General features: G+C 61.0%; 103 protein-coding genes (2 of these 103 only partly in view). 25 read left to right on the top strand and 78 right to left on the bottom strand.

Annotated elements, in window-relative coordinates; translation table 11 throughout:
- The 7 genes from NQ018_RS01020 to gdhA all read right to left on the bottom strand — a co-directional run.
- Positions 1-122: the start of an acylphosphatase gene (locus tag NQ018_RS01020; protein WP_257057639.1), read on the bottom strand. It extends 190 nt beyond the left edge of the window; only the first 122 of its 312 coding nucleotides appear in the window; its start codon is at positions 120-122; its stop codon lies beyond the left edge, outside the window.
- Between the two features lie 5 nt (positions 123-127).
- A complete protein-coding gene (locus NQ018_RS01015; protein WP_257057637.1) occupies positions 128-1606 on the bottom strand; it encodes an alanine/glycine:cation symporter family protein in 1479 nt (492 codons plus the stop codon).
- Positions 1607-1714: 108 nt separating this feature from the next.
- Entirely contained in the window at positions 1715-2611 is an 897-nt protein-coding gene (gene mutM, locus NQ018_RS01010) for a bifunctional DNA-formamidopyrimidine glycosylase/DNA-(apurinic or apyrimidinic site) lyase (protein WP_257057635.1), read from the bottom strand.
- Complete coding sequence (rnc, locus tag NQ018_RS01005; protein WP_257057632.1) at positions 2604-3380, bottom strand: ribonuclease III; 777 nt, start codon at positions 3378-3380, stop codon at positions 2604-2606. Before rnc ends, mutM begins: the two co-directional genes overlap by 8 nt.
- Complete coding sequence (locus tag NQ018_RS01000) at positions 3377-3892, bottom strand: YceD family protein (protein WP_257057630.1); 516 nt, start codon at positions 3890-3892, stop codon at positions 3377-3379. Before NQ018_RS01000 ends, rnc begins: the two co-directional genes overlap by 4 nt.
- Before the next feature lies 1 nt (position 3893).
- Positions 3894-4610: an SPFH domain-containing protein gene (locus NQ018_RS00995; protein WP_257057628.1), complete on the bottom strand. Its 717-nt coding sequence runs from the start codon at positions 4608-4610 to the stop codon at positions 3894-3896.
- A 145-nt stretch (positions 4611-4755) separates the two neighbouring features.
- Positions 4756-6099, bottom strand: coding sequence for an NADP-specific glutamate dehydrogenase (gene gdhA / locus NQ018_RS00990; RefSeq protein WP_257057626.1), 1344 nt, complete (start codon positions 6097-6099; stop codon positions 4756-4758).
- A gap of 165 nt (positions 6100-6264) precedes the next feature.
- Between gdhA and NQ018_RS00985 the strand changes: the two genes are divergently transcribed.
- Entirely contained in the window at positions 6265-7407 is a 1143-nt protein-coding gene (locus NQ018_RS00985) for a glycerate kinase (RefSeq protein WP_257057624.1), read from the top strand.
- Here NQ018_RS00985 and NQ018_RS00980 read toward each other — a convergent pair.
- Positions 7397-7771 (bottom strand): hypothetical protein, encoded by a 375-nt coding sequence (locus NQ018_RS00980; protein WP_257057622.1) that lies wholly within the window; start codon positions 7769-7771, stop codon positions 7397-7399. The genes NQ018_RS00985 and NQ018_RS00980 overlap by 11 nt on opposite strands.
- Positions 7772-7794: 23 nt before the next feature.
- Between NQ018_RS00980 and NQ018_RS00975 the strand changes: the two genes are divergently transcribed.
- The 3 genes from NQ018_RS00975 to NQ018_RS00965 all read left to right on the top strand — a co-directional run bounded on the left by NQ018_RS00975 (position 7795) and on the right by NQ018_RS00965 (position 12903).
- A complete protein-coding gene (locus tag NQ018_RS00975) occupies positions 7795-9096 on the top strand; it encodes a DUF4921 family protein (protein ID WP_257057619.1) in 1302 nt (433 codons plus the stop codon).
- Between the two features lie 9 nt (positions 9097-9105).
- The gene (locus NQ018_RS00970; protein ID WP_373566866.1) at positions 9106-10383 is read left to right on the top strand and encodes an amidohydrolase; all 1278 of its coding nucleotides are present in this window, start codon (positions 9106-9108) and stop codon (positions 10381-10383) included.
- A gap of 141 nt (positions 10384-10524) precedes the next feature.
- Entirely contained in the window at positions 10525-12903 is a 2379-nt protein-coding gene (locus NQ018_RS00965; RefSeq protein WP_257057616.1) for a glycogen/starch/alpha-glucan phosphorylase, read from the top strand.
- 65 nt (positions 12904-12968) lie between these two features.
- Here the strand turns inward: NQ018_RS00965 and pyk are convergent, their stop codons facing one another.
- From pyk to NQ018_RS00855, 22 genes are all read right to left on the bottom strand, one after another.
- The gene (pyk, locus tag NQ018_RS00960) at positions 12969-14387 is read right to left on the bottom strand and encodes a pyruvate kinase (protein ID WP_257057612.1); all 1419 of its coding nucleotides are present in this window, start codon (positions 14385-14387) and stop codon (positions 12969-12971) included.
- Positions 14388-14520: 133 nt separating this feature from the next.
- Positions 14521-15321 carry a prolipoprotein diacylglyceryl transferase gene (gene lgt / locus NQ018_RS00955; RefSeq protein WP_257057892.1) on the bottom strand — a complete coding sequence of 267 codons (801 nt, stop codon included), beginning with the start codon at positions 15319-15321 and terminating at the stop codon, positions 14521-14523.
- A gap of 77 nt (positions 15322-15398) precedes the next feature.
- On the bottom strand, positions 15399-16217 hold the full coding sequence (gene trpC, locus NQ018_RS00950; RefSeq protein WP_257057609.1) for an indole-3-glycerol phosphate synthase TrpC: 819 nt from the start codon (positions 16215-16217) through the stop codon (positions 15399-15401).
- 82 nt (positions 16218-16299) lie between these two features.
- Positions 16300-16962: a TIGR02234 family membrane protein gene (locus NQ018_RS00945; RefSeq protein ID WP_257057606.1), complete on the bottom strand. Its 663-nt coding sequence runs from the start codon at positions 16960-16962 to the stop codon at positions 16300-16302.
- A 22-nt stretch (positions 16963-16984) separates the two neighbouring features.
- A complete protein-coding gene (gene hisI / locus NQ018_RS00940; RefSeq protein WP_257057604.1) occupies positions 16985-17356 on the bottom strand; it encodes a phosphoribosyl-AMP cyclohydrolase in 372 nt (123 codons plus the stop codon).
- Entirely contained in the window at positions 17353-18129 is a 777-nt protein-coding gene (hisF, locus tag NQ018_RS00935) for an imidazole glycerol phosphate synthase subunit HisF (protein WP_257057602.1), read from the bottom strand. The genes hisI and hisF overlap by 4 nt, the downstream gene beginning before the upstream one ends.
- Before the next feature lie 27 nt (positions 18130-18156).
- The gene (locus tag NQ018_RS00930; protein WP_257037314.1) at positions 18157-18954 is read right to left on the bottom strand and encodes an inositol monophosphatase family protein; all 798 of its coding nucleotides are present in this window, start codon (positions 18952-18954) and stop codon (positions 18157-18159) included.
- Positions 18951-19679 (bottom strand): bifunctional 1-(5-phosphoribosyl)-5-((5-phosphoribosylamino)methylideneamino)imidazole-4-carboxamide isomerase/phosphoribosylanthranilate isomerase PriA, encoded by a 729-nt coding sequence (gene priA, locus NQ018_RS00925; protein WP_257057600.1) that lies wholly within the window; start codon positions 19677-19679, stop codon positions 18951-18953. Before priA ends, NQ018_RS00930 begins: the two co-directional genes overlap by 4 nt.
- Positions 19680-19742: 63 nt before the next feature.
- Entirely contained in the window at positions 19743-20375 is a 633-nt protein-coding gene (hisH, locus tag NQ018_RS00920) for an imidazole glycerol phosphate synthase subunit HisH (protein WP_257037316.1), read from the bottom strand.
- Positions 20353-21585: an MFS transporter gene (locus tag NQ018_RS00915; protein ID WP_257057599.1), complete on the bottom strand. Its 1233-nt coding sequence runs from the start codon at positions 21583-21585 to the stop codon at positions 20353-20355. The genes hisH and NQ018_RS00915 overlap by 23 nt, the downstream gene beginning before the upstream one ends.
- A complete protein-coding gene (locus NQ018_RS00910) occupies positions 21586-21774 on the bottom strand; it encodes a CG2302 family histidine operon protein (protein ID WP_257037318.1) in 189 nt (62 codons plus the stop codon).
- A gap of 23 nt (positions 21775-21797) precedes the next feature.
- Positions 21798-22460: an imidazoleglycerol-phosphate dehydratase HisB gene (gene hisB / locus NQ018_RS00905; RefSeq protein ID WP_373566865.1), complete on the bottom strand. Its 663-nt coding sequence runs from the start codon at positions 22458-22460 to the stop codon at positions 21798-21800.
- Positions 22411-23535 carry a histidinol-phosphate transaminase gene (locus NQ018_RS00900; protein WP_257052758.1) on the bottom strand — a complete coding sequence of 375 codons (1125 nt, stop codon included), beginning with the start codon at positions 23533-23535 and terminating at the stop codon, positions 22411-22413. The genes hisB and NQ018_RS00900 overlap by 50 nt, the downstream gene beginning before the upstream one ends.
- 23 nt (positions 23536-23558) lie before the next feature.
- Entirely contained in the window at positions 23559-24872 is a 1314-nt protein-coding gene (gene hisD, locus NQ018_RS00895) for a histidinol dehydrogenase (RefSeq protein WP_257057597.1), read from the bottom strand.
- 70 nt (positions 24873-24942) lie between these two features.
- Positions 24943-25566: a hypothetical protein gene (locus NQ018_RS00890; protein ID WP_257057595.1), complete on the bottom strand. Its 624-nt coding sequence runs from the start codon at positions 25564-25566 to the stop codon at positions 24943-24945.
- Positions 25567-25625: 59 nt separating this feature from the next.
- Entirely contained in the window at positions 25626-27197 is a 1572-nt protein-coding gene (locus NQ018_RS00885) for an NCS1 family nucleobase:cation symporter-1 (RefSeq protein WP_257057593.1), read from the bottom strand.
- Between the two features lie 234 nt (positions 27198-27431).
- Positions 27432-28811, bottom strand: a complete 1380-nt coding sequence (gene preA, locus NQ018_RS00880; RefSeq protein ID WP_257057591.1) for an NAD-dependent dihydropyrimidine dehydrogenase subunit PreA — start codon at positions 28809-28811, stop codon at positions 27432-27434.
- A 5-nt stretch (positions 28812-28816) separates the two neighbouring features.
- Entirely contained in the window at positions 28817-30145 is a 1329-nt protein-coding gene (locus NQ018_RS00875) for an NAD(P)-dependent oxidoreductase (RefSeq protein ID WP_257057589.1), read from the bottom strand.
- A 50-nt stretch (positions 30146-30195) separates the two neighbouring features.
- Entirely contained in the window at positions 30196-31617 is a 1422-nt protein-coding gene (gene hydA / locus NQ018_RS00870) for a dihydropyrimidinase (RefSeq protein WP_257057586.1), read from the bottom strand.
- 164 nt (positions 31618-31781) lie between these two features.
- Entirely contained in the window at positions 31782-33275 is a 1494-nt protein-coding gene (locus NQ018_RS00865) for an NCS1 family nucleobase:cation symporter-1 (RefSeq protein WP_257057583.1), read from the bottom strand.
- A gap of 30 nt (positions 33276-33305) precedes the next feature.
- A complete protein-coding gene (locus NQ018_RS00860) occupies positions 33306-34586 on the bottom strand; it encodes a M20 family metallo-hydrolase (RefSeq protein ID WP_257057580.1) in 1281 nt (426 codons plus the stop codon).
- 239 nt (positions 34587-34825) lie between these two features.
- Complete coding sequence (locus tag NQ018_RS00855; protein WP_257057577.1) at positions 34826-35470, bottom strand: hypothetical protein; 645 nt, start codon at positions 35468-35470, stop codon at positions 34826-34828.
- Between the two features lie 105 nt (positions 35471-35575).
- Here NQ018_RS00855 and NQ018_RS00850 point away from each other — a divergent pair, with 105 nt between their 5' ends.
- The 7 genes from NQ018_RS00850 to NQ018_RS00820 all read left to right on the top strand — a co-directional run bounded on the left by NQ018_RS00850 (position 35576) and on the right by NQ018_RS00820 (position 44206).
- Positions 35576-36124: a TetR family transcriptional regulator gene (locus NQ018_RS00850; RefSeq protein WP_257057574.1), complete on the top strand. Its 549-nt coding sequence runs from the start codon at positions 35576-35578 to the stop codon at positions 36122-36124.
- 19 nt (positions 36125-36143) lie between these two features.
- Positions 36144-38396, top strand: a complete 2253-nt coding sequence (gene glgX, locus NQ018_RS00845; protein ID WP_257057571.1) for a glycogen debranching protein GlgX — start codon at positions 36144-36146, stop codon at positions 38394-38396.
- A 46-nt stretch (positions 38397-38442) separates the two neighbouring features.
- The gene (locus NQ018_RS00840) at positions 38443-39795 is read left to right on the top strand and encodes a 3'-5' exonuclease (protein ID WP_257057568.1); all 1353 of its coding nucleotides are present in this window, start codon (positions 38443-38445) and stop codon (positions 39793-39795) included.
- A gap of 103 nt (positions 39796-39898) precedes the next feature.
- On the top strand, positions 39899-40498 hold the full coding sequence (locus NQ018_RS00835; RefSeq protein ID WP_257057565.1) for a hypothetical protein: 600 nt from the start codon (positions 39899-39901) through the stop codon (positions 40496-40498).
- 10 nt (positions 40499-40508) lie between these two features.
- Positions 40509-42959, top strand: coding sequence for a malto-oligosyltrehalose synthase (gene treY / locus NQ018_RS00830; RefSeq protein ID WP_257057562.1), 2451 nt, complete (start codon positions 40509-40511; stop codon positions 42957-42959).
- Between the two features lie 30 nt (positions 42960-42989).
- Positions 42990-44006, top strand: coding sequence for a GTP pyrophosphokinase (locus tag NQ018_RS00825; protein ID WP_257057559.1), 1017 nt, complete (start codon positions 42990-42992; stop codon positions 44004-44006).
- Between the two features lie 59 nt (positions 44007-44065).
- Complete coding sequence (locus NQ018_RS00820) at positions 44066-44206, top strand: hypothetical protein (protein WP_257052769.1); 141 nt, start codon at positions 44066-44068, stop codon at positions 44204-44206.
- Positions 44207-44217: 11 nt separating this feature from the next.
- Here the strand turns inward: NQ018_RS00820 and NQ018_RS00815 are convergent, their stop codons facing one another.
- Genes NQ018_RS00815 through NQ018_RS00805 form a run of 3 tightly spaced genes read right to left on the bottom strand, consistent with a single transcriptional unit; the run spans position 44218 to position 45468 of the window.
- Positions 44218-44607 (bottom strand): RNA-binding S4 domain-containing protein, encoded by a 390-nt coding sequence (locus NQ018_RS00815; protein ID WP_257057556.1) that lies wholly within the window; start codon positions 44605-44607, stop codon positions 44218-44220.
- Complete coding sequence (locus NQ018_RS00810; protein ID WP_257037337.1) at positions 44594-44827, bottom strand: hypothetical protein; 234 nt, start codon at positions 44825-44827, stop codon at positions 44594-44596. Before NQ018_RS00810 ends, NQ018_RS00815 begins: the two co-directional genes overlap by 14 nt.
- A gap of 5 nt (positions 44828-44832) precedes the next feature.
- Complete coding sequence (locus NQ018_RS00805; RefSeq protein ID WP_257057553.1) at positions 44833-45468, bottom strand: YigZ family protein; 636 nt, start codon at positions 45466-45468, stop codon at positions 44833-44835.
- Between the two features lie 36 nt (positions 45469-45504).
- On the opposite strand from NQ018_RS00805, the gene treZ reads away from it, so the two are divergent.
- Both treZ and NQ018_RS00795 read left to right on the top strand, forming a co-directional pair.
- Positions 45505-47214, top strand: a complete 1710-nt coding sequence (gene treZ / locus NQ018_RS00800) for a malto-oligosyltrehalose trehalohydrolase (protein ID WP_257057551.1) — start codon at positions 45505-45507, stop codon at positions 47212-47214.
- Positions 47215-47432: 218 nt separating this feature from the next.
- Positions 47433-48623 (top strand): HNH endonuclease signature motif containing protein, encoded by a 1191-nt coding sequence (locus tag NQ018_RS00795; RefSeq protein ID WP_257057549.1) that lies wholly within the window; start codon positions 47433-47435, stop codon positions 48621-48623.
- Between the two features lie 2 nt (positions 48624-48625).
- On the opposite strand, the gene ilvA is transcribed toward NQ018_RS00795, so the two are convergent.
- Genes ilvA through NQ018_RS00780 form a run of 3 tightly spaced genes read right to left on the bottom strand, consistent with a single transcriptional unit; the run spans position 48626 to position 51841 of the window.
- On the bottom strand, positions 48626-49891 hold the full coding sequence (ilvA, locus tag NQ018_RS00790; protein ID WP_257057547.1) for a threonine ammonia-lyase IlvA: 1266 nt from the start codon (positions 49889-49891) through the stop codon (positions 48626-48628).
- A gap of 39 nt (positions 49892-49930) precedes the next feature.
- Positions 49931-50920: a zinc-binding alcohol dehydrogenase family protein gene (locus NQ018_RS00785; RefSeq protein ID WP_257057545.1), complete on the bottom strand. Its 990-nt coding sequence runs from the start codon at positions 50918-50920 to the stop codon at positions 49931-49933.
- A 21-nt stretch (positions 50921-50941) separates the two neighbouring features.
- The gene (locus tag NQ018_RS00780; RefSeq protein ID WP_257057543.1) at positions 50942-51841 is read right to left on the bottom strand and encodes an Lrp/AsnC family transcriptional regulator; all 900 of its coding nucleotides are present in this window, start codon (positions 51839-51841) and stop codon (positions 50942-50944) included.
- A 103-nt stretch (positions 51842-51944) separates the two neighbouring features.
- On the opposite strand from NQ018_RS00780, the gene NQ018_RS00775 reads away from it, so the two are divergent.
- Complete coding sequence (locus NQ018_RS00775; protein ID WP_257057540.1) at positions 51945-53291, top strand: MFS transporter; 1347 nt, start codon at positions 51945-51947, stop codon at positions 53289-53291.
- A 22-nt stretch (positions 53292-53313) separates the two neighbouring features.
- Positions 53314-54264 carry an amidohydrolase family protein gene (locus tag NQ018_RS00770; protein WP_257057538.1) on the top strand — a complete coding sequence of 317 codons (951 nt, stop codon included), beginning with the start codon at positions 53314-53316 and terminating at the stop codon, positions 54262-54264.
- Here NQ018_RS00770 and dnaE read toward each other — a convergent pair.
- The gene (gene dnaE / locus NQ018_RS00765; RefSeq protein ID WP_257037350.1) at positions 54261-57821 is read right to left on the bottom strand and encodes a DNA polymerase III subunit alpha; all 3561 of its coding nucleotides are present in this window, start codon (positions 57819-57821) and stop codon (positions 54261-54263) included. The two genes, NQ018_RS00770 and dnaE, sit on opposite strands and share 4 nt — an antisense overlap.
- Before the next feature lie 88 nt (positions 57822-57909).
- On the opposite strand from dnaE, the gene rarD reads away from it, so the two are divergent.
- Entirely contained in the window at positions 57910-58791 is an 882-nt protein-coding gene (rarD, locus tag NQ018_RS00760; RefSeq protein WP_257057537.1) for an EamA family transporter RarD, read from the top strand.
- Here the strand turns inward: rarD and NQ018_RS00755 are convergent.
- Genes NQ018_RS00755 through lspA form a run of 3 tightly spaced genes read right to left on the bottom strand, consistent with a single transcriptional unit; the run spans position 58788 to position 60757 of the window.
- Positions 58788-59318: a hypothetical protein gene (locus NQ018_RS00755; protein WP_257057529.1), complete on the bottom strand. Its 531-nt coding sequence runs from the start codon at positions 59316-59318 to the stop codon at positions 58788-58790. The genes rarD and NQ018_RS00755 overlap by 4 nt on opposite strands.
- 28 nt (positions 59319-59346) lie before the next feature.
- Positions 59347-60276, bottom strand: a complete 930-nt coding sequence (locus NQ018_RS00750; protein ID WP_257037352.1) for an RluA family pseudouridine synthase — start codon at positions 60274-60276, stop codon at positions 59347-59349.
- Positions 60269-60757, bottom strand: a complete 489-nt coding sequence (gene lspA, locus NQ018_RS00745; RefSeq protein WP_257057528.1) for a signal peptidase II — start codon at positions 60755-60757, stop codon at positions 60269-60271. Before lspA ends, NQ018_RS00750 begins: the two co-directional genes overlap by 8 nt.
- 79 nt (positions 60758-60836) lie before the next feature.
- Between lspA and NQ018_RS00740 the strand changes: the two genes are divergently transcribed.
- Positions 60837-61850 (top strand): DUF6263 family protein, encoded by a 1014-nt coding sequence (locus tag NQ018_RS00740; RefSeq protein ID WP_257057527.1) that lies wholly within the window; start codon positions 60837-60839, stop codon positions 61848-61850.
- An 11-nt stretch (positions 61851-61861) separates the two neighbouring features.
- On the opposite strand, the gene NQ018_RS00735 is transcribed toward NQ018_RS00740, so the two are convergent.
- The gene (locus NQ018_RS00735) at positions 61862-62461 is read right to left on the bottom strand and encodes a WKL family lipoprotein (RefSeq protein WP_257057526.1); all 600 of its coding nucleotides are present in this window, start codon (positions 62459-62461) and stop codon (positions 61862-61864) included.
- A 66-nt stretch (positions 62462-62527) separates the two neighbouring features.
- Between NQ018_RS00735 and NQ018_RS00730 the strand changes: the two genes are divergently transcribed.
- Entirely contained in the window at positions 62528-63454 is a 927-nt protein-coding gene (locus NQ018_RS00730) for an asparaginase (RefSeq protein ID WP_257057525.1), read from the top strand.
- Here the strand turns inward: NQ018_RS00730 and NQ018_RS00725 are convergent.
- The 22 genes from NQ018_RS00725 to NQ018_RS00620 form a co-directional block, all read right to left on the bottom strand.
- Entirely contained in the window at positions 63441-64790 is a 1350-nt protein-coding gene (locus tag NQ018_RS00725) for a DNA polymerase IV (RefSeq protein WP_257057524.1), read from the bottom strand. The two genes, NQ018_RS00730 and NQ018_RS00725, sit on opposite strands and share 14 nt — an antisense overlap.
- A 10-nt stretch (positions 64791-64800) precedes the next feature.
- Entirely contained in the window at positions 64801-66180 is a 1380-nt protein-coding gene (locus NQ018_RS00720; protein WP_257057523.1) for an amino acid permease, read from the bottom strand.
- Between the two features lie 77 nt (positions 66181-66257).
- The gene (gene ileS, locus NQ018_RS00715; RefSeq protein ID WP_257057522.1) at positions 66258-69422 is read right to left on the bottom strand and encodes an isoleucine--tRNA ligase; all 3165 of its coding nucleotides are present in this window, start codon (positions 69420-69422) and stop codon (positions 66258-66260) included.
- A gap of 259 nt (positions 69423-69681) precedes the next feature.
- On the bottom strand, positions 69682-70725 hold the full coding sequence (locus NQ018_RS00710) for a DivIVA domain-containing protein (protein ID WP_257057521.1): 1044 nt from the start codon (positions 70723-70725) through the stop codon (positions 69682-69684).
- A 180-nt stretch (positions 70726-70905) separates the two neighbouring features.
- Positions 70906-71205 carry a YggT family protein gene (locus NQ018_RS00705; RefSeq protein ID WP_257038042.1) on the bottom strand — a complete coding sequence of 100 codons (300 nt, stop codon included), beginning with the start codon at positions 71203-71205 and terminating at the stop codon, positions 70906-70908.
- A 151-nt stretch (positions 71206-71356) separates the two neighbouring features.
- Positions 71357-71830 carry a cell division protein SepF gene (locus tag NQ018_RS00700; protein ID WP_257057520.1) on the bottom strand — a complete coding sequence of 158 codons (474 nt, stop codon included), beginning with the start codon at positions 71828-71830 and terminating at the stop codon, positions 71357-71359.
- Positions 71831-72015: 185 nt separating this feature from the next.
- Complete coding sequence (gene pgeF / locus NQ018_RS00695) at positions 72016-72747, bottom strand: peptidoglycan editing factor PgeF (protein ID WP_257057519.1); 732 nt, start codon at positions 72745-72747, stop codon at positions 72016-72018.
- Between the two features lie 51 nt (positions 72748-72798).
- Entirely contained in the window at positions 72799-74049 is a 1251-nt protein-coding gene (gene ftsZ, locus NQ018_RS00690) for a cell division protein FtsZ (protein WP_257057514.1), read from the bottom strand.
- 211 nt (positions 74050-74260) lie between these two features.
- Positions 74261-74929, bottom strand: a complete 669-nt coding sequence (locus NQ018_RS00685) for a cell division protein FtsQ/DivIB (RefSeq protein ID WP_257057513.1) — start codon at positions 74927-74929, stop codon at positions 74261-74263.
- A 6-nt stretch (positions 74930-74935) separates the two neighbouring features.
- Entirely contained in the window at positions 74936-76450 is a 1515-nt protein-coding gene (gene murC / locus NQ018_RS00680) for a UDP-N-acetylmuramate--L-alanine ligase (RefSeq protein WP_257057512.1), read from the bottom strand.
- Positions 76451-76454: 4 nt separating this feature from the next.
- Entirely contained in the window at positions 76455-77564 is a 1110-nt protein-coding gene (murG, locus tag NQ018_RS00675; RefSeq protein WP_257057511.1) for an undecaprenyldiphospho-muramoylpentapeptide beta-N-acetylglucosaminyltransferase, read from the bottom strand.
- 45 nt (positions 77565-77609) lie between these two features.
- Entirely contained in the window at positions 77610-79097 is a 1488-nt protein-coding gene (locus NQ018_RS00670; protein ID WP_373566864.1) for an FtsW/RodA/SpoVE family cell cycle protein, read from the bottom strand.
- A gap of 2 nt (positions 79098-79099) precedes the next feature.
- Positions 79100-80524 (bottom strand): UDP-N-acetylmuramoyl-L-alanine--D-glutamate ligase, encoded by a 1425-nt coding sequence (gene murD / locus NQ018_RS00665; protein ID WP_257057510.1) that lies wholly within the window; start codon positions 80522-80524, stop codon positions 79100-79102.
- Between the two features lie 2 nt (positions 80525-80526).
- Positions 80527-81630 (bottom strand): phospho-N-acetylmuramoyl-pentapeptide-transferase, encoded by a 1104-nt coding sequence (gene mraY, locus NQ018_RS00660; RefSeq protein ID WP_257038034.1) that lies wholly within the window; start codon positions 81628-81630, stop codon positions 80527-80529.
- Positions 81627-83141 (bottom strand): UDP-N-acetylmuramoyl-tripeptide--D-alanyl-D-alanine ligase, encoded by a 1515-nt coding sequence (locus tag NQ018_RS00655; protein WP_257057509.1) that lies wholly within the window; start codon positions 83139-83141, stop codon positions 81627-81629. The genes mraY and NQ018_RS00655 overlap by 4 nt, the downstream gene beginning before the upstream one ends.
- The gene (locus tag NQ018_RS00650; protein ID WP_257057507.1) at positions 83138-84718 is read right to left on the bottom strand and encodes a UDP-N-acetylmuramoyl-L-alanyl-D-glutamate--2,6-diaminopimelate ligase; all 1581 of its coding nucleotides are present in this window, start codon (positions 84716-84718) and stop codon (positions 83138-83140) included. The genes NQ018_RS00655 and NQ018_RS00650 overlap by 4 nt, the downstream gene beginning before the upstream one ends.
- A 55-nt stretch (positions 84719-84773) precedes the next feature.
- Positions 84774-86639 (bottom strand): peptidoglycan D,D-transpeptidase FtsI family protein, encoded by a 1866-nt coding sequence (locus NQ018_RS00645; RefSeq protein WP_257057888.1) that lies wholly within the window; start codon positions 86637-86639, stop codon positions 84774-84776.
- Between the two features lie 169 nt (positions 86640-86808).
- A complete protein-coding gene (ftsL, locus tag NQ018_RS00640) occupies positions 86809-87540 on the bottom strand; it encodes a cell division protein FtsL (RefSeq protein WP_257057506.1) in 732 nt (243 codons plus the stop codon).
- A gap of 4 nt (positions 87541-87544) precedes the next feature.
- Positions 87545-88657: a 16S rRNA (cytosine(1402)-N(4))-methyltransferase RsmH gene (gene rsmH, locus NQ018_RS00635; protein ID WP_257057505.1), complete on the bottom strand. Its 1113-nt coding sequence runs from the start codon at positions 88655-88657 to the stop codon at positions 87545-87547.
- A gap of 158 nt (positions 88658-88815) precedes the next feature.
- Positions 88816-89247: a division/cell wall cluster transcriptional repressor MraZ gene (gene mraZ / locus NQ018_RS00630; RefSeq protein WP_257038029.1), complete on the bottom strand. Its 432-nt coding sequence runs from the start codon at positions 89245-89247 to the stop codon at positions 88816-88818.
- Positions 89248-89713: 466 nt separating this feature from the next.
- Positions 89714-90133: an SCO2097 family morphological protein gene (locus NQ018_RS00625; RefSeq protein ID WP_257038028.1), complete on the bottom strand. Its 420-nt coding sequence runs from the start codon at positions 90131-90133 to the stop codon at positions 89714-89716.
- Positions 90134-90265: 132 nt separating this feature from the next.
- Positions 90266-90697 (bottom strand): SAV_6107 family HEPN domain-containing protein, encoded by a 432-nt coding sequence (locus NQ018_RS00620; protein WP_257057504.1) that lies wholly within the window; start codon positions 90695-90697, stop codon positions 90266-90268.
- A 225-nt stretch (positions 90698-90922) separates the two neighbouring features.
- On the opposite strand from NQ018_RS00620, the gene NQ018_RS00615 reads away from it, so the two are divergent.
- Positions 90923-91504 (top strand): GNAT family N-acetyltransferase, encoded by a 582-nt coding sequence (locus NQ018_RS00615; protein ID WP_257057502.1) that lies wholly within the window; start codon positions 90923-90925, stop codon positions 91502-91504.
- On the opposite strand, the gene metF is transcribed toward NQ018_RS00615, so the two are convergent.
- Complete coding sequence (metF, locus tag NQ018_RS00610; protein WP_257057498.1) at positions 91501-92493, bottom strand: methylenetetrahydrofolate reductase [NAD(P)H]; 993 nt, start codon at positions 92491-92493, stop codon at positions 91501-91503. The genes NQ018_RS00615 and metF overlap by 4 nt on opposite strands.
- A 264-nt stretch (positions 92494-92757) precedes the next feature.
- On the opposite strand from metF, the gene NQ018_RS00605 reads away from it, so the two are divergent.
- The 3 genes from NQ018_RS00605 (at position 92758) to NQ018_RS00595 (ending at position 96276) form a co-directional block, all read left to right on the top strand.
- Positions 92758-93792, top strand: coding sequence for a polyprenyl synthetase family protein (locus NQ018_RS00605; RefSeq protein ID WP_257057887.1), 1035 nt, complete (start codon positions 92758-92760; stop codon positions 93790-93792).
- A gap of 1 nt (position 93793) precedes the next feature.
- Entirely contained in the window at positions 93794-95269 is a 1476-nt protein-coding gene (locus NQ018_RS00600) for an alpha-(1->6)-mannopyranosyltransferase A (RefSeq protein WP_257057495.1), read from the top strand.
- Positions 95270-95361: 92 nt separating this feature from the next.
- Positions 95362-96276 (top strand): 3-hydroxyacyl-CoA dehydrogenase, encoded by a 915-nt coding sequence (locus NQ018_RS00595; RefSeq protein WP_257038023.1) that lies wholly within the window; start codon positions 95362-95364, stop codon positions 96274-96276.
- Positions 96277-96293: 17 nt separating this feature from the next.
- Here NQ018_RS00595 and NQ018_RS00590 read toward each other — a convergent pair whose 3' ends face one another.
- Positions 96294-96683, bottom strand: a complete 390-nt coding sequence (locus NQ018_RS00590) for an Rv2175c family DNA-binding protein (protein WP_257057492.1) — start codon at positions 96681-96683, stop codon at positions 96294-96296.
- Between the two features lie 38 nt (positions 96684-96721).
- Between NQ018_RS00590 and pknB the strand changes: the two genes are divergently transcribed.
- Positions 96722-98950: a Stk1 family PASTA domain-containing Ser/Thr kinase gene (pknB, locus tag NQ018_RS00585; RefSeq protein ID WP_257057475.1), complete on the top strand. Its 2229-nt coding sequence runs from the start codon at positions 96722-96724 to the stop codon at positions 98948-98950.
- Between the two features lie 4 nt (positions 98951-98954).
- Here pknB and NQ018_RS00580 read toward each other — a convergent pair whose 3' ends face one another.
- Together NQ018_RS00580 and NQ018_RS00575 are read right to left on the bottom strand one after the other, a co-directional pair.
- Positions 98955-100343: a class II 3-deoxy-7-phosphoheptulonate synthase gene (locus tag NQ018_RS00580; RefSeq protein ID WP_257038020.1), complete on the bottom strand. Its 1389-nt coding sequence runs from the start codon at positions 100341-100343 to the stop codon at positions 98955-98957.
- Between the two features lie 101 nt (positions 100344-100444).
- Complete coding sequence (locus NQ018_RS00575) at positions 100445-100954, bottom strand: polyadenylate-specific 3'-exoribonuclease AS (protein ID WP_257057473.1); 510 nt, start codon at positions 100952-100954, stop codon at positions 100445-100447.
- A 104-nt stretch (positions 100955-101058) separates the two neighbouring features.
- Between NQ018_RS00575 and NQ018_RS00570 the strand changes: the two genes are divergently transcribed.
- The gene (locus NQ018_RS00570; RefSeq protein ID WP_257057469.1) at positions 101059-102285 is read left to right on the top strand and encodes a glycosyltransferase 87 family protein; all 1227 of its coding nucleotides are present in this window, start codon (positions 101059-101061) and stop codon (positions 102283-102285) included.
- On the opposite strand, the gene NQ018_RS00565 is transcribed toward NQ018_RS00570, so the two are convergent.
- The 11 genes from NQ018_RS00565 to ctaC form a co-directional block, all read right to left on the bottom strand.
- Positions 102286-103017: a lysophospholipid acyltransferase family protein gene (locus NQ018_RS00565; RefSeq protein WP_257057467.1), complete on the bottom strand. Its 732-nt coding sequence runs from the start codon at positions 103015-103017 to the stop codon at positions 102286-102288.
- 82 nt (positions 103018-103099) lie between these two features.
- Positions 103100-104077, bottom strand: a complete 978-nt coding sequence (locus tag NQ018_RS00560; protein ID WP_373566878.1) for an ROK family protein — start codon at positions 104075-104077, stop codon at positions 103100-103102.
- A gap of 82 nt (positions 104078-104159) precedes the next feature.
- A complete protein-coding gene (locus NQ018_RS00555) occupies positions 104160-105293 on the bottom strand; it encodes a glycosyltransferase family 4 protein (protein ID WP_257057464.1) in 1134 nt (377 codons plus the stop codon).
- Between the two features lie 72 nt (positions 105294-105365).
- Positions 105366-106391: an NlpC/P60 family protein gene (locus NQ018_RS00550; RefSeq protein WP_373566877.1), complete on the bottom strand. Its 1026-nt coding sequence runs from the start codon at positions 106389-106391 to the stop codon at positions 105366-105368.
- Between the two features lie 256 nt (positions 106392-106647).
- Positions 106648-107265 (bottom strand): C40 family peptidase, encoded by a 618-nt coding sequence (locus NQ018_RS00545; protein WP_257038014.1) that lies wholly within the window; start codon positions 107263-107265, stop codon positions 106648-106650.
- Positions 107266-107834: 569 nt separating this feature from the next.
- Positions 107835-109457 carry a cytochrome bc1 complex cytochrome b subunit gene (qcrB, locus tag NQ018_RS00540; RefSeq protein ID WP_257057462.1) on the bottom strand — a complete coding sequence of 541 codons (1623 nt, stop codon included), beginning with the start codon at positions 109455-109457 and terminating at the stop codon, positions 107835-107837.
- Positions 109457-110677, bottom strand: a complete 1221-nt coding sequence (qcrA, locus tag NQ018_RS00535) for a cytochrome bc1 complex Rieske iron-sulfur subunit (RefSeq protein WP_257038012.1) — start codon at positions 110675-110677, stop codon at positions 109457-109459. Before qcrA ends, qcrB begins: the two co-directional genes overlap by 1 nt.
- Positions 110674-111567: a cytochrome bc1 complex diheme cytochrome c subunit gene (qcrC, locus tag NQ018_RS00530; RefSeq protein WP_257057460.1), complete on the bottom strand. Its 894-nt coding sequence runs from the start codon at positions 111565-111567 to the stop codon at positions 110674-110676. Before qcrC ends, qcrA begins: the two co-directional genes overlap by 4 nt.
- A gap of 97 nt (positions 111568-111664) precedes the next feature.
- Positions 111665-112282 (bottom strand): aa3-type cytochrome oxidase subunit III, encoded by a 618-nt coding sequence (gene ctaE, locus NQ018_RS00525; protein ID WP_257038010.1) that lies wholly within the window; start codon positions 112280-112282, stop codon positions 111665-111667.
- Between the two features lie 481 nt (positions 112283-112763).
- On the bottom strand, positions 112764-113195 hold the full coding sequence (ctaF, locus tag NQ018_RS00520; RefSeq protein WP_257057457.1) for an aa3-type cytochrome oxidase subunit IV: 432 nt from the start codon (positions 113193-113195) through the stop codon (positions 112764-112766).
- A gap of 23 nt (positions 113196-113218) precedes the next feature.
- Entirely contained in the window at positions 113219-114307 is a 1089-nt protein-coding gene (gene ctaC / locus NQ018_RS00515) for an aa3-type cytochrome oxidase subunit II (RefSeq protein WP_257057454.1), read from the bottom strand.
- Between the two features lie 467 nt (positions 114308-114774).
- Between ctaC and asnB the strand changes: the two genes are divergently transcribed.
- Positions 114775-115343, top strand: partial view of an asparagine synthase (glutamine-hydrolyzing) gene (gene asnB / locus NQ018_RS00510; RefSeq protein ID WP_257057451.1) — the 5' portion only. Its footprint extends 1384 nt past the window's final position; the window shows 569 of its 1953 coding nt (coding positions 1-569); it begins with the start codon at positions 114775-114777; its stop codon lies off the right edge, out of view.

Genomic DNA, 115343 nt, shown 5'->3' with positions numbered 1-115343 from the left:
TTGGTGGCAGCACCCGCAAGACCAAGCTCCAGGGCCTGGCCGCGGGTCCACCACCGAAACCCCACCTGCTGCACGTGGCCGTGCACGAAGGCTGTCAAGCGCACATCCGCATCAACACGCATGGAACCTACACTTCGCGCACGATCTGGCCACCGCGGCGGGTGACGGCGTCGGAACCATCCCAGCACTCAACGTTCTTCAGCTCTGGGAGCATGTCACGGTGGAACACTGGGTCCAGGCCCTTGGCCTTCTGCTGGGAGTAGTTGCGCAGGAGCTTCACCGCTACACCGCCGAGAGGAACGATTGCGATCAGGTTGATCACCACCATGGTTGCCGCGAAGGTATCACCCAGTGCCCACACCAGTGGCAGCGGGGAAATCGCACCCAAGAACACGCAGGCCAGAACCAGTACGCGGAACCCGTTAACCGCCAGTGGGTTGGTGGTGAAGTACTCCAAGTTGGTCTCTGCAAGGTAGTAGTTGCCGATCACGGAGCTGAATGCCAGGAAGAACAGGATGATGGTGACAAAGTGCACGCCCCACGCTCCGACCTCACTTGACAGCGCGCTCTGAGTCAAAGATGCACCCTGGACGTCCGCGCCATATACAGGGTTGGACAGCAGAATGATGAAGGCAGTGATGGAACATACCAGCAGGGTGTCAAAGTACACGCCCAAGGTCTGCACCAGGCCTTGCTTCACTGGGTGAGAAACCGTTGCGGTTGCCGCTGCGTTTGGCGCAGAACCCTGGCCCGCTTCATTGGAGAACAAGCCGCGGCGCATACCGTTCATGAATGCCGCACCGACCGCAGCACCTGCGATCTCCTTGAAGCCGAGTGCGTGGCCCACAATGTCCGCAATCATGCCAGGCACCGCGTCGATCCGCAGGATCAGGACCAGGATGCCCACAGCGAGGTACGCGAGCGCCATCACTGGGACCACAATCTGGGTGAAGTTCGCAATGCGGTGCACGCCACCGAAGATGATCACACCGGTGATGACCACCAAAATCAGGCCAATAATCCCCTTGAAGGAAGTGGAGCTGGAATCGATCACGCCGGCAAAGCTAGAGCTGGTGGCCTCCACAATGGAGTTGGCCTGAATGGAGTTGTAGACAAAGCCGTAGGTGATGGTGATTGCCACACCGAAGATCACGGCCAGCCACCGCATGTTCAGCCCGCGCGTCATGTAGTACGCAGGGCCGCCGCGGTAAGTCCCGTCCGGGTTCTTGGTCTTCCACAACTGTGCGAGCGTTGCCTCCACGAAGGAGGTTGCACCACCCAGAAGGGCGATCATCCACATCCAGAACACCGCACCTGGGCCACCCAGGGTGATGGCCACGGCTACGCCGGCCACGTTACCGGTGCCCACGCGCGAGGCCGCGGAGATGGTGAATGCCTTGAAGGCTGAGATGCCTTGCTCATCGGTGTGGGAGTCTTCTGGATGCGGCTTTTCCTTCACCGCACGGAACATGTCCGGGATCATGCGGAGCTGCACCACGAGGGTCCGAGCACCGAAGTACACACCGGCCGCGATCAGCAGGAAGGGAATGACTTTCCAGTAGTTGTCATTAATCACGTCTGTGACAAATGCTGTGACGCTATCCATACATTGCACCTTTACGGGACTGGTTTCTCAGGAGTTCTCAAGTGACGGAGAGAACTGATGTCTCCCACGTTAGCTGCGCACCACACCTGATACACAATTTCTGCCACGTCACTTGTGCCTGCGATACCTCTTCTTTTGGCAGTTTGGGCAAACCGTGGAGGAACGATTCATGAATTGGATCCTGCGCATCACAGCGCCGCAGCGGTCACAGGGCGTGCCGCCGCGACCATAGGCGTGCAGGGAAACATCGAAGTAACCAGACTGCCCATTGACGTTCACATACAGCGCATCAAAACTCGTACCACCCTGCTCTAAAGCCCGCCGCATCACCTGCTGGCCATGCTCTAACAGCTCGCGCAGCCGAGGTAGGCCAATTGCCTGAGCAGAGGTTTCCGGGTGGATGCGTGCTGCCCACAGCATTTCATCGGCGTAAATATTGCCAATACCAGACACAATCCCCTGGTCCAGCAGTAACCGCTTGATCCCTACGTCGCGGCTCTTGAGCGCTCGCGCCACCTGAGCCAGGTCCAATGTGGGGTCCAGGAGGTCCTGCGCAATGTGAGCCATGTGCGATGGCAAGCGGCTGTCCGCTCGGGGGTCATATTCACTGGGCCGCCAGTACCCAAAGGTGCGCTGGTCCACGAACCACAGCTCATTGCCGTTGTCCATCCGCGCGCGAATCCTGAGGTGCGGATGCTCTCCCCCATGAGCGCCCCCATCTTTCACGAGCATCTGCCCGCTCATTCCAAGGTGCACAATCACCGGCAGCACCGGATCTCCAGCACCACTCTCCGCCGCCGCGGCGCAGTCGAGCCAGAGGAACTTGCCGCGCCGGCGCACGTCGGAAATTGTTGTTCCGGTGAGCATGCCCTCTACTTGCGCGGGGCCACCCTCACTGTGGCGTACAGCGCGCGGGTGCAGCACTTCTACTGCATCGAGACGTCGGCCGCGGACGTGCTCTTCCAAACCGCGCCGGACCACCTCAACTTCCGGCAGCTCAGGCATGCTCGGCCAGGCGTTTGAGCTGCGCTACCAGCGAGGGTTCGTTTTGCACGCGGGCAACAGCCTGTTTTGCGGCTTGCTGCTCGGCGGCCTTTTTGTTCTTGCCGGCACCGTGCCCGATTTCCTCACCGAACACCACGGCCGCAACCTCGAAGTGCTTCTCGTGCTCTGGGCCCGAGGCCTCGGCGGTGTAGGTGGGCGCTGGAAGTTTGCGCTCTGCGAGGCGCTCCTGCAGGGTGGTTTTCCAATCCTGGTAGATCGCCTCAGCCGAAGCCTCGTTGATCTTGGTTTGGAACAGCCGAAGCACCGTTGCTCTGGCCACCTCGAAGCCATGCTCCAGGTAGATCGCGCCGAGCATCGCCTCGGTGGTGTCCGCCAGGATGGAGTCCTTCTCGCTGCCGCCGGTGGCGAGCTCACCCTTGCCCAGGAGGATGTGCTCTCCGAGCCCGATTTCGCGAGCGACGGCGGCAAGACCGTAGCGGCTCACCACTGCGGCGCGCATCTTGGAGATGTGGGATTCAGGGAGCGCGGGGTACTGCGCGAAGAGTTGTCCGGCCACGGACAGGCCCAGCACCGCGTCGCCCAAAAACTCAAGACGCTCGTTGTTGGGCAGATTGCCGTGTTCGTTACCAAAGGAACGATGCGTGAGCGCCAGGCGGAGGCCTTCCGCGCTCAAGCTCACCCCAAAGGCCTCGAGCAGCGGCGCGTGGTCTTTGGCCCCAAAGGCTTCCTCCCACGCCTGCTCGGGGCTGAGTTTATGTTTCCTACTCACAGGAATTTCTCCAGTCCAGCCCAGCGCGGGTCGGTGGGCTGCCCTTGGGTTTCACCAGAAACACCATCCGGCTCCGGCACGTCGCCGTGCTCGCAGCCGCCCTCGCACACCGGGTTGAAGGGCAGGTTGAGGCCGGCCTCGTCCAGGAAGGATTGCAGCAGGTCAATGGTGTCATTGACCACCACTGGCAGTTCGTCTTCGTCTTCTTCGGCGGCTTCGCCCTGAATGAAGTCTTCACTGGCTGCGAATACTTCGTTAATACTCAAATCCACCTCTGGGGAAAGGGCGGTGAGGCAGCGCGAGCACTGCCCCTGCAGGGTTGCGTGCAGCGTTGCGTCCGCCATGACGGCCTCGCCCAGTGGGGTCAGCGCGGCGTCGATACGTACCTCTGCCCCCTCTGGGATCGCGATCATCGCGGGGCCAATACGCTGCGGCGCCGGGCCCTCCTGGGTGAGTGTTTCCGGCATGCCGCTGCGCAGCAACTGCCCCACCTCAAAAACAAATGGGTTCATGTTATTCGCGTCCTGCTCCCGTTCCCGCTCCAGAGACCCCGGCTCCGCGGCGCAGCGCTGCCTTATCCCGCGACACTTGGCGCAGGGTTGCGGAAAGGGACTCTTCAAACTCGCTGAGCTTCTTTTCCACGAAGGCGTCGCACTCGCTGCGCAGGTGGTTGGAATCGGCGTGCGCCTTGTCCACGATGCGGTGGGCTTCTTCGTTCGCGCGGCGCACCACCTCGGAGTCAGACACTAAGCGGTGCTGCTCCGCCAGGCCCTCATCCACGGAACGCTGGTACTGGTCGTTTCCGGAGGCAACCAGGCGCTCGGCTTCAGCTTGGGCGCGGCCCAGGGTGTCATCGGCTTGCCGACGCGCGTCGTCAACGATCCGCGCGGCGTCGTCCTGCGCCTTCGCCACCGTGGTGTGCGCACGGTTCTCCGCGTCACCCACCATGGCCTCGGATTCTTCGCGGGCGCGGGTCACCATGGAGTGCGCCTCATGCTCAGCGTTGCCCACCAGTTCATCGGCGCGGTCCTGGGCGCCGCGGATGATTTCATCGCGCTGGTCCAAGACGTCCTGTGCGTCATCGATCTCCACAGGCAGAGCGTTGCGGAGGTCATCGAGCAGGGCCAACATGTCATTGCGGGGCACCATGCAATTGGAGGTCATGGGCACGCCGTAGGCCTGCTCCACGGTTTGGACGAGTTCATCAAGAGCTTCGAAGACACGGTACATGCTAGCGAGTCTAGCGGCGCAATCCGACGAGGCGCTGCAACACCACCGTCACCAGCCAAAAAGAAACCGCACACAAAAGAAACCGCACCCCACGGCCAAGGGCCATAGAGTGCGGCGGGATGATTGGGGTGTGGGGTCACACCGTTTAGATCACACCCTGTGCGAGCATCGCGTCTGCCACCTTTTTGAAGCCGGCGATGTTTGCGCCAACCACGTAGTCACCTTCGTGACCGTATTCACGGGCGGTTGCCTCACAGGTGCGGAAGATGTTGCGCATGATCTCGTGCAGGCGCTGGTCGGTGTACTCAAAGGACCAGGAGTCGCGGGATGCGTTCTGCTGCATTTCCAGAGCGGAGGTAGCAACGCCACCAGCGTTGGCTGCCTTACCTGGGCCAAAGACCACGCCCTTCTCGCGGAAGACCTCAACTGCCTCTGCGGTGGAAGGCATGTTTGCGCCCTCGGCCACAAACTGGCAGCCGTTGTCTGCGAGGGTGCGTGCGTGCTCGTCGTTGAGCTCGTTCTGGGTGGCACATGGCAGAGCCACGTCGCAGGCCAGATCCCAAATGGAACCCTCGGAGTGGAAGGTTGCGCCCTCTACCTCGTCCACGTACACGGAGACGCGCTCGCGGCGAACTTCCTTGATGTCCTTCAGCTTTGCCACGTCAACACCTTCTGGGGTGTGAACGTAACCGGAGGAATCGGAGAAGCCGATCACGGTTGCGCCGAGTTCCTGTGCCTTCTCGATGGCGTAGATTGCCACGTTGCCGGAGCCGGAAACGATGACCTTCTTGCCGTTGAAGGAGGTGCCGTGTGCCTTCATCATTTCGCTGGTGAAGTACACGCAGCCGTAGCCGGTTGCTTCGGTGCGCACCAGCGAGCCACCCCAGGTGAGGCCCTTGCCGGTGAGCACGCCAGACTCGTGCTGGTTTGCCAGGCGGCGGTACTGGCCAAACAGGAAGCCGATCTCGCGGCCGCCCACGCCAATGTCACCCGCTGGAACGTCACGGTATTCGCCGATGTGGCGGTGCAGCTCGGTCATGAAGGACTGGCAGAAGCGCATGATTTCTGCGTCGGACTTGCCCTTGGGGTCAAAGTCGGAACCACCCTTGCCGCCGCCGATCGGCAGGCCGGTGAGGGAGTTCTTGAAGATCTGCTCGAAGCCCAGGAACTTGATGATGCCCAGGTTCACGGATGGGTGGAAACGCAGGCCACCCTTGTATGGGCCGAGTGCGGAGTTGAACTGCACGCGGAAGCCGCGGTTGACCTGCACCACGCCTTCGTCGTCAACCCAGGGCACGCGGAAGATGAGCTGGCGCTCTGGCTCGCAGAGGCGCTGGATCAGGCCGTAGTCAGCGTAATGTGGGTCCTTCTCCAACACGATCTTCAGGGATTCCAGCACTTCACCGACAGCCTGGTGGAACTCTGGCTCGCCGGCGTTTCGCTTGAGCAACTGCTCATGGTATTCCCGGACCTGCTCTTCAATAGACAATTCAAGGTTCCTTTCTCATGCTCATGCGTCTCACCACTTGCGGCGTAGCCTGGGCGAATCACAGGAGAATACTATTGACCGTGTTGAAGTATAGAGCACAACTTCGCCCAAACGTGTGCCAGCTCTCCCACCAGAGTCGCTCTAGCCTGCAGAAAGGTACCTATAGTGCAATCGAACACAGCCACCGAATCCGCCAAAACACACCTGAACATCGTGATCGCCCCGGACTCCCTGAAGTCCACCGCGAGCGCCCCCGATGCCGCAAGGTGGTTGCGCGAAGGCGCGTTGGCGGCTTGCGCGGCGGCTGGCATCACCCCTGAGATCCAGGTAGTCCCCATGGCTGACGGGGGTGAAGGGACCGCTGCCTGCTTTGCGGGCCAGGTGGTCACGCTGCCCACCACGGATGCCATCGGTAGGCTCACCGAGGCCAGCTATGTGTTCGACCCCAGCACCACCACCGCCTACATTGACATCGCCGCAGCCAGCGGTTTGCCCCAAGTACAGGACTCCCTCCAGCCGCTGCAGGCGGATACTTTCGGCACCGGCGTGCTCATCGCCGATGCCCAAACCCGCGGCGCCACCCGCATCGTCCTGGCCCTCGGCGGTAGCGCCAGCACCGACGGCGGCACCGGCATTCTCACGGCCCTGGGCGCCCAACCGCTCGACGAGCGCGGTCTCCCGCTGCGCCCCGGCGGTGGTGATCTGCACCGCGTGGCCAGCGTGGATACAGCCCAGCTCAACATCCCGGCCGCCGCTGTGGAATGGGTTTTGCTTGCCGACGTCCACGCCACCGCCACCGGCCCCACGGGCACCGCTGCCACCTATGGCCCGCAGAAGGGCGCCAACCGGGAACAAGTTGCCCTGCTCGAAGGCGGCATAGCCCAGTGGTGTGAGGTCTCCGGCATTGACCCGCAGGTGCCCATGCTCGGGGCGGCTGGCGGCGTAGCCATTGGCATCTTCTGGCTCAGCAGCCTCTTGCACGGCAGCGGCGAGCATGTGCATCTGCTACCCGGCGCGCAGGTGGTGGCGGAAACGCTGGGTCTGCCGGAACGAGCAAACAAGGCCGATTTGATCATTACCGCCGAGGGCGGCTTTAACGAGCAGTCCCTTGACGGCAAAGTGGTGGGCACGGTGCTGGACCTAGCCGGCCCGAACACCACCGTGGCGGTTGCTGCGGGAAGCTTTCACAGCCCCCTACCCACTACCAACACCCTCAAAATTGAGCTGCCCCAGGATGAGCAGGTACGGGAGCAGCTTCTGTGGGCGGGCAGGAACGCCGTAGAGCAGTATCTGCAGGTTAGTCGGTGATTTGCATGGTCCAGGGGTAGGCCACCGTGTCCACGGGCAGTGCAGCCGCCGGCGCGAGCAGGCGCGAGTAGAGCATGGCTACTTGGTTGAGGCTGCGCGCTCCTTCAACCTTTACGCTGAATCGGTGCATTTCATAGGTCTGCTCGACTGCTACGGGTTCGTCTTTGTCCCCCGCCTGTTCCCGCAGGACTTCGATGAGTTGCTGGCGCGTGGCGGCGTCGGTACCCGCATCGCTTGTGTGCGTGACGGTGGCGTCCTGGACGAGTGCATCGCGGATGAGTAGCGCACTGAGTTGTTCGAATCGCGCGGGGGTGAGTGCTGCGGCTTTGGGGTCGATGAAGCAGTCGAAGTGAATGGAAGCCATGCGGCCAGACTAGCCTAGAACGCATGAGCAAGTCCTTCCTGCAAAAGATGCCCGACGGCACCGTGAAACAACTGAATCCTTTTTCTGGGACGCAGGCCTGGACGGTCACTGGCCGCGGCAACCGCCCGCTTGGGCTGCCCGTGGTTGACCCGAAGCCGCTGGATCCGCAAGACCACGTTGCGTTCTGCGCGTTTTGCCAGGATCGCATGTTGGAAACGCCCCCGGAGAAGGCGCGCATGGTGGGCGGGCAGATCATCACTGGGGTGATGGCGGAGGATCTTGGCGCTACCCAGGCGGATTTCCGCCGCGTGGCCAACCTGTTTGAGATCGTGACCTACGAGTATTGGCAGGCCAACTACGGCTACCATATGCCCGAGGAGCTGGAGCGTTGGTTCGCGCGCTATGTTGGCACCTCGCAGGGCCTTGAGCATGTGCTGCGCTCGGTGCGCACGAAACGCCAGGCGTCAGGTCGCGGTGCCGACGCCCCCCAGTCGGAACTGCTCGCACAGGCTGCCCCGTTCTTCGGCGGCGGCCATGACCTCATTATCGGCCGGCGTCACTTTATCGATGGTGCTACCGATGACAGTCAGCTCGCCGGGTCGGGCACGCTGCACCCCGACGAGCACGCCGAGTTGATTGCATTTACGGTTGCCAGCACCAAGGCGCTCTACGCCCAGAACCGCTACGCGCCGTATGTGGCAGTGTTCCAAAATTGGCTGAAGCCCGCGGGCGCGTCCTTTGACCATTTGCACAAGCAGTTGGTGGCCATTGATGAGCGCGGCCGCAGCCTTGAGGATGAGATTGCGAAGCTGCGCCAAAACCCCAATATGTATAACGAGTGGGCGGTGGACTACGCGGCGAGCCAAAACCTCATCATCGCGGAAAACGAGCACGCCATCTTGTTCGCCGGGTTTGGGCACCGCTACCCCACCTTGGAGGTGTATTCCAAGTCCGCCACCTCAGAGCCGTGGCTGCAGTCACCGGAGGAGGTGCGCGCGATGAGTGACCTCATCCACGCTGCCCACGCCGCTGCCGGCCCTGATGTTCCCTGCAATGAGGAGTGGCACCATAAGCCGGCGGACCTGGATATGCCGATGCCCTGGCGCGTGATGATCAAATGGCGCGTATCCAACCTGGCTGGTTTTGAAGGCGGCACCAAGATCCACGTGAACACCCTTTCGCCGTGGGATGTGCGCGACCGGGTGGTGGACACCATGTATGCACTGCGCAACCAAGAAAAGATTGCGCGCAATATCCTCATTGCTACTGAATGCAAGGTAGAGCGCAATTCACTGCGCTACAACCCATTTTTGTATCTGCGGTAGGTTGATCACATGCTTCTGACGTCCAACTCTTCCAGCGAATCTCATATCGCTTCCCTGATTGCCGCCTTCGCTCCAGACCCGGATTGGCAGCGCGACCTCTACCGCAAGCTGCATGCCAACCCGGAGCTTTCCGGCAAGGAAATTGAGACGGCGCGGATGATCGCCCGCGAGCTTGGGCGTTTTAACGCAGAGGTGACCACCAACATCGGCGGCAACGGAATGGTGGCGGTGTTCCGCAATGGCCCCGGTCCGACGGTGCTGATGCGCGCTGATTTTGACGGCCTCCCGGTAAAGGAGGAATCCGGGCTTGAGTGGGCCTCGCACAAAATCGACTATTCCGGCCAAACCCCCACCCCAGTGATGCACGCATGCGGCCACGATATGCACACCACCGCGCTTCTGGGAGCCTGCCAGGTGCTAGATTCCGCCCGGGAGCACTGGAGCGGGACCTTTATTGCCCTGTTCCAGCCTTCTGAGGAAAATGGCGCTGGCGCTGCCCGAATGGTGGCCGACGGCCTTGCAGAAGCCATACCCAAGCCGGACGTCTGCTTTGGCCAGCATGTGATCGCAGGTCCCGCGGGCCAGGTGAGCAGTATGCCGGGGGCGGCGCTCGCCTCCTGCGACTCCATTGAGATTGTGCTCACCGGCCAAAGCGCGCACGGTTCCATGCCGCACAATGCGATCGACCCCACCTTTTTGGCCGCAATGATCGTGATCCGCCTCCAAGGCATCGTGGGCAGAGAGATCCCGCCCCACGAGTTCGCCGTGGTTTCCGTTGGCACCTTGGAGTCCGGCAATTCCAACAACACCATCCCCGGGCAGGCCCGAATCGTGCTGAATTGCCGCACCTACAACGAGGAGATCAAAGCGCAACTCTACGCCGCCATCGAGCGAGTAGTGCGCGGCGAATGCAAAGCTTCCGGCACCACCGTGGACCCCACCTTCCGCTATTTCGCCCACGGCCCCCTTACGGACAACACCCCGGAGGTCTTCCGGCGGGTTCGCGCGACCTTTGACCAGGTGTTCGGCCCAGACTCTACCGACGCCACCCGCTGGACAGCTTCCGAGGACTTTGCAAACCTCCCGGAGGCCTTCGGCGCCCCATACCTGTTTTGGACTGTTGGTGTGACCCCGCGCGAACAGTGGGACAAAGCCCTGGCGGAGGGCAACGTGGCGGAAACGATTCCAGTGAACCACATGGGCACCTTCGTGCCGGACTATGAGCCGACGGTCCACGCCACCACCTCAGCGGCGGTAGCAGCAGTGCTCACCTACCTGAGAAAGTGAAAAAAGCAACAGCTTTGCGGGTTCAATCGCTCTCAATCGGGAAAATTCGGGCATAACCGGTAGGATGATGCGGGTAACACAGCGGGGCTCCGTGCGAGCTCCCTCTCCCCAATCACTCTGTGTAAGGAGTTTTCTCCGAAGATGACCACTTCCCAAGAATTCACCTCAACCGTAGGTGGACACGTCCGTGCCGCTTCCGGCACGGCCCCAACTTCAGCCACGGGCCGCAAGTTCTGGTTCGGCCTCTCCCACGCTGTGATGGAGCAGCTCGCTGACAACTGGGAGGCAACCACCAAGGCCTACGCAGCCACCCGCCAGCAGCACTACTTCTCCGCGGAGTTCCTCATGGGCCGCGCCCTGCTGAACAACCTCACCAACCTTGACTTGGTGGACGTTGCCGAGCAGGCTACTGCCGCCAATGGGCACGCGCTTTCCGACGTCCTCGAGGCGGAAAATGACGCAGCACTGGGCAACGGTGGTCTGGGACGCCTGGCTGCCTGCTTCCTGGATTCCGCCGTAACCCAGGACTACCCGGTGACCGGCTACGGCATCCTTTACCGCTACGGCCTGTTCAAGCAGGTTTTTGACAACGGCTTCCAGACCGAGGAGCCGGACGCGTGGAAGGAAGACGGCTACCCATTTGTGGTGCGCCGCGAGAACCAGGTCCGCACCGTCCACTTTGATGACATGCACCTGCGCGCCGTGCCTTATGACATGCCGATCACCGGCTACGGCACCAACAACGTGGGCACCCTGCGACTGTGGAAGGCCGAGCCACTGGAGGAGTTCGACTACGACGCCTTCAACTCCCAGCGCTTCACCGACGCCATCGTGGAACGCGAGCGCGTGATGGACCTTTGCCGCGTGCTCTACCCGAACGACACCACGTACAACGGCAAGGTGCTGCGTGTTCGCCAGCAGTACTTCTTTGTCTCCGCATCCCTGCAGGCAATGATCGATTCCTACATCGAGCACCACGGCGAGGACCTGCGTGACTTTGGCAAGTACAACTCCATCCAGCTCAATGACACCCACCCGGTGCTCGCTATCCCAGAGCTGATGCGCCTGCTGCTCGACGAGCACAACATGACGTGGGAGGACGCTTGGAAGGTTGTCACCGAGACCTTCGCGTACACCAACCACACCGTGCTCGCAGAGGCCCTGGAGCAGTGGAACACCTCCATCTTCCAGCAGCTCTTTGGCCGTGTGTTCGAGATCATCGTGGAAATCGACCGCCGCTTCCGCGAGGACATGCGCGAGCGTGGCCTGGACGAGGGCCGCATTCACTACATGTCCCCCGTACACGACGGAATGGTGCACATGGCGTGGATCGCCTGCTACGCAGCGTTTTCCATTAACGGCGTGGCCGCGCTGCACACTGACATCATCAAGGCTGACACCCTCAAGGAGTGGCACGAGATCTGGCCGGAGAAGTTCAACAACAAGACCAACGGTGTGACCCCACGCCGCTGGCTGAAGATGTGCAACCCTCGCCTGTCTGACCTTCTCACCCGCCTCTCCGGCTCTGATGCCTGGGTCACGAACCTGGATGAGCTGAAGAAGCTCACCGAGTTGGCCAACAACGAAGACGTGCTTGCTGAGCTCAACGAGATCAAGCACGCCAACAAGGTGGATTTTGCCAACTGGATCAAGGAGCGCCAGGGCGATGAAATCAACCCTGATTCCATTTACGACGTGCAGATCAAGCGCCTGCACGAGTACAAGCGCCAGTTGCTCAACGCCCTCTACATCCTGGATCTGTACTTCCGCATCAAGGAAGACGGCGAGGCCAACGTGCCGCCACGCACCTTCATCTTCGGTGCGAAGGCTGCCCCAGGCTACGTCCGCGCAAAGGCGATCATCAAGCTCATCAACGCCATCGGCGACCTGGTGAACAACGACCCAGTTGTTTCCAAGTACCTGCATGTGGTGTTCGTGGAGAACTACAACGTCTCCCCCGCCGAGCACATCATTCCAGCCGCGGATGTCTCCGAGCAGATTTCCACCGCCGGCAAGGAGGCCTCCGGTACCTCCAACATGAAGTTCATGATGAACGGCGCGCTCACCCTGGGAACCCTGGACGGCGCAAACGTGGAGATCGTGGACTCCGTGGGCGATGACAACGCCTACATCTTCGGCGCCAAGGTGGAGGAGCTCCCAGAGCTCAAGGCCCACTACAATCCATGGCACCACTACGAGACGGTCCCAGGCCTCAAGCGCGTTCTCGACGCCCTCACCTCGGGTCTGCTCGATGACAGCCACTCGGGCCTGTTCCACGACCTCCGCTCCTCCCTGCTGGATGGCGGCGGCTACGAAACCCCAGACGTGTACTACGTCCTGGGCGACTTCGCTGCGTACCGCGAGACCCGCGACAAGATGGCCCGCGACTACTTTGCTGACCCAATCCACTGGGCACGCATGGCGTGGATCAACATCTGCGAGTCCGGCCGCTTCTCCTCCGACCGCACGATCGGCGACTACGCCCGTGAAGTCTGGAAGATCGAGCCAACCAAGATCTAAACCCCGGACATGAAAAAGCCGGCGCCTTCGGGCGCCGGCTCTTTTTTGTGAGCGTGTTTGCTGGGTTAGACGTGGGTGTCCTCACCGAGCAGGTGCACGTGGATCATGTTGATGTTGCCTGGGATTCCTGGAGGAGTACCGGCTACCAGCACGATCATGTCATCCTTGGAGTAGCGATCCATGGAGAGCAGGGCCTTGTCGATCTCTGCGAGCATGGCGTCGGTATCTTCCACTGGTGGGCAGAGGAAGGTCTCCGCACCCCAGGTGAGCGCCAGTTGGGAACGCACCTCTTGGTTGGGGGTGAACACCAGCAGTGGCAGGTGGGAGTGCAGGCGGGCAACGCGCTTTGCGGTGTCGCCGGAGGAGGTGAAGGCAACGAGAGCCTTCGCGTTGAGGCGCTCTGCGATGTCACGGGCGGAGTAAGAGATGATGCCGCGCTTGGTGCGTGGGATGTGGGCCAAGTCTGGCACACGGCCGTCCACTTCTGCGGACTGGACGATGCGGCTCATGGTGCGTACCACGTTCTGTGGGTCGATGCCCACGGAGGTCTCACCGGAGAGCATCACAGCGTCGGCGCCGTCGAGCACAGCGTTTGCCACGTCGGATGCCTCTGCGCGGGTTGGGCGCAGGTTCTCAATCATGGAGTCCAGCATCTGGGTTGCCACGATCACTGGCTTAGCGTTTTCGCGCGCGATCTGGATGGCGCGCTTCTGGAACAGCGGCACCTGCTCCAGGGGGCACTCCACGCCGAGGTCACCACGGGCAATCATGATGCCGTCGAAGGCGAGCACGATGGATTCCAGGGCGTCCACGGCCTCTGGCTTTTCCAGCTTTGCGATCACCGGGCAGCGGCGGCCTTCCTCATCCATGATCTGGTGAACCAGCTCAACGTCTGCTGGGGAGCGGACAAAGGAGAGCGCGATCATGTCCACGCCGAGCTTCAGGGCGAAGCGCAGGTCGCGGATGTCCTTTTCCGAAAGTGCGGGCACGGAGATGTCCATGCCTGGCAGGGAAACACCCTTGTTGTTGGACACGGGGCCGCCTTCGACGACCTCGCACACCACGTCATTGTCTTCCACGCGCAAGCAGACGAGGGCAACCTTGCCGTCGTCCACCAGGAGGCGGTCGCCTGGCTTAGCGTCCTTGGCCAGGTTCTTGTAGGTGGTGGAGACGCGGTCGTGGGTACCTTCTACGTCTTCCACGGTGATGCGCACGATTTCGCCGTTGTTCCACACGGTTGCGCCGTCGATAAAGCGCCCCAAACGGATCTTCGGGCCCTGGAGGTCAGCGAGGATGCCCACTGCCCTGCCGGTCTTGTTGGTGGCCTCACGAACCCAGTTGTAGTTCTTCACGTGATCTTCGTGATCACCGTGAGACATGTTCATGCGGGCCACGTTCATGCCAGCCTCAACAAGGCCGAGGATTCCTTCCTCGCTTGCAACGGCTGGGCCTAGGGTACAAACAATCTTGGTACGACGTTCCATGCCATAAACCCTATCCTTGAGCGCTACATACTGCTAGGTGAACACGGTGTTTTGGGAACGCAAAGCCAACAAAACCCGCCCAAACCCTGGGAAAAATCGGGCATGAGCGGGCATATTCAAAGATTTTTAAGGTTTAGCGATTTTTCTCACAGTCCCGGCCTTTCGGCAGCTTCACAAAGATCGCCAGCGCAATGAGGCAGCTCAGTGCAGCAACAACTGTGTTTACGCGTAGCCCGAAGATCATCATGGACTCGCTGATCCGGAAGTTCTCCAGAATCATGCGGCCAAAGGTATAGCCCGCAACGTAGAGTGCGAACACCCGGCCGTGCCCGAGCTGGAAGCGGCGGTCCGCCCACAGCAACAGCACAAAAACCAACACGTTCCACAACAGTTCGTAGAGGAACATCGGGTGTACGGTGTCCATCACCTGCCCGTTGGACACGCCGGTCAGCGGTGCATATTGACCCGCCTCGTTCACCCGGTAATAAATCTCCAGCGCCCAGGGCACATCTGTGGTGGCACCATACAGCTCCTGGTTGAAATAATTGCCCAGCCGCCCGATGCCTTGGGCCAGGATGATGCCTGGCGCGAGGGCGTCGGCAAAGGGTGCAAAGGGGATGCCCTTTTTACGCAGGTAGAGCCACACACACAGCGTGCCCAGCGCCACTGCACCCCAGATGCCCAGACCGCCGTTGGTGATTTTGAAAACGTCCATCGGGTTTTGGCCGGGCCCGAAATAGAGCTGGTAGTCCGTGATCACATGGTAGAGGCGCCCGCCGATGATGCCTGAGATTACTGCCACGATCGCGGCGTCGTACACCACTTCCCCGTTGCCGCCGCGGGCTTCGTAGCGCTTCTTGCCAATCCAGATTGCGGCCACAATGCCGAGGATGATCCACAGTGCATAGGCACGCACCGGCACGGGGCCAAGCATCCACACACCTTGTGGCGGGGATGGGATGGCAGCAAGATTCAGCACATTCACAGTGCGAATTCCTTTCAGGTTGGTAGTTAGCGCGAGGGGCAACTTGGGTGTTGGCCGGCGGCAACAAGCGCTTGAGTTGCCTCCCTGGGGTTGGAGGAGGTGACGATCGTTTCACCGATCACCACCGCGTCCGCCCCGCTCGCTGCGTACGAGAGTAACTCAGAGGGGTCACGCACGCCGGAGAGCGCCACCCTGATGATCCGGCTGGGCAGCCCCGGCGCAATCTCCTGGAATGCCTTGCGGTTGAGCTGCATCGTTGCAAAGTCTCGGGCGTTCACGCCAACGATGCTGGCGTGCGCTGCCACCGCCCGGCTTGCTTCCTCCGGGGTGCGCACCTCCACTAATGCCGCCATGCCGAGGGATTCCACGCGGTCAATGAGCGCTTCAAGGCGGGGTTGTTCCAGCACCGCGGCGCGCAGCGGGATCATATCGGCCCCGTAGCAGCGCGCTTCATGTACTTGGTAGGGGTCCACAATGAAGTCGCGGCACAAGATGGGCACTTCCACCGCTCCGCGCACCCTCAGCATTTCCTCTAGGGACCCGTGGAAGCCGCGTTTCGACGTATGACACGCAATCACCTTCGCCCCACCCGCCTCGAGCTCGCGGGCCAGACGCTCCGGGGCAGCAATATCCGCAATCACTTCCCTGCCCGGGGCGGTGCGCTTAATCTCCGCGATCACGGTACATCCGGGCTGCAGGAGAGCTGCAAGGGCGTCCCTGGGCTCGGGGCACGCCCGCGAGCGCGCCTTGATCTCCTGAAAAGGCACCTTGGCCTCGCGCTTTGCTACCTCTTGGAGGACTCGGGCCACGATCTGCTCAGAGACGCTGGGCCTGACACTGGGCATTTCTCGCCCCCTTCCAGCCGGTGGTGTGATGTGCCCAAGATTACTTCCAAGAAGCCGGGTGAGAAAAATCGCGGGGGTGTATTTAGCCCCTGGCGTCGGTGCTGGGATCAGTAGTGGGGTCGAGGTCGGCGTCGATGGCGTCCCACATGATCCGCTCAGAGTCGGGATCCTCCGCCAAATTCTCCTTGGCCCGCTCCTTGCGCGCCGCCGCTCGCTCATACTGGGTGTCTGCCGGGCGGTTGTGGCCAGGGCGCAGCGCCAAGAGCACACCGCCGACGAGCGCAAGGCCGCAGCCCAGCAATGCAAGCACCGCGGCGAGCGGTTGCACGGTGATGTGGGTGATCTCCGCCCAAGAGTTCAGGGCAGCGCCATCGCGCAGGTGGCCGGTGGCGGAGCCAGAGGTGAGGATCTGGTGGGCGCGGTCAAAACTGGGGGTACCTACGAGAACTTGCACCGCAGAGATCGCGCCACCGGCAGCGGCCAACGCCACGATCACCCCGACGATTCTACGGCCCCACACACGCAACGCCATGCCGGCAATGCAGCCCGCCAGCAGGATGAGGGCAACCGCGGAAAGTTCGGTGGACCAGGTCCCACCCACGATCGGGACCAGTTGCTCACCGGCTTTGTCATCAAATGCCTGGACTTCCAGCCAGGTCATTCTGGAGGAAAGCCACGCCATCGCCGCCCCAACGAAGATCAGCCCCGCTGCGGGTTTCACCAGTGAACCATGTTTGTGTGCCACGTCTGCCACGGTACTTGCCCTCCTAGTTGGCGCTGGAAAGGAGTAGGTCTGCGTCAAAACAGGTGCGGTCCCCGGTATGGCAAGCGCCACCCGTCTGCTCCACTTTGAGCAGGACGGTGTCACCGTCACAGTCCAGGCGCACCTCCGTCACGCGCTGGGTAGCGCCGGAAGTCTGGCCTTTGATCCAGTATTCCTGCCTGGAGCGGGAGTAGTACGTCCCCTGGCGGGTGGCCAGGGTGTAGGCCAGTGCGTGGGAATCCATCCACGCCATCATGAGCACCTCTTGGGTGTCCGCGGCTTGCACCACCGCCGGAACCAGGCCCTGTGCATTGAAGCGCACGCGTGCCTCAATAGCGGGGTCAAGCTGAAATGTGCCCGGATCAGCAGAACTCATAGTCGCACCTCAAAACCCGCCTGAGCGATCGCCTGCTTGACTTCCCCGATGCTCACTTCGCCGAAGTGGAAGATGGACGCCGCGAGCACAGCGTCGGCACCCGCGGCCACCGCTGGTGGAAAGTGCTCCGCTGCCCCGGCGCCGCCGGAGGCAATCACGGGGATGGACACCGCAGCGCGGACTTTTTCCAACAGTTCAAGGTCAAAGCCCTCCTTGGTGCCGTCGCCATCCATTGAGTTGAGCAGGATCTCCCCCACTCCCAATTCTTCGCCCCGTACCGCCCATTCCACGGCGTCAATTTCCGCGCTGCGTGAACCTCCGTGGGTGGTTACCTCAAACCCACTTGGTTGAGGCTTGCCGCCCTCGGGCACCCGGCGCGCATCCACGCTAAGCACGATGCACTGCGCACCAAAACGGTGCGAGAGCTCCCTGAGCAGCTCGGGGCGGGCGATTGCAGAGGTGTTCACGCTGACCTTGTCCGCACCAGCACGAAGGAGTTGGTCCACGTCCTCCTCGCTGCGCACGCCGCCGCCTACCGTAAGCGGAATGAACACCTGCTCCGCGGTTCGTTTAACCACCTCAAGCATGGTGCCACGGCCCGCTTTAGAGGCGGAGACGTCGAGAAATGTGAGCTCGTCTGCGCCTTCGGCATCGTATTTGCGTGCCAACTCCACAGGATCGCCTGCGTCTTTGAGGCCCTCAAAGTTCACACCTTTGACCACACGGCCGTTATCAACGTCCAAGCATGGAATCACGCGCACTGCTACGCCCATTTCAAGGACTCCTTCCAGTTCAATTGGTCACTCCGGGTGCGGAAAACGGAACTTCTCCATGGTACTCATCAGGGCTTCGTGCGCCCGTGGGGAGCCCACCACCACCCCTTCCGCGCCGGGCACCCAGGGGTTTCCCGCGAGGTCAGTGACCACTCCGCCGGCGGCGCGCACCAGCACCACGCCCGCCGCGTTGTCCCATACAAACGGGCTTAAGGATACCGCACCGTCAAAAATTCCTGCCGCGGTATAGGCTAAATCCACTCCTACGGACCCGGTGATCCGCGGCCGGAGGTAGGTTTTGGAGATTTCCGCCAGCCATCCTTGGCGCAGCTGGGAGGAAAAGCGCGATTCCCGCGGCGAGGAGATTGAGCTGAACCCCACGTGTGCCGCGATGATCGGACGGTCCTCAAGTGGGGGCTGTGCCTGGCCGTTGAAAAACAGCGGGGAGCCATCGAATGCGCCGAAGCGCTGCCGCGCCATGGGAACCGAGGTGATGCCCAGGACTGGGGTGCTGTCCACCAGGAGCGAAATGAGGATCGCCGACATGGGGTTGCCGGCGGCGTAGTTTGCGGTGCCGTCGATGGGGTCCACCACCCACATCGGGGAGCCGGAGTCCCCGCCGAACTCTTCCCCGAACACCGGGATGCCGGTGAGCGTGGTTAAGGTGGTGCGAAGGTAGGCCTCGATCTCATGATCTGCCTGGGTGGCAAAGTCTGCACCCGCTTTGAAGTGCTTGGGGGCTGCGCCGATGCTCGCCATAAAAAGCCGTTCGGCATCATCGGTGACTGCCTCGGCTATGTGGTAGAGCTCGCGCGCATCACTCATAGAGCATCCAGGGCCTCGCGCAGGGTGAACCTTCCCTCGTAGAGGGCTTTGCCGATGATCGCGGAGTCAATGCCTTCTTCTTCATACTTGGCCAGTTCCAACACATCTTCCAAGGTGGAAATACCCCCGGAGGCCACGATCTTGGCGTCGGTGGCTGCAGCGACGTCCCGCAGGAGGTCCACGTTAGGGCCGCTCAGGGTGCCGTCTTTGGAAACGTCCGTCACCACAAAGCGCTGGCAGCCCTGCGCATCGAGGCGCTCGAGCACTTCCCAGAGGTCACCGCCGTCCGAGACCCAGCCATTGCCGCGGGTGCGCCACTCACCATCGATGTTGCGCACGGCGATGTCCACCGCAACCTTATCCCCGTAGCGGTCCAGCACCTTGGCAATCCACTCAGGTTGCTCCAACGCCGCCGTGCCGATGTTTACCCGCTTCGCACCGGTGGCCAGGGCGCGCTCCAGGGAGGCATCGTCGCGGATACCGCCGGTGAGCTCCACAAAGATGTCCAGCTTTCCGGTGATTTCCGCCATGAGCTCGTGGTTGGACCCGCGATTGAAGGCGGCATCCAGGTCCACAAAGTGCAGCCAGGTTGCCCCCTGCTCCTGCCACTTCAGTGCGCTTTCCAGCGGCGAACCATAGGACTTTTCGGTGCCAGCGGCACCTTGGTCAAGGCGAACGGCTTGCCCATCCACCACATCCACTGCGGGCAGGAGTGTAAACGTCATGGCACAAAAGCATAGCGTGAACCCCCGAGCCGCCGCACCCTGCTTTTAGCGGCTTCCAGCGCTCTACAGAGTGGCCAGCCAGTTTTCCAGAAGGTGCGCGCCCACGTCCCCGGACTTTTCCGGGTGGAACTGCGTTGCCCACAGCGGGCCATTTTCCACGGCGGCCACGAAGCGCTCGTCCTCGTGCTGTGCCCAGGTCACCAGCGGCGGGGTGGTGAGCCCGTCTGGCTCGAACTCCCAGGTACGCACACCGTAGGAGTGCACAAAGTACACCCGCGCCTCTGGGTCAATGCCAGCAAACATTTGGCTGCCCGCGCCTGCTTGCACGGTGTTCCACCCCATGTGCGGCAGCACCTTTGCGTGCAGCTTTTCCACCGTTCCGGGCCACTGACCACAGCCGTCGGCGGTGATGCCGTGCTCGGTGCCGCGCTCGAACATGATCTGCATGCCCACGCAGATACCCAGCACGGGCCGCGATCCGGCGAGCCTTTGGCCAATCATGCGATCCCCTTTAACCTTCCGCAACCCCTCCATGCATGCAGCGAACGCGCCTACGCCGGGGACGAGGAGGCCGTCGGCACCGAGTACGATCTCCGGATCACTCGTGACGGTGACGTCCGCCCCCACCCGTTCCAGGGCGCGGTGTGCGGAGCGCAGGTTGCCGGAGCCGTAATCAAGCAGTGCGACTGTTTTCATGCTTGCCCATATTAGTGCACTGATTCGCACACACGGCAGTAACCCCCACCAAGGCCAGGCACGCCGCCACCGCAAACGCCACGGTGTACCCCTGCTGTGCCGCCACGAATCCAAGCAGGAAGGAGCCGGTGCCCGTGCCTGCGTCAAAAGCGATGTTCCACACCGTTGAGGCCTCCCCAGTGCGATGCCGGGGCACCCGCAGGAACATCTCCAGCATGGACTCGGTCTGCACCAGCCCAAACCCGGCCCCAAACAGCGCCGCCGCCAGCAATAGGCACCGAGGATCCCAGGCCCACCCAAGCACGCCGACGATCACCGCCAGCCCACTCGCCGCAATCAGCAGCGCCGGCAGCATGGTGGTTCCCGGCCGCCCGAGCCTGTCCGCCAGCGCCCCCGCAGCAAAGCGCGAAAGGATCTGCGCGCCGCCGATGACCGCGAAAATCACGCCACTCGACGCCGCAATTACCGACGCCGCCCCCGCCGCACCACTTGCTGCGAGTGCCGCGGGCAAGAAGGAAGAAATCGCACCGAAGCCCATGGAAAGACTGGAAAGCGCGAGAGCCGGGGCGATCATCACGCGCAGGGTGGAGTCTTGCGTGATCTGACCAGTAGGTGTTTCGAGTGGTTCAGGCGCCGGCGCGTTGGGCATCCACAGCGCGAGCACCCCGGCGAGCAGCGCCACCGCTGCACCGGTGAGAAACACCCCCGCGTAGCTGTTGGTGCGCTCGGCGATGGCGAGCCCAAGCGGCAGGAAGATCATTTGGCTGATCCCCACCGCAGCACCAAGGATTCCTGTTGCTTTCCCCAGCATGCTTGGGGCAACGATCTGGCCCAGCAAGGCGTATTGGGCAACGCAAAGCGCGCCAAAGCCCGCACCACGCAGGGCCGCCACTACCAGCACACTTATAGGGTCCATGGCCACCAAATACCACAACGCAGGAAGGCCAAGCAGCAGCGCGGATGCCACCATCACGGCCCGGTAGCCGAACCGCTGGATCAGCTTGTTGGTGAGCAGTTGGGTGGCAACCGTCGCCGCCATGAACACGCCCGTTGTTGCCCCGCCCAAGGCCTGAGATCCGCTGGACTGGATCACCGCGAGCGGCACGGTGGGAAAAAGTACGGACAGCGCCGCGAATGCCGCGGGCACCGCCACCATAGTGGGGTGAAACCCGGGTATCCGCAGCACTGCTGCAAGTGATTGGTTGCCCATTTAGAGGTTCATGGCCCCGAAGGCCCAGAACAATCCACCAATGAGGGCCACCGCTGCGCAGGCACCAAGGGCGATGGTGAGCACCTTGCTGCCGGACTCGGACTGGTAGCTCGCCCAAGTGGCACCCACCAAGAGACCGGCGGCCATGAACAACAGGTAGACAAGCCAGGAGTTATCTTCAGAAACCATAATCTTCCTGATCTTCTTTGGCCCTAGAGGGCGCCCTTGGTGGAGGGGATGCCGGTGAGGCGGTCGTCTGCGGACACGGCCTCGCGGATCGCGCGGGCAACCGCCTTGAACTCTGCCTCGGTGATGTGGTGGGGGTCGCGCCCGTAGCGGCAGTTCACATGCAACGTGGTGCGCGAGTTCAACGCCAAGGTTTCAAAGAAGTGCTCGTTGATCACCGTTGCGTAGTGCCCGCCAATGATGGAGTGCACCATGTGCTCAGGCTCGCCGTTCATCACGAAGTAGGGGCGGCCGGAGAAATCCACCACGGCCTCCACCAGCGTTTCGTCCATGGGCAGCAGGAAGGAGCCGAAGCGCTTAATACCGCGCTTATCCCCCACCGCTTGCGCGATCGCCTGGCCGAGCACGATCGCCGTGTCCTCTACGGTGTGGTGCGCGTCGATATGCGTGTCCCCCTTGGCGTGCACGGTGAGGTCAAAGGCACCGTGGACGCCGAAGGCGGTGAGCATGTGGTCGAAAAATGGCACGCCGGTGTCAATATCCACAGTTCCGGTGCCGTCCAGGTCAATGGTGACGGTGATGTCTGACTCGCTGGTGGTGCGGGTGATCGTTCCGATTCGAGACAAGATGTTCTCCTGGTTAGTGCTTGAATTGCTGCACAACGTGTTCCGCTGCGTGCAGGAAGGCATCGTTTTCCGCGGCTGTGCCAATTGTGACGCGGAGGTAGCCCGGTACACCGACGTCTCGGATCAACACGCCCTGATCCAAAAACGCCTGCCACACCTGGTGCTGATCCACCTGCTCACCTACTGCGAAGAACAGGAAGTTGGACTCAGAATCCACCACTTCAAAGCCCATGCCCTGAAGTGCTGCCTGCACGCGCTTACGTTCGGAGATGAGCATGTCCACGGTGGCCAGGGTGTCTGCGCTGTGGCGCAGCGCCACGATCGCGGCGGTCTGGGAAAGGACGGACAGGTGGTACGGCAGGCGCACCAGCAGCACGGCCTCCACGAACGCCGGCGCCGCGATGAAGTAGCCCAAACGCCCACCTGCGAAGTCGAAGGCCTTGCTCATGGTGCGAGACACCACGAGTTTCGCAGGGTATTCCTCCAACAGGGTCACCGCACTTGGCGCCTCGGAGAACTCCGCGTAGGCCTCATCCACGATCACCACGCCGGGGGCTGCATCAAGGAGGGTGCGGATCTCATCCAGGGTGCTAATCCCGCCGGTGGGGTTGTTCGGGGTGGTCACAAAGATCACCGAGGGCTGGTGCTCTTCAATTGCCGCTAATGCACTGGGCATGTCAATGGCAAAGCCGCGCGCTGGGTCGCGTGGAACAGACACAAACTCCGTTTGTGTGCCCGTGGACAGGATGGGGTGCATGGAGTAGCTCGGCTGGAAACCTAGGGCCTTACGGCCGGGGCCACCGAATGCTTGGAGGAGCTGTTGCAGGACCTCGTTGGAACCGTTCGCCGCCCACACATTGGCTTCAGTGACCATCACACCCGTGCGCTGGGTAATGTACGCCGCCAGGGCCGCGCGCAGCTCCACCGAGTCACGCTCCGGGTATCGGTTCAGTTCGCGCGCCTGCACCGCGATTTCGTGTGCCAGCTCTTCAATGAGTGCGTCCGAGGGCGGGTAGGGGTTTTCGTTGGTGTTGAGCCGCACGGCAACTTCCAACTGCGGGGCACCGTAGGCGGATTTGCCTTGGAGTTCCTCGCGCAGAGGGAGGTCGTTGAGCGTGAGGCTATCTAGGTTGCTCATGGTTTCCTTGTTGTGGATGGAAGTTATTGCAGTTGTTCAAAGCGGCAGCGAATCGCCTCACCGTGGGCAGGCAGGTCTTCTGCATCCGCCAGGGTGATCACGGTTTCGGAGATTTCTTTCAACGCGGCTTCGTCGTACTCGATGAGGTTCACCGGACGCAGGAAAGTGTGCGTGGACAACCCGGCGCTGAACCGGGCGGTGCCAGAAGTTGGCAGCACGTGGTTGGATCCCGCCGAGTAGTCGCCCAGTGGCACCGGGGAAAAGCCGCCCACGAAGATCGCGCCCGCGTTGCGCACCCGACGTGCAACCTCCGGGGCGTGCTCGGTGTGGATCTCCAAATGCTCCGCCCCGTAGGCATCGGCCACCCGGATGGCTTCGTCGAGGGTGTCCACCAGCACGATGCCCGACTGCTTGCCACGCAGCGCTTCCTCAACGCGGGCGGCGTTGCGGGTCACACCAAAGCGCGCCTCGATCTCCTTATTCACGGCCTGCGCAAAGGCCTCGGAGTCCGTGATGAGCACGCTGGCTGCAAGCACATCGTGTTCTGCCTGGCTAATGAGGTCATATGCCACCCACACTGGGTTGGCGGTAGCGTCCGCGATGATCGCGATCTCGGTGGGGCCGGCCTCAGAATCAATGCCAACCACGCCGCGGACTTGGCGCTTCGCGGCGGTGACAAAGATGTTGCCGGGGCCGGTAATCATGTCTACCGGCTCGAGCCCGTGGGCGTCATCGCCGTAGGCCAACAGCGCCACGGCCTGCGCGCCGCCGGTTGCCCACACCTCATCCACGCCCAACAGTTTCGCCGCAGCCAAAATAGTGGGGTGTGGCCATCCGCCGTGGTCTGCCTGTGGCGGAGAAGCCACCACCAGGGTGCCCACACCAGCTTCCTGCGCTGGCACCACGTTCATTATCACGCTGGATGGGTACACCGCGTTCCCACCCGGCACATACAGGCCCACACGCTCCACAGGCAGGAACACCTCGGTTACCGTGCCACCCGGCGCGAGCTGCGTGGTGTGCTCCGCTGGCACCTGATCCGCATGCACCTTGCGAACCCTGCTGATGGACTCCTCAAGCGCCCCTACAACCTTGGGATCTAGGTTGGCCAGGGCTTCGTCGATAATGCTCTGCGGGACCCGCACGCTCTCAGGGCGGACCTTGTCAAACTGCTCGCCGTATTCCAGGGCAGCCTCCGCGCCGCGTTCGCGCACCGCCTCCACCACGGGGGTGACGATGTGCGCCACGGAAGCAACGTCTGTGCCACCGCGCGGCAGTGCTCGGCGCAGTTCACTCGTGGTGGTGGTTCGACCTCTCAGGTCAATGAGGGTGAGCATGAGGTTTCCTTTTTGCTGTTTGAAAAGACGTGAGGTTGAGCTCTAACTGACTTAAAACTACAGGCAAATTCTAGATGTGCCGTGCCGGCAAAGCAGAATCCGCGCGGGTGTTTGGCAGCCACACCACCATCGCTGACCAGTACAGTGCCACCGCCGCGAACCCACTCCACAGCGCACCGGCGATGCCCACGGACACCCACGGAACAATGGTGATCATCTCCCCCACCTGCGGCGCCTCAGCCGCGTGACTCCGAAACGTCTGCACCACCTGCCTGCCAAGCAGGAGAAACACCTGCGCACCAAGAATGTTCCACAGCCCGACCCACAGCAGCATGGGCAGCGAAAAAGGATCTTCCTGGTGCTGAGCCTGCACCCGTGCCCGCACCGCCGCCCACACGCTAAGCATCGCCACGATAGTGGTCAAACCCAAAAAAGCGGCGAAGGCGGAAAACTCCACGTTCACCTCGGTGCCGAACGCCAGGCCGTCGCCCTCAGTCCCCCACGCCGTGTAACTCGGGCGCAGCGCACCCCACGCCGCCCCCAGCAAGGCATTGCCCAGCACACAATGCATCACGACGAGCGCAAACGCCCCAACCACACCGGGAACCCGCGCGCGCGACGCATGCGGGTACTCGGTAGGCTGTGCAATTGGCTCTGGTTCGTGAGCTGGTGCGGAAGCAGACACTTTTGGCATGAACGTTAGGCTACTCCCAAGGCGGGACATGCCGCACCAATGCTCTATTTATTGCTCCATTAGTGGAGGGCACCTTTGGTTTCGGGGACGGTTTGGGGGAAGTTGATGGTTTGCTCCTCTTTTCTCTTGCTGATCAACGGGAAACTCAGCAGCAGGTACACAACGAACCCAATGAAGAAGCTGGCGAGCCAGTTGTAGTCGTAGAGTTTTTGCAGGATGGGGATAAACCCGTGTTCCGGGAATGGTCCAGTTTTCACTCCGTCCACCACCGGCGAGTATGCACCGCCCACTGCAAAGAACGCACCAATTCCGAATGCCGTTAAGGCCCTGTGGTTAAAACCGCTGTTGTACCAATAGCGCCCTTCCTGCATGAAAAGTTGCGGCACGTTGAGATGGGTATTTTTGAGAATCCAATAGTCCGCAACCATCACGCCACCGATCGCCCCGGTCACCCCTCCGTAGAAGCCCAGCCATACGAACACATATGACTCGGGGCTTTCCAACAGGCGCCAAGGCAAGAGGATTGTGCCGATCGTCATTACGATCATCACTCCGATGCGGAAATCGATCACCCGTGGAAATGCGTTGGTGAAGTCGAGTGCCGGGCCAACCATGTTCGCCGCCACATTAGTGGAGAAGTTTGCGAGCACGATGATGAGAGAACCGAGCACCACAATTGCTGGGTTGCCGAGTGCCCGAACGAGCGCGTCAGGGCTCCACAGGTCATTTGGGGAAACTTGGTACACCGCTGCGGCAGTGGAGGTAATAAGAATTGCTACCAGCGAGAACGCGAACATGGAAAGCGGCAGACCGACCATTTGGCCACGCATTTGCGACTTTTGGTCTTTGGCAAACCGCGTGAAGTCTGGCATGTTTAGCGAAAGTGTGGCCCAAAACGCAATGTTCGCCATCAACCCTGGAGGGAACACTCCCAGCCAGAACTCTTCGCCCCAACCAACTTGACTTGGTTGATTCACCACTGGTCCCAGGTTGCCTCCCGAGCGAACCAGGAGGTACACCAGCAAGACGATCAGCGCCACAGAAATGAGTGGTGCTGCAAATTGCTGCAGCCGTTTCACCGCTCCAAATCCCTTTGCGATCACCCAAACTTGGGCTACAGCGCAAAATAGGAAGCAAGCCCAAAGAGTGATCCTCTGTTCACCTACGAAACCTAGGGAGAGTTTTGGCGCTTCCGTCCAAGCCGATCCCACCAGCGCCCCAATCCCAAGGTCGAGGGCCAGCGCAGTGAGCCACGTCTGAATTCCTGCCCACCCACATCCCACGAGTGCTCGAAGTAGTGCTGGGATGTTTGAGCCCCTAATCCCAAAACTGGAACGAATGAACACGGGGAAGGTGATGCCGTGTTTTGCGCCAGCGTGGCTATTGAACAGCATCGGCACCAAGATAATGAGATTGGCGAGCACGATGGTGAAAATGGCTTGGAGCCAGTTCATACCCATTGCAATCAACGATGCTGCCAGTGTCCATGTGGCAGCGTTAATCGCCATACCAACCCAAAGTGCCAGATATGTTCGTGAGCCCCAAGTTCGGCTTCCCGGCGAAATTGGGCGAAGGTCAGGGTTGATAAGCCCTTTTGCAATTACTGGAGAAGCTGAATTATAAGTATCCATTTTGGGATCTCCTTCTGCTGCGTGCAATGAAATGCAATAAAGCGGAAACCGGATTTGACGCTGTAGGAAAGCGCGGATCCAAAAAACCGCCGGAATACTTGGAATAAGAAAATGTACAGATCTTATGAGTATTCAGAGCGAGTTGGCCCCGCTTTAGGTGGGTCAGGGCCAACCCCAGCAAAATCCCAGGAATATACCCCTGCGAATACGGGAGGATTCGATTAGTGAAATTGGTTAGTGAATATCGATGCCCACCGACTTTCGATAATCCAGCATCACGCCCCAGTCATTTGCTACTTCAGGTTGAGCGGCCGTGAGTTCATTCCACGTCACTGCCTGCCTGCCGGAGTCAACCGTCACCATCTCGATGCAGCCGGAAACTGGGCAAACATTCGCGCAGAGCGCACATCCCACGCAGTCGCTTTCGCGGACCTTCGGAACGGGCCGAAGCTCAAGTGTTGCCTTGCCATTGATTGCCGGGTTGATCCCTGGGGCAACCACTTGACCTTCTTGATTCAGCAGGTCAATGCACTGGTGCGCAGTATCGTGGCAGGCCGTCACGCAGAGGTTGCAGCCAATGCATTTATCCAAATCAATGCAAGCCACGGACTTGTGTGCAAGGTTGAGATCATTGAACTTGGAATGCGTGGCAAGCGCTCGCCCACGGAAGTCTTCCAATGTGGCAAAGCCTTTGTCATCCATCCAGTTGGAAAGACCCTCACAGAGGTCTTCAATGATTCTGAAGCCGTGCGTCATGGCCGCGGTACAAACTTGGAGGCTGGTTGCGCCGAGTAGCAGAAACTCCGCGGCATCTTTCCAGGTGGCAATGCCTCCCATTCCGGAAACAGGAACACCAGAGGCAATCACGTCCTCGTCGTGCATGACTTCCGCAAGCATGTGGAGTGCGATGGGTTTCACCGCAGGGCCCGCCATGCCTCCGTGTGTGGACTTCCCGCCAATGGTCGGCGAGACAATAAAGGAATCCAGGTCCACTTTGGATACCGAGTTGATCGTATTAATCAAGCTCAGCGCATTCGCCCCTCCCGCAAGACCCGCGCGTGCGGAGGTGGTGATGTCGGTGATGTTTGGGGTGAGCTTCACGATCACGGGTACCGACGCCGCCGCGGTGGCAAGCTGCGTGTTTAGTTCACACAGCGCAGGATTTTGACCAACCGCCGATCCGAGACCTCGTTCAGACATGCCCTGCGGGCAACCGAAGTTGAGTTCGATGCCATCCGCACCTGCGTTTTCTGCAGCCTTGACGTAGTAGTCCCAGGTTTCTGGCTTGGCGTCAACCATGATGGAGACGATCATCGCTCTGTCGGGCCACTTGTTTTTGATCTGCTCGATTTCTCGCAGGTTGGTTTCCAGTGGGCGGTCCGAAATAACTTCGACGTTGTTGATTGCGAGCATGCGCTTGCCGTCTTTGGTAAACGAGCCGTAGCGGTTCGAAATGTTGAGCACCGGCGGACCGATGGTTTTCCATACAACGCCGCCCCACCCTGCTTCGAATGCCTTGTCCACTTGATATCCGGAGTTGGTCGGTGGCGCGGAAGCGAGCCAGAATGGGTTCGGGCTTGTAATGCCAGCAAAATTGGTTGTGAGATCAGCCATGATTGCTACTTCCCTTCGAGATACTGGTGGATTTGTTCCGCAGCAAGTTTGCCGTCCTGAACTGCCATAACAGTTGATGCATCACCGCGGGTACGGATTGCGTCACCGCCTGCGAACACATTGGAGAGCGGCCCAGAGGAAGCGAAGTCCGAGGTGGCAAAATAGCCTCGCTCCAGATTGAGCCCAAAGCCAGTTTCGTCGTCGTATTTCACCTGGCCAATGGCGGAAAGGACGAGGTCGCAAGGGATGATGATGTCTTCTTCACCCGACGGTTGCACACCGGCTCGCCCATCAGCGCCGGCCTCCACGGTTTTCATTCGGGTGCAGCGCAAGCCAGTGACATTGCCTTTATCGTCGGTGACCACTTCCGCTGGGTTGGCAAGGAATTGGAATTCAATTCCGAAGTTGGTAGCAAATTCATACTCGGCGTCGAACGCGGTCATTTCTGCTGGTGTGCGGCGGTACACTACGGTGGCCTGAGCTCCCATTTGCCGGGCAGTGGTTGCTGCGTCGATTGCGGTGTTACCGGCGCCGATAATCGCAACCCTTTGTGGTTCGAGTGCAAATTCAGGGTTGGTCTTGAACTCCGAGATGAACTCAAGGCCGTCCACGATCTTTTCTCCACCGGGTATTTCCAGTTGAGGTACACCGCCTAGGCCTGTGCCGATGAATACCGCGTCGTATTGTTCTGCCAGCTCTCGGAGATGGTTTGAATCACGAAGCTCCGTGTTCGTGTGAACTTTGACGCCCAGTGCTTTCACCATTTCCACTTCGTGCTGGGCAACTTCGATTGGTTCGCGCAAGGTAATGATGCCGTAGGTGGAAAGGCCACCCGCAAGTTCTTTGCGCTCCCAGATCTCTACTTCATGCCCAAGCTGCGCGAGGTGTGCCGCAGCGGATAGTCCGGCGGGGCCAGATCCCACAACGAGCACCTTCTTCTGGGTTGGTTCTCCAGGCTCGAACGGCTGCACACCCTTGCTCGCCAGGTGATCGGTTGCGTGCCGCTGCAACCTTCCGATGGAAATGGGTCGCTCGGTCTTATTCAGTACGCATGCACCTTCACACAGCTCCTCAACTGGACAAACCCTTGCGCAGGTTCCGCCGAGGAAATTTGATTTTAGGATGGTCTTTGCCGCACCAGTGAGGTTTCCGGATCCAATCTTTTTGATAAATTCCGGGATGTCGATGTGGGTAGGACAAGCCTGCATGCAGGGGGCATCGGCGCAGTATAGGCACCGATTTGCTTCAAATTGCGCGTCCGATTCACTCATCGGCGGATGAATTTGCGCATCCCTTAGGGCTGGAAAGGGAAGGTGTGCAACATTTGAAGTCATGTTGGCTCCTCTATGGGTGAGAAATCTGTGCGCCCCTCAGGGCGCAGATGTTAGGTCAGGTATTGGCACGCATCACGCTTGATGTACTTTCCATGGCCCTTGGTTCCCAGGTATTCGTTGTTGTCAATCACAACTCGGCCGCGAGACATCACGGTGTCTACATGCCCATCGATCTCGTAGCCCTCCCACGCGGAGTGATCCATATTCATGTGGTGTGTCTTGTTGAGTCCGATGGAGGTGTGCCCGTTGGGGTCGTACACAACGATGTCCGCGTCCGCGCCAGGGGCGATCACACCCTTTTGGCCGTACATTCCGAACATTCGGGCTGGAGTGGTCGACGTGATTTCCACCCAGCGCTCAAGGGTGATTTCTCCATTGACGACGCCCTGGTACATAAGGTCCATTCGGTGCTCCACCGAGCCGATGCCGTTGGGGATCTTGGAAAAGTCTCCAATGCCCATTTCCTTTTGACCCTTGAAGCAGAATGGACAGTGATCCGTGGCAACCATCTGGATGTCATTGGTGCGCAGGGCCTGCCACATGTGTTCTTGGTGGTGTTCGTGCTTGGATCGAAGCGGCGTGGAACATACCCACTTGGCGCCTTCAAAGCCTGGTGCACCGAGCTGGTCCTCCAGGGAGAGGTAAAGGTACTGAGGGCAGGTTTCACCGAACACGTTTTGACCGTTGTCCCTCGCAGCCGCCAATTGGGTAACCGCTTGCTTTGCGGATACGTGGACCACATAGAGAGGGGCATTGGTGAGGTTTGCCAGCATAATTGCCCTGTGGGTAGCTTCCTCTTCCATTTGCCATGCTCGCGCTACTCCGTGGTAGTAAGGGTCGGTCTTGCCTTGCGCGAGGAGTTCCTCTACCATCGCGTCGATTGCCGGCCCATTTTCACAGTGCATCATGGAAAGCAATCCAGTGTCCGCGGCCTTGCGCATCGCCTTGTAAATCTGCGCGTCGTCGGAATAGAAAACCCCTGGATATGCCATGAAGAGTTTGAAGCTGGAAACACCTTCATCCATGAGGCCCCCCATGGCTTCCAGGGAGTCTTGATTGACTTCACCGATGATCTGATGGAACCCGTAGTCGATGGCGCATTCGCCGCGAGCCTTGTCATGCCACGCTGCGAGGCCATCCATCACCCTTTCGCCGTGCTTTTGCACCGCAAAGTCCACGATTGTTGTGGTTCCACCCCACGCTGCGGCCCGCGTTCCGGTTTCAAACGTATCGGAGGCTTCCGTGCCACCGAATGGCATTTGCATATGAGTATGCGCATCAATACCACCCGGGATGACATATTTCCCTGTTGCATCAATTCGCTTGTCTACATTTTCCTGAAGCGCCTCACCAAAGGTTTTTGCACCCGGCGCGAGCACGGCAACAATTTTTTCATCTTCAACCAATACATCAGCCAAGCCTTTTCCAGTGGCGCTGACAACGGTGCCACCATGAATGAGTGTTGTTCCCATGACATCCTCCTTAAAGTTTTGTGAGGTATTTTTTGCTGTTTGGAGAAACTTTTATGGCTTAGATAACCGGATATCCCCGAACGTCATCAAGCAAAAATGTGTTCGCTATCACATTGCGGTGTGGACATATTGTCAACACCTTTTCATAAGGTTCATCGCCCATTTCAGGACCGCCGAGCGATCCCGACGTACACCAATCCGCCGAGAAACACACCGATTGGCCAACTGAATTGCGCGAGCACTCCAAACGCCGGAGCCAACGCGATCACAAGACAGATTCCGCCAGAAATTAAGAAAGCCGTAACCGCCCGGAAGTTGATACCGCCCGAGTAGTGGTATTTGCCATCCCACCTGGAAGAATACAAATCTGCCACCTTAATCTTGCCCCGCTTGAGCAGGTAGTAGTCCGCCATAATGATTCCGAAAAGTGGACCGATCAAAGCACCAACTCCACCCAGAAAGACGTTGATGATGACCGGAGATTCGTACAGCCTCCACGGCATCACTGCGAGGGCCAACACTGCCGTGATCAGCCCGCCGATTTTGAAGGAAATCACCGACGGACGCAGGTGGGTGAAGTCAAAGGCCGCGGAAACGAAATTGCAGATGATATTGACACCCACTTGAGCTACGGCCACCGCAATTGTTGCGATCAGAAGCAAAGAAACGGAGTCGAGATCACCAAGCAACAGGATCGGGTCCGTGACCACTTCCCCATACACTTCTGCAGACGCCACGCCAATGATCACGGAGACAACCGCGAATGCAACGCCATTGACCAACAACCCCAACGCGTTACCCTTCCGGACTGCTGAGGTGGAAACGGAGAGGCGGGTGAAGTCGGAAAAGTTCAGCATCGGACCGGCCATGTAGGCAAGCGTGAGGCTTGCAACGCCCAATACAGCAACCAGGGATGCAGCTCCGGTGAGTTGGGTTTGGTCGATCGTGTAATTCCAGTTGATCTGCCAGTCGGCTCGTGCCAACGTCCACACCGCGAGTGCGATCATCGCTACCCAAATGGTTGGCCCTGCGAAGTCGGAGAGCTTCCGCACAGTTTCCATACCTCGGTACAGCACGAACAATTGAGCGCTCCACAGCCCAAGGAGACAAATCCAACTCAAGGTGGACAGTCCCAGAATGGAGTTGTTGTTGAGTGATGCCGCCCCCGGAGCGAGCTTGAGAACGAGCACCATGATGGCGTGGGAGGCCAGGTAGGTTTGGATGCCGTACCAGCAAACCGCCACGATCGCCCTCAGTAGCGCTGGGAGGTTTGCACCGTGGACGCCGAAGGTGATTCGGGCGAACACGGGGAACGGGACGCCAACTTTCTGGCCTGCCACGCCCATGAGGTTGGAAGCTCCCCACATGGCAACCATGCCAAGGACCATGCCGAGCAATGCTTGCCAAGCGCTGAGCCCGATGGCCATAAACCCCACCGCCATCGCGTAACCACCCAGGGAGTGCCATGCGCTCATCCACCAGTTGAACAGCGAGCCTGCGGTCCACTGCCCTTCCCCGGTCCTCGGGGCGATGTCATGGTTGTAGAGCTGCTTGTTACTCGTGTGCTCCGAGCTCAGCACAACTACGTGCCCGTGTTGGTCAAATTCGCCGGTTTCTACAATTTTCGTGTGATTCGACGCCAAGTCCTGAGCGGTCATCACAGCTCCTTTCGCTTTCAAACCCCCGCTTTACCCCGCCGCCTCAACGTCCTTCAGCACCCCGGTGACCATCTCTTTCGCGATCTCGGTGAGTACGTCCACGCCGGAGAGCATGTCTTCGTCTGAGGTGAATTCGCGCTCACAGTGAGAGATGCCGCCTTCGGAGGGGATAAACACCATGACGGATGGAACAATGCGGTTCATCACGATTGAGTCGTGGCCTGCCATGGTGCGCATCCGCTGCACGCTCACCCCGAGGTTGGCGCTCGCCTTTTCGGTGAGCTCAATGCCTGCTTCTGGGTAGTGCTGGATGTCGCGGATGTCGAAGTCCTGGGCATCAATGGTGAGGTTGCGCCGCTGTGCGATTTCTTGGATCTGTTCTTTGAGCACGTCACGGGCTTCCTCCACGTCTGCCTGGAGGTTCGCGCGAAGATCGATCACCAGGTCTACCTGGCGCGGCACCACGATCGGAGAGTTGGGCAGCACGTCGAATTTGCCCACTGAGGTCACGATTTGCTCTTGGTCAAAGCGTTCAACCACGGCTTCGGCGGCAAGCACGATTTCCGCGGCTGCAGTGAGGGCGTCGTGACGGTCCGCCATGATGGTCGCCCCGGTGTGAGATTGTTCGCCGCATACTTTCACCACGAGCTTTTGGGTGTACCAGCTTTGGTCCACGGCGCCGATGGTGACACCGTCACGCTCCAGGATGCGGCCCTGTTCGATGTGCAGTTCGGCGTAGGAGGCGATCTCCGGCGGGGTGTCGCTGCCCAGGTAGCCGATGTCGCTTAGTGCTTCGCGCACACTGATGCCCTTGGGATCGGTGGAATCAAGGGTCTTTTCGGCATCCCAGAATCCAGCAAACACGTTGGAGCCCATCAGCGAGGGCACAAATCGCGCGCCTTCCTCGTTGAACCAGTCCACAACCGTGATATTGAACTCAGGGGTCACTTCACCTTGCTCAACAAGCGTCTTCACACGCGCCGCTGCATAGAGCGCCGCAATCACGCCGTAGGTGCCGTCGAATCGGCCTCCGAGAGGCTGGGAGTCCAGGTGCGAGCCGACGTACACGTGTTTTGCCCCCGGCACGAATTCCAGGGAGGCAAACACGTTGCCAATCTTGTCTACGCGCACTTCGAAGCCGAGTTCTTTCGCGCGAGCCACGTACCAGTCACGCACCGCGCCGTGTTCTTTCGTGCCGGCCTGGCGGTCAATTCCTCCGGCAGAGGTGGCGCCGTATTGGGATGTGTGGTGGAAGTCCTTCAGAAACGCTTCTGGTGTTGCTACGTCCCCAGATACAAAGTGTGTACTCAACGAGGTTTCCTCCTTGGATTCGGTCCGCCGGCTGCGGAGATTCACAACCTGGAAGAAACGTTATTCCCGCTCAGTACCCCGCCCTAGATCCAATGTGTCCACTTTCCACCTAACCTGCAAACACATTGCAATCTATAGGTGAATAGAATTGCAAACGCACAGCAAACGTGCAGTATGCGCTCAACAAAAAGGCCCCAAGCATCATCTGCTTGGGGCCTTGAGTGCATCACCTCAACTTGTTACTGGCAGAACGTCCAACGCCCGTTTTCACGCAGGAAGCGCAAAGTGGTGGTGGTTGGGGTGCCGTTTTGGTCGGAGGTGACCAGCGCGGAGGCGGTATCTCCGTTCACGCGGATGTCCTCCACGGCGGTGACGGTGCCGCGGCGGGCCAGCACCTCGGCCTCGATTTGCGGGGTGAGCCCTGGCAGGTTGGTCACGGCCTCGTAGCCGCCGTTGGCCTCGATGAGCGCTGCGCAGGCGTTGTTTGGCACGTAGAGGATGAAGTCACGCGCATTGTTGATGTTGTTGGAGCTGCGCACCAGGGCATCGATGGCCTGGGCGTCTTCGGCGGATGCCTGTGGCCCGTCAACTGCGGCCATAGGTGCCACGCCGAGTTCGTTGAGTAGGGCGTCACCTGCGGCTTGTGCGGCTGGGTCCACTGGGGCTGCTTCCGGTGCGGCAGCGGCAGCGCTGGTTTCCTCAGCGGCTGGCTGCTCTGTGGTGGTCTCCGCCGCAGTGTTCGCAGTGGTGGCAGTGGAGCTTAGCGCCACCGTTGTGGTGGCGGTGGTTGAGTTTGCCGCGGATTCCTCATCGTTTCCGCAGGCTGCGAGGCCCAGGGTCAGTGCGGTCGCGGTGCACAGTGCGCCGATTTTGGTCAAATTCACTTCTTGATCACTTCCAAAAGTTCTGTTCTAGGCCAGAGTTTTACTTGCACTCTAACCAAATTAATCGGCTCACGGCCATGGAGCGTTTCAACTACCATAATTTAGGTGCAGCTCACCAAAGAAAGCATTATCGCGGCAAGCCTTGAGATTTTGAGTGAATACGGGCTGGCAGACATGACCATGCGCAGGCTCGCCGCCCACCTCAACGTTGCCCCTGGGGCGATGTATTGGCACTACAAAAACAAGCAGGCGTTGATCGATGCCACGGCTCGGGCTGTGCTGCAGCCGCTTTTCGACGCGCCCACCGCCGCGCTCGAGCAGGCATGCATGCGGCTGCGGGAGGCTATGTTTTCCTATCGCGATGGGGCGGAGCTACTGAGCGCCGCGCTCGCGAACCCCGCGCTGCGGGCGGAGATGGAGGCGGTGCTGGCCGCGTCGGCACGCTCAGATGGACTCCCCCGCCCTGATCTTGCGGCGGCGACCTTACTTTCTTTCGTGCTCGGCTCTTCGATGATGGATCAGGCTGCGCTGCAGCAGGCAGAGCTTCAAGAAATCACAGTCGCGGATACAGGTGACGCAATCCGCACTCTCGGTGTGGATTCTGATAATTTCACAGACGGTTTACGCGCCGTAATAGCAGGTATGAGCAACTGAACCGGTAAGGTACCCATTCATGAATGAACCCGTAGTTTCTCAGGCGTCTGCGGCGCCAAAGCGCCGCGTGTGGCCCGGCCATGCCTACCCACTTGGCTCTTCCTACGACGGCGCGGGCACGAACTTTGCCATCTTCTCGGACGTTGCCGAAAAGGTGGAACTGTGCCTGATCGATGAAGACGGTAAAGAAGAACGCATCAACTTGGAAGAAGTGGATGCCCACATTTGGCACGCCTATCTTCCTGCTGTCGCCCCAGGCCAGCGCTATGGCTACCGTGTCCACGGCCCATACGACCCCGCAAACGGCAAACGTTGCGACCCGAACAAGCTGCTCGTGGACCCTTACGCACGCGCCTTCACCGGCGAATTCGACGGCCACCCTTCGCTGTTCAGCTACGACATCACCAACCCGGATGATCCCAACGCCCGCAACACCGAGGACTCCCTGGATCACACCATGAAGTCCGTGGTGGTCAACCCCTTCTTCGACTGGGGTTCTGACCGCGCGCCAAAGACCCCGTACCACGAGACGGTGATCTACGAGGCACACGTGAAGGGCATGACCATGACTCACCCGGATGTTCCGGAGGAGCTGCGTGGCACCTACGCCGGCCTGGCACACCCAGCGATCATTGGTTACCTCAAGGACCTTGGCGTGACCGCCATCGAGCTGATGCCGGTGCACCAGTTCCTCCAAGACGATCGTCTGCGTGACCTCGGCCTGCGCAATTACTGGGGCTACAACACCTTTGGCTTCTTTGCTCCGCAGCACGATTACGCCGCCACCAAGACCGCAGGTGGCGCGGTGAGCGAGTTCAAGGGCATGGTCCGCGCCTTCCACGAGGCCGGCATTGAGGTCATCCTGGATGTGGTCTACAACCACACCGCCGAGGGCAACCACCTGGGCCCAACGATCGCCTTCCGTGGCATCGACAACGAGGCCTACTACCGCCTGGTGGACGGCGACAAGCGCCACTACATGGACTACACCGGCACCGGTAACTCCCTCAACGTGCGCGACCCCCACCCACTGCAGATGATCATGGATTCTCTGCGCTACTGGGTGACCGAGATGCACGTGGACGGCTTCCGCTTTGACCTGGCCTCCACCCTGGCGCGCGAACTCCACGATGTGGATAAGCTGGCAACCTTCTTTGACTTAGTGCAGCAGGACCCCGTGGTGTCCCAGGTGAAGCTCATCGCCGAGCCGTGGGATGTGGGCGAAGGCGGCTACCAGGTAGGCAACTTCCCACCGCTGTGGACCGAGTGGAACGGCAAGTACCGCGACACCGTGCGTGACTTCTGGCGCGGCGAACCAGCGACGCTCGGCGAGTTTGCCTCCCGCATCACCGGTTCCTCGGACCTGTATGCGAACAACGGCCGCCGCCCGACTGCTTCGATCAACTTTGTGACCGCTCACGATGGCTTCACCCTCAACGACCTGGTGAGCTACAACGAGAAGCACAACGAGGCCAACGGCGAGGGCAACCGCGATGGCGAAAGCCACAACCGCTCGTGGAACTGCGGCGTGGAAGGCCCCACGGAAGACCCCGAGATCCTGGAGCTGCGCGCCCGTCAGCGCCGCAACTTCCTCACCACTTTGCTGCTTTCCCAGGGCACCCCGATGATCGCCCACGGCGATGAAATCGCGCGTACCCAGGGCGGCAATAATAACGTGTACTGCCAGGACAATGAGATCGCCTGGGTGGATTGGGAGCTGCTGGAAAAGAACAGCGATCTGCACGAGTTCACCCGCCGCCTCATCCGTATCCGCGCGAACCACCCGGTGTTCCGCCGCCGCCGCTTCCTCGCTGGCGGCCCCCTGGGTGAGGACGTGCGTGACCGCGACATCGCGTGGCTGACCCCATCCGGGCGCCCCATGACCCAGGATGACTGGGGTTTTCACATGGCCAAGTCCGTGATGGTGTACCTCAACGGCCAGGCGATCGGCGAACCGGATTCCCGCGGCCAGCGCGTTGAGGATGATTCTTGGCTGATCATCTTCAACGCCCACTACGAGGAGATCGACTTCTCCCTGCCAAGCGCGCAGTTTGGCCAGTCGTGGAAGCTGATCGTGGACACCGATGAGGCCACCGGCTACCCCGCCGACCCCGTCACCCTGGATGCTGAGGCCACCCTCACCGTCCCGGGCCGTGCCACCATGTTGCTGCGCCAGGTCGGTTTGCCGCTCTACAGCAATGATGCTGAGCAGCCAGCGAAGGAAGAGACGGTGGATACCGCAGACGACTACGCTGACAAGGGAATCGGCTAAACTCGCTGTCCCAACTGGTCTTTTGCTGTAAAGGAGTGTGTCCCCCGTGACTGAAGCGCGCATCGAGGCATTTCGAGGCACGATCGAAGTTGATCCCCGAACCCTGCGATTCAGCCCGAGCACACTCGCCGCAGCCCTCGGCCACCAGGCCTTCAGCACGCCGATCTCCAGCATCACTTCCGCCACCATCAGCAGTTTGGCCACGCGTACCACTGGTGGTGTGGTTGTGCTGGAGCTTGCCGACGACGCCAGCGCCCGCAGCCACTCCATGCTCTTCGCGCCCAACCAGGCCCAGGCCCAGCAGGATCTCGTGGATGCGGTCGCCGCCGCACGCCGCGGCGAGCTCCCGGTGATCGCCACCCGCGCGGTTGCTGGCCTGGACTTTGTGGCGGTAGATGTGGAAACCGCAAATGGGGACTGGGGTTCCATCTGCCAAATCGGCGCCACGCTGGTGCGCGACGGCGACGTACTTGAGACCGTAGCCTGGCTGTGCCAGCCACCAGCCCCAATCGCCAACTTTGATGCGGAAAATGTTGCCATCCACGGCATCACCGCCGAAGACGTCCAAGACGCCATGCCTTATGCCACGGCGCAGGAAAAATTGGTGGATTTCATCGGAGACCTCCCGGTGGTGGCGCACAACGCCCAATTTGATATGACCGCCCTCTTCCGCGCCGCGGAGGCCGCCGGCATCGCCGTCCCCACCTTGGATTTCTCCTGCTCACTTGCCCTTTCGCGGCACGCCGACCTGAAGGTGGAAAGCCACCGCTTGCCGGTTGTGGCCCAGTACTTTGGCGTAGACCTGACCAAACACCATGACGCAGGTGCGGACGCCGAGGCCTGCGCAGGTATCATCATCGGCCTTGCGCAGCGGGTAATTGAGCAAAAGACGCTTTCCACGCCGGTCAGCCTGCGCGAGCTCACCGAGCACTTCGGCATGACCTTAGGGAACCTGGACGCGAAGCGGGTCTACCCTGTGCTCGCAAAGTTGTCCTCACAGCGCTCCGCCACCCCAACCCCAGCCACCTCAGCCACCTCAGCCTCGCAAGCGCCCGCTCAGGCACGGGCGAGGGCGCGCTGGGCCAAAGCCGCCACCCCGGAGGTCATTCCAGAACCAAATCTGGACGCGGACCCCACCGGCGTGCTGTTTGGCCAGAATGTCACCCTCTCCGGCGATTTCGCCCCATTTGAAAAAGGCGAGCTGTGGAACGCACTCGCTGCCCGCGGAGCCCAGGTGGGCAAGAACGTCACCAAAAAGACCACCATTTTGGCCTCCGGTCCGTGGGAAACGAAGACATCCAAGCTCAAGCGCGCCGAGGAGCTCATTGCCAAGGGGCAGCAGATCGAGATCTGGTCTGCTGAGCAGCTCTTCGAACACCTCGAACTCTCCCCTGAATGAGGGTAACCCCTCGCTGCTTTTTCTCTCGCTGGGAACCGCACCACCTCCGTCGGGAGTCTAAGGTAGGTGTTGAGTTAACGGGGCAGCTTTGAAGGGGGATACCTTGGCACTTGAATCACAGGACTTGCAGCTTGAGATCGTGGCATTACGAAACACGCAGGCTTTGACGCTGGTTGGGGAGGATTTCGGCGCCGGCTACGCGCAGGTGGCACTGGCTCGGGGACTTTGTACGCGCTTTCGTTTCCACGGACACACGCTCACGCACACCGACATCGCCCAGATGGGGCTGACTCCGCTCAAGGCGTGGAACTTGGCGGCGGCGCAGGCGCAGCAGCGGGCACGAACGTCCTTGGGCATTCAGGTCCACCGCCGCCCGGCCACGGCTCTGGATCCGGCGTTGGTGGGTGGGCTGCAGTTGCGCATCCCGGGAACGTCGATGAGCACCTGGCTCGCGCACCCGGAGACGCTGCAGTTCCTCAACAATTACGCCATGGGGCTGCTCGAACAGCCGCCAGTGTTCCTGCTGCCGCAGCAAAACGTGCTGGTAGCGATGCCCAAAGAGCGAGCGCACGCGGCAGGCCAGTGGATCGCTGAGCGTGCTCGCACGGGATTGGGCGCGGCGGTGCCAGGGGTGTTGCAGGAGCGCGACGGTTTCCCGGCGTTCTACAGTGCGGAATCTCCGAGGTGTGCCGCTTCCGTTTAAGGTAGTGTGCATGACTCGCATTTCCTCCACCTATCGTTTGCAGTTGCGCGGCCCGCAAGCTGATCCGCAAGGACGCAGCTTTGGGTTCGCAGATGCCCTGGCGTTGCTGGACTATCTGCAGGATCTGGGGATTTCACACCTGTACCTCTCCCCGATTCTCAAGGCAACCAGCGGTTCTGCGCACTGTTACGACGTGGTAGACCCCACCGAAATCAACCCCGAGCTCGGTGGTGAGGAAGGTTTCCGGGAGCTCGCCCTTGCTGCCAAGAAAGCCGGCATGGGCATCATTATTGATATCGTCCCCAACCACGTTGGCGTAGCCTCACCCGAGCAAAACCCCTGGTGGTGGGATGTGCTGAAGCACGGCAAGGCTTCCCAGTACGCGCACTATTTTGACATCGACTTTGCCAAAGACAACGGCGCCGGCGGAAAGATCGGATTGCCGGTACTCGGTGCGGAGGGCGACGAGCACAAGATCACCTTTGCCACCCTGGATGCGTCCGTACCTACCGCACCGGGGCTCGTCGGCGAGCAAGTCCTCGCTTACTTTGACCACTTCTACCCCATCGCCCCCGGCACCCTGGTCCCTGATGATCCGGTAGCCACCTACTACAAGCAGGCGTACAAGCTGTGCTACTGGAAGTCCGGAGTGATCAGTTACCGGCGCTTTTTCTCCGTGAATGACCTCGCGGGCATCCGCCAGGAGGATCCGGAGGTGTTTTCTCATAGCCATGAGGTGATCCGCCGCCTGGCCGAGGAGGACCTCATCGATGGAGTCCGCGTGGATCACCCCGATGGCCTAGCCAAGCCCTTTGAATACCTCGAGCGGCTGCGTGATCTCATTGGCCCCGACCGGCTGCTCCTCGTGGAGAAAATTCTTGGCGTGGCCGAGCCCCTCGACCCCCGCCTTCGCGTGGACGGCACCACCGGCTATGACTCGCTGCGGGAGTTCGACGGCGTGTTCGTCAATCGCGCCGCAGAAGACAACCTCAGCATGCTCGCCCTCAAGCAAACAGGCTCCACTTGGGATGCGCAGGCACTGCATGCCACCGAACAACTGCTCAAAGCCGACGTCGCCAGGTATGAACTCGCCGCGGAGGTTCGCAGGCTGGCCCGGGCCGTCCGCCGGGATAACTTCTCCACCGCCGGCGCCGCGGTGGACGAGGCCGAGCTGATTGAAACCATCATCGACCTGGTGGCGGAGATGCCCGTGTACCGCGCCGACTACGAGTCCCTCTCTCGGCTCACCGCCTCCGTGGTGGCGGACCTCTCCCACCGCTACCCATCCAAGCGTCGGGCGCTCGACCTCATCACCGCGGCCATGCTCACCGGCGGTGAGGCCACAGTCCGCCTGGCCCAGGTGTGTGGCGCCGTAATGGCCAAGGGCGTGGAGGACACCACCTTTTACCGCGCCAGCCGCCTCGTTGCCCTGCAGGAGGTTGGCGGCGCACCGGGGCGCTTTGGTGTGTCCGCGGCGGAGTTCCACCTGCTCCAGGATGAGCGTTCCCGGCTCTGGCCCCGCGCAATGACCACGTTGAGTACCCATGACACCAAGCGCGACGAGGACGTGCGCGCCCGGATCATCGCGCTGACCATCGAACCCCACGTTTTTGCGGAATTGGTGCACAAGGTCCACGCCCTGGTACCCGCCCCAGACGGCAACACAGGGCACTTCTTGCTGCAGAACCTCCTTGGCATTTGGCCAACCGAGGCCGAGGGCATCACCCCAGCGCTGCTGGAGCGGGCAACTGAATACGCAATTAAGGCTGTGCGTGAGGCCGGGGTACACACCGAGTGGACTGCCCCCAATCAGGCTTTTGAGCAGGCCGTCACGGATTGGGTGGCTGCTATTTTGGGTGGCCCTGCCCAGCCAATGATCACCGAGTTCGTGGCCACTATTGAGAAGCGGACCGAACCCATCCGTTTGGGCCGCAAGCTGCTGCAGTTGCTGGCCCCCGGTATCCCGGACACCTACCAGGGCACCGAGCTGCTGAGCGATTCCCTGGTGGACCCCGATAACCGCCGGTTTGTGGATTTCACCATGCGCAGGCAGTTCATGCAGCGCCTGGACGAACAGAGGGTTCCGGACCCCGTCCAGGAGCCGGACCTGGCGAAGCTGCACGTCACCCGCGAGGCATTACGGGTGCGCGCCGATCTGCCGGAAACCTTTGACACGGGCGACTACGAAGCCGTGTTCGCCCAAGGCCCCGCGGAGGTAAACTGCATTGGCTTTGCCCGCGGCCCCAAGGGCTCCCGCCGCACCGCGCGCCACGAGGTGATTGCCTTTGCCATCCGCCGCAGCTTTGACTGGCAGGACGCCTCTCAGTGGGCGGGCACCACGTTGACGTTGCCCCACGGCGCCTGGCGCGACCGCCTCACTGGCAACGTTTACTCTGGTGAGGCACAGGTTGCCGACCTTTTTGCCACCTACCCGTGTGTGCTGCTCCAGCACATCCACTAGCACACCCACTAGCTTTTCGCAGGTCCCCCAATGTCCAATGCCACCAATCTTTCCGCGCTGCACAACATCTACCGCGATTTCAACACCGCGCATCCTCGGGCTGCCGCGGAGTTTCGCGATGCCATGGAGGACGTGCTGCTGGATGCAGGCCTGACCTATGACCGCGTTTCCGCCCGCGTGAAGAGCTGGAGTTCCCTCAAGGCCAAGGCAAAAAAGCGTAATGCGCAGGGCGAGTTAGCCTATCCCGACCCCTGGCGGGACATCCACGACATCATCGGCGTGCGCATCACCACTTTCCATTCCACGGAAATCCCCCAGGTCAAGGAGGTTCTCGCGGACAACTTTGTGGTGCTGCGCAGCGTGGACAAAGCCGCCCAAACCCGTATTTCGGGGTCCTTCGGCTACGGCTCGCACCACCTCATCCTCGCCGCCGACGAACGCACCCCCAGCCTAGCCAGCTACCAGGGTTTGCAGTTCGAGGTTCAAATCCGCACAGTCCTCCAGCACGCCTGGGCAGAATTCGAGCACGACATCCGCTACAAGCGCCGCGGCCCCCTCGATCCCCAAGTCGACCGCGCCTTCACCCTCGCCGCGGGGCTCATCGAACTCGCCGACCAACAATTCGACCAGATCGCGGCCGTCCATGAGCCTGCCGACGCTGCCCAGGGTCTCGCGGTGCCCGAGCTCGGCTCGGCGGGTGCGGACATCACGCTCACCGCGGCTACCTTGCCCGGGGTCATCACGATGCTCACTGGAAACCGCTTCCCTCAGTCGCGAAGCGAGCACTACGGCTGGCTGGAGGAGATTCTCAATGCGAATGGCATCACCACCGCCGGCCAGCTCCGCGAGCTCCTCAATGAGGCTGATATTGCCGCGGTGTCCGGCGCGCTGAAGTACCAGTTCACCCCTGGCCATGTGCGCATTATCGACGATCTCCTGCTTCACCGTTTCCGCGAGCTGCACATTGAACGCACCGGCAACACAGGCAAACGGCCGAAGCTCCGGGCGGATCGCCTTGCCCAGCGTTTGCAGCAGCTACGCGGCTAGAGCTGATTTTTGGGTTAGACTCGTGGTCACATCTTCCCCTTTGTTTAAGGAGTGTTTTCATGAACTTGTCCGCAAGTCTCGTTGAGCTGTCCCCTCAGGTAGCCGACTTCATCCACGTCTGGGCACTGAGCATCGCAGACTTCTTCCGCCCATTCGGGATCAACTTCCCACCGGCATCCTGGGGAACCTTTTCTATCTAACTCTATCTAACCTAAGAACGCTGCTTGCCTTGGAGTTTATCCAGCTCGCGGCGTTCTTTTTTGGTCGGCCGCCCCGCCCCACGGTCGCGCCTGGGCATCGAGAGCAGGATTTCTTTCGGCGGTGGTGGCGGCGAATGGTCCACGTAGCAGGTGCGCGCAATCACCGCGCCCACGCGTTTGCGGATGGTGTGGACAACTTCCACCACGTATTCGCGGTGGTCCACCCACACCCGCACCCGATCCCCCGGCACCACTTGCTGGGAGGGTTTCACCGGCTCCCCGTTGAGCTTGACGTGGCCCGCCTTGCAGGCGTCCGAGGCTGCAGAGCGGGTCTTCATCAACCGAACCGCCCACACCCAGGCGTCGATGCGAACGGGTGCCTGAGAATCAGTATTGGTCACGGTGGTTCACGATCTTTTGCACCTTTGACCAGTTGTAGCCGCCGCCCACCACAGCGATCACGAGGCCAATCACTAGCCAGCTCCAGGAGGTAGCGAGCACCGCCAGAGCTGCTCCACCTACTACGCCAACAGCAACGGAACCTACTGCTCGCTTGGAGTATTTGCGCACTGCTTGTTTGCGCAGTTCGATTGGATTGTGGGGGCGTGGCTGCAAAGTCATAGCACCTATCCTATAGCGAATGTATGCCCTGCCTCCTTGAGTACGCCACCGCCTTTAGTCAGGGAGGCAACGAGGTCTTGCAGCATCGCCTTTTGCTCCGGCTCCGTGGGCACTGCCAGAGTGATCTGCACCCTCGCGCCGTACGTCACCTCTTGCACCGTTACGCCGCGTGCGCGCAGCTCGGCTTCGATCCTGCCGGCGTCGGCATGCCCCAGTGAAAGCTCAAAGAGGCTGAGCCTGCGGCGCGTGACGGTGCGCACTTGGGTGAGGCAGTCGGAGACCACGTTCGAGTAGGCGTGCACCAGTCCCCCGGCGCCGAGCTTGGTGCCGCCGAAGTAGCGCACGACCACCGCAACGATGTCTTGGAGGCCGCTGCCGCGGAGGACGTCGAGCATGGGTTGGCCGGCGGTGCCGGAGGGTTCGCCGTCGTCGCTGGAACGCTCCATCGGGTTGGCTCCGTCTTGGTGGATGATGAACGCGCTGCAGTGATGGCGTGCGTCGGGGTATCGTCCGCGGAGAGCTTGGACGAAGTTGCGTGCGTCCTGCTCGCTGCTGGCCTGGGTGATGAAGCAGAGGAATCGCGAGCGCTTGATCTCGTGTTCAATGAAGAACTCGGTGTTCGCTTCCGGACGGCTATACATGAGGCCCCATCTTAATTCGCGCTACCCTGGGAACCTATGAGTTTGCCCACCGTGCAAGACCAACTTTCCCAAAACCCACTGCGCCACGAGGTCTACAGCGTGTGGTCACCCGCCGCCACCTCGGCGTATGTGTATGTGGAGGGCGAGGACCCGCTGGAGTTGCAACCAGGCCAGGGTGGTTGGTGGATAAGCGATCGCGCACCTGTTGTGGGCGAACGCTACCGCTACTCCACCGATCTCACCACCAAGCCTTTTCCTGACCCCCGCAGTCGCTTCCAGCCTGAGGGCATCCATGGGCCTTCGGAAGTAGTTGACCGTACGCCTGTGGCTATGGGTGAGTACCGCGGGGCGCCGCTTGCGGGAAACATCATTTATGAGCTTCATGTGGGGACGTTTTCTCCTTCCGGGACGTTCCAAGGGGTGATCGACCGCCTGGATTACCTCACCGACCTTGGGATTACTGCCATTGAGTTGATGCCAGTGAATCCTTTTGGAGGCGCACGAAACTGGGGATACGACGGCGTGGACTGGATGGCGGTACACGCCGAATACGGCGGCCCCAGCGGCCTGAAAGCACTGGTAGCGGCCGCCCACGAACGTGGAATCGCGGTCATCCTGGATGTGGTGTTCAACCACTTTGGCCCTGACGGCAACTATGCCGGGGCTTTTGGCCCCTACACCCAGGCGGGCAACACCGGGTGGGGCGATGTGGTGAATATGTCCAACGAGCACAGCGATGAAGTTCGCGCCCTCATTTTGGATGCCTGCCACCAATGGTTTTCTGAGTTTGGCATTGACGGCCTGCGCCTGGATGCCATCCACGCTTTTGATGACCGCGGCGCCACCTCGATCATCGAACAGATCCGTGCGGTTGCTTCGGAGGTTGAGCAGGAAACCGGGGTGACCCGCTATGTGATTGTTGAGTCTGACCTCAATGACCCGGCAGTGATGACGCAGCGAAAAGCCGATGCACAATGGGTTGACGACATCCACCACAGCCTGCACGCGCTGACCTCCGGGGAGCGACAAGGATACTACTTGGACTATGCGGAGGCGGGCGTCCAAGGCTTGGCAAAGAGCCTGGCCGGCATGTACTTCTTTGACGGAAATTACTCCACCTTCCGCCGCAGGCACCATGGGCGGCCCATCACGCTCGGGGCTGATTCTGCTATCGAGCCTTGGCAGGGCGTCACCTACACCACCACCCATGACCAGACTGGCAATCGCGCGCTCGGCGATAGGCCCTCCCAATACCTGGATGAACCACTGCTGAAATTGCGAGCCGCCACCGTGCTCTGCTCCCCCTACACTCCCATGCTGTTCCAGGGGGAAGAATACGCAGCTAAAACGCCATTTCCCTTCTTCTGCTCGCATGAATCTCCGGAGCTGAACCGCCTCACCTCCGAGGGGCGCAGGCGGGAATTCGCAGACCACGGCTGGGACACCACCAACACCCCGGATCCCGCAGCATACGAAACGTTTGCCTCGGCCAAACTCCAACCGGAACGAAACGCGATTTTTGCCGAGTATCAACGGCTGATCGCCTTGCGCAAGCGCCTCGGCTTCGCGCGAACGACGTACCCAGAATTCCGGGTAACCTGCGGTGATTCCCACTCCCCCTGGCTGATCATGGAGCATCCGGGAGCGTGGTTCGTCGGTAATTTCAGCCCGCTTCCACTTTCTGTAGAGGTTGCAGGCAGCACGGTAGCACTCCCTGCCTGGGGCTACGAGGTTTTGGAGAAGTAGGCGGCTGGATCTGCGGGGCGGGGGTAATTTTTGCCATTTTCTTTTACCCCCCTTCCCAATACGTTGTGCATGAGCTAAGATTAGAACAAAGATTCGGGGGATGCAAGAGGGAGTCGACCCGAAATGAGAAGCTACCTTAGGGGGGAACATTGGAAACCCAAGACATACCGCTCGCAAAGGCTTACGCCCTAGCAGCCTCGGACGACCCCTTGTCCACCATGCAAAGAACCGTTAACAAACTGCAGTTTGAGGCCTACCTCCAATGGTCCAAGGGGCTGGAAGACTGTGACCTCGGTGCACTCGCGGTCACCATGGCTACCCGCACGGGCGAAACGGAGTACACCACAGGCATGAACCTTTTCGCTGCGCACGAGCTCCAGAAGCTGCCGAACATACTTGCGTTTCAGCAGCAGACATGGGTTCTCGATCTCAAGCGCCTGAGGGCAATCATTCAGGCAATTGAAGGCATGCCGGAGGAGTTTTACCCTGCCTTTGAAAAGGAGTTCATGAAGTTCCTTGAGCCAAAATCCCCAGCCCAAGCCCTGCCTAGCGCAGCACGCTTTGGCGGCCTTGCCCGCCGCATCCGGCAGGATTTGGACCCCATCCCATTCCCAATGCGCAAAGACTCGGAAAAGGTGGATTGCCACTCGAACGAGGACCCAAACGGCCTCGACCACTGGGAAGCCTTGCTCTCCAAGTCCAGGAGTAAGGTGCTCGCCAAGACCCTGGGAGCCATTTCAAAGAAATACAACTGCTCCAAAGCAGAAGCCATTGAACGGCTGTGCTTGGACAAAGCAGACGTCAAAGTGCACCTCCACCTCTACGAGCCCAAACCAACCGAAAACGGCAGGGGCGACCTGGTGGAGTGTGAAGGTGAAACTTACCCCACCGGCCACCTGGGCAACCTCCTGGCTCGCGCCGAAGAGGTAGTAGAAGGCGAGCCGCTTCCGGCCCGCAGCAGCTACGAATTCTCCGATCGTCAAAAGGAGCGCATCAAGGGCCGCGACGGTGTGTGCCGCTTCCCTGGCTGCAGCCGCCGCGCCACCCGCGTGGACATCGACCACGTGGTTCCCTTCAGCCAGGGAGGGCCAACGCATGAAAGCAATGCTCAATGCCTCTGCAGAACACACCACATCATGAAGACGCGAAGAATCGTCTCCTGCGAAATCATGCCGGATACCTACGCTGTGAAGTGGATACTTCCAGACGGCACGATCGTGTTCACCCACCCCGAAGGACCCCTCGCACCGGAACTGCGCAATAGCATCTACACACTCCGGGATCTTAAGGCGAAGTTCGTGGAGAGGGACCAGGAATTAAGGGAAGCAGCAAAGCAGCAGGCCGCACGCGAAGCCGCCGAATACGCCGAACGGCTCGCCGAAATGGAAAAGGAGCCTATCCCCTTCTAGCCCTAACTCACAAGGAAGTTGTACTCTGCGGTGCCGGGCTCCAGGCGACGGCAATCAATGCGCGATGCCTCCATCCGTTCAAGCAGCCCATCCAGGTCTGTGGCACGCCCAAGTTGCAAACCAACCAAGGCAGTACCAGTTTCCCGGTTGTTGCGCTTGAGGTACTCGAACAACGTGATGTCATCATCAGGGCCCAAGATCTCGTTGAGGAACGTCCTCAGCTGACCAGGTTCCTGAGGGAAATTCACCAAGAAGTAGTGTTTCAGGCCACGGTGCACAAGAGATCGCTCCATGATCTCCGCATACCGCAGCACGTCATTGTTGCCTCCGGAAATGATGCATACCACCACGGCACCTGCAGGGAGATTCAGTTCCCTGAGGCCCGCCACGGAAAGCGCCCCCGCAGGCTCGGCGATGATGCCCTCGTTCTGATAGAGGTCGATCATCTCCGTGGCAACCGCGCCCTCAGAAACGGTCATCGCGTGAATCCGTCCCTTGTTCGCCTCAATGATCTCGAAATTCAGATCACCGATGCGCTTCACCGCGGCACCGTCCACGAAAGGATCAACACTATGCAAGGTCACAGGCTCATTCGCCTCCAGCGCAGCCTCCAAAGAAGGGGCACCTGCTGGCTCTACGCCAATCACCGGCGTGCGTGGCGTCATGTCCGCAAAATAACTCACGATGCCGGAGATGAGCCCGCCACCGCCAACGGGAACCACAATGGCATCGATCGACTTGCCAATCGCCGTGAGCTGCGAAAGTACCTCAGCAGCCACCGTGCCCTGCCCAATCACCGTGTTCCGATTGTCAAAGGGCTCCACCATGGTCGCGCCGGTCTCGGCAGCATACGCACGAGCGGCCTCGGCCGCCTCGTCAAAATTGGCGCCCGTGACCACCAGCTCAACCAGGTCCCCGCCATGCACCATGATGCGGTCGCGCTTCTGCTTCGGGGTCGCCGCAGGCACATAAATGCGCCCCTTGATGCCCATCGTGCGGCACGCGAACGCAACACCCTGGGCATGATTGCCTGCCGACGCAGCCACGATCCCAGCCCCGCGCTGTTCCTCGCTGAGTTGCGCGATCGCGTTCATGGCGCCGCGGATCTTGTAGGAGCGCACGTCCTGCAGATCCTCGCGCTTCAGGTACACCTCAGCGCCGGTCAACTCACTCAGCCGCGGGCAGAACTGCAGCGGGGTAGGCGAAATGCTCGCAGAAATTCGAGCCTGAGCGAGTTGGATGTCGGCGGCATGAACGGTCACTGTCATGGTTTGCTAGCTTACTCCCACTGGCAGCCGCGGAAGAATCTACTCCCAGCCGCTGATCACAATCTTGCCCACGGTGTGGCCCTTCGCGATTTCCTCATGGGCAGCACCAATGTTTGCAGCGTTGATGGGCTGGACAACCTTGGTCAAGGTGTGGCGCAGCTCGCCGGAATCCAGCATCGCAGCCACCTTGCGCAACACTTCGCCCTGGTAGGCCACGTCCCAGCCACCGACGGGACGGGAAAACATCGACTCCCAATGCCAGGTAATCGCCTTGGCCTTGAAGGCATTGAGGTCAATGCCATCGGCCTCATCGATGCACACGATCTCCCCGAAAGGCCGCAGGACTTCCAGGAAAAACTCCTGACGCCCAGGGGTCCGGCTGCTGAAGATGTAATCGACCCCCTCGGGCGCAAGGTTCTTCACCTGCTGCACATAGTCCTCGTCCTTGTAATTCACCACGTGATCAGCGCCGAGCTCGCGCAGCCAGGCCGCGCTTTCCTTCCGGGAGGCGAGAGCGACCACGGTGACCTGCGTGAGCCGCTTGGCGAGCTGCACCAGAACGGAACCCACGCCGCCCGCGGCACCCACCACAACCAGCGTGCCAGTGGAATCAGCTTGCAGTTTCAGCTTGCTAAACAGAGACTCCCAGGCGGTGAGGCTTGTCAGCGGCATCGCGGCGGCTTCCTCCACGCTGAGGCTCTGCGGCTTCGGCCCCACGATCCGCGCATCAACGGCATGGAAACGCTGGTTGCTTCCCGGACGGTCCACCTGCCCCGCGTAGAACACCTCCTGCCCCGGCGCAAAACCCTCAGCCGCAGCCTCAGACCCAAGAGCGCGAACGACGCCCACAGCGTCCCAACCCAACACGGATCCAGGGGCGGCAAGGCGGCGGCGCTTGGTGTCAATGGGGTTCATGGAAACCGCTTGAACTTCGACCAGCAGGTCGTGCGAACCAAGCTCCGGAACCTCCAGGTCTACTTCCTGAAAAGGCTCACCTGGGCCTTGGGAAATGATTGCCGGGTTAATCATCTCGGCTCCTTTGCAATGGGATCAGCGGGTAGGTACGTAGCCTTTCAACGTGGCACCCATCGGGATTATTTCGACTCCAAAAACGCCCAGGTTGGAAAGGGAGTCCACAAATCGGATAAGGCTCAGACCTTCATCATCGCCGAACATGGTGACGTTAGCAACGATGGCCGTGCTGCCCGTGATTCCAGCCACAAACCCGACTTCCGGGGCACTGCGTAAATGTTGGCCGAGGGCCTCAACGCAGCCGGGTGCGACGTTCAGCCACAGGTGGACGTCGTGACCGCTGGAGAATGCGTTCGGGGACACTACCGCCTCGTAATACAGGATGCCCGCCTCCTCGAGCCGCTTCCGGCGCCGGGATACCGTGGCCGCGTCAACGCCCAGATGTTTGGCCAGCGTGACGTTACTGAACCGGCCGTTTTCCGCGAGGAGGTGGAGGAGGTGCTCGTCTTCGGTGTCCAAAGCAACGTCCCGAGCAGGGCTGCGCCCGCCGCCCCACAAGTGCAGGAGTTGATGGGTAGTGATGAGCAGGTCAGGCGCGGCGGCCAGCACCTGGCCCAGGGTTTGCTCATCGCCCACGACGCCGCAAAACACCTCGGTTCGGTCCCTGGACACTCGCACCCACCGGGTTTCCAGCATGTCCACGAGCTGCGGGACGATGGACACCGTTTGCTCCGGACCACCATGGACGCCAGGGAAGCCACGGAACCGGATGAGCCAGGTGTGCTGCCCGCCAAAGTTTGGTGCGGTGCGCCCGATCACGTGCACAATGTTGTGGCTTTGCATGCGCTGGAAACGCCGTGCAACCGTATTGGCACTCACGCCGAGTTGCTGTGCCCACTGCCCAAAGCTGGCCAACGGGTTCTGCTGGACGCAGGTGAGGAGCTGCTTGTCTAGGGGATCGAAAAGGAAGTGGCGCATGGGACGAGGACCTTACGGAGAAAGCGTGCACAAAGGAAGTTTATTTGCAGATTCCATGCATACTTCGTGAAAAGCATGCAATCAGGAACTACTTTAGCGTGGCATGAAAAGCACACAACCCAATGTCTTGATCACGGTGGCGGCGTTTTCCTGCCTGGTGGTGACGCTCTTGCAGTCACTGGTGGTGCCCGCAATACCGCGCTTTCCGGAACTGCTGGGCACCTCGGCAACAACGGTGTCCTGGCTGGTCACCGCCACACTGTTGGTGGGTGCATCGGCAACCCCAATCGTGGGGCGATTAGCGGACCTGTACTCGCCGAAGCGCCTGCTCATCATCACCATGGGTTTGGTGTTTGTGGGATCGGTGATCGCGCCAATTGGTGGGGTGCCAACGCTGATCCTCGGCCGCGCCTTGCAGGGACTGGGAACCGCGATCGTGCCGGTGGCGATGGCACAGATGCGGCTCAGCCTGCCGGGACCGAAGATTCCCGGCGCGTTGGCGCTACTCAGCACAACGCTAGGTATTGGTGGCGGGCTCGGGATCCCTATTGGTGGGGTGCTGATGGCGGCGTTCGGGTGGAAGTCGATGTTCGTGGTGGCGGCGCTGCTTTCCGGCTTGGCCACCGTTGCGCTGTGGTTGGCCGTGCCGCAGGGTACGGAGCTAAAGCCAGATGTCAACTTTGACTACCGCGGCGCCACACTGCTGAGTGCCGGGCTGACCGCCGTGTTGGTGGTGCTCTCCCAGGGATCCTCGTGGGGTTGGGGGCATCCATTGGTCCTCGGCCTGAGCTTGGCGGGTGTGCTGCTGTTCCTGTGGTGGGGCCGCACGGAGCTGCGCAGCGCCTCGCCGCTGGTGGACTTGCAGACCGCGCGGATTCGCCCGATCTTGTTCACCAACATCGCCTCCGTGCTGCTAGGCACACTCATGTTCACGAACCTGCTGCTCACCACCCTGGAGCTGCAGAACCCGGTGGATGAACGCGGCTTCGCCTGGGGCGCCAGCGCGGCCGGCCTGGCGATGCTCCCGAGTGCCGCCGCGATGTTTGTGGTTGCCCCACTCAGCACTGGGCTGGCCAGGAAGATTGGCCCGGTGCGGCTACTTGCTGTCGGCGCGTTGGTGACCTTGCTCGGCTACCTCATGCGGGTGGCTGTGTACATCAGCCCCGCGTGGGTGATCCTGGCGGCAACGGTGGTGGCGGTGGGCGTCGGCATTTCCTACGCAGCGATGCCAATGGTGATCGTGCAGTTCGCTCCCCGGGAGGAAGCGGGCTCGGCGCAGGCCGTGAACGCACTCATGAGGGCGATCGGCATGGCGCTTTCCAGTGCGATCGTCGCCGCGGTGACCACAACTGTGGCCGCAGAAATTATTACCCTCGGAGCCATGGGAATCGTGATGTCCGTGGTCGCCGCTGCCCTGGCTTGGGCGGGGCAGGTACGGGAACAGCAATAGGAAAGGGAACAGCGGAAAAGCAATGAACGCAATTGACACCCACGCGCACTTCTACCCCACGTGGTACCTGGATGAACTGGAGCGGGCGGGCGTGAGCCCGGACAGCACCGCGATTGCACGCGGACTGCATGCAGACACCACTGCCTCGGACATTGAGAAGCGCCTTGAATGGATGGACCGTGCTGGAGTGGAGGCACAGGTCATTGCCGTTACCCCACAGGGACCCCATGTCGCAGACGGCGCCAAGGCCACGCACCTTGCCGAGGCCATCAATGAGCACTACCTGGAAATCGCCGCCGCGCACCCTGGGCGCTTCCTCCCCTACGCTGCCCTGCCGCTGCCGCACGTGGGGGCGTCGGTACACATCATCGAACAGGCACAAGGTTTTCTTGGGTTCAGTGTGCCTACCTTGCTGCCTGGGGGCGGGTCCTTGTTTGGGGAGGAGCTTGAGCCGGTGTGGGAGGCGCTGAATCAACAGTCTGCGGTGGTGAACATTCATCCGACGGGCCAGGGGCTGTGCGCGGCGCCGATCACCGAGCACCACCTGCACTGGGTCAATGGTGCGCCGGTGGAGGATGCCACAGCGGTGCTGCATCTCCTCAAAGCCGGGATCAACCTGCGCTATCCCAAGATTACGTTCCACGTCGCGCATTTGGGCGGTGACCTGGCTTTTCTGGCGCGGCGTTTGGAGGACAATTTTGAGGATTGGGATGCGTTCCCTGCCTCGCCGATGCAGGCGCTGCGCGGCATGGTGTTCGACGCCGCCAACTTCCACGAACCCGCGCTGCTCGCGGCGGTGGCTACCTACGGCCCGGAGCAGGTCATGGCCGGTAGCGACTTTCCCTACTTCCAGGAAGAAAAGTACGTCCGGGCCTTTGAGTACATCCGCAGCGCTGGCCTTTCCGAGGAGGTGAAGGCCAAGATCCTGCGGTCCAACGCCGCGCGAGTGCTGGGCCTGGAGCTTCAGACCTAGCCGAGAATCCCCGCGCCCATGGTGGCTTTGAGATCGCCCATCAGGCTGCCAGTGCGGTTCACCCGGAGGTGCTCGCCCAGGACCATGAGGGAGGATTCCTCGCCCTGAACGATGTTTAGGTACACGTCTGAGTCGCCGGGGTTGGCCAGCAGCACGTCTTTGAGCCGCTTGATGTTGTCCGGGGTGCACTGGTCAGTGCGCATGGTCAGCCGCAGCGGGAGGCCTGCGCCGTTGCCGGGGCCGAGGTCGGCAACGCGGAGGTCGTCACAGAACACGCTCATGCGGTCATCTCGGATAGAGATGTGCGCCTTGGCCAAGATGATGTTGTCTTCCACGATCTGCGGCGCAACGATGGAATAAATCTTGTTAAACACCAGCAGCTCCACCTGCGCACCGTGGTGATCTTCGATGGTCACGATTGCCCACGGGGAGCCGTCTCGCTTGGAGTACCGACGATCCACGCTGGAAATAATGCCGCCGATCTTTACCTCGGCCTCATGGCGCAGCTCGCCGGACAGGATCTTGGTGAGTGGGGTGTCCGTTTGCGCCTCCAGGGCGTGCTCGAAACCGTCCAGGGGGTGCGCCGAAACATACAAACCGAGCATTTCGCGCTCCAGGGCCAGCTTCTGCTTGGGCTCCCACTCTTGATCCGGAACCTGCACTGCAAAGACGTTTTCAACTTCAGCGCCGGCCTCGCCTAGGGAGGCAAAGAGGTCAAACTGCCCCTTATCCGCGGCCTTCTTGGTGGAAATCACCGAATCCACGGCCTCCTCGTGGACCAGGAACAGGCCCTTGCGCGGGTGGCCGAGGGAATCGAAGGCACCCGCCTTGATGAGTGATTCCGTCACTCGCTTATTGCAGGCAGTGGTCTCAATCTTGTCCAGGTAGTCGGAGAAGTCCCGGAACGTTCCCTTTTCTTCGCGGGTCTTCACGATCGACGCCACTACGTCCTCACCCACGTTGCGCACCGCACCCAGGCCAAAACGGATGTCCTCGCCCACCGGCAGGAAGTTGAACGCGGACTCGTTCACATCCGGGGAGAGCACGGAGATGCCAAGGTGGCGGCAATCGGAGAGGTAAATGGCAGACTTGTCCTTCTTGTCACTCACCGATGTCAACAGCGCCGCCATGTACTCAGCGGTGTAGTTGGCCTTCAGGTAGGCGGTCCAATAGGACACCAGGCCGTAACCGGCGGCGTGGGACTTATTGAACGCGTAGGAGGCGAAGGGCTCGATGGTGCCCCACAGCGCATCCACCGCCTCCTTGGAGTACCCGTTGGAGAACATGCCCTCGGAGAACTTCTTGTACTCCTTGGCCAACACTTCCGGCTTCTTCTTACCCATGGCTTTACGGAAACCATCGGCCTCACCGGCGGTGTAGTTGGCCAGCTTGCGGGAGATCTCCATGATCTGCTCTTGGTACACGATCAGGCCGTAGGTCTCTGCCAGGATTTCCTGCAGCGGCTCTTCCAACTCGGGGTGAATCGGCTCAATTGGCTTACGACCGTTCTTACGATCGGCGTAGTCCCAGTGGGCGTTCACACCCATCGGGCCTGGGCGGTACAGCGCCAGAGACGCCACGATGTCATTGAACCCAGTGGGCTGCATGCGTTTGAGCAGCTCCTGCATGCCACCGGAGTCAAGCTGGAACACGCCCAAGGTTTCACCGCGGGACAGCAGCTCGTACACAGCGCGGTTGTCTGTGTCCAAGGCCTCAAGGTCTACGTCTTCGCCGCGGTTGATCTTGATGTTCTCCAGGGCGTCGCCAATCACCGTGAGGTTGCGCAAGCCAAGGAAGTCCATCTTCAGCAGACCAATGGCCTCACAGGCGGGATACGGCCAGCCAGTGATGATGGCGCCGTCGTTAGCGCGCTTCCACATGGGGATGCAATCCATGAGCGGCTCGGAGGCCATGATCACCGCGCAAGCGTGCACGCCGGCCTGGCGCACCACACCTTCCAAACCGCGCGCGGTCTCGTAGATGCTGCGGACGTCGGGGTCCGTCTCGATCAGCGAGCGCACCTCCCCCGCCTCGCTGTAGCGCGGGTGCTCAGGATCGGTGATGCCGGAAAGCGGAATGTCCTTGGCCATGATCGCAGGGGGAAGCACCTTGGTGATGCGGTCCGCCATTTGGAAGCCCTCTTGGCCGAACTGCACGCGCGCGGAGTCTTTCAACGCCTGCTTGGTTTTCACCGTACCGAAGGTGATCACCTGCGCAACCTTGTCTTCGCCCCAACGTTCTGAGGCGTAGCGAATCATCTCGCCACGGCGGCGATCGTCAAAGTCAATATCGATATCCGGGGCACTAGGGCGCTCTGGGTTCAGGAACCTCTCAAACAGGAGGCCGTGCTCAATGGGGTCGATGTTGGTGATGGTCAGCGCGTAGGCCACCAGGGCACCAGCAGCCGAGCCACGGCCGGGGCCTACGCGGATGCCGATGGAACGGGCGTGCTTGATGATCTCTGCGACGATGAGGAAGTAGGAAGGGTAGCCCTTCATGTCGATCACATTGATCTCAAACTCCGCGCGATCAATGTACTCCTGGGGCACGGGCGCGGAGCCGAAACGCTCCTGGAGGCCCTCCATCACCTGGTGGCGCAGCCAGGACGTAGGTGTGTGGCCCTCGGGGACGTCGGCAACCGGCATTCTGTCGTGGGGGTGCTCCGCCCACACCTCGGAGTAGTCCTGCACACGCTCGGCTACCCAGAGGGTGTTGTCGCAGCCGTCGGGAACGGTGCTGTCCCACAGCTCACGCATCTGCTCGGCGGTCTTGATGTAGTAGCCGGTGCCGTCAAATTTGAAGCGATCCGGATCGTGGAGCGTCTTGCCTGTCTGCACGCACAGCATTGCCTCATGGTCCTGGGCTTGGGATTCCAGGACGTAGTGGCAGTCATTGGTCACGAGCGGCGGAAGGTCCAGCTTGCGACCAATCTCCAGCAATTCGGAGCGCACGCGGTTCTCGATCTCCAGACCGTGGTCCATGAGCTCGAGGAAGTAGTTGTCTTTGCCGTAGATGTCCTGCCACATCGCGGCGGCCTCCAGAGCCTCGTTGAACTGGCCCAGGCGCAGGCGGGTTTGCACGTCGCCGGAAGGGCAGCCTGTGGTGGCGATGATGCCGGTGGCGTGCTCCGCGATGAGCTCCGCGTCCATGCGCGGCCATTTGCCCAACTGGCCCTCGTAGGAGGCGTAGGAGGAGAGCTTGAAGAGGTTGCGCAGGCCAGTGGCATTTTCCGCGAGCATAGTTTGGTGCAGGTAGGCACCGGATGCGGAGACGTCGTCCGCCTTTTGGTGGGGTTCGCCCCACCGGACGCGATCCATGTTGAAGCGGGAGCCGGGTGAAATGTAGGCCTCAATGCCGATGATCGGTTTCACACCGGCGGCCTTCATTGCGTGATAGAAGGCGTCCGAGCCGTACATGTTGCCGTGGTCCGTCATGCCCACCGCGGGCATGCCCTGCCGGGAAACTTCCTCAGCCAGCAGGTCCACCTTTGCCATGCCGTCCAACATTGAATATTCCGTGTGGTTGTGCAGGTGAACAAAGGAGGATTTTTTCGCCATGCTTGAAGATCTTAGAGCACCTGTCAACCCCCAACAGAGGGCCCCAACTGAATGCAACGTGGCGTGGGGGGAGCGCTATCATCATGTGGTGTTCTATGGCATCTCGGCATACCTTTTATGGGGATTGTTCCCCGCCTACTTCCCCCTGCTGCGCCCCGCGGCGCCGGTGGAAATTATCGCGCACCGCATCCTGTGGACGGCAGTGTTCATGGCGATCGTGCTCACCGTGAGCAAAAGCTGGCGCGAGCTGCGCGGGGTGAGTGCGGCAACCTGGGCAAAGGTGGCGGCGGCCTCCCTGTTGATCACCGCCAACTGGCTGCTCTATGTGATTGCCGTGAACTCCGGTCATGTTGCCGACGCCGCCCTGGGCTACTTCATCAACCCCCTGGTCAACGTGTTGCTCGGGGTGGTCTTCCTGGCCGAGCGACTCCGGCGCCTGCAGACCATCTCCGTGTTGGTGGCGGCGGTGGCGGTGTTGCTGCTCACCGTTGTGGGTGGCCAACCCCCAATAATTGGCCTGGGCCTGGCGCTGAGCTTTGGGCTGTACGGCCTGGTGAAAAAGGGCATTTCGCTGCCCGCCACGGCATCACTAGCCGCGGAGACTCTGGTGCTCGCCCCCGTGGCCCTGGGCTACATCCTCTACCTCGAACTCGCCCCCGCACAAGCAGGCACGTTCCTCAGCGAGGGCCCCGGCCACGCCGCATTGCTCATCTGCGCGGGCCTGGTCACCGCCATCCCGTTGCTGCTGTTCGGCACCGCCACCAAACTCATCCCGTTGTCCACCATCGGCATGCTGCAATACGTCACCCCCACCATCCAGATGATCTGGGCGGTCTTCGTGATGCAAGAACACCTCGAGCCAATCCGCTGGGTGGGCTTCATCATCATTTGGATCTCGGTGGCCATCTTCCTCACAGACATCGCGCGCAACCACCGCCTCACCCACCGCCGCAAGCCGAAAGCAAGCTAGCGAGCCGCGACTGGCCGCACCCCGAAGCGGCCCCAGGCGGCGTCGGAAGGCAGTACCTCTACCGCGAGCACTTGGGGGCTTTCCGACGCGGCCACGAGCTCCACTCCCCCGGCGTACGCGAGCGCGGCACTGATGCGCTCCTGGCCCACGGCACGGCGGATGACGTCGGCGCGGGTTTCCGCCCCCGTGGGCTCCGGCAGCGGCACGACAAGCTGGGAGTGTTCGGAGATCACGGCGTTCACCCTCGGTAGCTGAGCGGTGATGCGTTCGACGTCTCTGGCGGGAATCGGCTCGGTGAAGGTGATGAGCGAGAAGGCTGGGGCCGCTGAAGGATCGGCAGCGGCAATCGCGAGGCTTTCCTCGGCGCGGGCCTGGTATTCCTCCAGGGTCTCACCGCTTTCCATTCCCAGCACATCGCCGTTCGGCGGCATGGGCTTGCTGGTCCGATCAGACCCCATAGCGAACACGAACACCACCACGAGCGCCGCGAGGCTCATCACTGCCACCACCATTCGGGCTCGATCCACCGAATCCCAACGCTGCGCGAAACCCAAGCTAGCCCTCCGCGCGCAGCACATCGAGCGCATGCTGCAGATCGTCTGGATAGGGCGCACTGATCTCCATCCAGCGGCCATCCGCCGGGTGGTGGAAGCCCAAAGTCACCGCGTGCAACCACTGGCGGATCAGGCCCAGCTTAGCGCTGAGCGCTGGGGTGGAGCCGTACATCGGGTCGCCGCAGCAGGGGTGGTGCAGCGCAGACATGTGCACTCGGATCTGGTGGGTGCGCCCCGTCTCCAGGTGCACCTCCAGCAGCGAGGCCTCCCGGAATGCCTCAAGCGTCTCATAGTGGGTGACGGCGTGCTTACCGTCGCTTGTCACCGCAAAGCGCCAACCGGCGCTGGGATGCCGGCCAATAGGGGCGTCGATAGTGCCCTTGATCGGATCCATGTGCCCCTCAACGAGCGCATGATAGGTCTTTTCCACCGTGCGCTCCTTGAACGCCCGCTTCAGCACCGAATAGCCACGCTCGGAAGCAGCGACCACCATCACCCCAGACGTACCGACGTCCAGCCGTTGCACAATACCCTTGCGCTCCGGCGGACCGGACGTGGATATGCGGAAACCTGCGGCGGCGAGCCCACCAACCACAGTCGGGCCCTCCCAGCCCAAGGTCGGGTGCGCTGCAACGCCCACGGGTTTGTGAATGGCAATGAGGTCTTCGTCGGAATACAGCACCTCCATCCCCTCCACCAGCTCCTCCTTGGGAACCAGATCCTGCTTCGGGTCGGGCAGCGTCACCTCCAGCCAAGCACCGGAGGAAAGCCGATCCGACTTCCCCACCCGGGCGCCCTCAATCTGCACATCCCCGGCCTCGGCGAGCTCCGCGGCCATGGTGCGCGAAATCCCCAGCAACTTGGAAAGCGCGGCATCAACCCGCATGCCCTCCAGGCCCTCCGGGACCGGCAATTGACGATGCTCAGGCATGGCGCACCTCCCCCTTCTGCTTGCGCTCCTTCAGGAAATCACTCACCACAAATAGCGCTACGCCGCAGGTAATCGCGATGTCTGCAATGTTGAAAATGGCGAACCCCCGCAGCCACAAAAAATCCACCACATGGCCATGATAAAAACCAGGCTCGCGCACCAAACGGTCAATCAAGTTACCCGCCGCCCCACCGGCGATCATCCCCAGTGCCACCACCTGCGGGGTGTAGCTCACCTTCCGAGAAAACCACAGCGCCGCGACCACCGCCACGAGCTGGATCGTGGTGAACAACCAGGTAGAGCCCTCCCCAAAAGAAAACGCCGCACCGGGGTTGAAGGTCAGGCGAAACTGCAGCAAACTGCCGATGAACTCTCGGGCCTGCCCGTCGGCCAACACCCGCAGCGCAATCGCCTTGGAGGCTTGATCCACGGCGGCCAGCACCACGATCATCGCCGCCACCACACTGAAGCTCCTGTTCACACTCACCCCACCATCATTCCAAAAAGCCACAACCTCCCGCCAACCGCTGAGGATTTCCAGAGGGTATATGCTGTTGAGCGTGTTTAGGCAATCCAACTCCCCCCGCCCCCAGCAACCCCAGCGCCGTCTCGGTATGCTCACCGCAACGTTGGGCCTCGGCCTCAGCATCAGCATCGGATTGAGCGCCTGTAGCAGCACGGAGACGGGACAGGCTGGTGCTGATGCTGGTGTTGAAGCGGGAGTGGCAGTGCAAGCCGACGTCCCCAAGGTCACACTCATCACCGCTGGTACTGATGCGGGGGAATTGCGGGAGCTGCGCTACGCGAACACTGGCGAACAACAGGTCACGCTGGCGCTGAGCGAAGGGTTCAGCCAGAACACCTGGCAAGCAGCGGCCGTGAAGCCCATCCCACCAGCACCTGACCTCACCAGTTCCGAACTGGTGACGCTCAGCACGCAAGCAACTGCAACGCAGGCAGCAGGCGGCGGCGGTGAGGATGGCGAAGATGACGCACCCGAGCGCACAGTACAACTTAGCTTTGCGCAGGTGGAGTACGACAACCTCGAGCAAGCCAGCGAGGTCCGCAGCGCCGAGGGCTTCGGCATGACCTGGTTTGCCACCTCCCGCGGCCAAATCTCAGAACTCAGCCTCCAAGCACCCGCCGCGGCCACCGACACCGGCAGGGCTATCGCCGAACAGCACCTCCTGCGCCTCATCTCCACCCAGGTGGTCTTCCCCGAAGAACCCGTGGGTGTGGGTGCCATCTGGACCGTGGAAAACCGCGTGTCCGGCGAATACTCCATGCTGCAAACCAATACCTACACGATCAGCAGCATTGAGGGTGACGTCGTGAAGCTGCAGGTAGACGTTGCGCAGCGGCCCTCCCTCGGCGCCCTCGAAGCTGCCGACGGCACCACCTTGAACGTGATGAGCTCAGAGACCACCAGCGCCTCGGAAATCACGGTGGACCTCGGCCACCCCCTGCCGATCGCTGGGCAAATGGCGTACACCACCCGCATTGTGTACGGCCAAGAAGAAAGCGAAGCCCGCGTGGTCCAGGATCAGACCACCGCGGTGCGCTTCAATAATTAAGCTTACTGTGCTTACTGGGCTGGGGCTTCTTCGACCGGAGCCTCTGGTGCGGGGGCCTCTACTGGGGCCTCAACTGGAGCCTCTGGCGCGGGGGCGCCGAACTCATCGGTTTGGCACACCGGTGGGACCTGCTCAGGGGGTACCACGAAGCCCACGATCATGCAGGCCCAGGTGCGGGAGAGCTTCCAGCGGCCATCCTGGAACACGAACTCAACGTCTTCGCCCTTTTGCGGCTGAGCCTCCTCTGGGTACTGCACCACCACGGTGGCGAGCACCGAATCTGGGGTGTATTGCAGGATTGGCTCCACCACGTACAGGCTGGCGCCGGAGGCTACCTGGTTTGCTGCGAGGACGTCGAAGAGCTCGGGGGCCGTCTCGCCGCCTTCCACGGTCTGCACGCGCTCCTCAATGGGCACGTTGGGGTCCATGGCCAACGCCAAGATGCCATTAAGTTCCTCTGCGGTAGGCAGCGGAGCCTGCTCCTGGACGGCAGTGGTGGTTGCTGCGGCGGTGCTGCTCGCGGTGGAGCTCGCATCCTCGCCGGAGCAAGCGGCCAAAGTCAGTGCTGCGGCTACAGCAGTGGCGGCAGCAGCGTACTTTGTAAGCTTCACAAAATCTCCTCGTTGCGCGGGTGTGACTTATGGGATGCTACCAAATGTTGTGGCACTCTATACACCATGAGTTCACCCAAAGTTGTGGTTTTGACCACCGGCGGCACTATTTCTTGCACCACAGACCCCCAAGGCGCACTCGTTCCCACCGTCTCCGGTGAGGAGCTCATCGCCCCAGTAGCAGCACGCTTCAATGACAACCTCAACATCGAAGTCCGCGAGCTCCACCGGCTGGACTCCTCCTCCATGACTTTCGCGGACGTTGACGAAATCATCACCGCGGCACACAGCGCCCTGCAGGATGAGGACGTGGTGGGCGTGGTGATCACCCACGGCACCGATTCCATGGAAGAAACCGCCATCGCACTGGACACCTTCCACAACGACCCCAGGCCGATCGTACTCACCGGCGCGCAAAAGCCTGCCGACCACCCCGAGGCCGACGGCCCCGGCAACATCTTTGAGGCAGTGGTGATCGCCGCCGACAACTCCGCCCGCGACATCGGCGTCCTAGTGGTCTTTGGGCACGCCGTCATCCCGGCGCGCGGCTGCGTGAAGTGGCACACCTCCGATGAACTGGCCTTTGCCACCAACGGCCCGGAGGAACCGCAACGCGCTGAGCCCGTGATTCCCGTGCCGCTCGCCGGAACGAAGGTGGAGATTATCTCCGCCTACCCTGGCGCCCCACGCACACTCTTCGACGCCGCCATTGCCTCCGGCGCCCAGGGCATCGTGGTGGAGGCAATGGGCTCCGGCAACGTTGGCACCGAACTCGCTCGGGCCGTGGATGAGGCCCTCAAGCAGGGTATTCCAGTGGTGATTTCCACCCGAGTGCCGCGTGGCGACGTTGCCAGCGTCTACGGTGGTGCAGGCGGCGGTGCAACGCTCGCGCGCAACGGGGCCATTGGCTCGACCTACTTCCGCGCAGGCCAAGCGAGGGTGCTGCTCGCCATCGCGGTCGCCGCAAACGTGCACCCGGTCACTCTGTTCTGAGGTCCTTCCAGTCCAGGCTGTCCAAGGGGTCGGCGGGCTGGAGCTCGGAATCGGTGACGTCAAAAGTCTTGGTCTTCCCCTGTCCTAATGCCGTGGTGCGCGTTTCAAAGCGCACGGTGAGCTTGCCGTGGCCGATGCCTTGGATCCAGCCGTGGCCGTACTCGGGGTGGTACACGTCCTGGGTTGCACGCCACTGCTCGGATTCGGATTGGGGTTGGGGTTCGGCTTGGGTTGGTGCGGGTTTCGGTTCGGGATCTCCTTGCGTGGGGAGGTCAAGCTCCGGGAAGAGCACGTCTTGACTGACTTCACTGAGGCCGGAGAAACTCACCCCTACCAGGCGGATTGCGCCCACCTCGTTGGGGTAGCGCACCAGTTTCAGCGCGGCTGCTTCCAAGGTTTTGAGCTCGCTTGTGGCATAGGGCAGGGTCAATGAACGCGATTCGATGTGGAAGTCTGCCATTCGCAGCTTGACTGTGACCGTGCGGGCCACGCGTCCGTCGGCAAGCAATCTCCTGTGTGCTTGCGCTGCGGCACGATGGAGGGCCTCGTCTACTGCCTCCTTGGTGCGCAGGTCGGTGTCGTAGGTATGTTCGGCGGAGATCTGCTTGGCTTCCGCGCGTGGGGCAACCTCGCGCTCGTCCACACCGCGTGCCATCAGCCACAGCCCCCTGCCAGCGGCGGCACCAAGGGTGGCAATTGCCTCTTTTTCCGTCATTCCCGCGAGCTGCCCGATAGTCTCCACACCAGCCAGCGCCAACTTTTGCCTGGTTACTGGGCCCACTCCCCAGAGTTTGCCTACAGCCATGGGGTGGATAATCTCCTCGTGCCGCGCCGCTTCAACAATGAATACGCCGTCGGGTTTGGCCTCGTCGGAGGAGATTTTTGCTACCTGTTTACCCGCGCCTGCACCGACGGAACTTGGCAGCCCCGTTTCCTTTCGGATCGTCGCGCGGAGGGTGTTCGCAAAGACGCGGACCTCCTCTGCACTGGCGCCGACAAGTTCGGCGGGCTCCAAAAATGCTTCGTCGATGGAGACTTGTTCCACCACCGCGGCCTCACGGCGGAGAATCTCAAACACCCTCGCAGATGCCGCCTTGTACACCGCAAAGCGTGGTGCCACCACAACACCGCGAAAGCCAATGAGTTTGCGAGCCTGCCAAGTGGGCATCGCCGAACGCGCGCCCAACGCCCTGGCCTCGTAGGACGCACCGGCCACCACTCCCCTGCCACTGACACCGGCCACCAACACCGGGCGCCCCCGCAACGTGGGGCGGGTGAGCTGCTCACAGGAAGCAAAAAATGCGTCCATGTCAATGTGCAAAACCCACCGCTGCATGGCAAGAAGCTTAGCGGTTCGCCTTCGCCAGGTACCAACCACCCACAAACAGCGGCGGCAGCAGCACCGCGGCGGCAATGGTGGTGTACGTGCCACTCGGGTAATCAAAGGCCATCAAAATGAGGACGCCAAGCAAAAACGCGAGCACAACGACGTCGCCTAGCGCCCCACCGGGGGCACGGTAGTAATGGCGCGTCACCGTCCCCTGCTTCGCCGCGCGCAGGTAACCCAAGTGGGAGAGGCAGATCATGGCCCACATTGCCAAGATGGCGATTGCGCCGAGGGAAAGCACAATCTCGAAGGCCTCCTCCGGCACCAGGTAATTGAGCACCACGCCGGAGACGAAGCACGCCGTGGTGAGCCACACACCGCCCATGGGCACTCCATGCTCGCTCATGTTGGCCAGGAACTTTGGCGCACTGCCCGTAAGCGCAAGCGGCTTGAGGATACGAGCTGTGGCATAGAGTCCGGCGTTCACGCTGGACAACGCCGCAGTGAGCACCACCAAGTTCATGATGTCCGCCGCACCGGGCACGCCGAGGGCGTTCATGAAAGTGACAAACGGGCTTTCCGCACCGGAATAGGCGTTGGCCGGCAACAGCATTGCCAGAAGGAACACTGACCCCACGTAAAACACCACGATGCGCCACACAGTCGTGTTGATAGCTTTCGGGATCTCCTTCTCCGGGTTTTCAGTTTCCCCGGCGGCCACACCAATCATGTCAATGCCCGCGTAAGCAAACACCACGCCCTGGGTCATCACGATCAGCGGCAGCACGCCGTTGGGGAACCAGCCGCCGCCCTCCGCGAGCGTGGACCAGCCTGGGGTGTGGCCAGCAACCTCGTGGCCGCTGAGGATGACCACGATACCCACGATCATAAAGACCACGAGCGCGCCCACCTTGATGAAGGAAAACCAGAATTCCGCCTCACCGAACAGGCGTACCCCGAGCAGGTTTACCGCGAGAACCACCAGCAATGCCGCTCCCACCAACACCCACTGCGGCACCTCTTGGAAGATCGGCCAGAAGTTCAGGTAGACCGCGATTGCGGTGAGTTCGGCGATTCCCACCGTCACCCAAGCCAAGAAGTAGATCCAACCGGCAAAAAATGCGGCCTTCTCCCCCAGGAACTCTCTGCTGTAGGAGGTGAAACTTCCAGAAGTTGGGCGGTGCACCACCATCTCCCCCAGGGAGCGCAGCATGAGGTAGCCGATGACACCACACACCGCGTAGACGATGGCGAGGCCCGGCCCGCCCGCGTTGAGGCGGCCGCCGGCGCCAAGGAACAACCCGGTGCCCAGCGCGCCGCCGAGCGCGATCATCTGAATGTGGCGGTTGCGCAGATCCTTGCGGTAACCCGCGACTTCTTGGGCGTGAATATCATTCATGCAACCAAGACTAGACAGCTTAGTCTAATTTCCTGGCATTGTGCGGGAATTTTATTCACGCCCACCTGGTGGGAGGGTTAGGCCTTGTGCACGTCCGCGGTGACGCCTTCCACCACCTTGTGCGCGCCCTGCCCTGCGGCTTGATCCGCAGGAACAACTTCGAAGGAAGTTGCGAGCACCTCACCGGCAATGAAGTCCTGGTGGCGCTGCGCCCACTCCAGCTTGTCCTCGGGGACCACCAGACGCACCGTGATGCGATCCGAGACCTCGAAGTCGCTGGCCTTACGGGCGTCCTGCAGTCCACGGACCACGTCTGCCGCCCAACCCTCGGCCTCCAGCGGCTCGGTAACGGTGATGTCCAGCACCACCAGGCCGTCCACGCCGTCGATCTGCGCGGTGGTCTCTGGCTCCGCAGCCACCAGACGCTCGGTGAATTCACCTGGCAGCAGCTCAATGCCGTCCGCCACCACGCTTTCACCCACGCGCTCGTAGTTGCCGGCCTTCACTGCCTTGATAGCCTGTTGCACGTCCTTACCCAGGCGAGGGCCAGCAACCTTCGCGTTCACCACTACATCGAAGCGGCCCACAGAATCCACATCAGAGGTCAAGGTGATGTCTTTCACGTTCACCTCGTCCTTGATGATCGCCGCGAAATCCGCCAAGCGCTCAGACTCCGGCAGGGCCACCGTAAGGCCTGGCAGCGGCAGGCGGTTGCGCAGCTTGTGCGCCTTGCGGATCGAGTTGGTAGCGGAACAGACGCCGCGGATCTCATCCATGGTGCGCACCAGCTCCGGGTCAGCCGGGAAGTCCTCCGCCTTGGGGAAGTCCGTAAGGTGCACGGAACGCTCCCCGGTGAGGCCACGCCAAATCACCTCGGTTGCCATGGGCAGCAGCGGCGCGGCCACGCGGGTGAGGGTTTCCAGCACGGTGTAGAGGGTGTTAAAGGCCTCTGGGTGGGCATCATCCCCGGCCCAGAAGCGCTCGCGGGAGCGGCGCACGTACCAGTTGGTCAAGGCGTCACAGAACCAGCGCACCTCATCACACGCAGCGGCGATATCCGTATTATCCAAAGCCGTATTCACGTTGGCCACGAGATCATGGAGCTTGGCCAAGATGTAGCGGTCCAACACGTCCTTGGATTCCGTGGACCACTGCGCTGGCTGAGAGGTGTAGAGCTGCAGGAAGCTGTACGCATTCCACATTGGCAACAGTGCCTGGCGCACGCCTTCGCGGATACCCTGCTCAGTCACGATCAGGTTGCCGCCACGCAGAATCGGGCTGGACATGAGGAACCAACGCATCGCGTCTGAACCGTCGCGGTCAAACACCTCATTGACGTTGGGGTAATTGCCCTTGGACTTACTCATCTTCAGGCCGTCATCACCGAGCACGATGCCGTGCGCCACCACCTTCTTGAACGCGGGGCGGTCAAACAGGCCAACTGAAAGCACGTGCAGCAGGTAGAACCAGCCTCGGGTTTGGCCGATGTACTCCACGATGAAGTCCGCCGGAGTGTGGTTCTCAAAGAACTCTTTGTTCTCAAACGGGTAGTGGAACTGGGCAAAAGGCATGGAGCCGGAATCAAACCACACGTCCAGCACGTCCGGGACGCGGCGCATGGTGGACTTGCCCGTGGGATCGTCGGGGTTCGGGCGGGTCAGCTCATCGATGTCCGGGCGGTGCAGGCTCTTTGGCTTACGGCCGAAGTCGCGCTCCAGTTCCTCCAGAGAACCGTACACGTCCACGCGTGGATAATTTTCATCATCGCTCATCCACACTGGGATTGGGCTGCCCCAGTAGCGGGAGCGGGAGATGTTCCAGTCACGGGCGTTTTCCAGCCACTTGCCAAACTGGCCATCGCGGACGTGCTCCGGCATCCACTCAATTTCTTGGTTGAGCTCCACCATACGATCGCGGAACTTGGACACGGAGACGAACCAAGAGGGCAACGCCATGTAGATCAGCGGCTCGCCGGAACGCCAGGAGTGCGGGTAAGAGTGCTCGATGGTCTGGTGGCGCACCACGCGGCCCGCGGCCTTGAGGTCACGGATGATGTCTTTGTTCGCATCAAACACCAATTGGCCAGCGTATTCGGGAACGAGGGAGGTGAACTTGCCGTCCATGTCCACTGGCACCACCGTAGCGATACCGTAGGCATTGCAGGTGTTCATATCATCTTCACCAAACGCCGGAGCCTGGTGGACCACACCGGTGCCGTCCTCGGTGGTCACGTACTCCGCGAGCAGGATCTTGAAGGCGTTCTCGTGGTCCTTGAAGTACGGGAAGATCGGCTCGTAGGTAAGGCCCTCGAGCTCGCGGCCGGGCAGAGTGCGCAGTACCTCGTACTCACCGAGTTCTGCAGCATAAGCGCCCAGTAGCGCCTCAGCCAGGATCACGCGATCCCCCGCTACCGCAGCGGTGGCGCCTTCACCGGCTTGGACCACCGCGTAGGTGACCTCGGGGTTCACTGCCAGCGCCAGGTTGGAGGGCAGGGTCCACGGGGTGGTGGTCCAGGCAAGGGCCTTTGCCCCCACCAGTGATGCATCCGCGCTGAATCCCTCGGCCACGCCGGTGATTGGGAAGGTCACTGTCAGGGTTGGGTCCTGGCGCATTTTGTAGGAATCATCCAGGCGGGTTTCCTGGTTGGACAGCGGGGTGTGCTCAGCCCAGGAGTACGGCAGCACACGGAAGCCCTGGTAGATCAGGCCCTTATCGTAGAGCTGCTTGAAGGCCCAGATTACGGACTCCATATAGCCGGGGTCCATGGTCTTGTAGCCGTTTTCAAAGTCCACCCAGCGGGCCTGGCGAGTCACATACTCTTCCCACTCCTTGGTGTAGCGCAGCACGGAGGTGGCGCAATACTCATTGAACTTGGCCAGACCCATTGCTTCGATCTCGCCCTTGTCCTTGATCCCGAGCTGCTTTTCCGCCTCAAGCTCCGCGGGAAGGCCGTGAGTGTCCCAGCCAAAGACGCGAGGTACGTGATAGCCGGCCATCGTGCGGTAGCGCGGGATGATGTCTTTCACATAGCCGGTCAGAAGGTGCCCGTAGTGCGGCAAACCGTTCGCAAACGGTGGGCCATCATAGAACACGTACTCATCTGCCCCCTCCCGGTTATCCAGGGAGGCTTGGAACGTGTTGTCCTGCTTCCAGAACTTGAGCACTTCCTGCTCCATGTCCGGGAAACGGTTGGAACCGCCGGTGAGGTCCACGCGAGGGTACACGCCGCCTACTTCAGCCATGAAAAAACTCCTTCACATAAATGTAGCTGCTAGTGCAGGGACGCAAACTGCGCGGTACCACCCTGCTTGAACGCTGCTTTACTACAACATTCCGCTTCATTGGTGAAGGAGATGACGGTCTTACCCGTCCGGTTCTACTAGGCGTGCGCCGTTCTTCCGGAGGCTCCCCGGTGATAGCCGGATCAACGCCATAATGAGCAAAAGGTTACCGCCTTGGCAAATGCTGCGCAAGGCGGTCGTTTTGGTGCTCTCAACGAACTTAGCTGTTGCCCTCTGGGGCTGAGGTGCCGCGGGACTCCAACTCATCAAGCTGGGACTGCAGCAGGGTCTTGAGGCGGGTACGGTACTCGCGCTCGAAGGTACGCAGCTCGGCGATGCGCTTCTCCAGCGCCTCCTGCTGCTCCTTCACCGTTGCCATGATCTGGGTGTGCTTCTGCTCTGCATCTGCCTGCAGGGCATTTGCCTTGTCCTCGGCCTGGCGGATCTGCTCAGCAGCCTGCTGGTTTGCGGAGGTAGTGGTTTCCTCGGCGCGCTTCTCAGCGTCTGCAACGAGCTGCTGGGAGCGGGTCTCTGCCTCGGTGAGCTGCTCCTGGGCGCGACGCTGTGCGTCTTCCAGGGTTGCCTTGGAGCGTGCGTCAGCCTCGGAGATCTGGCGCTCTGCTGCCTCGCGGGCCTCTGCCAGCATGGACTGGGACTCGGAGGAAGCCTCGGAGGTCAGGCGGTCTGCCATCTCCTGAGCAAGGCTCAGCACCTTGGCTGCCTGCATGTGGGTATCAGCAGTGGCCTCGCCACCCTTGGCGGCTGCTGGCACTGCAGCGGCGGAAACAGCCTGGGCCTGAGCGGGAGCTTGAGCAGGTGCTGCATCTGCCTTCGCCTTGGCCGCCTGAGCCTCGCGCTTTGCGGCGTCTGCCTCTGCCTTGGCCTTTGCCTCCGCCTGCTTTGCTGCCTCGGCTTCGGCCTTGGCGGCGTCGGCCTGCTTCTTGGATGCCTCGAGCTTTTGCTCAAACTCAGCCTTGAGCTTGGCCTCGATCTCCTTGCGGATGGCTGCCTCATCAACCTTGGAATCAGCCTTGGCGGATGCAGGTACTGGGGTGACGGCTGGCGCAGACTTGCCGGCCTGGGCAAGCTCCTGCTTGAGCTCCTCAACCTGCGCGCGCAGTTCCTCGTTTTCCTCTTGGATCTCAGCGAGGGTGTCCTCAACGAGATCGAGGAACTGGTCTACTTCGTCCTCGTTGTAACCGCGCTTGCCAATCGGCGGCTTGCTAAACGCGACGTTATGCACATCGGCTGGAGTCAGCGGCATGAGCTTTTCCCTTCGAGAATCATTTACCCGTCAATAATTTTTAGCTTTCGGGCTCTTAACATGTCCACAGTAACGCAACCACTAAGGGAAACGCCAAGTTTTCCCCGCCCATCCTAACCTTTCAGCAGGTGAACAACTGTGGATTTCATCCGGTTTCATCTAGGATTTTGGCGCTAAATCTCACACAAAACTATTCGCGGCAATCCCGAGCAGGATCAGTACAAAGTACAGGCCAAAGTACAGCACCAGGATTGATACATCCAGGGCCACACCACCGAGGCGCAGCGGCGGAATCATGCGGCGCAGCGCCTTCACCGGCGGATCAGTGACCTGGAAAATCATTTCACCAATCACGTTAAACCAACGCGGGGCCTGAAAATTGCGGGAGAACCCTTGAATCATCTCGATCAAAATGCGCGCGATCAGGATGAACATATACACCCGCACGATGAGCGCGAGAATTGTAAAAAGCGTGAGCACTACTTCCCTTTCATGTTTCTTTGCATCCCTCACTTCCCCGCTGCATCTTTCCCAGGGCAGAAAAAACCCAAGCGGGCGTTGAGGGGACACATCCACAACGCACAACGCTTGGGGGAAAGTTTTGGTTCCGCAGCGGGAGCTCTTTAGCTATTTAGCGCAGACCTGCGGCGCGTTCGAGCTCCAGGGTGGAAACGGAGGCACGCTCAGGCACGATTGCGAACACCTTGGAATCGAGCTTCTGCATGGTGCCGCGCAGAGCGAAGCACAGGCCAGCAGCAAAGTCCACGATACGGCGGGCGTCGCCGTGTTCGATGTCGCCCATGTTGAACACCACGGCGTCGCCGTCACGGAAAGGCTCGCCGATCAGCGCTGCGTCGGAGTAGCCGTTGATGACCACGGGCACGATCGCGGTGGAAAGGCCAGAAGCCACGCCTCGGGAAGCGGAGGGCGCTGAGGTCGCTGGAGTCGCTGCGTATCGGTGGGAGTAGCTTGGCTCTTCCTCGTAACGTGGGGCGTACGCGAGGTTACCTTCGTAGGCTGGCTCGTCGTCGTAGTAGGCGTCCTCGCGATCAGCCTCGTATGGGGTGAGGCCAAAGAACTCCTTGGTCTTCTTCATGATCGACATCTACAGCGTGTCCTTTCAATTTGATGCAAAGCTTCGAGTTTTTCAGGTTTTACTGTGGTCTAACTTAAATGCTGCACACTGGGGTTTTGCGTATTTTCTCGGCGTGTTCGCGGATAATTATTAATCTTTTGCGCGGCCGGCCGCCGATGCACTCGCGGCGCGTGTTTGGGAATTCGCGGCGGCCATCACGGCAGCCAGATAACCCCAGCTTGGCGCCCTGTTGTGCCCTGTCTGCGGTAGGAAAAGAAAGTGTCATCTTCAATGGTGCACCTTGGGTCGGCGTCAATCGCTCGAACGCCTTTTTCCAAAAGCTGGCGCACAATGCCGGCACGCAAATCCAAGCCGACGCTCCCCTTCTTTGTGGTGGTCGCACTCCCCGGAAGTTTGCTTTCCACGTCCTGCGCCATTTCCTTGGGGACCTCATAATGTGCCCCCGACGCGGCAGGGCCAATGAGCGCGTGAATGTGCGCAGGCGTGGCACCCTGCTCCACCATCACATCAATGGTTTTTGCCACAATCCCATTGCGGGCGCCAAGGCGCCCTGCGTGCACCGCGGCGATCACGCTGTGGCCGGGCGTGGTGGTATCTGACAGCAAAATTGGTACGCAGTCCGCCACCAACACAGTCAGGGCCAGGCCACGGGCCGATGTCACGAGCGCGTCGGTAACTTCCACCGGATTGGCCTGAGGGCCATCCACTACGGTGACGTTGTTGGAATGGACTTGCTCCATCCACACAAAGTTCTCCACCCCGAGCCCTAACACCTCAGCCAGCCGGGCCCTGTTTTGCGCTACGGCGCTGGGATCGTCGCCCACATGATCACCCAAATTAAAGGAATCGTAGGGCGCAAGGGACACCCCGCCCGCTCTGGTGGTGAACACTTTGCGGACGGGGCGGTCGTTTCCCTTTTCAGTCATCGGCGTGAAAGGTGCTTTCTTTAAATGCAGTGCTGCTGTTGAACTGCCGGGTTAGCGGAGGAAGTCTGGAACGTCCAGGTCATCGCCATCGTTGCGGCGTGGCTGCGCTGGGCGCTCCTCGTGCTGCGGGTAGGACGGCCGGGAGGAGGAGGTAAACAGGCCGTTACCGCCAGAATTGGTGTGCTCGTCGTAGCTGTGGCGAGGGCCAGGCTGCTGCGAAGGGGCAGACATTGGAGCTGGGGTTGGAGTTTGCTCCTGTGGTGCCTGCTCACCGAACAGGGACGGGCGCTCCTGAGTCTGTGCCTGAGCTGGTGCCTGAGTCTGTGCCTGCGCTGGTGCCTGTGCGATGGTATTGCCCTGTGGGTCGAAGCCAGTTGCGATCACGGTCACGCGGACTTCATCGCCCAGGTTGTCGTCAAAGGTGGTGCCGAAGATCAGGTTGACATCGTCATCCGCGAGCTGCTGCACCATCGTGCCGGCCTCGTCCACTTCCTGGAGGCCCAGGTCAGAGCCACCGGCAACGGAAAGAAGCACGCCCTTTGCGCCGGCCATGGTGGACTCCAACAGTGGAGAGTTGATGGCCTGCTCGGCAGCCTGGAGCACGCGGCGATCGCCACGGGCGGTGCCCACGCCCATAAGGGCGGAACCAGCGTCAGCCATCACGGAACGCACGTCCGCAAAGTCCACGTTGATGATGCCCGGGGTGGTGATGAGGTCGGTGATGCCCTTCACACCGTTGTGGAGTACCTGGTCAGCGGCGCGGAATGCGTCCACCATGGACATGGTGGCGTCGCCGAGCTGCAGCAGGCGGTCGTTCGGGATCACGATCAGGGTATCGCAGACCTCGCGCAGCTCATCGATGCCGGCGAGTGCCTGGCGGGTACGGCGAGGGCCCTCGAAGTGGAATGGGCGGGTCACCACACCCACGGTGAGTGCGCCCATCTTCTTGGCAATAGAAGCCACCACTGGCGCTGCGCCTGTGCCGGTGCCGCCGCCTTCACCAGCAGCAACGAAGACCATGTCTGCGCCACGCAGGGTCTCTTCGATTTCAGACTTGTGGTCCTCCGCGGATGCACGGCCAACCTCTGGGTTTGCACCTGCGCCGAGGCCACGAGTTGCCTCGCGTCCGATATCCAACTTCACGTCGGCGTCGGAGAACATCAGCGCCTGGGAGTCCGTGTTCAGCGCGATGAACTCAACACCCTTCAGGCCCTCTTCGATCATGCGGTTCACAGCGTTCACGCCGCCGCCACCAACGCCGACAACCTTGATTACCGCGAGGTAATTGTCCTGGGTAGCCATATGTATGACTCACCTTTCACATTGTTCGTCTTAGCAGTTACTGCACTTCCCAGACCGGTTGCTCCAAGGAAACGACATCCTTGATCAACAGCCCAAGTTGCTCGCTATTGATTGTGCGGGAAAGGCGGATTATTTTCCGGTTCATTTGGTGGCGTGTCGGTACTCTCAACCTTTACTTTAGGGTTTTGACGTGCGCAAATGCGCACCATCCCTAGGGGCGGACCGCGATGATCGGAGCGCCCGAAACATCCAGATATGCCTCTGGGCGAGTCAGCGCCGTGCGCATGAGTGCAACCTTGTCCGGCAGGTTGTCCGTTGAGCCAAAGTAGACGCTGCGCCCGTCGTGAAGCTTGAACTCCAACTCCAGCGCGCTCGGGGCGGCGACCTGCGCTACCTGCTCACGCACCATAGGATCCATCGCCTGCACAACCTCCACCACAGCTTTCAGCGTGGCTTCGTCTTCCGCGCCGGCGCCAGTTCCGGTGACTTCCACCGTGCCAGGCGGAGGGGTATCAATCACAAAGACGCGGCCCTGCTCATCCACCAGATGCTCGCCGTCGGCGTTGCGCACAAACAGTACCGCCTGATGTTCGGTCACTTCGATCTCAATGGTATCCGGCAGGTGCATGGAAGCTTTCGCCGAGGCCACCCACGGCAATTGCGCCACCTGGCGAGCGGTTGCAGGGAGGTCCACGCGCAGGAGGTTAGCGTCCGCCGGCACGTTCGCCGCAGCGGCAACTTCATCCACAGTGGTCACGGTGTTCCCCACCACCTCGACGTTGCTTGCCTTAAGCACCGGCACGAACCAAGCCACCACCGCAGCGATTCCCGCCAACACCAGCAGCACCAGCGCAAGGAGAAGCGCGCGCTTCTTCGTCATAGTGCGCTACTTCCCCGTGTCTGTTTCGGATTCGGCCCCGGATTCGGCCTCGCGCAGCACACCAAGGATCTCCGGAGCGAGCATGGTGACGCTGCCGGCGCCCATGGTGAGGATCAAATCCCCTGGTTGTGCGAGCTCGTATAGGCGCGCCGGCACCGCGGAGAAGTCTGGCTCATACACCACAGGCACGCTCATCTTGGAGGCGATGATGGTAGAGTCCACCCCCTCCACAGGCTGCTCACGGGCGCCATAAATTTCCAGCAGCACAGCCTGGTCAGCAAGGCTCAGCGCGTCCGCGAACTCCTGGGCGAACTCAATTGTGCGGGAGTACAGGTGCGGCTGGAAGGCCACGAGCACGCGTCCCGACGTCCCCTGCTCGGCTGCCTTCGCATCCTGACGCTGGCGCGCAGCAGAGAGCACGGCCGCTACCTCGGTTGGGTGGTGGGCGTAGTCGTCGTAAATTTCCACCCCAGCAAACTTCCCAGCAGAGTCCCCGGCGGGAACCGCACCGATGAATTCAAAGCGGCGGCGCACCCCACCAAACTCGCTCACTCCGCGGGCCAACTCCGTGAGCTCGCCGCCGGCAAGCATGCCAGCGGTAATCGCTGCGGCGGCGTTGAGCATCATGTGCTCGCCGGGGATCTGCAGATCAACGTTTACCCGCTGCTCGCCTATCTGCACGGTGGCCCTCGTGCCGGTGGCACCCACGGTCGCGCCATCAATCACGGTGTGGGCAATCTCCGGGTGTGCCTGCGCGGCCGCTCTGGTGCCGTACCCCACCACGTTGAGCTCCGTCTTGAGCTTTTCGCCCAGGGCTGCAGCATGTGCATCGTCGAGGCAGACCACCAGGTGGCCATCCTTCGGGAGCCTGCGGGCGAAGTCTTCAAACACCTGGTGGTAGGCCTCCGCGGTACCAAAGAAGTCCAGGTGGTCCGGCTCGATGTTCGTCACCACGGCAATCTGAGGGCTGTAGCGCAGCAGCGAGGCGTCGGATTCATCGGCCTCGGCTACAAAGCACTCCCCCGTTCCCCAGTGCGCGTTGATCCCGGCCTTGTTGAGTTGCCCGCCGATGGCAAAGCTCGGGTCCATACCGGCGGCCTGCATGGCTACCACCGCCATGGAGGTGGTGGAGGTCTTGCCGTGGGTGCCGGCGATCAGCACCTCCTTGCTGGACTTCATGAGCTCCGCCAAGATGTCCGAGCGGCGGACAACCGGGATGCCTCGCTCGCGGGCGGCCACCAACTCTGGATTCTCCTTGGGGATGGCGGCAAAAGAAGTGACCACCACGGTGGGCAATTGTCCGGCGATGCTCAGATTGGACGCGTTGTGGCCGATCGCCACATGGGCGCCGGCGGAGCGAAGCGCCAAAATAGCGCGGGAATCCTTGGCATCCGAACCGCTCACCACGCAGTTGCGGGCGAGCAGGATACGAGCCACACCGGACATACCCGCGCCGCCGATGCCCACCAGGTGCACCCGAGAAAAATCAAACTCTTGCTGTTCAGTCGCTGAGCTGTTCATGGTGTTACTGCTCCTCTGGGTCCTCTGGGTGGTCAGCTGTTTCAAAGACAAGGTCGGCGATGGTCTGCGCAGCGTTGCCGCTGTGCAGCGAGCTGACGGCGTGCTGCATTTGGGAAAAACGGCCTGGTTCGCTGATTTCCGCAACGGTGCTGCTGAGGAGTTCTCCGCTGAGCTCCGCATCCTGGATTAACATGGCACCGCCGCGCTCCACTACATCGGCTGCGTTGAGTGCCTGCTCCCCATTCCCAATAGGCAGCGGAACGTAGATGGCCACTTTGCCGCGTGCGCTGTTTTCCGCAACGGTCATCGCACCCGAACGGCAGATCACCAGGTCGGTAATCGCATAGGCCACGGCCATGTCCTCTACGTAGTGCACCGGCACATAACCAGACAACGAAAGCTCCGGCAGCGGGTTCTTCTTCCCCACTTGGTGCAGCACTTGGAAGCCCTGCTTCACCAGATCGGGTGCCGCCTCGGTGACGGCCTTGTTGATGGACACCGCGCCTTGCGAGCCACCGGTGACCAGGATCGTCGGCCGCTGGGGGTCAATCCCCCACAATTGGCTGGCGCGTACCTTTTGCGCGGCGAGCTCCTCCGGGCTCGCGGCATTGCTCAACGACGCCCGCAGTGGAATCCCCACCACCTCACCTTTGAGCCCGAGCCCCGCGGCGCGGGTGGCCAGCAGTCCTTTGCCACCCAAGGCAACGCCCAGCTTGTTTGCCATTCCGGCGCGGGCGTTGGCCTCGTGCACAAAAAACGGAGTGCGGGTGAGTTTCGCGGCCAGGTATGCGGGTGCGGAAACGTAGCCGCCGAAGCCGATAAGCACGTCTGCCTCGTGCGCCTTGAGCGCAGCCACCGCTTGGCGCACGCTGCGCAGCAGCCGCCACGGAAGCTTCAGCAAGTCCACGTTCGGCTTGCGTGGAACGGGCACCGGATCAATCAAGGAAAGCTCGTATCCGCGGGCTGGCACCAGGGTTGTTTCCAAACCCTTGGTGGTGCCCAACGCAATCACTTCAGCGCCGCGCTCCTTCAGCGCATCCGCAGTTGCCAACGCCGGTTCAATATGCCCCGCGGTGCCACCACCTGCAACTACAACTCGCAGCTTGCGCGCCATTGTGTGCTCCCTACCTCTTGCAACATTCTTTTCCTACGCTCCGGTTTATCGCCGCCGGCTCGCACCACCACCAGCAGCGCCGCGCGGTGGGCGTCGGTGTGCTCGATCATTCACGCTACCAGTGTGGATGCGTTCCCGGTTGTCCCGGTTGTCCCGGTGGCCCTGGTGGTCCTGAGCTTGCCGCGGGCGCTGGGGGTTGCGGCTCATCCGCTCCACCTTTGGCGTATCCAGGCCCTGCAGCGTGGGTTCGCGCAAGAACAGCAGGCGATCAATCGCGGGGCGACCATAGGACTGCATCGCGGATATTGCCTCCGGTTCGTGGCGGGCACAGCTTGCCAGCAGGCCCATTGCGGCGAGCGTAATCACTGCCGACGTACCGCCGGCGGAGATCATGGGGAGCTGGATGCCCGTCACCGGAAGCACGCCAATCACGTAGCCGATGTTGATGAACGCCTGGACCACAACGGAGGTGGTCAGCGTGGCGGCTAGCAAGCCGAGGAACTGGCTGGAGCTACGGCGCGCGGTGCGCAGACCCATTATGCCCAACAGGCCGAACAACACGATCACAATGGAGGCACCGAAGAGCCCCATTTCCTCACCGATGATGGCAAAGATGAAGTCATTCTTAGCCTCGGGGAGGTAGAACCATTTCGCGCGCGATTGACCGATTCCCACGCCGAACATGCCGCCGTCGGCAAGCGAAAGGAAGCCCTGGTAACTCTGGAACGCCACGCCGCGGGTGTCTTCAAAGCGACCAAAGAGGGCGTCGAAGTACACCGTGAAGCGGTTGGAGCGGAAACCACCGCCCATGAACACCAGAGCGAGGCCTGCCACGAGTGTGACGCCTGCGAGTGCGAGGAAGCGCCAGTCGATGCCCGCGTAGAAGAGCAGTGCGGCGACCACGAGGAGGAAGGCAACGGCCATGCCGAGGTCGCCTTCCAAGAGGATCAGCAAGGTGATACCGATTGCCACCAAGGAAAATTGGGTGAGCGGATTCCACAGCTTGGAGCCGGCACCCGAGTAGCCGTTGGCTTTACGGTCCGCGAGGAAGTGCGCTCCCCACACAGCGATAGCCACACGTGCCACCTCAGAGGGTTGGAATTGGAGCGGACCCAGTACCAACCAACTTTGGGCGCCCACCTCGTCCCTACCTGTGCCCAGGCCGGGGACGTGCACGAGCAGCAGCAGCACGATTGATACCAGGAGGAACAGTCCGGAAAAGCGCCTGATGAAGGTGGGGCGCACCCACATCGCCGCCACCATCGCCGCGAAGCCGACGGCAACCATGATCGTTTGGCGTAGCGCGGTGGACCACACGGACATGCCGTCGAGCACCGACCACGTCATGGATGCGCTGGCCACCATCACCACGCCAATCCCGGAAAGCAGGGCCACGATCACCAGAATCATGTAGTAATCCGTGAGCGGGCGGCGGCGGATCTCCATGAATCGGTCGCGGATATAGCCGCGCAGGCCCACCGGTGCTGATGGCGCTTGCTGCGTTTTGTGGTTTCGTGCGGGTGCTGCTGGCATGGCTAGTCCTCGAGTTCCCGTGCGATTGCTTCTGCGAACATGTCGCCGCGCTGCCCCATCCCGGAGTACATATCCAGGCTCGCCGCGGCAGGCGCGAGCACGATTGCATCACCTGGGTCTGCTTGCGCGACCGCCCAGGCCACCACTTCATCCATCGCAGCACCCGGCTCAGTCTGCTCGGTGAGCATCAGCCGTGCCTGTGGTGCGTGGGCGCTGATGGCTTGGGCGAAGAGCTCACGATCCTGACCGAGCAAGGCCACAGCCTTGAACCGATGTGCGTGTCCGCGCACGAGGGGTGCCACGTCCGCACCTTTCAACTGGCCTCCGGCTACCCAAATCACGCTCTCAAAACCCGCGAGCGCCGAATCTGCGGCATGCGGGTTGGTTGCCTTGGAATTGTCAATGGCCACGATGCCTCTCGCGCTCCCCACGGTCTGGCCGCGGTGCTGCGCCACCCGGAACGTAGAAAGTGCCTGCGCAATCGCCGCATGTTCCACACCCACAGCGAGCGCGGCTGCCGACGCGGCCAGGGCGTCTAGCACCCCGGCAGGTCCGGCGGGGTCGATGCCCTCAGCGGGGGCAATCACACGCCCTTGGCCATCAACCAGATTGCCGCCTGCAACGCCGAATTGGCCTGACTCTGGGGTTGCCAAGGTGAACGCGGTGATTGCTTTGGGTGCCTGTGCCGCCATTGCAGCCACGGTGGGGTCGTCCACACCTGCAATGGCGATCGGCGCCTTCCACACCTTCGCCTTGTCTTGCGCATACGCATCAAAGCTGCCGTGCCAATCCAGGTGGTCCTCCGCCACGTTGAGGAACACCCCAACGTCCGGAACAAACGTGTTGGTCCAGTGCAGTTGGAAGCTGGAGAGCTCGGTGGCAAGAACATCGATGCGCTGTGTGCCAACCACCGCATCCAGGACGGCCACGCCGATGTTGCCCACTGCCTGGGCCTTCAGCCCGCCCGCCTGCAGCATCGTCTCTAGCATTGCCGTGGTGGTGGACTTGCCGTTGGTGCCAGTAATGGCGATCCAGGTGCGCCTGGGGCCAAAGACCTCGGCTTGGTCGAGGCGCCACGCCAGCTCCACATCGCCAATGACCTCCACGCCGTGGGCCGCGGCCTCAACCAGCAGCGGAGAGTTTGGGGCCCATCCTGGTGAGGTGACCACAAGGTCCACCTGCTCCCAGTCGATCTCCTCTGGGGCAATTGGGGTGATGTTTGCGCCCTCAGCACCGTCAGCACCGTCAGCACCGTCAGCACTGTGGCGCCGGATCTCCTCTGCTGCCTTGTGAAGTGCGGTGCTGTTGGCGTCGGTAATCATTGCATCGCACAGCGGAGCGAGGGCCTTTCCTGCGCTTTTGCCGGTGACGCCCGCGCCGGCGATGAGCACGCGACCTAAGTTGAGGTTGGGATGTGCATGCGCCATGGTTAGATCCCGTCTGCGAGGCGGAGCCAGTCGCCGTAGAAGATGGAGGCACCGATCAGGGATGCCACCGCGGCCACCAGCCAGAAACGGATCACCACGGTAGTTTCTGCCCAGCCACCGTTTTCAAAGTGGTGGTGGAACGGGGCCATGCGGAAGATGCGCACGCCCTTGGTGCGGAAGCCGATCACCTGGATCACCACGCTGGCGGCCTCAATCACAAACAGGGCGCCGATGATGATCATGAGCAGCTCGGTGCGGGAGGCCACGGACAGGCCGGCCACGAGGCCGCCGAGGGCGAGGGAGCCGGTGTCGCCCATGAAGATCTTGGCGGGCGCGGCGTTCCACCACAAAAAGCCTAAGCAGGCGCCCAGGCCGGCGGCCGCGAGCACCGCGAGGTCAAGAGGATCACGCACGTTGTAACAGCCGGGCTCAGCGCCGAGCGAGCAGGAGTTGCGGTACTGCCAGAAGGTGATCAGGGAGTAGGCACCCATCACGATCGCGGTGGCGCCTGCGGCGAGGCCGTCCAGGCCATCGGTGAGATTCACCGCGTTCGACCACGCGGAAATAAGGATGTACATGAACAGCAAGAAGAGCACCATGCCGATGAAGGTGCCGCCGACCATGAAGTCCACGGTATCGAGGTCGCGCACAAAACTGAGGTGCGTGGAGCCTGGTGTGAGGCCTTGTTCATCGGGGAACTGCAGCACGAGGACGCCGAATACCAGGGCAATTGCGAGCTGGCCGATGAGCTTGGCCTTCTTGTTCAAGCCCAGGTTGCGCTCTTTGAATAGCTTGATGAAGTCATCCGCAAAGCCCAGGCCGCCGAGCGCCAGGGTGAGGCCAAGCACCAGCAAGCCGGAAATAGTGAACCCGCCGTAGCCGGTGATCTCGCCGTAGATGGCCGTGACCAGATAGCCGGCCACGATGCCGGCGAGGATGGCAATGCCGCCCATGGTAGGGGTGCCACGCTTGCGCAGGTGGGACTTTGGTCCTTCTTCGCGGATCTCCTGGCCCTTGCCGGCCTCGCTGAACCTGCGGATCAGGATTGGGGTGACAAAGATGGACACCAACAAACCCACGGTGCCCGCGATCAGTATTTGTGTCACTGTGTTACCTCTCCTTGCCTACCAATTCCCTGCCCAGCCAATGCTTCTGCGAGCAAGTCCGTGACTTCCCACAGTGCGGCGGCGTTCGATGCTTTTGCTAGCACCACTACATCTTTCACGTCATGACCAGCTTGCCCCAGGTGGTCCAGCACCTGCTGTGCAGCCTGGGCATTGCTTTCGGCTTCCAGCACGGTGACTGACCTTGCGGCGGCACGTGCACCGGCCGCGATGTGCGGCGCGCCAACAGCGACTAATACTTCCACACCTAGGCCCGCCAACTGCGCACCAAGCTCGGCATGTTCTCGATCTGCGTCCGCGCCCAGCTCCCCCATCGGCCCGAGCACAGCGATCACTTTGCCCTTATCACCGGCGGCAACCCGCGCCGCGCGCAGTCCCGCCCGCATGGATTCAGGGTTGGCGTTGTAGGCATCATCGATCAAGGTCACGGAGCCGTGGGAGCGCACCGCCATGCGGTGTGCCGACGCCGCCACGTGGGCAGAAAGCGCCGCCGCAATGCGCTGCGGTTCCAGGCCCAGGGCAAAGGCTGCGGCTGCCGCCGCCAATGCGTTGGACACTTGGTGTTCGCCTGCTACCTGCAGCTCGACATGGTGCGTGGGGCGGTGCCCGCCTGCGTCGGGAAACTCCAAAGTAAACGCCGCGAGCGCCCCTGCCTGCAGTGTGATGTTGCTTGCGCGGACGTCGGCTTCTGCGTGTGTGCCGTAGCTGAGTGTTTCGGCTGCGGTGCGGGAGCGCATGGCCCACACCAGGGGGTCATCCATGTTGAGTACCGCGGTGCCTTCGGCTGGAAGCGCTTCCACGAGCTCGCCTTTTGCCTGGGCGATGACCTCGCGGGAGCCAAACTCCCCGAGATGTGCCGAGCCCACGTTCAGCACCACGCCCACCTTCGGCGGAGCGATCTGCGCGAGATGCGCCACATGCCCGATCCCGCGTGCGGAAAGCTCCGCTACTAAGTACTGCGTATCCTGCTGCACCCGCAGCGCGGTATAGGGGTGGCCGATTTCGTTGTTGAAGGACCCTGGGGGCGCAACCGTGTTGCCCGCGGTGCGCAGGATCGTGGCCAGCATGTCTTTGGTGGACGTTTTCCCTGCCGAACCAGTCACGCCCACCACCTGCACTTCGGTGTGTTGCACAACGTAGCGAGCGAGCTTGCCCATGGCGGCCAGGACGGAGGCTACTTGGCCGTCGGTGTCGTGCGCCAGGGCGTAGCTGCCGCGGGCGCTGTCCGAAACCTGCTCCACCTTGGGCACCATGATCGCCGGGGCGTCAACCTCGTTGAAAGCTAGCACTGCTGCTGCGCCCTGCTGCCAGGCGGCGTGGGCAAATTCGTGGCCGTCTACGCGCTCCCCCTTGAGCGCCACAAACAGCCCTCCTGGGGTGAGCTTGCGAGAGTCAAACTCCACGGTGCCGGTGACAACGGTTTTTGGGTCACACAGATCGTTGAGGGTGCCGCCGGTGATCTCGGCGATTTGCGCGGTAGTCAGTGGAATCATGCTTGGCCCTCGCCCCCTCGTTCTTGGAGGGCTCGTTCTTGTAGGGCTTGGGTGAGCTGCTCGCGATCATCAAAGTGGTGCACGGTATCGCCCACCTGCTGGCCAACCTCGTGGCCTTTGCCGGCGATCACCACGGCATCACCCGCGGATGCCCATTGCACGGCAAAGCGGATCGCCTCTGCGCGGTCTGCAATTTCTGCAATTTCTACAATTTCTGCAGCCTCGTCTGCTGCGGCCTGTTCCTGGCCCCGGGCGCCCTCAAGCACCTGGCTGCGGATCACGGCTGGGTCCTCGGAACGCGGGTTGTCATCGGTGACCACCACGAGCTGCGCGCGGCGCGCTGCCTCTGCACCCATGATGGGGCGCTTGGTTGAGTCGCGATCCCCACCCGCGCCCACCACCACGGCAATCCTGCCCTCGGTTTGAGCGCGCACAGAGTCCAACACTGCCGCCACAGCGGCGGGTTTGTGGGCGTAGTCCACCACGGCGAGGAAATCTTGGCCAACATCAATCCGTTCCATCCGCCCAGGCACCTGGGCGTGGCTGATGCCTTCGAGGAAACGATCAAGATCCACAGAATCCAACTGGGCAGCAAGGGCAATGGCCAAAGCCGCGTTTGCCACGTTGAAGGCCCCAGGCAATTGGAGAGAAACCTGCTTTGTTGTGAGCCCATTAGTGAGCTGGAAATGCTGGGAGCCACTGGGCTCAACGCGGACGTCGTGGGTGAAGAAGTCCGGCTTTTCATCCTGATTCTGGTTCTGAGGTGGGTTGGTGCCCACGGTGATCGCGCTTGGGCCGGCTAGGTGCGCCATCTTCTGGCCCCACTGGTCATCAACCATGATCACTTGTGCCTGGGCACGCAGTGGTGAATCCGGGGCAAACAGGCAGGCCTTCGCCTGGAAATAGTCTTCCATTGTGGAGTGAAAATCCAGGTGGTCCTGGGAGAGGTTGCTAAACCCGCCCACACTGAACTCAGTGCCATCAACGCGGCCCAGGGAAAGCGCATGGGAGGAAACCTCCATCACCACGTGCGTCACGCCCTCTGCAAGCATGGTGGCAAACAGCGCCTGCAACGTGGGGGCTTCCGGGGTGGTGAGCTTGGTGGGCACGGGGCGGCCATTGATCCGCGTGCCGGTGGTGCCAATTAGCCCCACCTGCTTGCCCGCAGCGAGCAGGCCCTTTTCCAGCAGGTAGCTGGTGGTGGTCTTCCCCGAGGTGCCGGTGATGCCAATGACCTTTAACTTGGCTGAGGGGTTGCCGTACACTGCTGCCGCAACCTTGCCCAGCACTTTACGCACCTGATCCACCACAATCACCGGGACTGCAGCACCGCCGGAGGATGCGTCCAAGATTGCCTTGCCTTCTGCGTCGGTAAGCACCGCCGCAGCTTTCGTATTGTTTGCGTAGCGAGCGCCGTGGCTGCGCGTACCGGGCAGGGCCGCGAACAGTGCTCCTTCAGGAAGCTGGGTGGAATCGAGGCCCACCTCGGTGATCGTCACCGGCTTGGCGCCAGCACCAAACAGCTTGCCGCCTGCGATCGCCGCGATCTGCGTGAGGTCGAGTGGCTCAAAAGACATCCTGGCTTCCTTTCTTTTCAGGTCTTTGCTCGGTCCAATGAGGATTAGGGGGAGGTTATTGCGCCTGCAGAATGAGCTGGCCTTCCATCGGGCGGGAAAGCGGCACGTTTTCGCGGTCCAACAGCCAAGATGCGATGTCATGGAACAACGGGGCGGTCGACTGACCACCCTCACCGTGGACACCGCGCTGTGGCTTGTCCAGCATCAAGGCAACCACAAAGCGGGGGTCATCCGCCGGTGCGATGCCGGCAAAGGTGATCCAATATGCCGAATTGGAGTAGGCGCCGGTATTTGGATCCACCTGCTGGGCCGTGCCGGTTTTGCCGGAGACCTGGTAGCCCTCAATCGCTGCACCGGCGCCGGTGCCCTGTTGTACGCCCATTGGATCCGACTGTGCAACCGAGCGGAACATGTCCACTACGGTTCGCGCGGTGGATTCGCTCACCACCTGGGTCACTTCCGGCGCAGGCTGTTCCACCTGGTTGCCCTGGGAATCCACCACTTTTTCAATGATGCGGGGCTCCACTCGCTCTCCCCCATTGGCCAGCGTCTGGTACACACTCGCCATCTGCAGCAAGGTCCAGGACATACCTTGGCCGATCGGGAGGTTGGCAAAGGTGCCGCCGGACCACTGCTCGAATTGTGGCAGCAGGCCCTGGGACTCGGCGGGAAGCTCAATGCCGGTGGATTGGCCGATGCCAAAGTCCGTGAGCAGTTGGGCAAAGCGGGCCTCACCGAGGCGCTGCGCAAGCATCAGGGTGCCCACGTTGGAGGACTTACCAAAGATGCCGGTGGTGGTGTAGCCCACCACGCCGTGGTCCCAAGCGTCTCGCACCGTCACGCCGGCCATGTCAATGGAACCGGGAACTTGGAGAACTTCATCCGGTGTGGTCAGGCCGTCCTCAATGGCGCCGGCCGCGGTGATGATCTTTGCCACCGAGCCGGGCTCAAAAGGAGCGGAGATGGAGGTGTTATCAAACACCTTGCCTTCTTCGAGCTGCTTTTGGATGTCACCGTTGGGGTCGATGGTGTCCGTGTTTGCCATAGCCAGCACCTTGCCGGTTTTCGCATCGAGCACCACGGCGGAAGCACTCTCCGCATTGGAATTGGCCCGCGCCTGCTCGATGGCCTGCTGCACATAGGTTTGAAGGTCAAGATCCAGAGTGAGGGTGACCTGCGCACCGTCAACTGCGGGAACGACGTCACGCGTGGTGCCGGGGATCGCCTGGCCGTCGGTAGACACGTCCACGGTAACGTTGCCGTCAATACCGGAAAGCAGCGCATCATTTGAGGCCTCAAAGCCGAACTGCCCTTGGCCATCTGCGCTGATCTTGCCCACAATGTTCTCAGCGATCGCACCGTTTGGATACTGGCGAATGTTTTGCATATCCGCGGCCACACCGTGGAACTTGCTCGCGATGTCCTCCGCTACATCCGGGTCCACGTTACGCACCAGCACCTGATAGGTGGAATCGGAGTTGAGCTTCTCCAGGATCTCATCCGGCTTCACGTTGTTGTTGCTCGCTGCGGAGGCAGTGATGATCTCCGGGATTTGCTCCGAGTAATCCTCAAGGTAGCCCTGCACCCGTTCGGTGATCTGCTGCTCCCGAGCCTCACCCGCGTACTTGCTCCAGTCTCCGGACTCCTGCATTTCCAACATGGCGTTGTAGCGCAGTTCTTCGCGCAGAATGTTCGGTGAAACGGTCAGGGAACGCGCCTGCATGGTGTACGCGATCTGCTTGCCCTGGTTATCCAGGATTTCCCCGCGGCGCGCGGAATCCACATACGTGCGCTTGCGCTGCTCTTGCGCCTGTTCAGCAAGTCCCGGACCCCACATGGTCTGCACCATTGCCAAGCGCACCACCAAACCGATGGTGAGCAACAGCACCAGGCCGGTGGCAATGCGCACGCGCCGGCTCATTCCCGGCCGCCCCATGCTACGCTGAGCGGCTCGGGCGATGGGGGCGTCGTCACCTGATCTGCCTTGATGCGGGCCCGTGCGCCTCGTACTCACTGTTCGTACTTCCGCCTTCGCTACCGTGTCCTGGCCCTTTGCCGGGCTGTGGTTGCCTGTGGTTAATCGTTCGGTTCTAATTGCTCGTTGGTGAGGTTGCGTATGGTGCGCTCACCGCCTGATTCGGGGCGTAAGGCTGCGGCACGGCGTTCAACGTGCCACTAACTTCTTCTGTGCCTTCCGGGTCAGAGGTTGCGCGGACGCCAGACAGCATCTCACCATTGACATCCACTATAGGGCGGGTGAGGTCAGCAGCCGGGCGTTGCTCCACCGTGTTGCCTTGCTCATCCGTGCCCAGGATTCCGGGCTGGTCGGGCAGCACCATTCCCTGTTGAGCGGCAGTTTGGGCAAGCGCTGCAGAGGAGGAAACTTCCTGCAGGTCGCGATTAAGAGTTTCCACCTGGTTTGCCAGGATTCGCTCCTGCGCCTTGAGCTGCTGTAACGCAAAGGTTTGGCTGGTGGCCATTCCGGAAAGCAACATCGACGCCAACACACCTAGCACCAACAACCCGGTGATGCCGATGACCAAGCGCACCGTGTACTGATCAACCTTCGGCCGCTCCACCCTACGCCCGCGGTAGGAGAACACCTGATTCGAGCCAGCCCTGCGCTGGAAATTGCGGCGCTTGGGCGCGTCGATCGCAGGTGCCTTCCGGAAGGCTTGGGGGGCGTTCCGACGTGCGCCGGCGTCGTCTCGGTAGCTTGAGCCGCTGAGGTCGCGAGAGACATGGCTTTGGGAACGCTGGCTTCGTGCTGGACGTGGCGAACGTACCTTCTGCGTGGACCGCGTGGGTTCAGTGATCGTCATGGTGCTAGCTTCCGTAAGTCGTGTTGGTGGTGCCGGTTGTGCTGATACGTTCTGGGGGTTGCAGTGCTTCAATTGCTCTCACCCGCACTGATGCCGCCCTCGGGTTTTCCTCAATCTCCTGCGCCGAGGCCTTTTCCGAGCCCCTGGTAACAAGCTTGAACTTGGCCTCCATACCCGGCAGATCCATGGGCAACCCGGGCGGAGTCTTCGCAGTGGAGGCCTCTGCGAAGTGACGCTTGATGATCTTGTCTTCCAAGGACTGGTAACTCATGAACACCGCGCGGCCGCCCTCTACGAGCCGCCCCAGCACTTCGGGGACAACCTGCTCGATAGCCTCAAGCTCACGATTTACCTCCACGCGAAGCGCCTGGAACGTGCGCTTCGCTGGGTGCCCACCGGTGCGCCGGGTGGCCGCGGGAATCACCCGGTAAAGCAACTCAACTAGGCGCGCTGAGCTGTGGAAAGGCTCTTGCTCGCGCTCTTTGAGCACCGCCGTGGCAATCTTGCCGGCAAAGCGCTCATCACCATAGGTCTTGAGGATGCGGGCCAGCTCGCCGTGGCTGTAGGTGTTCAGAATGTCCGCCGCGGTGAGCTCCTGCGTGGGGTCCATCCGCATATCCAACGGTGCGTCTACCCGGTACGCAAAACCGCGTTCCACCTGGTCAAGCTGCATGGAGGAAACGCCCAGGTCAAAAAGCGCACCCGCGAAGCCCAACTCCAAGGCGACGGCCGCCGGACGGGCCTTACCTGCTGTTGCTGCCGCTGCTTCGAGGGGCTCCGCAAAGCGATCAAAGCGGCAGTGCAGCCCCAAGAAGCGGTCCCCAAAACCCTCCAGGCGCTTCTTCGCCTTGGCCAGGGAATCCGTATCCCTGTCCAAGCCAATCACGCTGGCCTGGGGAAACGTGCGCAAGAAGTATTCGGTGTGTCCGCCGGCCCCAAGGGTGCCGTCCAAAATCACGGCATTCTCACCGAGCTCCTCAACCTTCGGGGCGATGAGCTGCGCCATACGCTGACGCATCACAGGGACGTGGCCTTGGTTTTCTTGGATGTCGTAGGAGACGGCTGCTTCAGCAGCTTGCGGCTGTTCCTGTGGTTGCTGTTCGTGCTGTTGAGACATGCGCGCCGTCCCCCCTTTCATGTGAGTGCGCTCGGTGTGGTGCGAGGCTGGTGTGCATAGAGCCCTACCCGAAGCGCTTTCTGATGTCGGGGAAGTACACCAGAACGCAAGGCTTCGAGCAGAGTCCTTACGAACACCAGCATTGAATGCAGTTGTGTTTAGAGCAGGTCTCCAAGGAACTCACCGTCTGCGGTGGAGAACGAGGCCTCCGTCTCAGACTGGTAGCGCTCCCAGGCTTGGGCATCCCAGATTTCGAGAAAATCCACTGAACCAATCACCACGCACTCCTTGGTCAAGCCCGCATACTCACGGTGCGCCGCAGAAAGCGTGATGCGCCCCTGACTATCTGGGCGTTGCTCATCCGCGCTGGCAGCCAGGTTGCGGATGAAGGCACGTGCCTCAGGGTTGGTGCGAGAAACCGCCGCCGCTTTCCGTGCACGCGCGGTGAACTCTTCACGCGGATACACGGCCAGGGAGTGGTCCTGCCCCTTTGTCACCATGAGTCCCCCCGCGAGGTCATCGCGAAACTTCGCGGGAAGGGTGAGTCTGCCTTTGTCATCAAGTTTGGGGGTGTAGGTGCCCAAAAACATGGCACATGCACCTCCTTTTCATGACAACCGCAGAACCCGTGCACAGAGGACTGAAGTGTTTTTCCAGATTTTGGATGTTCCTGCAGTAACCGCACAGACCCCCTTTGCATGGAGCAGCGCCGTCACTGCGACCCACAATACCCCACTTTGCCCCACCTACAATAGGCGGCACCGGATTTCTCAAAAGATTTTTGCAGTTTTTTCTTAGCTTTGCCTGCAGTTCTGTGAGTTCTCTGCCAGTGGGGCAGCTTATACACCGCGGACTGTGCGCCGAACTGAAACGCCTGGAACATAAGTCACACTGCACTTCAGCAATCCCAGTGGTTCATCCCGTGAACAGGAAAGGAAACATCGGGTGGGGCAAAGTGGGGAATGTGGGGCAAAGTGGGGAGCATCGTTTGGGCATAAGAAAAGGCAGGCGTTTCCGCCTGCCTTTCGATGATGCGTTCCTGCGCTCCTGCGCTCGTTACTCCTCAAAGCGCTTTCTGAAGTTTTCCTCCATGCGGGAGCTGAAGCCGTTTGAGGACTGCTTCGTTTGCGAGCCTCGAGCACCTCCGCCTGCTGGGTACAGGGACGCTCCCTGGCCATTCGCCGCGGCACCCGAGGCACCCCCACCGGACTTGAGCATCCAAATGCCGCCGGCCAGCATCACCAAGAACCCGGCGATGCTAATGCCGATGAAGGCCAGGGATTGTTGAGCCAACGCGACGCCAGCCACGAGCATCACCAGACCGATGACGACAACCGCTACGCCCCGTAGGGTGAGGGCACCGCTTCCCCCGGTACCCTCTGCCGCTTTGACGCTTGCACCGAACTTTGGGTCATCGGCAAGCAGGGAGCGCTCGATTTCTTGCAGCGCGCGGCGCTCTTGCTCTGAAAGTGCCACCTTGGACCTCCTGTTGTGCTGTGTATTCCCCCAAGTTTTTGGGTGCCATTCACTCCTAATAACCCCCACACTAATAGGAAAGTTCCCATGGTGGCGAAAATTGGTGAAACCACAGCACAAACCACCTGCCACCTAGGCGGCAACCGGACCTTCCTGCATTCCCGTGAGTTCAGCGTGGAACTCCCAAACTTTGTACTGGAAGGCCAAGATTCGCTCGGCCGTCATAGTGTGGCTCAGCCCAGAAATCATGCGCCGGTGGGTTTGGGAATACGGCTGAAATACGTCCGCCCACTGGGCAGCTTGGGCATCCACCATGCGGAGCTGATCCCAGGCACCCGAAGGCTTACGCACTCGCTTGGCCACCGGGGATTCCGCAATCCTCGCTCCGGCGAGGCGCAGTGAGGCTTGATAGGCGTAGTCAAAGGCGCAGACCTGATCCCCCGCCTGCAAGCTCTTGGAGGATTCCGCGAGCAAATACTCAGCATTGACCACAAGCCGCTGCTTCTTACTTGCACCATTTCCGCCACGCATGGCACTGGTTGTTGCGGAGACGATGGTAGACATTTGGGGGTCACTCCTTTCAAGGTTTCTGCAATTTGTTCGAACTAGATCCATTGGGTGGATCCGTATGGCCCCTGACTCTATGCACAGCCCCTGACACACAACCTCTCAACTACCCACCATCTTAGTACATCTGTTCGAAATTTGGAACAGTCTTTTCGAACTCAACGGATTCCCAAACGGGCAATACGCGTGTGTGATTGATGAAAAAGTGGTTCCATTGAGAGCGTGACGTGCCCCAGCTCCAAAGAATTCACCATTGTGGCATTAAGCCGCGTGGAGTTCTCCACGCATGTCCCCACGTTTGTGGACATCTACGTGGAAGCGATGGGCTACCAGGAAAGCTTCAAGCGCAATGCCATTGAAAGCTGGCGCCGGGCAGTGCTCGAACAGGGTTTTGTGGGCTTTTGTGCCTTGGTGGACTCCCAGCCCGCCGGCATCGCCTATGGGTTTTTGGGCAGGCGCGAACACTGGTGGGATCAGCAACTACGGCGGGGCATCCGCGAGCAATATGGGCGTGAACGCTTCACACCAGACTCACCCGCACAGCGGATCTTGGACAACTACCTGCAATTGGCAGAAATCCATGTGAGCCCCGCATTTCAGGGCTTGGGCCTTGGCCGCGCCCTGCTTTCTGCAGTAGAGCAGCGCCAGGGCGCGTCGGCAATCCTCCTTTCCACCCCGGAAGTACCAGCAGAAAGCAACCGGGCGTTTCACCTGTACCGCAGCTTTGGCTATCAGGATGTGCTCCGCAATTTCCTGTTCACCGGCGATGCGCGGCCCTTTGCGGTGTTGGGAAAAGTGGTTTAGCGGACGGCGTCGTGGCCGTAAGCAGTGCCCCAGGCGGGCGCCATCCCCAGGTTGTGGAGCACTTCTTGGGTGGCGCGGGCGTTGTTCATGGTCATGAAGTGAATGTCAGGCACGCCCTCGGCGATGAGACGCTCGGCCATGAGAGTGGACACCTCGATGCCAACCTTGCGAATCTCCTGCGCGTTCGCTTCTTCGTCACCAGCAGCCGCGGCGTAGAGGCGTTCCTCGAGCTTCTTGCCAAGCGTTGCCCCAGAAAGCTCGATTTGCCTGCGCACAGACCGCAAGCTGGTGATCGGCATGAGCCCCGGAATGATGGGCTTGGCACCGTGCTCGGGGTCAGCGACGGCGAGTCGGTCACGCAAGCGCAGGTAGTAGTCCACATCAAAAAACATCTGTGTGATAGAAAACTCCGCCCCGGCGCGCAGTTTTGCCAGTGTGAACTCGGTATCCGCCTCCAGCGAAGGCGCGCGGAAATGCCCTTCCGGGAAGGCCGCGATGCCCACCTCAAAGTGCTCCGTTTCCTGCGTTGCCCGGACGAGCTCGATGAGTTCCGCGGCGTAGTCTAAACCGCCTTCGGTTGGGGTCCACGGCCCCAGGGGGTCGCCCCCTGGTGGGTCACCGCGCAGGGCGAGCAGGTTGGATAGGCCCGCCGACGCATAGCCGCGCAAAATCTCCAGCAGCTCCTCGCGGGTGTGGTTCACCAAGGTGAGGTGCACCAATGTGGTGAGCGGGTACTGCGCCAAGCGCTGCGCGATGCGCATGGTGCGTTCCCGGCTGGAGCCGCCGGCGCCGTAGGTGACAGACACGAACGCGGCACCGAGGTCGTGGAATGCCTCGGCCGCCTTCCAGAGGCGTTGCTCGGCGGCGTCGTCACGTGGGGGCATAAACTCCACGGAAAAAGGGATCCTGCCTGGGCTTGGCGAGGCAATAACATCCGTGATGGCGCGCTGGTATGCCGCTCGTGGCTTGTGTTCCGCGTGTTCCTGCATGCCCAATGAGTGTAGTGGGCACGAGCGCGGTTCCCTCAGTCAGCGCCCCCTCGAGGTGAATAAATTTTTCCGCACGCCAGCGGCGTTCTCTCGTGCAAGGCCGACCAGCGCAGCCCAACCGCTAGACTGCTAGGGATAGGAAGGGATATGAAAGCCCTTCGCGGGACTCTTGAAAGGACTACAGTGCCCAACCCAGCTTCTTCCGACGCGGCCAAGGCCCGCAGTGACTTCCCGATCCAGCGCGTGCAGGCACACTTAGAGGCAATGTTTACCCAGCGCCGCCCCGAGGTTGCCAAGCTTGGTGCTGAAGTTGAGGAGGCCGCTGGGTTGCTGGAGCGTTTTGTGCTGGACGGCGGCAAGCGGGTGCGTCCAATGTGCGCGTGGCTGGGTTACCAGGCGGGGTTGGCTTCTCTGAAAGCAGCGGCAGTTGAGGATGAGGACGCCGTGCTGCGCGCGATTTCCGCACTGGAGTTGATTCAGGCTTGCGCACTCATCCATGACGACATCATTGATTCCTCCCACACCCGGCGCGGGAAGCCCACGGTCCATCGCAGCGCGCAGGCATTCCACGAGCAGCGGGGTTGGCGGGGAAACTCCGCCCACTACGGCGTTTCCGTGGCGATTCTGGTGGGTGACCTCGCGCTTTCCTGGGCAGATGACATGTTCCTCACCGCGGGACTGAGCCCCGATGCTCTCCGCCGCTGCTTGCCGGCGTGGCGGGCGATGCGCACCGAGGTAATTGGGGGGCAACTCTTGGACATTAGTTTGGAGGCCGCCGGGAGCGACGACCCCCAAAAGGCGGCCGTGGTGAACCGCTTTAAGACCGCCGCCTACACCATCGAGCGCCCGTTGCATATTGGCGCCGCGATTGCCGGGGCCGAAGAAACCACGATTGCCGCTTTGCGTGGTTTTGGCGAGGATATCGGCATTGCCTTCCAACTGCGCGATGACCTGCTCGGTGTATTTGGAGACCCGGAAATTACCGGCAAGCCCGCCGGCGACGACCTTCGCGAAGGCAAGCGCACCGTATTGGTGGCGCAGGCCGTGCAAACGGCGGCACAGGAAGATCCCGAGCTCGCAGCCCAGATCCGCACGGGTGTGGGATCGGTAAGCACCCCCGAGGAGATCACCGCACTTGCCCAGCTCATCTGGGACACTGGGGCGCCGGGGCACGTCGAGAAGCAGATTGACTCCTTGGTGGAACGCGGCCTGAACCGTCTTGATCAGGCATCGATCCCCGCCGCTGTGCGCGAGGTGTTGCGTGAATTGGCACAGCGGATGACGAAGCGGCAGGCATAGCATGGACAGATTGATGGCGCGGGTGCGCAGCTTGTTTGCGGCAATTGACCCGGTGAAGTTGGGCGTGGTGGCCTCAACGCTCGTTGCTTTGGGGTCCTTCGGCGGCGGTGCGATCCGCCAAAGCGGCGGTGTGCTGGAGTTCCTGGGGCTGGAGTTCCTGAAGTTCGGCCATGGAGCCGGCATTTCCAACGTCACGTTGTGGCTGGGCACCTTGCTGTTTGTGCTGGCCTGGATCGCACTCGGGGTGCAGATACAGCGCTACGCATTAGATCAGATGCGCCGCGTGCTCCTGTGGTGGGTGGTGCCGCTGGTGTTCGCGGCGCCGATCATGTCCAGGGATATCTACTCCTATCTCATGCAGGGCACCTTGCTGCGCGACGGCTTTGACGCCTACACCCAAGGCCCCGCAGTGAACCCCGGTCCGCTGCTCACCGAGGTTTCTCAGGACTGGCGCAACACCACCACTCCCTACGGTCCGCTGCACCTGTGGCTGGGCGAGGCCATCACCAGCGTCACCGGGGACAACATCACTGCTGGTGTGGTGATCTTCAAGGTGCTCAGCGTGGGCGGTTTTGCCTTGATTGCCTGGAGTGTGGCCGCAATTGCGAAACACCTCGGGATGGACCCCGTGTGGGCGCTGTGGCTAGGCGTTGCCAACCCGGTGATGGTGTTCCACCTGGTGGGCGGCATGCACAATGAATCCATGATGGTGGGGCTAGTGATGCTCGGCTTGTACTGGGCGCTGCGTGGGCGCTTCTACCCCGCCGTGGCAGTCATCGCGGTAGCAATGGCCCTGAAGGTTACCGCCGCATTCAGCTTGCCATTTGTGGTGTGGATTGCAGTCCGGCGGCACAAGCAGCGCACGTTCGGTTGGTTTATGGCCTACGCGCTCAGTGGTGCTGCACTCACGATCGCGATGCTCGCCCTGATCACCTATGCTTCTGGGGCTTCCTGGGGGTGGATCGCGGCGCTCACTGGCAATTCCAAGGTGATCAATCCGCTGGCATTCCCCTCCCTGTTTGCGGGTTTGGTCAGTCAGGTGGGATCGCTGTTTGTTGAACCGTTCCCCTATAACAGCGTTCTGCAGGTCACTCGCACGGTATCCATGGGACTCATGGCCCTTGGCTGTGTGGCGGCATGGTGGTGGGGCCGCAATTCGCAGGTACAGGCGCTGCGCGGCACCGCGGTTGCGTACTTGGTGGCCTTCTTCTTCAACGCCGTAACCCTCCCCTGGTACTACGCCAGCATCCTGCCGCTGCTGGGACTTATCGCGCCAAGCAAGAGGGTCCAGCAGATCGCCATCATTCTGAGTGTGGCGATCGGCATGGCGTTTACGGGCAGCGGCAATCACCAGCTCTACCAGCCGTTCTGGATGACCATCTGGGCACTTTTGGGCTTCGTCGCGGCGATGTGCATTACGGTGAAGCAGGAAAAGCGGGAAGTTTTGTTGTCAGATCAACAAAACATTCATGCCTGAGTGAAAACAATCCTATGCGATTGTGCTATCTGGAGTAGCGTACAGGTTATATCCACCAGATATCTCTTAAGACCCTACAAAGGAGCACGATCATGGCACGCACATTTACCACCGTCACCGTTTTGGGCAGCGGCGTTCTTGGTTCCCAGATCGCGATGCAAGCGGCATGGCACGGCAAGAACGTGATCGCTTACGACCCATTCCCCGCCGCTCTAGAAAAGCTCCCCGACCGCTGGGAGTTTATCCGCCAAGGCTACGCCCGCGACCTGGACGACTACAGTGACGAAGCCTTCCAGGCCGCAGTCGAGCGCATCACCCCCACCTCGGACCTCAAGGAGGCAGTCGGCGATACCGACCTCATCATCGAGGCCGTCCCCGAAAACCTTGACCTCAAGCGCAAGACCTGGCAGGAGGTTGGCGAATTGGTGGATAGCCGCACCCTGCTGGCAACCAACACCTCCTCCCTCCTCCCGAGCGACTTCGCCGATGCCAGCGGCTCCCCCGAACGGTTCTTGGCCATCCACTACGCAAACAACGTGTGGCTGCGCAACACCGCGGAAATCATGGGTACCGAGGCCACAGACCCCGAGGCAGTGCAGGACGCTATCCGCTACGCCGAGGAAACCGGCATGGTTCCCGTGCATGTGCACAAGGAAACCCCCGGCTACATCCTCAATTCGCTGCTCATCCCCTGGCTGTTCGCGGGTGCTGAACTCTACGTCAATGGCGTTGGCACCCCAGAGGAAATTGATAAGGCGTGGCGCATTGCCACAGGCTCCCGCGTTGCCCCATTCACTGCCTACGACACCGTGGGATTCAACGTAGCCTCCCACATTGCAATCAACTCCGAGGACCCCGCCCAAATTAAGTTCGGCAATCTTCTCAAAGAGGCAATCGAACAGGGCTTCTCTGGCAAGGCAGACCGTAAGGGCTTCTACCTTTACAACGAAAAGGGTGAGCCCACCGAGCCAAACCCTGAGTGGGTGGAGAAGATGAAGGACTTCTAAGCTCGCCGCTTGGAAATTTAGAAAGCAGATGCCTGGGCGCGCCGCATGACTTCCCTTGCAAGGTGGCCATGCAGCGCGTCGATAGGCCTTCCCGGCAAGGTTTCATCCTCAGTGAAGAGGTACTGCAGGATCTCTGCGTCGGTGTAACCGCCGTCGGAAAGCAAGGCGATCACGCCGGGGACAAAACGGTTGGTGGTGGACTTGGCGGAAATGAAGGCCTTGGGAATCTTCTTGACGCCGTCTTCGAGCACCGCAAGGATTTTGTGCTCGCCGAGCTGATCAAACACGCGGGTTACGGGCACGCCCAAACGCTCAGCGTAATCGGCAACGGTCAGCGTTGGCTCACCTTCGGGCAAAACAGTATGCGGTGGAAACTTTGAACTCACGCCACCTAATCTAGCGCACATTTCACACCAACCCTTGAGGATCGTCCATACTGGGAGGCATGGCATTTCTACAGTCCGGCGATCTTTTGGAAAACCGCTACCGCATCGAAGCACCGATTGCGCGTGGCGGCATGTCCACTGTGTACCGTTGCACCGACACCCGATTGGGGCGCCTCGTGGCCGCCAAGGTGATGGACGCACGCTACGCCGGTGACGCCGTTTTTGCCCAGCGATTCCGCAGGGAAGCTCTCTCCATGGCAAACCTCACCCACCCCAACATCGTGGGCGTGTACGACTTCAACGCAGAAGGCGAACACATCTTCCTCATCATGGAGCTCATCCACGGCGGCACCCTGCGCGAACTGCTCGCGGAACGCGGCCCGCTGCCACCGCACGCCGCGGCAGCCGTAATGCGTGACATTCTCACGGGCCTTGCAGTGGCCCACCGCGCAGGATTGGTACACCGCGACATTAAGCCGGATAACGCGCTGATTAACCAGGACCACCTGGTAAAACTCACAGACTTTGGCTTGGTCCGCGCAGCTTCCGCCGCGCAGGCAACCGGGCACCAAATCGTGGGCACCGTGGCCTACCTCTCCCCCGAGCAGGTCAATGGGGATGAAATCGGGCCGGCTTCCGACGTCTACTCCGCGGGCATCCTCCTGTTTGAGCTCCTCACCGGGAAAACCCCCTTTGCCGGAGACACCGAACTCGCCCACGCCTACCAGCGTCTGCACACCCCAGTGCCACAGCCCAGCAGCCTCACACCAGGCACGCCAAAGCTGTTCGACGAACTCGTGGCCACCGCTACCTCCTTGGACACCAGCGAGCGCTTTGCCAACGCCGGCGAGTTCCTCAATGCACTCGAGGACGTGAGCCAAGAGCTCGGTCTTCCCGCCTACACCATCCCCATCCCGCAGCATGCCGCCGCAAGCGAACACACCGCCGTGGTGCCGCTACAAGATGCCACGATGGTGACCAAACACATCGCCGAAGCCACCTCCGCACCCACAGAAGCACCCACAGAAGCCACCTCCGCACCCACTCCGGAACCGGCGCCTGAACCGGCACCTGTGGCTGAAACGACGGTGCAGCCGCACGTAGTCGCTCCCCCTGCACCTGTGGCGCCTGTGGGCGTCGGAAATGCTCCCGTGCCTGCCGCCCCCGCCCCCGCTCCCGTCCCCGCTCCTGTTCAGAGCAAACCCGTGACGAACCGCTCGAAGGCGGCCACGTTTTTCTGGTCGCTATTCGTGATGCTCCTCACCGCCGCGATCGCCGTGGGCGCGTGGTGGTTCGGCTCGGGGCGTTACGGGGAGATCCCACAGGTGCTGGGCATGGACCAGGTGGAGGCCGTCGCCGTGATCCAAGAAGCTGGGTTCAGCGCGAGCACGGAGAGCGTGTATAGCAACGAAGTTCCCGAGACGCAGGTGGTTGGCACCGTCCCGAGCGAGGGCGAGCGGCAGGTTCGCGGGCGCGAGGTGACGGTGCTGGTGTCGCTGGGCCAACCCGAGGTGCCTAGCTTCAGCGCGCAGGACACCTTTGGAAGCTACGCCGCCGTGCTGAGCCAGTATGGGCTTCGCGCCGTGGAGGCGGAGGAGGAGTACTCGGATGATGTGCCGGCGGGGTACGTGAGCAGTACTTCACCCGCCGTTGGCAGCACCGTTGCCGTAGATTCCGAGGTGCGCGTTGCCGTTTCAAAGGGCCCTGCACCCACCACCATTCCGAACGTCGCGCAGCTCAGCGAAGAGGATGCGCTCAAAGCCCTGGAAGAGGAGGGCTTGGACGTGAACGTCACCCGCAAGTTTGATGCGGAAACCGAGGGCGGAAACGCCATTGGCACCGTCCCCGCGGCAGGCACCACGCTTCCACGCGGCTCCAAGGTGACCCTGGAAATCTCCACCGCCGTGGAAATCCCCGACGTCGTCGGCATGACCCGCCAAGAAGCCACCACCGCCCTCGCCGAAGCCGGCATCGTGGTGGAAGGCGTAGCCCGCGCAGATTCCGAAAGCGGCTCGAGCGCCGACGAAGTCACTTCCCTCAGACCCCGCGAAGGCACCCTGGTAGACCCATCGCAGGCACGGGTCACGCTGAATCTCGCGGGGCTTGTCGACGTGCCCAGGGTCATAGGTAGCAGGCTCGACTCGGCCGTGCAGCGCCTCGAGGATGCCGGGTTTAGCGTAGAAATCACAAACAGCACCTCGCCTGACGGAACAGAGCGGGTGCTGTGGCAATCCCCATCCGGCGGAAGGGCGGAGCCAGGCTCCACCATCCGCCTGAGGGTGGTCTAGAGGGTTAGTTTCGCAGCATCTCAGCAACGAGGAACGCGAGCTCCAGAGACTGCTGAGTGTTCAGACGTGGGTCGCAGGCGGACTCGTAGCGGCCTGGCAGATCCACATCCGTAATGTCCTCTGCGCCACCCAAGCACTCGGTGACGTTTTCACCGGTCAACTCGATGTGGATACCACCTGGGTGAGTACCCAGGGCGCGGTGGACCTCGAAGAAGCCCTGAACCTCATCGATCACCTTGTCAAAGTGGCGAGTCTTGTAGCCATTGGACGCGGTGAAGGTGTTGCCGTGCATTGGGTCAGACTGCCAGATCACCTTGTGACCGGACGCCTCAACGGCAGCCACGATGCCTGGGAGCACGGTGCGGACCTTGTCGTGACCCATGCGCGCCACCATGGTCAGGCGGCCTGGCTCGAAGTTTGGATCGAGCTTATCCGCGTAGGCCACAGCCTCCTCAGGGGTAATACCCGGACCAATCTTGATGCCAATTGGGTTGGCAATGATGGAGGCAAAGTTTACGTGGAAATCGTTGATGTCACGGGTGCGCTCGCCGATCCACAGTTGGTGTGCAGAGAGGTCGTACAGGGCAAGCTCGCCCTTTTCGTCCTTTGCCAGGCGCAGCATTGCGCGTTCGTAGTCCACCACCAAGGCCTCGTGGGAAGCGTAGAGGTCTGCTGCACGCAGCGTCTCATCGTCTACACCACAAGCGTCCATGAAGCGCAGGCCGCGCTCGATCTCCTGGGCAAGTGCCTCGTAACGGGCACCCGCTGGGGAGGAAGCAACGAACTCGCGGTTCCACTCGGTCAGGCGGTGCAGGTCTGCGGTACCGGAAGTAGTGAGTGCTCGAACCAGGTTCATCGCAGCGGATGCGTTTGCGTACGCGCGAATCATGCGGGCGGGGTCGTGGCGGCGGGACTCTTCCGTTGCCTCCACACCATTGACGATGTCTCCACGGTAGCTTGGCAAGCCGTGCTCATCAATGTCCGAGGAACGAGGCTTTGCGTACTGGCCAGCGATGCGGGCCATCTTCACCACCGGGGTGGAAGCACCGTAAGTGAGGACCACTGCCATCTGCAGCAGCGTCTTGATGTTTGCGCGGATGTGTGGCTCAGTGTTGGACTCAAAGGTCTCAGCACAGTCACCGCCCTGCAACAGGAAGGCGCGACCTTCTGCAACATCCGCAAGCTGAGCCTTCAACTTCTGCACTTCAGAAGCCACCACGATTGGCGGCACAGACTCCAGGATCTTGCGAACATACTCAGCCTGGGAACGGTCCCAGCTCGGCTGCTGCTTTGCATCGCGTGCGACTGCATCCTCAAATCGCTCCTGAATGCCGTTAGGCAAAGGAGGGAGATCAGGAAGCGCTTCTTTGGGGATATCTACTGTCCAACTCACACCCATATTCATAGCACGCAATTAATTTTGGTGCCATTACCCCAAAAAACCCTATTAAAACAAGCGTTTGCCCACTCCGTGCTTTGTGAAGCGCCAGGCAGTTACCGCGACACCGCGCCCCTCTTGTTCAATGGCAAGACGCGCGCGCACACCTCGAACTTGCGCAAGTTGTGGCGGGCGTCCACGAGGGCGTCATGGTTGCCGGCGGGCAACTCCGGTAGCTTTGGGCGCCCCGCCATCTCCCAATACTGGCGCAGCTCCCTTGTATAGCGCGGGATCGCATTTGGCAGGCCCGCCATGTCCCCCCAAAGCTGCGCCAAAACCACATGGTCATACGCACCCACCCAGGCCCACAACTGTGGCGGGGTTGGGGCATCTGTAAGAAAGGCAAGCACATCTGAGCGGATGCGTTCATTGCTACGCCACACATCGCTGGAAGGGTTCGGGAGCTTGTCCAGCACATTTTCACGCACCCATCGATTCGCCTTCCCCAACTGGGCGTCTGTGCTCACCGCATAGTATTCTCGGCCGTCCTCAGCCACGATGCCAATTGAAACAAGGTCGATCGTGCGGCCATCCTCAATGAATTCGGTGTCATAAAAATAGCGCACAGACCTTCCCCAATCGTTGTTTGCAGCAAGAGCTTTCGGAAGCCAAGAGTACACCCCCTTTTCGCGTCCCTCGCGTCCGCCCGTTTGCTACGCTCAACCACATCATGAACGCCAGTGTCCCTCGCCTCAACACCGCTTTTGGGCTCCTCGTTGTACCCCTTGCGGTAGTTGCACTGTGCTTGTGGGTCATCGACCCCCTCTCATTCTGGCGCGAGGATCTCCCCCTGATCCGCTATCACATTGACTACGACGTCTACCGCCACGGCGGCGCAGCATTTCTCGCAGGCGAACCGCTGTATTCACAGTTGTACTCCGTAGCCGGGATCAACCTACCGTTCACCTATCCCCCATTTGCCGCCCTACTGTTTAGCCTGCTTGCAGTGATCCCCCTGGAACTCGGCAGCACCTTGTTTACCCTGGCAACCGTGGCCGCCCTGTGGCATTGTGTGCGGCTCACGCTGGCGCACGTCGGTACCACTACGCCTCGTGCAGGCACACTGGCCGCTGTCATCACCATGCCGCTGCTCTTCTTGGAACCCGTGCGCGAGACCTTGGGCTTCGGGCAGATCAACGTGCTGCTCATGTGGCTGGTGATGGTGGACACCCTCCACGGCAAAGATGGTTCGGGGTTGTTCGGCAAATTCCAAGGCGTGGGCGTTGGCATTGCGGCAGCGATCAAGCTCACCCCGGCAGTATTTGGGCTGTATTTCTTAGTGCGCAAGCAATGGAAGGCGGCATCTTACGCTGTTGCTTCGGGAGTGTTGTGCAGCGCGCTGGCGTGGGTGATTTCTCCAGAGACTTCACGGGAGTACTGGATGGAGACGGTGCGCGAGCCATCGCGAATCGGTGGCCTCGCGTGGGTGACCAACCAGTCTTTTGAGGGATTTTTACAAAGGAATCCGCAGCTTACTGAGGCGAGTTGGCTGGGCTTGAGCCTTGGGTTGATACCGCTGGTGGTAATCGTCATGCTGCTGCTCGTGCGGCGCGGCGCCTTCCCGGCAGCGCTGCTTGCCAACGCTGCGGTGGCGCTGTTGTGCTCGCCGGTGAGTTGGTCACACCACTGGGTGTGGATGGCAATTCTGTTGGTCTATACGGGTGCGCTTGCACAGCGCTATTGGGCTACAGGGCGGGGTCGTAGGCGGGCCCGAGCGCTGGCGGCAGTCAGCGGGCTCACGGCGTTGATCGCCGGCGTGGGTCCACATTGGCTTCCCAGCACCGCCCTTGTGCTATCCGAGGCCTACATCCTCTTCACCCTGGCGCTGCTCGTAGCGGTGCCCGCGGTGGTGCTGTGTGGCGGTTGGCGGGCACCTACAACCCCAGCTCCAGCCTGATCAGCGCGCGCCCTCCGGATAGCCCTTGCCGGCTTCGAGGGAGGCCTTCACGTCCGCGGCATACATGTCCACATACGGCTGCCCCGCGAGCTCAGCGAGAATATGCATCATCTTGTCGGTGAAGCCGCGCACCGCCTCGTGTGAGTCCGGGGCAAAACCCTGCTCCGCTGCCCACGCGCGCGCGTCGATAGGCTCCCCCACTTTGATAATGACCTTTGCCGGGCGAGGCACCCAGGAACCGATAGGATTCGCGTTTCGGGAGCCGATCATGGCAACCGGCACCACCGGCGCCTCGTTGCTCAGCGCAATGCGCGCCATGCCGGTCTTGCCGCGGTAGATGCGGCCGTCTGGCGAGCGGGTGCCCTCCGGGTAGATGCCAAAGACCTCGCCTGCGTCCAGCACGCTCTTTGCCGCGGCGAGGAGCTTATCCATGGCATCAGGGGCGTCACGGTCAATGGGGATTTGCCCCACCGAGCTAAAGAACCACTTTTGCAGCTTGCCCACCGCGCCTTCGGTGGTGAAGTACTCCTTCTTCGCCGGGAACACGATCTGGCGTGGGCACAACAGCGGCAGGTAAAAGGAATCCATCACGGCCTGGTGATTGGACACCAGCAGCGCCCCACCCGTTGCCGGAATATTGTGTGCGCCAATGATCTCTGGCCGGTTGTACACCCGTAACAGCGGCCCCACCAGGATGTGCTTAAACGTCCAGTACCACTTGTTTTGCTGCATCGTGCGCTCCTCGGCTGGTCCTCGGCAGGGGTGTGTGGGCCGCCTTGCCCAGAGGGTGGAAGCACAGGTGCTATGGCATGCGCTAGAGCAGCCCGCGGGCAAGATCAGATACTCCGATCATACCCGCATCACCGCCCAGTTTTGCTACCGAAACGTCCGGCAAAGGGCGATACCCCGCCCCCACAATTTGCTGCGCCATGGCCTTTCGAGCGGGCTCAAAATAAAGATCTTGCGCGTCGGAGAGGCCACCCCCGATCAGGATCAATCCCGGGTCCAGCACATCTGCCACAATGGACAGCGCTTGGCCGAGCCACGAGGAAAACTCCGCGAACACCTCCAGCGCCAAGGGATCACCGGCGCGAGCGTGCTCCATCACGGTCTTCCCGCTCAAACGGGAGACCCCCCGAAGGGAGGAGGGGCGTTCCGACGCCGCCAAGATCTCACGTGCCGAGGTTTCCAGTGCGGTGCCGGAACAGTAGCGCTCAAGGCAACCGCGCTTGCCGCAGGCACACTCACGGCCGTCGCGCACCACCGTGAGGTGGCCGAACTCGGGGGCGGTGCCAAACGCGCCGCGATAGATTTCCCCGCCGGTCATCACCGTGGCCCCGATCCCGGTACCGATTGCGAACAACACCCAATTGTCTTCACCCTGGGCCGCACCGAATTGATACTCGCCCCACGCCGCGGCGTTGGCGTCGTGCTCCAAACGCACCGGCAGCCCCAGCTTCTCGGCAAGGATTGCTCGCGCTGGTCGGTCGCGCCACGGAAGATGCGGCGCGAAGCGCACCGTTTCACACTCCGGATCCAAAAAGCCCGCCACAGCAATTCCCACAGCTTCCACCGGGTACTCTCGCTGCAACTGCTCCACGAGTTCAACGATGCCTTTGTCCAAGGCCTCGGTGGTGCTTTCCGTGGGGCGTTGGCGAGAATCGAGGATTTCGCCCTGCGGCGACACAACCCCAGCGCGCATGTTCGTACCGCCGATGTCAATTCCCACCGTGAGGCTTTGCCCCTCAGTGAGGCTTTGCCCCGTGGGGACTTTGCTAGACATGGTGGTCATGGTGGTCATGGATCCGCCTTCACTTGCTCACTTGACCTGCAAAAATGCAGACAACCTTGTCAGTATAGCAAGTGCTGTTGGATTAATTGCTCAGCAAGGCGCGCAGGCGGGCGCCCATCACTTCCCAGGTCCACTCCCCCAGCACATGCTTTCGCCCGGCCGCGCCCATTGCCTGCGCATGGGCGGGATCCTCCAGAATCGCCGCCACCGCCGCGGCCACCTTGGGAACGTTCCTGCCGTCGACCACCACACCACTGGATTCTGTGACAGTTTCCGGCGCCCCACCGGAATCACCGGCAACCACGGGAACGCCGCAGGACTGTCCCTCCAGGAACACGATCCCCAGACCTTCTACGTCCAGACCCCAGCCACGGGTCCGGCACGGCATGGCAACAACACTTGCCACCTGAAGCCAGGACACCATTTCCTCCTCGCTCACCCTGCCTGTGAAGCGAATCGAATCGGCGCTCGGGCTAGAGCTGGCCATGTGCCGTAGCTTTTGTTCATAGCTCCCCTGCCCCACCAGCACGAGCTGCGCCTGCGGTACACGTTCCTGGATGAGAGGCAGCGCGCGAATCAGCGCGTCCTGGCCCTTGCGGGGCACCAGCCTGGAAACGCACACCACGAGCGGCGCCTCCTTGGGAGCCTTGAGGTCTGCGAGCACCCGTTCGCGCTGTCCAGTGGGCAAGGGGGCGAAGCGCTCCGGATCCACGCCGGAAGGCAAGTGCGCCCACGAGGCGTTGGGGCCGAACGCCCGACGAAACCGCCGCAGCGTATATCCGGAAATGTAGGTGATCACATCGGTGTGCTCACCGATGAACCGCAACGCCTGGCGGGCCCCCGGCAGCATGGACCACCCCACCTCATGCCCATGAGTGGAGGCAACAACGCGGCGCGCACCTGCCTTGTGCGCAGCCTTCGCCATGAGCGCCAAGGGAGCTGCGGCTCCAAACCACACCGTGTCAATCCCGAAGTCGTTGATGAGCTGCGCCATCTTCTTTGCTGTCGCCGGGGTAGGCAGCATCACCTTTCGCGGCCAGCGAACCACCGGGAAGGGCAACAAGGCATCATATTCCCGTGCAGCGGCGGAATCCTGCGTGGAGGCAAACACCACCACATCAGCGGGATCGAGGGTGGTCAGAAAATCGCGCAGGTAGGACTGGATCCCACCGATGGTGGGTGGGAAGTCATTGGTGACAAGCAGCACTTTGCCCATGCCTGCAGCCCTGCCTTCCTTGAGTGCTTTGCCACGCCGCGCCGTCGGTACCCGCGGTGGCGTTGGTGGTGACTAGTAACGGCGTGCGCCGTAGAACGGCATGGAGTCTACAGGAACAACCTGGACGGGAATGCCGTAGTCAGACGCGTGGATGAGCATGCCGTTGCCCGCGTAGATACCGACGTGGGTGGCACCTGGATAGTAGCCAACCACATCGCCAGGCTGCAGCTCCGCGCGGCTCACGGGAGTACCACCCGCCATCTGCGCTTGGGAGGTGCGCGGGAGCGTCTTGCCCTGCTGCTGGTACGCCCAGAACACCAGGCCCGAGCAGTCGAAGGCGTCTGGGCCGATTGCGCCCCAGGAGTACGGGGAACCCAGTTTGGTCATTGCCGCAGTGAGGGCCTCCATGCCCGCTGCGTTGGAACCGGTAACACCAGCAAGCGAATATTCAACCGGGCCGTTCTTCGCTTCCCACAGCGCACGTTCTGCGGGGCCGAGGGCGCTCACCTTCTCCTGGATTTCACGGGCCTTCGCCTCAAGCTCCTCCTGCTGGGTGAGGAGTTCCTTCTTGCGCTCCTCCAGATCCAACTGCTTGAGCTGCGCACGAGCCTTCGCGCGGGTGAGCTCTCCGCGGCGCTCCACGGCTTCCTCGCGCGCCTCAGTGAGCTGCGCCAGGGCGCTATTTGCCTTGTCCCCAAGGAGCGTCATGTACGCCGCACGGTCAAGAGCGTTTTGCGGATTCTCCGCGGAAATGGCGTTGGTGAGCGGGTCAATAGTGGCACCGCGATACTTCGCAGAGGCAATGCGGTTCACCTCAAAGCGGTACGCCTCCTGCTCGACGATTGCCGCATTCACTTGATCCGTAGCTTGAGCCACATGAGCGCTCAATTCCGCAACCTCTTGCCCGCTGGTCTCCAGGTCAATTTCGAGTTGCTTGACTTCCTCATTCTTGGCGCCCGCTTCCGTGGAAATAGTTTCCATAGATGCGATCAGCTCCTCGATGTTTTGAGCATGAGACACCATGGTGACGGAAGTAATGGGCACCAATGCAGTGCAGGTAGCGGCAACGAGGAGAACGCGGGAAAACTTCACAAACATTCCTGGGGGTGGGGCAGCTAAGAGATCAGCCACAAGACTAACAAACTAAGAAAATCATGAACGTACACACTATAAACGCAGTGCGCGCTACGCATAACATTGCCCAGCAAAACAGTGACCACTGTGGCTAGTGTGACTAGCGTGATGAGGCGAAAGGACGGCGACTAAACGAACAAAAAGTCCCCCTCCTGGCAGGGAGAGGGACTGCCACCGCTCGCGCGGTTATTGCCATGCTATTGCCATGGTTCGTGCACACTTAGTAGCGCACGGCAGAGTGGAACGGCATGTAGTCGATTGGGGTCTCGGACAGCGGCGTGCTGGAGTTCAGCGCGTGGATCACGGTGCCGTGGCCGGTGTAGATGCCAACGTGGGATGCGCCGGAGTAGAAGGCCACGATATCGCCAGCCTGGAGCTGATCGCGGGACACCTTCACGCCACCGGCTGCCTGCGCGTAGGAGGTGCGCGGAATAGCTTTGCCAACCTGCTGGTACACCCAAGTGGTGAAGCCAGAGCAATCGAAAGCATTAGGACCTGCTGCACCCCACACATAAGGGGAACCAATCTTGGTGCGAGCAATATCTACGATCGCCTGACCAGTGGAAGGGGTCTGCACAACTGGGCCGGTGACGGCAGCGTTGTAGTTAGCCCCGGCCTGCTGACCCAGGGAAGGAATCCACTGCTCAACGCCTGGGACGGTCTGAATGCCCTGAACGTTCTCAATACCGGCCACTTCAAAGCGAATTGCAGTACCTGGCACAACAACTTCAGCAGCTTGTGCTGGGTTTGCAAGGACTGCAGATGCGCCCATTGCTACAGCGGAGGCTGCCGCTGCGTTACGGGCAACGTTGTTGCTTGGTTTACGGTGCTTAGCCACAAAAATCTCCAAATCTCATCGCGCCTACCAACTCGGCCCACACAAACCCTTTCGGGCCCTTGATACCGAGCGGCTCCGTTACTCTCCCCTACACACTTGGCCTGATCGTGCTTCCCAGTTCCAAGGGCGTTCTAGAGGAGTAAGGAACGGCGTCTTGCGTTCTTGGTTGTTCAAGCATCCCAAGCGGATTGCTTTGAATGTCTCGATTAGGTTACGAAACCACAACGGCGATGTCTAGTTACCACGCCGATTTCCAATTGTTACACCGCCGTTATCTAAACCGTCATGTCATGGCAATTCAGAAGTAGTTACCTGAGAAAACCGAGAGACTTTGCTTCCCCACGCCTCCTGAGGTTGGCCTTCGCGGTTTAGTTTTCTCAGGAATAGCGGCACATCCTTGTCCGCAGGGGCCAGCTCCTTTGCCAAGAACATTGACCTGTGACTCTGCTCACATCGTTGTTATTTGTGGCGGTTGCAGCGTACGGAAGTTGATGCGTGCACACAAAAGCGCCGGCCCTTTGAGGGCCGGCGCTTGAGTATTCGAGACCGTTTGGAGAGAACCGCTTGGCCTAGTGGCCCTTCTCCTCGTCGGTTGCACGATTCGCCTTCTGGAGGTTTTCGTACATCTCAACCTCTTCACGGTGGTTATCGTGCTCAATTTGAGCAGCCTTGGAGGCGATCTCCGGGGCGTCTGGCTTCAGGAAGGAGCCGCGGCCTGGGTGGCCGGAGTAGCCGAGCTGGTTCATCTGCTTTGGCACTGGAGCACCCTGGTAGTGCAGTGGCACTGGGTGACCGTGCTCGTCCACAGGGCCGAGTGGCTGGTGAACCTCGATGAACGCACCGTTTGGCAGCATCTTGATTACACCGGTCTCAATGCCGTGCTCGAGGACCTCACGGTCGTTACGCTGCAGGCCGAGGCAGATGCGGTAGGTGATGAAGTAAGCCAGTGGTGGCAGCACGATCAGGCCGATACGTCCAACCCAGGTCATTGCGTTCAGTGACACCTGGAAGTGGTAAGCGAAGAGGTCGTTACCACCGGACAGGGTGATCAGGAAGAAGAACACAATACCCATCACACCAAGGGAGGTGCGAACTGGTACGTCGCGTGGACGCTGCAGCAGGTTGTGATGTGCGTCGTCACCAGTGATCTTCTTTTCAATGAACGGGTAACCGATCAGCAGTGCAACGAGGAGACCACAGAGCAGGGCCACCCAGAATGCACCTGGGATGGTGTAGTTGCCCAGGTAAAGCTCCCACGCTGGCATCACACGAGCTGCACCGTCAGTCCACAGCATGTAGATATCTGGCTGGGAACCAGCAGAGACCTGTGCTGGGTTGTAAGGGCCAAGGACCCAAATCGCATTGATGGTGGTCAGACCAGCCATCAGGGCAAGCACGCCAGCAGTGATCAGACCGAAGGCTGCGGCCTTGAGGCCGAACAGCGGGAGAATACGAACGCCAACCACGTTGTTTTCGGTGCGGCCTGGCCCAGGGAACTGGGTGTGCTTCTGGTACCACACGAGAGCCAGGTGGGCTGCGATCAGGCCGAGGATGATGCCTGGGATGATCAAAACGTGTGCAATGTAGAAGCGGTCGAGCATGATCTCGGATGGGAAGTCGCCACCGAAGATCAGCCAGTGCAGCCAGGTGCCAATGATTGGCAGGCCAACGATGATTGCGGACATGATGCGCAGACCCACGCCGGAGAGGAGGTCGTCAGGCAGGGAGTAGCCCATGAAGCCTTCTGCCATACCCAACAGCAGCAGCACACAGCCGATGATCCAGTTTGCCTCACGTGGACGTCGGAACGCACCAGTGAAGAAGATGCGCAGCATGTGCACGGTCATGGAGACCATGAACATAAGTGCTGCCCAGTGGTGCATCTGGCGGACAAAGAGGCCGCCGCGAACCTCGAAGGAGATGTTCAGCGCGGTTTCGTATGCGCGGGACATTTCCACACCGTTAAGTGGAAGGTATGCACCTTCGTAGATCACCTTGGTGATGGATGGGTCGAAGAACAGGGTGAGGTACACACCGGTCAGCAGCAAAATAATGAAGCTGTAGAGTGCGATCTCGCCGAGCATGAAGGACCAGTGGGTCGGGAAGACCTTGTTGATCTGGCGGCGGATGCCGGCTGCGGCGGTGTACCGCGAGTCGATGTTGTTGCCGATTTCGGCCAGTTTATTGCTCATTAGGACCTACGCTCCCAGAATGCCGGGCCAACAGACTCAATGAAGTTGCCTGCGGCGACGAGGTAACCCTCTTCGTCAACGGTGATTGGTAGCTGAGGCAGTGCGCGGGCGGCTGGGCCGAAGACTGGCTTGCCGTAACGCAATGCGTCGAACTGCGACTGGTGGCACGGACACAGGATGCGGTTGGTCTGCGCCTCGTAGAGGGAGGTTGGGCAGCCGATGTGCGTGCAGATCTTGGAGTAGGCGTAGTAGTCGCCGTAGTGGAAGTCTTCCTGACCCTCGCGCTCAACAACGCGAGCCGCATCGCGGGCACGGAGGCGAATCAACATCACAGCGTTGCGTGGACCGTGGATGGAGTGCATGTGCTCCTCGTAAACCACTGCGCTGGAATCGTAGTTCTCGCCGTCGTTGACCAGGTCCGCAGGAAGCGGGAAGACGGTCTCCATGGAGGCTGCATCCAGATCCTCTGGGCGCATACGCACCAAGCGGGAAACGCCCTGGGTGGTGTAGTGGGAGCCCACGGAGGTGTCGTGCTTCTCGGCGATTGCACCGGTGTCGCGGCCCAGGTAGACCTTCACGCCTTTTTCGGTGAGGGTCCAGCCGGAGGTCCACAGGGTGCCATCACCCTGAATACCGAGCTCGCCCTTACGCCATGGGTTCTTTACCATGCCGCCAAGCGGAGCAATCACCACGAGGCCAGCAAGCAGGCCACCAACGCCCAAGAGGGACTTCAGCAGCTTGCGGCGTCCAAGGGTGGAGGTGTTCCAGGAATCGTTGAGGAGGGCAACGATGGTACGACGGTCAACCTCATCAGACGGACCGTCGTGACGGCGCTGCACTGCGATCTCTTCTGGGATGAGCTTCTTCACAAAGAGGACTGCGCCAATGCCAAGTGCCAGGATGGCTAGGCCAGAGGTAAGGCCGAGCAATGGGGTGTAGAGAGTGTAGAGCCAGAGGCCCTCATCTCCGTGCCCCTTGTACTCCCAAGGCCAGAAGAGGTAGATCGCGAGGAATGCGATGGCGGCAACGATGCCGATGCCGAACCAGATGCTGATACCGCGAGCAGCGCGCTTGTCGGCAGGATCGCCAGCAATTGGGAAACGCTCTTTGCGGTATGCAACGGTCACACCGTCAAGCTCAGTACCCAGGCGAGCAAGCTCTTCGTTGCTCATGGAGTCGAGTTCTTTGGCGGTGTACTGCTTATCAAAGTTATTACTCATGAACGAGATCCAATCCACAGTGCCGCTGCCACGAGGACAACGATGCCAACGAGCCACATGAACATGCCCTCAGCAACTGGGCCGAGACCGCCGAGGCTCCAGCCACCTGGGCTTGGGGTTTCCTTGGAAGCCTTGATGAAAGCAATGATGTCCTTCTTCTCGTCCGGGGTGAGCTGACGGTCAGAGAACTTTGGCATGTTCTGTGGGCCGGTAAGCATTGCCTGGTAGATCTCCTGCTCGTTGGCAGGGTCAAGGACAGGCGCGTACTTACCGCCGGACAGTGCGCCGCCGCGGCCGGTGAAGTTGTGGCAGGAAGCGCAGTTCAAACGGAACAGATCGGAGCCGCGAGCGACATCGGCTGGATCAATCTGGCCGTCGTAGTTCGCACCGCGCAGGGACTCCATTGCGATAGAGCCGTCTTCGTTCCACACGATGTCCGGGCCACCACCGTTTGCTGCAACGTATGCGGCAAGGGCGAGGGTCTGCTGCTCGGAGTAACGAGGAGTCTTGCGTGGGGCCTGAGCGGAGTTGCTCAGCATCGGCATGCGGCCGGAGTGCACCTGGAAGTAGGTTGCACCGGCACCGGTGCCGACGAGTGAAGGACCGCGGTCCTTCACACCCTGGAGGTTCACACCGTGGCAGGTGATACAAGCAACGTCGTAGAGGTCCTTGCCCTCTTGAATGAGTGCCTGATCGTCAAGCTGTGCGGTGGCAACCTGAGCATCTGGGGTGACAGCATTCACGATGATGCCGGCACCGGTGAGGCCCATGGTCAGAGCGAGTGCGCCGGCAGCAGTACGGCGAAGCTTGCGGCGCTTGCGCACCTTCTGAGCCTCAGCCGAGGTCACACCGCTGGTGGACTCGATTTGAGAGTTATTGGTATCCATCATTTCCCTTTGGTCTCGAATGTTGGAAAGTGGAGGGAAGTCCTAAAACTGCCCGGAGATCGTCCCGGAACGGATTTTTGTCTTGCTGATCCGAAAAGGGTTACTGCACGAAGTAGATCGTGATGAACAGGCCAATCCAGACCACGTCCACGAAGTGCCAGTAGTAGGAAGTCACCATTGCGGCGGTTGCCTGCGCAGGGGTGAACTTTGCCTTCTGGATACGGAGCAGCACAACCACGAATGCCAGCACACCGGCCAAAACGTGTGCTGCGTGGAAGCCGGTCGTAATGAAGAAGACCGATCCGTACACGCTCGATGGGATGGTCAGGCCGTGAGTCACCAACTCGTAGTACTCGAATGCCTGACCCACGAGGAAGGTGGTGCCCAGCAAGATGGTGATGAGGAACCACTTGCGGAGACCAAACACGTCTCCACGCTCTGCTGCGAACACGCCAGCCTGTGCCGTAAAGGAAGATGACACAAGGATGACGGTGATCGCCAAAGCGTAAGGCACGTTGAGGTGCTCAGTACCCTCTGCCCATGAACCATTACCAACACCGTTTGCACGCGAGGTGAAGTACATCGCGAACAGTCCGGCGAAGAACATCAATTCCTGAGACAGGAACACAATCGTGCCAACACTGACCATGTTTGGCCGGTTCAGTGCTGCAACACGTTGTGGTGCTGCCATTTCTGTATTTCCAATTGCGCTCGTCACGCCTATTAGTATGGCGGTCTAGCTAGGCAAATGCACGTCTTTGCCCCCGTACTTTTGGTTGAATTTGCAGCTCAATTGCCCCCGCTGCAGCAATCTTTGATGGCAACAGAATCTGGAAAGTAGCTGGGAACTTTTTGGGACTTTCATACGACTACGCATTGCTGCAGGTCACGCACATCACAGTGTTGCATCCCCCATCCCGGGCCACGGAGACACCATTTCGACTCATGAGAGTTATCTCACAGCTCGGATGGCTGAACCCTCGACGAGTTTCATACTTTCGGTTGAACCCACCCACCAGCGCAAATACCCCTCGCTCCCCCATGGACGTGCGGTGCGCGACCAATAGATGAATTCTTTGGGTCCTCGGGAACTTTTTGGACTCGCATTCCGACGCTCCCAGGTACGCAAAATACCCCGGCGGTTTCAGGAACCGTCGGGGCAATGTTGAAGACGTGGCGGGCGTAGCCCTTCTAGAAAACTAGTGCTTTTCCTTTGGCAGACCGTATTGCAGGTTCAGCATGGTGGTGGTCCAGATCAGGGCCACAGCACCGAGGGCGATCAGCCAGTAGTGCATGAAGATGATGCCGAAGCCGAGCAGCGCCACGGCGCCGGACATTGCGGCTGGCCAGATGGAGCTTGGGCTGAAGAAGCCCAGAGTGCCAGCGGCGTCGGAGATCTCAGCCTCTTCCCAGTCCTCCGGCAGTACGTCGATGCGACGCTCCGTGAAGTGCAGGTAACCGCCGAGCATGAGGCACAGAAGGGTGCTCAGCGTAAGCGCAGTAGCACCTGCCCACTCAAGGCCGATGATGTTGCCGGAATCCTGAACATAGGTTGTGGCAATGAAGTAGATGACCGTCACGACTGCCAGGAATGCAGTCAGGGAGTACATGATCTTTGCTGATGCGTTCATGATTGATGATCCCTTCTTGCCGCTTAGGAAGCCGCGTTGTTGTCTACGAAGTTCTCACCGTCGCGGGTTGCGGTGCGGTTAGAAACGAACGGCTGGGTGGAAGTAGCGTATGGTGCCTCGCCGATAGACGCCAGGGCGTCTGCGTTGGAAGCCTCTGGGTTGTCATAGCGGAACTGAATGTAGTCAGCGAAACGCTCTGGGGAGACTGCACGGATTTCGAAGTTCATCATTGCGTGGTAGGTACCGCACATTTCAGCGCAGCGGCCAACGAATGCGCCTTCACGCTCGATGCCTTCAATCTGGAAGCGGCGCTCTGCATTGTTCGCCTCTGGGTTGACGTACACGTCACGCTTGAAGAGGAACTCTGGAACCCAGAATGCGTGGGATACGTCAGCGGATGCCAGGCTGAACTCAATCGGGGTGTTGGTTGGGAGAACCAAAACTGGAATCTCGGAGGTGGTACCAACGGTCTCAATGGTGTTGAAGTTCAGGAAGGAGACGTCGGACTTCGAACGGCCGTTGATTGGGTTCTCGCCGTTTTCATCCTCGCGGGAAGCAAGTGCCAGAGCCTGACGCTCTTCGTCCACACCGTTGTACTCGGAACCGGTTGGGGAAAGTTCTGCGCCGATGCGGTTGTAACCGAACTTCCAGTTCCACTGGTAGCCGGTGACGTCCACGGTCACCTCTGGGTTCTTGTTCAGCGCGGTGACCTTGTCCTGGGTCTGCACGGTGAAGAAGAACAGCGCCATCACGATCACGATTGGAATGATGGTGAGCACGAGCTCCAGGGGGATGTTGTACTGGGTCTGGCGTGGGAACTCATCCTTGCCAGCCTTCTTCGCCTTCTTGGCGCTCCAGGCGAACATGCCGTAGATGAACAGGCCCCACATGATGAAGCCGATGATCCATGCGGCAACCCACACCCAGGACCAGAAGTTGTACATTGCGGTGGCTTCAGGGGTGATGCCCTTTGGCCAGCCGAAAGCAAGGAAGTCCCCAATAAAACCACCTGGTGGCGTTACGTCACACCCTGCCAAGGCTGTACCACCGAGTGCGAGGACCGCACCGAGCATTCCCTTACGGCCCAAGCTGCGCTTTTGCTGCTGTTCCACGCGCGTCTGCCTTCCTGTTGCAATAGTTCTTTGAAACGCAGTCCCTCCGCCAACCACGCTCCCCCAATTGCACTTCTTGGCTATGGGGAAACAGGGCAGAACGAAGGCACTGTGCCCACGTCTATTTACGCAGGATAGCGCATAGCCCCAGTAAAGGCGGAATGTTTTGCCAGGCTGATCCCCCCTGTGTAGAGGGCATTTTCCCAGCACCTTTTCAGTTTCCTAGCGTTCACACAGCAAACGGCGCCTTGTACACAAAAATCCTATGAGGCATATCACAATTGAACGCCTTGGTATCAACCTTATGGATACCCTCCCCTCTTGTTGAGCAAACGCGGGGACGTCGGAAAGCCCCTTCGAGGCGGTGCGGCGCGGGTGCCGTGTCCGGGCGAGGTAGTACGCTCGTGTAAGTATCTTGGCCGCAGGGAATCTAAGCAGCCCAATAGACGTTTGGAAGGATGTTCACCATGTGCGGATTGCTTGGCATGTTGACCAGCAATAACAACGCCAAAGATTTTGTAGGCGCAGTGGAAAACGCCCTCCCGTGCATGTATCACCGCGGCCCCGACGAGGCCGGGACCTGGCACGATGAGCAAGCGGTGTTCGGCTTTAACCGTCTGTCCATCATTGATATTGAGCATTCACACCAGCCGCTGCGCTGGGGGCCGAGCGGCGAACCCGACCGCTACGCGATGACCTTCAACGGGGAAATCTACAACTACATCGAGTTGCGCCAGCAGCTCCAGGAAGCTGGCTATACCTTTAATACTTCCGGTGATGGCGAGCCAATCGTAGTGGGCTTCCACCACTGGGGCCCAGACGTTGTGCGCCACCTGCGCGGTATGTTCGGCGTGGCCATCTGGGACTCTAAGGAACAGACGCTGTTTCTTGCCCGTGACCAATTTGGCATCAAGCCGCTGTATTACGCCACCACCGATGCCGGCACGGTGTTTGCCAGCGAAAAGAAGTGCATTCTTTCCATGGCGGAAGAAATTGGTCTGGGCCTGGAGCTTGACCAACGCGCAATCGAGCACTA

Source organism: Corynebacterium kozikiae, assembly GCF_024580965.1.
Classification (GTDB): Bacteria; Actinomycetota; Actinomycetes; order Mycobacteriales; family Mycobacteriaceae; genus Corynebacterium; species Corynebacterium kozikiae.
The sequence above is the reverse complement of the archived record's forward strand: the minus strand, read 5'-3'. Positions and strand labels throughout refer to the sequence as shown.

Coding starts and splice junctions, on each gene's coding strand:
- NQ018_RS01015 (WP_257057637.1), bottom strand. CDS start 1,606: ATGGATAGCGTCACAGCATTTGTCACAGACGTGATTAATGACAACTAC.
- mutM (WP_257057635.1), bottom strand. CDS start 2,611: ATGCCTGAGCTGCCGGAAGTTGAGGTGGTCCGGCGCGGTTTGGAAGAG.
- NQ018_RS01000 (WP_257057630.1), bottom strand. CDS start 3,892: ATGAACCCATTTGTTTTTGAGGTGGGGCAGTTGCTGCGCAGCGGCATG.
- NQ018_RS00995 (WP_257057628.1), bottom strand. CDS start 4,610: ATGTACCGTGTCTTCGAAGCTCTTGATGAACTCGTCCAAACCGTGGAG.
- NQ018_RS00980 (WP_257057622.1), bottom strand. CDS start 7,771: ATGGCTTCCATTCACTTCGACTGCTTCATCGACCCCAAAGCCGCAGCA.
- NQ018_RS00975 (WP_257057619.1), top strand. CDS start 7,795: ATGAGCAAGTCCTTCCTGCAAAAGATGCCCGACGGCACCGTGAAACAA.
- NQ018_RS00970 (WP_373566866.1), top strand. CDS start 9,106: ATGCTTCTGACGTCCAACTCTTCCAGCGAATCTCATATCGCTTCCCTG.
- NQ018_RS00965 (WP_257057616.1), top strand. CDS start 10,525: ATGACCACTTCCCAAGAATTCACCTCAACCGTAGGTGGACACGTCCGT.
- pyk (WP_257057612.1), bottom strand. CDS start 14,387: ATGGAACGTCGTACCAAGATTGTTTGTACCCTAGGCCCAGCCGTTGCA.
- lgt (WP_257057892.1), bottom strand. CDS start 15,321: ATGCTTGGCCCCGTGCCGGTGCGTGCCTATGCACTGTGGATCATCCTC.
- trpC (WP_257057609.1), bottom strand. CDS start 16,217: ATGCCCAGTGTCAGGCCCAGCGTCTCTGAGCAGATCGTGGCCCGAGTC.
- hisI (WP_257057604.1), bottom strand. CDS start 17,356: ATGAGTTCTGCTGATCCGGGCACATTTCAGCTTGACCCCGCTATTGAG.
- hisF (WP_257057602.1), bottom strand. CDS start 18,129: ATGGGCGTAGCAGTGCGCGTGATTCCATGCTTGGACGTTGATAACGGC.
- NQ018_RS00930 (WP_257037314.1), bottom strand. CDS start 18,954: ATGAGTGATGCGCGCGAGCTCTACCACATAGCCGAGGCAGTCACCGAT.
- priA (WP_257057600.1), bottom strand. CDS start 19,679: ATGACGTTTACACTCCTGCCCGCAGTGGATGTGGTGGATGGGCAAGCC.
- hisH (WP_257037316.1), bottom strand. CDS start 20,375: ATGAAAACAGTCGCACTGCTTGATTACGGCTCCGGCAACCTGCGCTCC.
- NQ018_RS00915 (WP_257057599.1), bottom strand. CDS start 21,585: ATGGGCAACCAATCACTTGCAGCAGTGCTGCGGATACCCGGGTTTCAC.
- NQ018_RS00910 (WP_257037318.1), bottom strand. CDS start 21,774: ATGGTTTCTGAAGATAACTCCTGGCTTGTCTACCTGTTGTTCATGGCC.
- hisB (WP_373566865.1), bottom strand. CDS start 22,460: ATGCCTTCCTGCACGCAGCGGAACACGTTGTGCAGCAATTCAAGCACT.
- NQ018_RS00900 (WP_257052758.1), bottom strand. CDS start 23,535: ATGAGCAACCTAGATAGCCTCACGCTCAACGACCTCCCTCTGCGCGAG.
- hisD (WP_257057597.1), bottom strand. CDS start 24,872: ATGCTCACCCTCATTGACCTGAGAGGTCGAACCACCACCACGAGTGAA.
- NQ018_RS00890 (WP_257057595.1), bottom strand. CDS start 25,566: ATGCCAAAAGTGTCTGCTTCCGCACCAGCTCACGAACCAGAGCCAATT.
- NQ018_RS00885 (WP_257057593.1), bottom strand. CDS start 27,197: ATGGATACTTATAATTCAGCTTCTCCAGTAATTGCAAAAGGGCTTATC.
- preA (WP_257057591.1), bottom strand. CDS start 28,811: ATGGCTGATCTCACAACCAATTTTGCTGGCATTACAAGCCCGAACCCA.
- NQ018_RS00875 (WP_257057589.1), bottom strand. CDS start 30,145: ATGACTTCAAATGTTGCACACCTTCCCTTTCCAGCCCTAAGGGATGCG.
- hydA (WP_257057586.1), bottom strand. CDS start 31,617: ATGGGAACAACACTCATTCATGGTGGCACCGTTGTCAGCGCCACTGGA.
- NQ018_RS00865 (WP_257057583.1), bottom strand. CDS start 33,275: ATGACCGCTCAGGACTTGGCGTCGAATCACACGAAAATTGTAGAAACC.
- glgX (WP_257057571.1), top strand. CDS start 36,144: ATGAATGAACCCGTAGTTTCTCAGGCGTCTGCGGCGCCAAAGCGCCGC.
- treY (WP_257057562.1), top strand. CDS start 40,509: ATGACTCGCATTTCCTCCACCTATCGTTTGCAGTTGCGCGGCCCGCAA.
- NQ018_RS00825 (WP_257057559.1), top strand. CDS start 42,990: ATGTCCAATGCCACCAATCTTTCCGCGCTGCACAACATCTACCGCGAT.
- NQ018_RS00820 (WP_257052769.1), top strand. CDS start 44,066: ATGAACTTGTCCGCAAGTCTCGTTGAGCTGTCCCCTCAGGTAGCCGAC.
- NQ018_RS00810 (WP_257037337.1), bottom strand. CDS start 44,827: ATGACTTTGCAGCCACGCCCCCACAATCCAATCGAACTGCGCAAACAA.
- NQ018_RS00805 (WP_257057553.1), bottom strand. CDS start 45,468: ATGTATAGCCGTCCGGAAGCGAACACCGAGTTCTTCATTGAACACGAG.
- treZ (WP_257057551.1), top strand. CDS start 45,505: ATGAGTTTGCCCACCGTGCAAGACCAACTTTCCCAAAACCCACTGCGC.
- NQ018_RS00795 (WP_257057549.1), top strand. CDS start 47,433: ATGCAAAGAACCGTTAACAAACTGCAGTTTGAGGCCTACCTCCAATGG.
- ilvA (WP_257057547.1), bottom strand. CDS start 49,891: ATGACAGTGACCGTTCATGCCGCCGACATCCAACTCGCTCAGGCTCGA.
- NQ018_RS00785 (WP_257057545.1), bottom strand. CDS start 50,920: ATGATTAACCCGGCAATCATTTCCCAAGGCCCAGGTGAGCCTTTTCAG.
- NQ018_RS00780 (WP_257057543.1), bottom strand. CDS start 51,841: ATGCGCCACTTCCTTTTCGATCCCCTAGACAAGCAGCTCCTCACCTGC.
- NQ018_RS00775 (WP_257057540.1), top strand. CDS start 51,945: ATGAAAAGCACACAACCCAATGTCTTGATCACGGTGGCGGCGTTTTCC.
- NQ018_RS00770 (WP_257057538.1), top strand. CDS start 53,314: ATGAACGCAATTGACACCCACGCGCACTTCTACCCCACGTGGTACCTG.
- dnaE (WP_257037350.1), bottom strand. CDS start 57,821: ATGGCGAAAAAATCCTCCTTTGTTCACCTGCACAACCACACGGAATAT.
- NQ018_RS00750 (WP_257037352.1), bottom strand. CDS start 60,276: ATGCCTGAGCATCGTCAATTGCCGGTCCCGGAGGGCCTGGAGGGCATG.
- NQ018_RS00730 (WP_257057525.1), top strand. CDS start 62,528: ATGAGTTCACCCAAAGTTGTGGTTTTGACCACCGGCGGCACTATTTCT.
- NQ018_RS00725 (WP_257057524.1), bottom strand. CDS start 64,790: ATGCAGCGGTGGGTTTTGCACATTGACATGGACGCATTTTTTGCTTCC.
- NQ018_RS00720 (WP_257057523.1), bottom strand. CDS start 66,180: ATGAATGATATTCACGCCCAAGAAGTCGCGGGTTACCGCAAGGATCTG.
- ileS (WP_257057522.1), bottom strand. CDS start 69,422: ATGGCTGAAGTAGGCGGCGTGTACCCTCGCGTGGACCTCACCGGCGGT.
- NQ018_RS00710 (WP_257057521.1), bottom strand. CDS start 70,725: ATGCCGCTGACTCCAGCCGATGTGCATAACGTCGCGTTTAGCAAGCCG.
- NQ018_RS00700 (WP_257057520.1), bottom strand. CDS start 71,830: ATGTCGATCATGAAGAAGACCAAGGAGTTCTTTGGCCTCACCCCATAC.
- pgeF (WP_257057519.1), bottom strand. CDS start 72,747: ATGACTGAAAAGGGAAACGACCGCCCCGTCCGCAAAGTGTTCACCACC.
- ftsZ (WP_257057514.1), bottom strand. CDS start 74,049: ATGGCTACCCAGGACAATTACCTCGCGGTAATCAAGGTTGTCGGCGTT.
- NQ018_RS00685 (WP_257057513.1), bottom strand. CDS start 74,929: ATGACGAAGAAGCGCGCGCTTCTCCTTGCGCTGGTGCTGCTGGTGTTG.
- murC (WP_257057512.1), bottom strand. CDS start 76,450: ATGAACAGCTCAGCGACTGAACAGCAAGAGTTTGATTTTTCTCGGGTG.
- murG (WP_257057511.1), bottom strand. CDS start 77,564: ATGGCGCGCAAGCTGCGAGTTGTAGTTGCAGGTGGTGGCACCGCGGGG.
- NQ018_RS00670 (WP_373566864.1), bottom strand. CDS start 79,097: ATGCCAGCAGCACCCGCACGAAACCACAAAACGCAGCAAGCGCCATCA.
- murD (WP_257057510.1), bottom strand. CDS start 80,524: ATGGCGCATGCACATCCCAACCTCAACTTAGGTCGCGTGCTCATCGCC.
- NQ018_RS00655 (WP_257057509.1), bottom strand. CDS start 83,141: ATGATTCCACTGACTACCGCGCAAATCGCCGAGATCACCGGCGGCACC.
- NQ018_RS00650 (WP_257057507.1), bottom strand. CDS start 84,718: ATGTCTTTTGAGCCACTCGACCTCACGCAGATCGCGGCGATCGCAGGC.
- NQ018_RS00645 (WP_257057888.1), bottom strand. CDS start 86,639: ATGAGCCGGCGCGTGCGCATTGCCACCGGCCTGGTGCTGTTGCTCACC.
- ftsL (WP_257057506.1), bottom strand. CDS start 87,540: ATGACGATCACTGAACCCACGCGGTCCACGCAGAAGGTACGTTCGCCA.
- rsmH (WP_257057505.1), bottom strand. CDS start 88,657: ATGTCTCAACAGCACGAACAGCAACCACAGGAACAGCCGCAAGCTGCT.
- mraZ (WP_257038029.1), bottom strand. CDS start 89,247: ATGTTTTTGGGCACCTACACCCCCAAACTTGATGACAAAGGCAGACTC.
- NQ018_RS00620 (WP_257057504.1), bottom strand. CDS start 90,697: ATGTCTACCATCGTCTCCGCAACAACCAGTGCCATGCGTGGCGGAAAT.
- metF (WP_257057498.1), bottom strand. CDS start 92,493: ATGCAGGAACACGCGGAACACAAGCCACGAGCGGCATACCAGCGCGCC.
- NQ018_RS00605 (WP_257057887.1), top strand. CDS start 92,758: ATGTTTACCCAGCGCCGCCCCGAGGTTGCCAAGCTTGGTGCTGAAGTT.
- NQ018_RS00600 (WP_257057495.1), top strand. CDS start 93,794: ATGGACAGATTGATGGCGCGGGTGCGCAGCTTGTTTGCGGCAATTGAC.
- NQ018_RS00595 (WP_257038023.1), top strand. CDS start 95,362: ATGGCACGCACATTTACCACCGTCACCGTTTTGGGCAGCGGCGTTCTT.
- NQ018_RS00590 (WP_257057492.1), bottom strand. CDS start 96,683: ATGTGCGCTAGATTAGGTGGCGTGAGTTCAAAGTTTCCACCGCATACT.
- pknB (WP_257057475.1), top strand. CDS start 96,722: ATGGCATTTCTACAGTCCGGCGATCTTTTGGAAAACCGCTACCGCATC.
- NQ018_RS00570 (WP_257057469.1), top strand. CDS start 101,059: ATGAACGCCAGTGTCCCTCGCCTCAACACCGCTTTTGGGCTCCTCGTT.
- NQ018_RS00565 (WP_257057467.1), bottom strand. CDS start 103,017: ATGCAGCAAAACAAGTGGTACTGGACGTTTAAGCACATCCTGGTGGGG.
- NQ018_RS00560 (WP_373566878.1), bottom strand. CDS start 104,077: ATGACCACCATGTCTAGCAAAGTCCCCACGGGGCAAAGCCTCACTGAG.
- NQ018_RS00555 (WP_257057464.1), bottom strand. CDS start 105,293: ATGGGCAAAGTGCTGCTTGTCACCAATGACTTCCCACCCACCATCGGT.
- NQ018_RS00550 (WP_373566877.1), bottom strand. CDS start 106,391: ATGTTTGTGAAGTTTTCCCGCGTTCTCCTCGTTGCCGCTACCTGCACT.
- qcrB (WP_257057462.1), bottom strand. CDS start 109,457: ATGAGCAATAAACTGGCCGAAATCGGCAACAACATCGACTCGCGGTAC.
- qcrA (WP_257038012.1), bottom strand. CDS start 110,677: ATGAGTAATAACTTTGATAAGCAGTACACCGCCAAAGAACTCGACTCC.
- qcrC (WP_257057460.1), bottom strand. CDS start 111,567: ATGATGGATACCAATAACTCTCAAATCGAGTCCACCAGCGGTGTGACC.
- ctaF (WP_257057457.1), bottom strand. CDS start 113,195: ATGAACGCATCAGCAAAGATCATGTACTCCCTGACTGCATTCCTGGCA.